The organism is Pseudomonas sp. 2, assembly GCF_056627435.1.
The window spans coordinates 1-112,474 of the sequence record NZ_JBWXNG010000008.1 but is presented as its reverse complement, the minus strand read 5'-3'; the positions used below and the strand labels follow the sequence as shown (position 1 = coordinate 112,474).

Annotated in this window: 107 protein-coding genes, 1 other RNA gene, 1 pseudogene and 1 riboswitch (1 of these 110 cut by a window edge); of the genes and pseudogenes, 54 read left to right on the top strand and 55 right to left on the bottom strand. The window is 61.3% G+C overall.

The window, feature by feature from the left end; translation table 11 throughout:
- Positions 1-784: the 5' portion of a transketolase gene (gene tkt, locus AC1MEK_RS15335; RefSeq protein ID WP_480397139.1), read on the bottom strand. 1,214 nt of this gene lie to the left of the window's left edge; the window shows 784 of its 1,998 coding nt (coding positions 1-784); it begins with the start codon at positions 782-784; its stop codon lies off the left edge, out of view.
- A 257-nt stretch (positions 785-1,041) separates the two neighbouring features.
- Between tkt and AC1MEK_RS15330 the strand changes: the two genes are divergently transcribed.
- From AC1MEK_RS15330 to AC1MEK_RS15320, 3 genes are all read left to right on the top strand, one after another.
- Positions 1,042-2,037 (top strand): ArsR/SmtB family transcription factor, encoded by a 996-nt coding sequence (locus AC1MEK_RS15330; protein WP_480397138.1) that lies wholly within the window; start codon positions 1,042-1,044, stop codon positions 2,035-2,037.
- An 18-nt stretch (positions 2,038-2,055) separates the two neighbouring features.
- Positions 2,056-3,246 (top strand): methionine adenosyltransferase, encoded by a 1,191-nt coding sequence (gene metK, locus AC1MEK_RS15325; RefSeq protein WP_480397137.1) that lies wholly within the window; start codon positions 2,056-2,058, stop codon positions 3,244-3,246.
- Positions 3,247-3,790: 544 nt separating this feature from the next.
- Positions 3,791-4,090 carry a DUF6124 family protein gene (locus AC1MEK_RS15320; protein ID WP_480397136.1) on the top strand — a complete coding sequence of 100 codons (300 nt, stop codon included), beginning with the start codon at positions 3,791-3,793 and terminating at the stop codon, positions 4,088-4,090.
- Positions 4,091-4,231: 141 nt separating this feature from the next.
- Here the strand turns inward: AC1MEK_RS15320 and AC1MEK_RS15315 are convergent, their stop codons facing one another.
- Positions 4,232-4,852, bottom strand: coding sequence for a LysE family translocator (locus AC1MEK_RS15315; protein WP_480397135.1), 621 nt, complete (start codon positions 4,850-4,852; stop codon positions 4,232-4,234).
- A gap of 198 nt (positions 4,853-5,050) precedes the next feature.
- On the opposite strand from AC1MEK_RS15315, the gene ligB reads away from it, so the two are divergent.
- Together ligB and AC1MEK_RS15305 are read left to right on the top strand one after the other, a co-directional pair.
- Positions 5,051-6,736 carry an NAD-dependent DNA ligase LigB gene (gene ligB / locus AC1MEK_RS15310; protein ID WP_480397134.1) on the top strand — a complete coding sequence of 562 codons (1,686 nt, stop codon included), beginning with the start codon at positions 5,051-5,053 and terminating at the stop codon, positions 6,734-6,736.
- A 57-nt stretch (positions 6,737-6,793) separates the two neighbouring features.
- Positions 6,794-7,213: a DUF1090 domain-containing protein gene (locus AC1MEK_RS15305; protein WP_480397133.1), complete on the top strand. Its 420-nt coding sequence runs from the start codon at positions 6,794-6,796 to the stop codon at positions 7,211-7,213.
- Between the two features lie 138 nt (positions 7,214-7,351).
- On the opposite strand, the gene AC1MEK_RS15300 is transcribed toward AC1MEK_RS15305, so the two are convergent.
- The 3 genes from AC1MEK_RS15300 to AC1MEK_RS15290 all read right to left on the bottom strand — a co-directional run bounded on the left by AC1MEK_RS15300 (position 7,352) and on the right by AC1MEK_RS15290 (position 9,132).
- The gene (locus AC1MEK_RS15300) at positions 7,352-7,816 is read right to left on the bottom strand and encodes a c-type cytochrome (protein WP_480397132.1); all 465 of its coding nucleotides are present in this window, start codon (positions 7,814-7,816) and stop codon (positions 7,352-7,354) included.
- A gap of 64 nt (positions 7,817-7,880) precedes the next feature.
- Positions 7,881-8,282, bottom strand: coding sequence for an MAPEG family protein (locus tag AC1MEK_RS15295; RefSeq protein ID WP_480397131.1), 402 nt, complete (start codon positions 8,280-8,282; stop codon positions 7,881-7,883).
- A 10-nt stretch (positions 8,283-8,292) separates the two neighbouring features.
- Entirely contained in the window at positions 8,293-9,132 is an 840-nt protein-coding gene (locus tag AC1MEK_RS15290) for a DMT family transporter (protein WP_480397130.1), read from the bottom strand.
- 140 nt (positions 9,133-9,272) lie between these two features.
- On the opposite strand from AC1MEK_RS15290, the gene AC1MEK_RS15285 reads away from it, so the two are divergent.
- The 6 genes from AC1MEK_RS15285 (at position 9,273) to otnI (ending at position 15,712) form a co-directional block, all read left to right on the top strand.
- Entirely contained in the window at positions 9,273-10,094 is an 822-nt protein-coding gene (locus AC1MEK_RS15285; RefSeq protein ID WP_480397129.1) for a DeoR/GlpR family DNA-binding transcription regulator, read from the top strand.
- Between the two features lie 368 nt (positions 10,095-10,462).
- Entirely contained in the window at positions 10,463-11,368 is a 906-nt protein-coding gene (gene ltnD, locus AC1MEK_RS15280; RefSeq protein ID WP_480397128.1) for an L-threonate dehydrogenase, read from the top strand.
- Between the two features lie 10 nt (positions 11,369-11,378).
- Complete coding sequence (gene otnK / locus AC1MEK_RS15275; RefSeq protein ID WP_480397127.1) at positions 11,379-12,671, top strand: 3-oxo-tetronate kinase; 1,293 nt, start codon at positions 11,379-11,381, stop codon at positions 12,669-12,671.
- On the top strand, positions 12,668-13,306 hold the full coding sequence (gene otnC, locus AC1MEK_RS15270) for a 3-oxo-tetronate 4-phosphate decarboxylase (protein ID WP_480397126.1): 639 nt from the start codon (positions 12,668-12,670) through the stop codon (positions 13,304-13,306). The genes otnK and otnC overlap by 4 nt, the downstream gene beginning before the upstream one ends.
- Before the next feature lie 93 nt (positions 13,307-13,399).
- Entirely contained in the window at positions 13,400-14,857 is a 1,458-nt protein-coding gene (locus AC1MEK_RS15265) for a GntT/GntP/DsdX family permease (RefSeq protein WP_480397125.1), read from the top strand.
- 63 nt (positions 14,858-14,920) lie between these two features.
- Complete coding sequence (otnI, locus tag AC1MEK_RS15260) at positions 14,921-15,712, top strand: 2-oxo-tetronate isomerase (RefSeq protein WP_480397124.1); 792 nt, start codon at positions 14,921-14,923, stop codon at positions 15,710-15,712.
- A 135-nt stretch (positions 15,713-15,847) separates the two neighbouring features.
- On the opposite strand, the gene AC1MEK_RS15255 is transcribed toward otnI, so the two are convergent.
- Positions 15,848-16,252 carry an acyl-CoA thioesterase gene (locus AC1MEK_RS15255; protein WP_480397123.1) on the bottom strand — a complete coding sequence of 135 codons (405 nt, stop codon included), beginning with the start codon at positions 16,250-16,252 and terminating at the stop codon, positions 15,848-15,850.
- Between the two features lie 190 nt (positions 16,253-16,442).
- Positions 16,443-16,550: riboswitch (S-adenosyl-L-homocysteine riboswitch) on the top strand.
- A gap of 20 nt (positions 16,551-16,570) precedes the next feature.
- Here AC1MEK_RS15255 and ahcY point away from each other — a divergent pair.
- The 5 genes from ahcY (at position 16,571) to rhlE2 (ending at position 23,251) form a co-directional block, all read left to right on the top strand.
- A complete protein-coding gene (ahcY, locus tag AC1MEK_RS15250; RefSeq protein WP_480397122.1) occupies positions 16,571-17,980 on the top strand; it encodes an adenosylhomocysteinase in 1,410 nt (469 codons plus the stop codon).
- Positions 17,981-18,172: 192 nt separating this feature from the next.
- A complete protein-coding gene (metF, locus tag AC1MEK_RS15245) occupies positions 18,173-19,018 on the top strand; it encodes a methylenetetrahydrofolate reductase [NAD(P)H] (protein WP_480397121.1) in 846 nt (281 codons plus the stop codon).
- A 108-nt stretch (positions 19,019-19,126) separates the two neighbouring features.
- Positions 19,127-20,215, top strand: a complete 1,089-nt coding sequence (locus tag AC1MEK_RS15240; protein WP_480397120.1) for a hypothetical protein — start codon at positions 19,127-19,129, stop codon at positions 20,213-20,215.
- 86 nt (positions 20,216-20,301) lie between these two features.
- Positions 20,302-21,108 carry a substrate-binding periplasmic protein gene (locus tag AC1MEK_RS15235; protein WP_480397119.1) on the top strand — a complete coding sequence of 269 codons (807 nt, stop codon included), beginning with the start codon at positions 20,302-20,304 and terminating at the stop codon, positions 21,106-21,108.
- A 217-nt stretch (positions 21,109-21,325) separates the two neighbouring features.
- Positions 21,326-23,251 (top strand): RNA helicase RhlE2, encoded by a 1,926-nt coding sequence (gene rhlE2 / locus AC1MEK_RS15230; RefSeq protein WP_480397118.1) that lies wholly within the window; start codon positions 21,326-21,328, stop codon positions 23,249-23,251.
- A gap of 58 nt (positions 23,252-23,309) precedes the next feature.
- Here rhlE2 and AC1MEK_RS15225 read toward each other — a convergent pair whose 3' ends face one another.
- From AC1MEK_RS15225 to AC1MEK_RS15215, 3 genes are all read right to left on the bottom strand, one after another.
- Positions 23,310-23,906: a YceI family protein gene (locus tag AC1MEK_RS15225; RefSeq protein ID WP_400608685.1), complete on the bottom strand. Its 597-nt coding sequence runs from the start codon at positions 23,904-23,906 to the stop codon at positions 23,310-23,312.
- Between the two features lie 34 nt (positions 23,907-23,940).
- Positions 23,941-24,492, bottom strand: coding sequence for a cytochrome b (locus AC1MEK_RS15220; protein ID WP_480397117.1), 552 nt, complete (start codon positions 24,490-24,492; stop codon positions 23,941-23,943).
- Between the two features lie 352 nt (positions 24,493-24,844).
- Entirely contained in the window at positions 24,845-26,638 is a 1,794-nt protein-coding gene (locus AC1MEK_RS15215; protein WP_480397116.1) for a flavin monoamine oxidase family protein, read from the bottom strand.
- Between the two features lie 234 nt (positions 26,639-26,872).
- On the opposite strand from AC1MEK_RS15215, the gene AC1MEK_RS15210 reads away from it, so the two are divergent.
- Positions 26,873-28,279: an adenosylmethionine--8-amino-7-oxononanoate transaminase gene (locus AC1MEK_RS15210; protein WP_480397115.1), complete on the top strand. Its 1,407-nt coding sequence runs from the start codon at positions 26,873-26,875 to the stop codon at positions 28,277-28,279.
- Between the two features lie 148 nt (positions 28,280-28,427).
- A complete protein-coding gene (locus AC1MEK_RS15205) occupies positions 28,428-29,147 on the top strand; it encodes a 16S rRNA (uracil(1498)-N(3))-methyltransferase (RefSeq protein WP_480397114.1) in 720 nt (239 codons plus the stop codon).
- Between the two features lie 136 nt (positions 29,148-29,283).
- Here AC1MEK_RS15205 and trhA read toward each other — a convergent pair whose 3' ends face one another.
- Complete coding sequence (gene trhA / locus AC1MEK_RS15200; protein WP_480397113.1) at positions 29,284-29,901, bottom strand: PAQR family membrane homeostasis protein TrhA; 618 nt, start codon at positions 29,899-29,901, stop codon at positions 29,284-29,286.
- A gap of 165 nt (positions 29,902-30,066) precedes the next feature.
- On the opposite strand from trhA, the gene AC1MEK_RS15195 reads away from it, so the two are divergent.
- Positions 30,067-30,987 carry a LysR family transcriptional regulator gene (locus AC1MEK_RS15195; RefSeq protein WP_480397112.1) on the top strand — a complete coding sequence of 307 codons (921 nt, stop codon included), beginning with the start codon at positions 30,067-30,069 and terminating at the stop codon, positions 30,985-30,987.
- Positions 30,988-31,196: 209 nt separating this feature from the next.
- On the opposite strand, the gene AC1MEK_RS15190 is transcribed toward AC1MEK_RS15195, so the two are convergent.
- From AC1MEK_RS15190 to AC1MEK_RS15175, 4 genes are all read right to left on the bottom strand, one after another.
- Entirely contained in the window at positions 31,197-32,531 is a 1,335-nt protein-coding gene (locus tag AC1MEK_RS15190; RefSeq protein ID WP_480397111.1) for an MFS transporter, read from the bottom strand.
- 213 nt (positions 32,532-32,744) lie between these two features.
- Positions 32,745-33,683: a hydroxymethylglutaryl-CoA lyase gene (locus AC1MEK_RS15185; protein WP_480397110.1), complete on the bottom strand. Its 939-nt coding sequence runs from the start codon at positions 33,681-33,683 to the stop codon at positions 32,745-32,747.
- The gene (locus AC1MEK_RS15180) at positions 33,680-34,873 is read right to left on the bottom strand and encodes a CaiB/BaiF CoA transferase family protein (protein ID WP_480397109.1); all 1,194 of its coding nucleotides are present in this window, start codon (positions 34,871-34,873) and stop codon (positions 33,680-33,682) included. Before AC1MEK_RS15180 ends, AC1MEK_RS15185 begins: the two co-directional genes overlap by 4 nt.
- A 104-nt stretch (positions 34,874-34,977) precedes the next feature.
- Complete coding sequence (locus AC1MEK_RS15175; RefSeq protein WP_480397108.1) at positions 34,978-35,889, bottom strand: LysR family transcriptional regulator; 912 nt, start codon at positions 35,887-35,889, stop codon at positions 34,978-34,980.
- Between the two features lie 219 nt (positions 35,890-36,108).
- Between AC1MEK_RS15175 and AC1MEK_RS15170 the strand changes: the two genes are divergently transcribed.
- Entirely contained in the window at positions 36,109-36,432 is a 324-nt protein-coding gene (locus tag AC1MEK_RS15170) for a hypothetical protein (RefSeq protein ID WP_480397107.1), read from the top strand.
- Positions 36,433-36,581: 149 nt separating this feature from the next.
- The gene (locus tag AC1MEK_RS15165; RefSeq protein WP_480397106.1) at positions 36,582-37,331 is read left to right on the top strand and encodes a substrate-binding periplasmic protein; all 750 of its coding nucleotides are present in this window, start codon (positions 36,582-36,584) and stop codon (positions 37,329-37,331) included.
- A gap of 116 nt (positions 37,332-37,447) precedes the next feature.
- Here AC1MEK_RS15165 and AC1MEK_RS15160 read toward each other — a convergent pair whose 3' ends face one another.
- From AC1MEK_RS15160 to AC1MEK_RS15130, 7 genes are all read right to left on the bottom strand, one after another.
- A complete protein-coding gene (locus AC1MEK_RS15160; RefSeq protein WP_480397105.1) occupies positions 37,448-38,407 on the bottom strand; it encodes a quinone oxidoreductase family protein in 960 nt (319 codons plus the stop codon).
- A 34-nt stretch (positions 38,408-38,441) separates the two neighbouring features.
- Positions 38,442-38,615, bottom strand: coding sequence for a DUF1427 family protein (locus tag AC1MEK_RS15155; RefSeq protein ID WP_480397104.1), 174 nt, complete (start codon positions 38,613-38,615; stop codon positions 38,442-38,444).
- Between the two features lie 247 nt (positions 38,616-38,862).
- Entirely contained in the window at positions 38,863-39,639 is a 777-nt protein-coding gene (locus AC1MEK_RS15150; RefSeq protein ID WP_480397103.1) for an AraC family transcriptional regulator, read from the bottom strand.
- Positions 39,640-39,762: 123 nt separating this feature from the next.
- Positions 39,763-41,040 carry an OprD family porin gene (locus tag AC1MEK_RS15145; RefSeq protein ID WP_480397102.1) on the bottom strand — a complete coding sequence of 426 codons (1,278 nt, stop codon included), beginning with the start codon at positions 41,038-41,040 and terminating at the stop codon, positions 39,763-39,765.
- 251 nt (positions 41,041-41,291) lie between these two features.
- The gene (locus tag AC1MEK_RS15140; protein WP_480397101.1) at positions 41,292-41,435 is read right to left on the bottom strand and encodes a hypothetical protein; all 144 of its coding nucleotides are present in this window, start codon (positions 41,433-41,435) and stop codon (positions 41,292-41,294) included.
- A gap of 243 nt (positions 41,436-41,678) precedes the next feature.
- Positions 41,679-42,785, bottom strand: a complete 1,107-nt coding sequence (gene aguA / locus AC1MEK_RS15135; protein ID WP_480397100.1) for an agmatine deiminase — start codon at positions 42,783-42,785, stop codon at positions 41,679-41,681.
- Positions 42,786-43,100: 315 nt separating this feature from the next.
- Positions 43,101-46,019 carry an aminotransferase gene (locus AC1MEK_RS15130; protein ID WP_480397099.1) on the bottom strand — a complete coding sequence of 973 codons (2,919 nt, stop codon included), beginning with the start codon at positions 46,017-46,019 and terminating at the stop codon, positions 43,101-43,103.
- Between the two features lie 278 nt (positions 46,020-46,297).
- Here AC1MEK_RS15130 and rfbB point away from each other — a divergent pair, with 278 nt between their 5' ends.
- From rfbB to AC1MEK_RS15095, 7 genes are read left to right on the top strand one after another with little or no spacing between them, the layout of a single operon-like run.
- Positions 46,298-47,377: a dTDP-glucose 4,6-dehydratase gene (gene rfbB / locus AC1MEK_RS15125; protein WP_480397098.1), complete on the top strand. Its 1,080-nt coding sequence runs from the start codon at positions 46,298-46,300 to the stop codon at positions 47,375-47,377.
- A complete protein-coding gene (gene rfbA, locus AC1MEK_RS15120; protein WP_480397097.1) occupies positions 47,374-48,249 on the top strand; it encodes a glucose-1-phosphate thymidylyltransferase RfbA in 876 nt (291 codons plus the stop codon). Before rfbB ends, rfbA begins: the two co-directional genes overlap by 4 nt.
- Positions 48,246-48,791 carry a dTDP-4-dehydrorhamnose 3,5-epimerase gene (gene rfbC, locus AC1MEK_RS15115; protein WP_480397096.1) on the top strand — a complete coding sequence of 182 codons (546 nt, stop codon included), beginning with the start codon at positions 48,246-48,248 and terminating at the stop codon, positions 48,789-48,791. Before rfbA ends, rfbC begins: the two co-directional genes overlap by 4 nt.
- Positions 48,788-49,669, top strand: a complete 882-nt coding sequence (gene rfbD, locus AC1MEK_RS15110) for a dTDP-4-dehydrorhamnose reductase (protein ID WP_480397095.1) — start codon at positions 48,788-48,790, stop codon at positions 49,667-49,669. The genes rfbC and rfbD overlap by 4 nt, the downstream gene beginning before the upstream one ends.
- A 38-nt stretch (positions 49,670-49,707) precedes the next feature.
- The gene (locus AC1MEK_RS15105; protein ID WP_480397094.1) at positions 49,708-51,519 is read left to right on the top strand and encodes a sensor histidine kinase; all 1,812 of its coding nucleotides are present in this window, start codon (positions 49,708-49,710) and stop codon (positions 51,517-51,519) included.
- Positions 51,516-52,895, top strand: a complete 1,380-nt coding sequence (locus AC1MEK_RS15100; RefSeq protein WP_480397093.1) for a sigma-54-dependent transcriptional regulator — start codon at positions 51,516-51,518, stop codon at positions 52,893-52,895. The genes AC1MEK_RS15105 and AC1MEK_RS15100 overlap by 4 nt, the downstream gene beginning before the upstream one ends.
- Positions 52,882-53,346 (top strand): thioesterase domain-containing protein, encoded by a 465-nt coding sequence (locus AC1MEK_RS15095; RefSeq protein WP_480397092.1) that lies wholly within the window; start codon positions 52,882-52,884, stop codon positions 53,344-53,346. Before AC1MEK_RS15100 ends, AC1MEK_RS15095 begins: the two co-directional genes overlap by 14 nt.
- A gap of 182 nt (positions 53,347-53,528) precedes the next feature.
- Here AC1MEK_RS15095 and cysQ read toward each other — a convergent pair whose 3' ends face one another.
- Both cysQ and nudE read right to left on the bottom strand, forming a co-directional pair.
- Complete coding sequence (gene cysQ / locus AC1MEK_RS15090; protein WP_480397091.1) at positions 53,529-54,377, bottom strand: 3'(2'),5'-bisphosphate nucleotidase CysQ; 849 nt, start codon at positions 54,375-54,377, stop codon at positions 53,529-53,531.
- Complete coding sequence (gene nudE / locus AC1MEK_RS15085; RefSeq protein WP_480397090.1) at positions 54,374-54,940, bottom strand: ADP compounds hydrolase NudE; 567 nt, start codon at positions 54,938-54,940, stop codon at positions 54,374-54,376. The genes cysQ and nudE overlap by 4 nt, the downstream gene beginning before the upstream one ends.
- A gap of 90 nt (positions 54,941-55,030) precedes the next feature.
- Here nudE and yrfG point away from each other — a divergent pair, with 90 nt between their 5' ends.
- Positions 55,031-55,693: a GMP/IMP nucleotidase gene (yrfG, locus tag AC1MEK_RS15080; protein ID WP_480397089.1), complete on the top strand. Its 663-nt coding sequence runs from the start codon at positions 55,031-55,033 to the stop codon at positions 55,691-55,693.
- A 134-nt stretch (positions 55,694-55,827) separates the two neighbouring features.
- On the opposite strand, the gene lysM is transcribed toward yrfG, so the two are convergent.
- Positions 55,828-56,268 (bottom strand): peptidoglycan-binding protein LysM, encoded by a 441-nt coding sequence (lysM, locus tag AC1MEK_RS15075; RefSeq protein ID WP_480397088.1) that lies wholly within the window; start codon positions 56,266-56,268, stop codon positions 55,828-55,830.
- Between the two features lie 154 nt (positions 56,269-56,422).
- Between lysM and AC1MEK_RS15070 the strand changes: the two genes are divergently transcribed.
- The 4 genes from AC1MEK_RS15070 to AC1MEK_RS15055 all read left to right on the top strand — a co-directional run bounded on the left by AC1MEK_RS15070 (position 56,423) and on the right by AC1MEK_RS15055 (position 61,415).
- On the top strand, positions 56,423-57,310 hold the full coding sequence (locus tag AC1MEK_RS15070; RefSeq protein WP_480397087.1) for a LysR family transcriptional regulator: 888 nt from the start codon (positions 56,423-56,425) through the stop codon (positions 57,308-57,310).
- A 97-nt stretch (positions 57,311-57,407) separates the two neighbouring features.
- Positions 57,408-58,247 (top strand): formate dehydrogenase accessory sulfurtransferase FdhD, encoded by an 840-nt coding sequence (fdhD, locus tag AC1MEK_RS15065; RefSeq protein WP_480397086.1) that lies wholly within the window; start codon positions 57,408-57,410, stop codon positions 58,245-58,247.
- Between the two features lie 2 nt (positions 58,248-58,249).
- Complete coding sequence (locus AC1MEK_RS15060; RefSeq protein ID WP_480397281.1) at positions 58,250-60,580, top strand: FdhF/YdeP family oxidoreductase; 2,331 nt, start codon at positions 58,250-58,252, stop codon at positions 60,578-60,580.
- A gap of 361 nt (positions 60,581-60,941) precedes the next feature.
- Positions 60,942-61,415: a glycine zipper domain-containing protein gene (locus tag AC1MEK_RS15055; RefSeq protein WP_480397085.1), complete on the top strand. Its 474-nt coding sequence runs from the start codon at positions 60,942-60,944 to the stop codon at positions 61,413-61,415.
- Positions 61,416-61,469: 54 nt separating this feature from the next.
- Here the strand turns inward: AC1MEK_RS15055 and AC1MEK_RS15050 are convergent, their stop codons facing one another.
- Together AC1MEK_RS15050 and AC1MEK_RS15045 are read right to left on the bottom strand one after the other, a co-directional pair.
- On the bottom strand, positions 61,470-61,901 hold the full coding sequence (locus AC1MEK_RS15050; RefSeq protein ID WP_480397084.1) for an acyl-CoA thioesterase: 432 nt from the start codon (positions 61,899-61,901) through the stop codon (positions 61,470-61,472).
- 135 nt (positions 61,902-62,036) lie between these two features.
- Positions 62,037-63,977, bottom strand: coding sequence for a RecQ family ATP-dependent DNA helicase (locus tag AC1MEK_RS15045; protein ID WP_480397083.1), 1,941 nt, complete (start codon positions 63,975-63,977; stop codon positions 62,037-62,039).
- A gap of 243 nt (positions 63,978-64,220) precedes the next feature.
- Here AC1MEK_RS15045 and AC1MEK_RS15040 point away from each other — a divergent pair, with 243 nt between their 5' ends.
- On the top strand, positions 64,221-65,036 hold the full coding sequence (locus AC1MEK_RS15040) for a hypothetical protein (RefSeq protein ID WP_480397082.1): 816 nt from the start codon (positions 64,221-64,223) through the stop codon (positions 65,034-65,036).
- 115 nt (positions 65,037-65,151) lie between these two features.
- The gene (locus AC1MEK_RS15035; RefSeq protein ID WP_480397081.1) at positions 65,152-65,868 is read left to right on the top strand and encodes a hypothetical protein; all 717 of its coding nucleotides are present in this window, start codon (positions 65,152-65,154) and stop codon (positions 65,866-65,868) included.
- Positions 65,869-65,872: 4 nt separating this feature from the next.
- On the opposite strand, the gene AC1MEK_RS15030 is transcribed toward AC1MEK_RS15035, so the two are convergent.
- Positions 65,873-66,106, bottom strand: coding sequence for a DUF6124 family protein (locus AC1MEK_RS15030; RefSeq protein ID WP_480397080.1), 234 nt, complete (start codon positions 66,104-66,106; stop codon positions 65,873-65,875).
- Between the two features lie 495 nt (positions 66,107-66,601).
- Between AC1MEK_RS15030 and AC1MEK_RS15025 the strand changes: the two genes are divergently transcribed.
- Together AC1MEK_RS15025 and AC1MEK_RS15020 are read left to right on the top strand one after the other, a co-directional pair.
- A complete protein-coding gene (locus tag AC1MEK_RS15025; protein ID WP_480397079.1) occupies positions 66,602-67,027 on the top strand; it encodes an STM2901 family protein in 426 nt (141 codons plus the stop codon).
- 47 nt (positions 67,028-67,074) lie between these two features.
- A complete protein-coding gene (locus tag AC1MEK_RS15020; protein ID WP_480397078.1) occupies positions 67,075-67,386 on the top strand; it encodes a DUF1493 family protein in 312 nt (103 codons plus the stop codon).
- Positions 67,387-67,499: 113 nt separating this feature from the next.
- On the opposite strand, the gene AC1MEK_RS15015 is transcribed toward AC1MEK_RS15020, so the two are convergent.
- Both AC1MEK_RS15015 and hslO read right to left on the bottom strand, forming a co-directional pair.
- Positions 67,500-69,041, bottom strand: a complete 1,542-nt coding sequence (locus AC1MEK_RS15015; protein ID WP_480397077.1) for a phosphoenolpyruvate carboxykinase — start codon at positions 69,039-69,041, stop codon at positions 67,500-67,502.
- 191 nt (positions 69,042-69,232) lie between these two features.
- Positions 69,233-70,135 (bottom strand): Hsp33 family molecular chaperone HslO, encoded by a 903-nt coding sequence (hslO, locus tag AC1MEK_RS15010; protein WP_480397076.1) that lies wholly within the window; start codon positions 70,133-70,135, stop codon positions 69,233-69,235.
- Between the two features lie 102 nt (positions 70,136-70,237).
- Between hslO and AC1MEK_RS15005 the strand changes: the two genes are divergently transcribed.
- Positions 70,238-71,047 carry a phosphatase PAP2 family protein gene (locus AC1MEK_RS15005; protein ID WP_480397075.1) on the top strand — a complete coding sequence of 270 codons (810 nt, stop codon included), beginning with the start codon at positions 70,238-70,240 and terminating at the stop codon, positions 71,045-71,047.
- A 96-nt stretch (positions 71,048-71,143) separates the two neighbouring features.
- Here AC1MEK_RS15005 and AC1MEK_RS15000 read toward each other — a convergent pair whose 3' ends face one another.
- A complete protein-coding gene (locus tag AC1MEK_RS15000) occupies positions 71,144-71,545 on the bottom strand; it encodes an RNA-binding S4 domain-containing protein (protein WP_480397074.1) in 402 nt (133 codons plus the stop codon).
- A 220-nt stretch (positions 71,546-71,765) separates the two neighbouring features.
- Between AC1MEK_RS15000 and rimB the strand changes: the two genes are divergently transcribed.
- Together rimB and rimK are read left to right on the top strand one after the other, a co-directional pair.
- Positions 71,766-72,248, top strand: coding sequence for a retropepsin-like aspartic endopeptidase RimB (gene rimB / locus AC1MEK_RS14995; RefSeq protein WP_480397073.1), 483 nt, complete (start codon positions 71,766-71,768; stop codon positions 72,246-72,248).
- On the top strand, positions 72,245-73,150 hold the full coding sequence (rimK, locus tag AC1MEK_RS14990) for a 30S ribosomal protein S6--L-glutamate ligase (protein WP_074757922.1): 906 nt from the start codon (positions 72,245-72,247) through the stop codon (positions 73,148-73,150). The genes rimB and rimK overlap by 4 nt, the downstream gene beginning before the upstream one ends.
- A gap of 112 nt (positions 73,151-73,262) precedes the next feature.
- On the opposite strand, the gene AC1MEK_RS14985 is transcribed toward rimK, so the two are convergent.
- Positions 73,263-74,576, bottom strand: a complete 1,314-nt coding sequence (locus AC1MEK_RS14985; RefSeq protein WP_480397072.1) for an ATP-binding protein — start codon at positions 74,574-74,576, stop codon at positions 73,263-73,265.
- A gap of 167 nt (positions 74,577-74,743) precedes the next feature.
- Positions 74,744-75,481: an osmolarity response regulator transcription factor OmpR gene (gene ompR / locus AC1MEK_RS14980; RefSeq protein WP_480397071.1), complete on the bottom strand. Its 738-nt coding sequence runs from the start codon at positions 75,479-75,481 to the stop codon at positions 74,744-74,746.
- Between the two features lie 282 nt (positions 75,482-75,763).
- On the opposite strand from ompR, the gene AC1MEK_RS14975 reads away from it, so the two are divergent.
- The 3 genes from AC1MEK_RS14975 (at position 75,764) to gshA (ending at position 80,281) form a co-directional block, all read left to right on the top strand.
- A complete protein-coding gene (locus tag AC1MEK_RS14975; protein ID WP_480397070.1) occupies positions 75,764-78,085 on the top strand; it encodes a Tex family protein in 2,322 nt (773 codons plus the stop codon).
- Positions 78,085-78,468 (top strand): PaaI family thioesterase, encoded by a 384-nt coding sequence (locus tag AC1MEK_RS14970; protein WP_480397069.1) that lies wholly within the window; start codon positions 78,085-78,087, stop codon positions 78,466-78,468. The genes AC1MEK_RS14975 and AC1MEK_RS14970 overlap by 1 nt, the downstream gene beginning before the upstream one ends.
- 226 nt (positions 78,469-78,694) lie before the next feature.
- Positions 78,695-80,281: a glutamate--cysteine ligase gene (gene gshA, locus AC1MEK_RS14965; protein WP_480397068.1), complete on the top strand. Its 1,587-nt coding sequence runs from the start codon at positions 78,695-78,697 to the stop codon at positions 80,279-80,281.
- A 167-nt stretch (positions 80,282-80,448) separates the two neighbouring features.
- Here the strand turns inward: gshA and argA are convergent, their stop codons facing one another.
- Positions 80,449-81,747, bottom strand: a complete 1,299-nt coding sequence (argA, locus tag AC1MEK_RS14960; protein WP_480397067.1) for an amino-acid N-acetyltransferase — start codon at positions 81,745-81,747, stop codon at positions 80,449-80,451.
- 122 nt (positions 81,748-81,869) lie between these two features.
- The gene (gene argE / locus AC1MEK_RS14955; RefSeq protein ID WP_480397066.1) at positions 81,870-83,021 is read right to left on the bottom strand and encodes an acetylornithine deacetylase; all 1,152 of its coding nucleotides are present in this window, start codon (positions 83,019-83,021) and stop codon (positions 81,870-81,872) included.
- 159 nt (positions 83,022-83,180) lie between these two features.
- Between argE and AC1MEK_RS14950 the strand changes: the two genes are divergently transcribed.
- The 5 genes from AC1MEK_RS14950 (at position 83,181) to AC1MEK_RS14930 (ending at position 88,572) form a co-directional block, all read left to right on the top strand.
- On the top strand, positions 83,181-84,548 hold the full coding sequence (locus AC1MEK_RS14950; protein WP_480397065.1) for a CYTH domain-containing protein: 1,368 nt from the start codon (positions 83,181-83,183) through the stop codon (positions 84,546-84,548).
- Between the two features lie 360 nt (positions 84,549-84,908).
- Positions 84,909-86,693 (top strand): type IV pilus assembly ATPase TfpB, encoded by a 1,785-nt coding sequence (gene tfpB / locus AC1MEK_RS14945; protein ID WP_480397064.1) that lies wholly within the window; start codon positions 84,909-84,911, stop codon positions 86,691-86,693.
- Positions 86,694-86,772: 79 nt separating this feature from the next.
- A complete protein-coding gene (locus tag AC1MEK_RS14940) occupies positions 86,773-87,726 on the top strand; it encodes an SPFH domain-containing protein (protein WP_480397063.1) in 954 nt (317 codons plus the stop codon).
- Between the two features lie 3 nt (positions 87,727-87,729).
- A complete protein-coding gene (locus tag AC1MEK_RS14935; protein WP_480397062.1) occupies positions 87,730-88,176 on the top strand; it encodes an NfeD family protein in 447 nt (148 codons plus the stop codon).
- 78 nt (positions 88,177-88,254) lie between these two features.
- Positions 88,255-88,572 (top strand): DUF2388 domain-containing protein, encoded by a 318-nt coding sequence (locus tag AC1MEK_RS14930; RefSeq protein WP_274136770.1) that lies wholly within the window; start codon positions 88,255-88,257, stop codon positions 88,570-88,572.
- 110 nt (positions 88,573-88,682) lie between these two features.
- Here AC1MEK_RS14930 and gcvP read toward each other — a convergent pair whose 3' ends face one another.
- The 9 genes from gcvP to AC1MEK_RS14885 all read right to left on the bottom strand — a co-directional run bounded on the left by gcvP (position 88,683) and on the right by AC1MEK_RS14885 (position 100,846).
- A complete protein-coding gene (gene gcvP, locus AC1MEK_RS14925) occupies positions 88,683-91,556 on the bottom strand; it encodes an aminomethyl-transferring glycine dehydrogenase (protein WP_480397061.1) in 2,874 nt (957 codons plus the stop codon).
- 192 nt (positions 91,557-91,748) lie between these two features.
- The gene (gene gcvH / locus AC1MEK_RS14920) at positions 91,749-92,135 is read right to left on the bottom strand and encodes a glycine cleavage system protein GcvH (RefSeq protein WP_480397060.1); all 387 of its coding nucleotides are present in this window, start codon (positions 92,133-92,135) and stop codon (positions 91,749-91,751) included.
- Between the two features lie 67 nt (positions 92,136-92,202).
- Positions 92,203-93,285 carry a glycine cleavage system aminomethyltransferase GcvT gene (gene gcvT, locus AC1MEK_RS14915; protein ID WP_480397059.1) on the bottom strand — a complete coding sequence of 361 codons (1,083 nt, stop codon included), beginning with the start codon at positions 93,283-93,285 and terminating at the stop codon, positions 92,203-92,205.
- A gap of 155 nt (positions 93,286-93,440) precedes the next feature.
- Positions 93,441-95,057: an ABC transporter permease gene (locus tag AC1MEK_RS14910; protein WP_480397058.1), complete on the bottom strand. Its 1,617-nt coding sequence runs from the start codon at positions 95,055-95,057 to the stop codon at positions 93,441-93,443.
- Between the two features lie 170 nt (positions 95,058-95,227).
- Positions 95,228-96,229 carry an extracellular solute-binding protein gene (locus tag AC1MEK_RS14905; protein WP_480397057.1) on the bottom strand — a complete coding sequence of 334 codons (1,002 nt, stop codon included), beginning with the start codon at positions 96,227-96,229 and terminating at the stop codon, positions 95,228-95,230.
- Between the two features lie 192 nt (positions 96,230-96,421).
- Positions 96,422-97,642, bottom strand: coding sequence for a 2-octaprenyl-3-methyl-6-methoxy-1,4-benzoquinol hydroxylase (locus tag AC1MEK_RS14900; RefSeq protein WP_480397056.1), 1,221 nt, complete (start codon positions 97,640-97,642; stop codon positions 96,422-96,424).
- Between the two features lie 49 nt (positions 97,643-97,691).
- The gene (ubiH, locus tag AC1MEK_RS14895; protein ID WP_480397055.1) at positions 97,692-98,879 is read right to left on the bottom strand and encodes a 2-octaprenyl-6-methoxyphenyl hydroxylase; all 1,188 of its coding nucleotides are present in this window, start codon (positions 98,877-98,879) and stop codon (positions 97,692-97,694) included.
- Positions 98,876-100,210 (bottom strand): Xaa-Pro aminopeptidase, encoded by a 1,335-nt coding sequence (pepP, locus tag AC1MEK_RS14890; RefSeq protein WP_480397280.1) that lies wholly within the window; start codon positions 100,208-100,210, stop codon positions 98,876-98,878. The genes ubiH and pepP overlap by 4 nt, the downstream gene beginning before the upstream one ends.
- An 81-nt stretch (positions 100,211-100,291) precedes the next feature.
- Positions 100,292-100,846, bottom strand: a complete 555-nt coding sequence (locus AC1MEK_RS14885) for a YecA/YgfB family protein (protein WP_480397054.1) — start codon at positions 100,844-100,846, stop codon at positions 100,292-100,294.
- 148 nt (positions 100,847-100,994) lie between these two features.
- Here AC1MEK_RS14885 and AC1MEK_RS14880 point away from each other — a divergent pair, with 148 nt between their 5' ends.
- From AC1MEK_RS14880 to AC1MEK_RS14865, 4 genes are all read left to right on the top strand, one after another.
- Positions 100,995-101,204: a TIGR02449 family protein gene (locus AC1MEK_RS14880; protein ID WP_108236114.1), complete on the top strand. Its 210-nt coding sequence runs from the start codon at positions 100,995-100,997 to the stop codon at positions 101,202-101,204.
- A complete protein-coding gene (locus AC1MEK_RS14875; RefSeq protein ID WP_480397053.1) occupies positions 101,201-101,518 on the top strand; it encodes a cell division protein ZapA in 318 nt (105 codons plus the stop codon). Before AC1MEK_RS14880 ends, AC1MEK_RS14875 begins: the two co-directional genes overlap by 4 nt.
- A 31-nt stretch (positions 101,519-101,549) precedes the next feature.
- Positions 101,550-101,728: non-coding RNA, 6S RNA (gene ssrS / locus AC1MEK_RS14870), on the top strand.
- Between the two features lie 88 nt (positions 101,729-101,816).
- Positions 101,817-102,443 carry a 5-formyltetrahydrofolate cyclo-ligase gene (locus tag AC1MEK_RS14865; RefSeq protein ID WP_480397052.1) on the top strand — a complete coding sequence of 209 codons (627 nt, stop codon included), beginning with the start codon at positions 101,817-101,819 and terminating at the stop codon, positions 102,441-102,443.
- A 45-nt stretch (positions 102,444-102,488) separates the two neighbouring features.
- Here AC1MEK_RS14865 and AC1MEK_RS14860 read toward each other — a convergent pair whose 3' ends face one another.
- Positions 102,489-102,635, bottom strand: a complete 147-nt coding sequence (locus AC1MEK_RS14860) for a hypothetical protein (protein ID WP_480397051.1) — start codon at positions 102,633-102,635, stop codon at positions 102,489-102,491.
- Positions 102,636-102,831: 196 nt separating this feature from the next.
- On the opposite strand from AC1MEK_RS14860, the gene AC1MEK_RS14855 reads away from it, so the two are divergent.
- The gene (locus AC1MEK_RS14855) at positions 102,832-103,281 is read left to right on the top strand and encodes an EVE domain-containing protein (protein ID WP_480397050.1); all 450 of its coding nucleotides are present in this window, start codon (positions 102,832-102,834) and stop codon (positions 103,279-103,281) included.
- Between the two features lie 89 nt (positions 103,282-103,370).
- Here the strand turns inward: AC1MEK_RS14855 and AC1MEK_RS14850 are convergent, their stop codons facing one another.
- Positions 103,371-103,778, bottom strand: a complete 408-nt coding sequence (locus tag AC1MEK_RS14850; RefSeq protein ID WP_480397049.1) for a flagellar basal body-associated protein FliL — start codon at positions 103,776-103,778, stop codon at positions 103,371-103,373.
- Between the two features lie 134 nt (positions 103,779-103,912).
- On the opposite strand from AC1MEK_RS14850, the gene AC1MEK_RS14845 reads away from it, so the two are divergent.
- On the top strand, positions 103,913-104,890 hold the full coding sequence (locus AC1MEK_RS14845; protein WP_480397048.1) for an NADPH:quinone oxidoreductase family protein: 978 nt from the start codon (positions 103,913-103,915) through the stop codon (positions 104,888-104,890).
- A gap of 48 nt (positions 104,891-104,938) precedes the next feature.
- On the opposite strand, the gene AC1MEK_RS14840 is transcribed toward AC1MEK_RS14845, so the two are convergent.
- The 10 genes and pseudogenes from AC1MEK_RS14840 to AC1MEK_RS14795 all read right to left on the bottom strand — a co-directional run.
- On the bottom strand, positions 104,939-105,574 hold the full coding sequence (locus AC1MEK_RS14840) for an energy transducer TonB (protein ID WP_480397047.1): 636 nt from the start codon (positions 105,572-105,574) through the stop codon (positions 104,939-104,941).
- Between the two features lie 36 nt (positions 105,575-105,610).
- Positions 105,611-106,147, bottom strand: a complete 537-nt coding sequence (locus tag AC1MEK_RS14835; protein WP_480397046.1) for a CbrC family protein — start codon at positions 106,145-106,147, stop codon at positions 105,611-105,613.
- Entirely contained in the window at positions 106,144-106,542 is a 399-nt protein-coding gene (locus tag AC1MEK_RS14830) for a TonB family protein (RefSeq protein ID WP_480397045.1), read from the bottom strand. Before AC1MEK_RS14830 ends, AC1MEK_RS14835 begins: the two co-directional genes overlap by 4 nt.
- Before the next feature lie 305 nt (positions 106,543-106,847).
- The gene (locus AC1MEK_RS14825) at positions 106,848-107,231 is read right to left on the bottom strand and encodes a hypothetical protein (RefSeq protein WP_480397044.1); all 384 of its coding nucleotides are present in this window, start codon (positions 107,229-107,231) and stop codon (positions 106,848-106,850) included.
- 650 nt (positions 107,232-107,881) lie between these two features.
- Positions 107,882-108,469, bottom strand: a complete 588-nt coding sequence (locus AC1MEK_RS14820) for a hypothetical protein (RefSeq protein WP_480397043.1) — start codon at positions 108,467-108,469, stop codon at positions 107,882-107,884.
- On the bottom strand, positions 108,429-108,767 hold the full coding sequence (locus AC1MEK_RS14815) for a hypothetical protein (RefSeq protein ID WP_480397042.1): 339 nt from the start codon (positions 108,765-108,767) through the stop codon (positions 108,429-108,431). The genes AC1MEK_RS14820 and AC1MEK_RS14815 overlap by 41 nt, the downstream gene beginning before the upstream one ends.
- A gap of 124 nt (positions 108,768-108,891) precedes the next feature.
- Positions 108,892-109,296: a hypothetical protein gene (locus AC1MEK_RS14810; protein ID WP_480397041.1), complete on the bottom strand. Its 405-nt coding sequence runs from the start codon at positions 109,294-109,296 to the stop codon at positions 108,892-108,894.
- Between the two features lie 995 nt (positions 109,297-110,291).
- Positions 110,292-111,415 (bottom strand): annotated as a pseudogene (locus AC1MEK_RS14805) (hemagglutinin repeat-containing protein); the annotation flags it as partial.
- Positions 111,416-111,488: 73 nt separating this feature from the next.
- The gene (locus AC1MEK_RS14800) at positions 111,489-111,950 is read right to left on the bottom strand and encodes a hypothetical protein (RefSeq protein ID WP_480397040.1); all 462 of its coding nucleotides are present in this window, start codon (positions 111,948-111,950) and stop codon (positions 111,489-111,491) included.
- A gap of 4 nt (positions 111,951-111,954) precedes the next feature.
- A partial coding sequence (locus tag AC1MEK_RS14795) for a hypothetical protein (protein ID WP_480397039.1) occupies positions 111,955-112,474 on the bottom strand: 520 nt, incomplete at its 5' end.

The window sequence follows — 112,474 nt, the reverse complement described above, 5'->3', positions numbered from 1 at the left end:
CGCCGTGGCACTCTTCCTTGCCCTGCTTGTTCGGCGAGCCGAAGCCGATGGTGGTCTTGCAGCAGATCAGGGTCGGCTTGTCGCTCTTGCGAGCGGTGTCGATGGCGGTCTTGATCTCCTCGGCGTCATGGCCGTCGACGTTACGGATCACCAGCCAGCCGTAGGATTCGAAACGCTTCGGCGTGTCATCGGTGAACCAGCCTTCGACTTCACCGTCGATGGAGATGCCGTTGTCGTCGTAGAAAGCGATCAGCTTGTTCAGGCGCAGGGTACCGGCCAACGAAGCGACTTCGTGGGAAATACCTTCCATCATGCAGCCATCACCCATGAACACGTAGGTGTGGTGGTCGACGATATTGTGGCCTGGACGGTTGAATTGTGCAGCCAGGGTCTTCTCGGCAGCGGCGAAGCCCACGGCGTTGGCGAAACCCTGACCCAGCGGGCCGGTGGTGGTTTCGACGCCCGGCGTGTAGCCGTATTCAGGGTGGCCCGGGGTGCGGCTGTGCAGTTGACGGAAGTTTTTCAAATCGTCGATCGACAGGTCGTAACCGGTCAGGTGCAGCAGCGAGTAGATCAGCATCGAGCCGTGGCCGTTGGACAGGATGAACCGGTCACGGTCGGCGAACAGCGGGTTGCTCGGGTTGTGTTTCAGATAGTCGCGCCACAGGACTTCAGCGATATCCGCCATGCCCATCGGGGCTCCTGGGTGGCCGCTGTTGGCCTTTTGCACGGCATCCATGCTGAGGGCACGAATGGCATTGGCACGCTCACGACGGCTGGGCATCGCTGATCTCCTGAGGCAAGAAGTGGGATCGGAAAAAGGCGGCCATTTTCCCTCAGGCACCGCCCCGGGGGCAATCACAGATACAGCCCGAAGCACGATTTTCCTGCCTTGCAGGCGATTTTTCTTTCAGAACAAGGGCCTTGCGCCCGCAAACGGCAGGATCACGGCGCCAGCCCGTCGCCACCCATCGAGCAATATCAAAACTTTTTGATATTGCCCTTGCAGCATCCCGAATCGGTATCTAGACTGCCAGCCCTATGAATATCCCTGCATCCGTCATCAGCCCCGAGCAAAGCGACGAACTGGCCGCCCTGTGCAAGGCCGGTGGCGATCCGTTGCGGCTGAACGTGTTGCGGGCGCTGTCCAACGATTCGTTCGGCGTGCTGGAACTGGCGCAGATCTTCGCCATTGGTCAGTCCGGCATGAGCCATCACCTCAAGGTGCTGGCCCAGGCCGACCTGGTGGCCACTCGCCGCGAAGGCAACGCGATCTTCTACCGCCGCGCCCTGCCTCACACCGGGCATCTGGGCGGCAAGCTGCATGCGGCGCTGCTCGAGGAAGTCGACGAACTGACGCTGCCGGCCGACGTGCAGGCGCGCATTGGCCTGGTTCATCGCCAGCGCGCCAACGCCAGCCAGGACTTCTTCGCCCGCACCGCCGAAAAATTCCGTGCCCAACAGGACCTGATCGCAGGCCTTGCGCAATACCGCGACAGCCTGCTGTCGCTGCTGGACAAACTGGGTTTCGACGCCAACGCCACGGCAGTGGAAGTCGGCCCCGGCGATGGCGGCTTTCTGCCGGATCTGGCGCAGCGCTTCGCCCATGTCACCGGGCTGGACAACAGCCCGGCCATGCTCGAGCTCGCGCAGGGTCTGTGCAGGCAGAAGGCGCTGGTCAATGTCGAGCTCAAACTGGCCGACGCCTTGACCGACGCTAATGTTTCGGCCGATTGCGTCGTCTTGAATATGGTGCTTCATCATTTTGCAGCGCCGGCCGAAGCACTCAAACAACTGGCCAACCTGTTGCGTCCGGGCGCAAGCCTTCTGGTGACAGAGTTGTGCAGCCATGACCAGAGCTGGGCAAAGGAAGCCTGTGGCGACCTCTGGTTGGGTTTCGAACAGGAAGACCTGGCCCGTTGGGCCATCGCTGCGGGGCTGATCCCCGGAGAAAGTCTGTACATAGGTTTACGCAATGGTTTCCAGATTCAGGTCCGCCACTTTCAGCGGCCGGCTGGCGACACACTCCATCGGTAACACAGGAAAATTGTCGAGATGAGCGAATACTCCCTTTTCACCTCCGAGTCCGTGTCCGAAGGGCATCCGGACAAAATCGCCGACCAGATCTCCGATGCGGTACTGGACGCCATTATTGCCCAGGACAAACACGCCCGCGTGGCCGTGGAAACCCTGGTCAAGACCGGCGTTGCCATCGTGGCAGGCGAAGTCACCACCAGCGCGTGGGTTGACCTGGAGCAGATCGTTCGCGACGTCATCAGCGACATCGGCTACACCAGCTCCGACGTCGGCTTCGACGGCGCCACCTGCGGCGTGATGAACATCATCGGCAAGCAGTCCCCTGACATCAACCAGGGCGTTGACCGCGCCAAGCCTGAAGATCAGGGCGCCGGCGACCAGGGCCTGATGTTCGGCTACGCCAGCAACGAAACCGCCGAACTGATGCCGGCGCCGATCGCGTTCTCGCACCAACTGGTTCAGCGCCAGGCCGAAGCCCGCAAATCCGGCCTGCTGCCTTGGCTGCGTCCAGACGCCAAATCCCAGGTCACCTGCCGCTATGAAAACGGCATCGTGGTCGGCATCGACGCGGTAGTCCTGTCCACTCAGCACAACCCTGAAGTGTCCTACGCCGACCTGCGCGAAGGCGTGATGGAACTGATCGTCAAGAACGTCCTGCCAGCCAACCTGCTGCACAAGGACACCCAGTTCCACATCAACCCGACTGGCCAGTTCATCATCGGCGGCCCGGTGGGCGACTGCGGCCTGACCGGTCGCAAGATCATCGTCGACAGCTACGGCGGCATGGCTCGCCACGGTGGCGGCGCGTTCTCCGGCAAGGACCCGTCCAAGGTTGACCGTTCGGCTGCCTACGCCGGCCGCTACGTGGCCAAGAACATCGTCGCAGCGGGCCTTGCCGAGCGCTGCGAGATTCAAGTGTCCTACGCCATCGGCGTCGCCCAGCCGACCTCGATCTCGCTGAACACTTTCGGCACCGGCAAGATCAGCGATGACAAGATCATCAAACTGGTCCGCGAGCACTTCGACCTGCGTCCATACGCAATCACCAAAATGCTCGACCTGCTGCACCCGATGTACCAGGAAACCGCAGCCTACGGCCACTTCGGCCGCACGCCGCAAACCAAGACCGTGGGCGAAGACACCTTCACCACGTTCACCTGGGAAAAAACCGACCGCGCCGACGCACTGCGCGCTGCTGCAGGCCTGTAATACGGCTTAGCGGCTCCGGTTGAAGAAAAGCCCCTGGCGATATGAGTCGTCGGGGGCTTTTTCGTTGAAGCTTGATGCACTCCGTAGCAGCACGGCTTGCCGGCGGGTCGGTCTGTCTGCGACGAAACATTCGCCTGACACACCGCTCCCGCCGGCAAGCCGTGCTGCTACGGGATTGGGGCGCGACGACCTCTTTGCGTCTGATCAATGACACATCCGCGCACATAACCAGCCCAGATCCTGTAGGACCTTTCTGAATTTACTCGCTATCCTCCCCGGCGCGTTGCGGCACTGGGGATGAGCGCCTACTCTGCGGCCCGTCGCTGATGTTCAGCGACCGGCTTTGACAGGCCGGAACCAATCTACGTAACGCAATGGTCTCCGACAGATCGATGATCTGGCGGTAGTGCTATGGCGGCCGTACGTGGGGCACATTCGTGTGCGCCAGTTTGGTTGGTTACTGGTCTGTCAACCCGCGTACAGCTGCCACCTTTCCCGATTGACAGCGGCTTGTGGCGGCCCAACCAATCAATGGAATGTAATCATGATCAGATCCACGCCGCATCCGCCTACCATACCTGTCACTAAATTCATCCCCTTCGGCGTCAACCTCGGCACCAGCAGCCTGTTCTGCGTCCAGCCCGGGGTGAGTGTCGAAGACGCCCTGGTTCTCGTTTCCGAATACCTCAACTGCGCGGCCGCCACCGCTTATGAATCAGCGGAAAACGCCTCGAACGAATTCCGCCCACTGGCCCGCTCCGTGGTGCATCAGATCGAAGCGGCCAAGGCGCTGGTCGAGGCTTCCATCGCGGGCCTAAGCGATACCCTACGCCACAGCCAATAAGCAAGGCACAGTCCCACTTCTGTAGGAGCGAATTCATTCGCGAAAAATGGATCAGGCGATAGAGGTGTATCGCCTGATCGGCCATTCGCGAATGAAGTGGAGCGCCACCCCGGTCGCTCCTACAGGGGGATTCGCGTTAGCTCAGCCGCGCCGCGCCACCAGCAAGAACGACGCGGCGCTGGCCAGCAGGCCGGCGCAGATCCGGTTGAACAGCCGCTTGCCGCTGGGTTTGGCGAACAGACGTCGCGCGTAGATGCCCATGTAGCAATACAGGGCGATGGCGATGCACTCCAGGGCCAGAAACATCGCGCCCAGTTGTGCGAATTGAGTGGTGATCACGCCAGAGTGGTCGACGAATTGAGGCAGGAATGCCGTAAACAGCAGAATCGCCTTGGGGTTGCCGATCGCTACCAGAAACTCCTGCCGCGCCAGGCGTCCCAGGCCGATCTGGCTCTGCGCTTGATCCATGTGTGCGTCGCCCTTTGCCCGCCACAGTTGCAGCGCCAGATAAAACAGATAGGCCGCACCGACCAGCTTGATCGCATGGAACAACAGCTCGGAGGTGTGCAGCACGGCGGTCAGCCCCACCGCGGCCAGGGCGATCATGATCGCGAACGCCAACAACCGCCCCACGCCGCCGCTGCAGGCACGGACAAAGCCGTAGCGTGAAGCGTTGCTGATCGACAGCAGGTTGTTCGGGCCGGGGGCCATGTTCAGGGCGAAGCAGGCGGGAATGAAAACCAGAAGGGTCGAGAGGTTCATGGTGTACGTCCTTATTGTTTTGGGCGCGGTGCAGAACGTGCATTGTGCGCCTGCGAGCCACGGGCTCAAGGGACAGTCAGGTGGCGATAACGCGCCGGACTGTACCGGTCCCTGAAAAGCCCGGTAACCAGACCATCCGCCCCACTCTCGTACGAGCACCTAGCCTGAACATTCATACCTTCAGGCAAGGACGCTTCGATGCTGTTTTTTCTACGCGCCATGATCGCTGTACTGATGAGTGTTCCATTCCAGTTCGCCCACGCTCAGGCCTGCCCATCGTGGCCAGCAAACCAGGCCAATACTGAAATCCAGGCGCTGCAAACAAGGATCGACCGCTGGAACGACGCCTATCACCGCGAAGGGGTGTCGCTGGTGGCTGACGAGCTGTTCGACCAGTCGCTGAGCCGGCTTTCTCATCTGCGCAGATGCTTCGATCAAGCAGCGCACGGGGACGATAACCCACTCAAAACTGCCGCGGGCCCGCTGGCTCACCCCATCCCGCACACCGGTGTGAACAAGCTGCCGGACGAGCGCGCGGTGCAGGCCTGGATGAGCGGGCGCAATGATTTGTGGATTCAGCCCAAGGTCGACGGGGTGGCGGTCACGCTGGTGTATGAGAACGGTAAACTCGCGAAATTGATCAGCCGTGGCGACGGCATCAAAGGCCACGACTGGACCGGGCACGCCCACCAGATTGCGGCGATTCCCGATTCCCTGGCCTGGGAGCAGACGTTGATCCTGCAGGGCGAGTTGTACTGGAATCTGCCAGGCCACAAACAGGCCAAAGCCGGCAGCCTCAACGCACGCAGCAAGGTGGCCGGATTGCTGGCGCGCAAGGCCATCAGCGCCGAGGAAGGCGCGCAGGTAGGCCTGTTCGTCTGGGACTGGCCCGACGGCCCTGCGCACATGCGCGAGCGCATGGCTGGGCTGGAGGCGCTGGGTTTTACCGACAGCCAGCGTTTCAGCGAACCGCTATCAAGCATCACTCAGGCCAGGAACTGGCGCGACTTCTGGTACACCAGCCCCCTGCCCTTCGCCTCTGACGGCGTGATCATCCGCGAGGGGCAACGCCCGCCCGCACAACGCTGGCAGGCCAGGGTGCCGTACTGGATTGCGGCGTGGAAATATCCGTTTGCCCAGGTGCTGGCCGAGGTGCGCAAGGTCAATTTCAACGTCGGGCGCAGTGGCAAGATCACGCCGGTGCTGGACATCGTCCCGGTCACGCTGGATGACCGGGTGGTGAGCCGAGTCAGCGTCGGCTCCCTGCAGCGCTGGGAAAAACTCGATATCCGCCCGGGTGATCAGATAGCCGTGAGCCTGGCCGGGCTGACCATCCCGCGCTTCGATGGCGTGGTGACACGCAGTGTGGAACGCGCGCCACTGTCCGTTCCCGATCCTGGCGACTATCACGCCCTCAGTTGCTGGCAACCGACGTCGGGCTGCGACAGCCAGTTTCGCGAGCGTCTGAAATGGCTCAGCGGCAAGAAGGGCCTGGGCATGGAAGGTGTAGGCCCCGGCACCTGGGACAAGCTTATAGAAGCCGGGCATCTGAACAGCCTGCTGGACTGGATGCACCTCGATGGTGCGCAGCTTGCTAACATTTCAGGTCTGGGTGAGCAGAGCAGCGCTAAACTGCTGAAGAGTTTTCAGACGGCGCGCGAACAATCGTTCGATATTTGGCTCAAAGCCATCGGTTTGCCGCCGGTCGCAGGCGCAGCGTTGGGCGATTCATGGTCCGGGCTGTCGGCGCGCAGTGCTGAGCAGTGGCAGATCGAGCCCGGTATTGGCCCAAGTCGTGCGAAGCAGTTGTATGCCTTTTTTCAAGATCCACAGGTACAAGCCCTGAGTGACACGCTGCGCGAACAGGGTATTAAAGGGTTTTAGTCATTTTTCCCGGACGATTGTCTTGAGCGTCCGGTTTTCCATCTTCAAGGAGCCTCCATGAAATTCCTCTCCCCGCTGATTGCGTTGACGCTCAGTGGATGGCTGGCAGCGCCGCTGTTTGCCGCCGAACAGGCCCCCGAGCTCAGTGGTTGCGCGGCCAAGCGTCAGGAGGTCAGCGAGCAGATCGAAGCGGCCAAGGCGGCCGGCAACAGCGATCAGCAGGCCGGGCTCGAAAAAGCCTTGAGCGAAATTACTGCCAACTGCACCGACGCCGGCCTGCTCAAGCAGCAGGAGCAAAAGGTGCTGGATGCCAAGCGTGAAGTCAGCCGCCGCCAAGCCGACCTGAACAAGGCCATGAGCAAGGGCGATCCGGAGAAGATCAACAAGCGCAAGGACAAGCTGGCCGAGTCGCGCAAGGAATTGCAGCAGGCGCAGGAAGAGTTGGAAAAGGTGCAGCCTGATGAAGACGATGAGTAGATAATTTTCTGCCCAAACATCAAACCTGTGGGAGCGAGCTTGCTCGCGAATTGATCGCACAGCCGATACCGATGCGTCGTCTGCACCGGCCATTCGCGAGCAAGCTCGCTCCCACAGGGATTTGTGCAGCGCGTGGATCTAGTGATCGCGAAATTCCTTGTGACACGCATCGCACGCGTCTTCGACGTTGTTCATCGGCGGGATCATGTTCGCCGGGGTCAGTGGCAAGGTCCGGGTCGCGACCACCAGTTCTCCGGTTCGCGCCTCCAATGCTCGGGCCAGCTCCTGAAAGCGCGCCTGACGCTCCCACACCGCATCTTTGGCGCTGGTGTGTTCCGACTCGCGCACCGCCGGGAAGTGCTGCCAGGGCTCATGGGCCAGCCCATCGAGCTTCACCGCACCTTCTGAAAACTTCGCGCCATCGAACGGCAGACGCCCGCGCAGCATGCCGCCGGTGTCTTCGCTGGTCTTGAGCATCTCTTTAAAGATCGCCTTGCGCTGGCCCAGTGGCGAATGGGGGTCGACGCCGCCGCAGGCGCTCAAGGCGCAGGCGGCGACCAGCAGCAGGCTGAGACTTTTCAACGCGACGCTCTTGGATTTCATGGCGACTACTGGCGGAAAAAGGGCCGCCAGTATCCTCGCCCGCCGTGTAAAACCCAAATGAAGATCAGGCCGCTGGCGTGCCGATCGAGACGCCAAACAGCGCCACCATCAGCCCGAAGCCGATGAACCACACCAACGAGCGAAACGCCGGCAGGTCCGTCAGGTAGAAAATGATGTAGAGCAGGCGCATGGTCACGAACAGTACCGCCAGCACATCGATGGTCACCAACTGCGCAACGCCTGCGATGTGCGCAATGATCACCCCGGCGGCAAAGCCGGGAATCGCTTCGAAACTGTTCTGCTGCGCGGCATGGGCGCGGCGCGGGAAGCCTTCGAGGCTTTCGAGGAAATCCCGCGGGTCGTGGTTGTCGCGCATGCGGAATCCCCCGCCGCCGAATTTGGCGATCCCGGCGCAGACCACCGGCAACACGATTACGATCAGCACGCACCAGAAGGCAACGGTCATGTTCACATCCTTAAAAAGTGAGCTTCATCAGAAGCATTCCAAGCAACACCAGCGCACAGGCTAAGAGCCTTGGCCGACCAAAAGGTTCTTTGAGGTAGCGCATGCCGAACAACACCACCAGCACCACGCTCACTTCGCGCAACGCAGCCGCTTCGGCCACCGAGCCCAAATGCATGGCCCACAGCACCAACGCGTAACTGGCCAGCACGCAGAAACCCACCGCCAGCCCCAGTTTCCACTGCTCGCGCCAGAACAGGGTAAACGCCGGGCGTTTCTTGAGCATCGCCAGCAGCGGAAACGGCCAGGCGCTGATCAGCGTGAGCCAGACCATGTAGTCCAGCGGCTCGATGCCGCGCTTGAGCGCTTGGCCATCAATAAAGGTGTAGCAGCCAATGCACAGGCCGATCAGCCCCACCACCGGCAGCATTGACCAGGGCAGCCGGTCGCCGCCACCGCCCTGCCACAACAGGCAGACCATGCCGCAGGGGATCAGCAGGATGCCGAGAATCTGCTGGGTGCTCAGATGCTCGCCGGCGAAGATCAGCGTCAGCGCCAGCACCACCAGGGGCGACAACCCGCGCATCAGCGGGTAGACCAGCCCCAGATCGCCGACCTGATAGGCCCTGATCAGCAAGACGCGGTAGACCAGTTCGAACAGCGCAGAGGCCACCAGCCACGGCCAGATGTGCACCGGTGGCGGAGTGACAAAACCCAGCGCAATCACCGCCAGCACAAAGGCGACCACGTCCATGCTGGCGATGACCAGCACGCGTTCGCCGCTGAATTTGATGAGGGTATTCCAGGTGGCATGCAGCAAGGCTGCGAGCAGGACCAGAGCGGTGGCCAGCACATGAACTCCTTGTTCGCGAAAATATCGGCCCGAGCATAAAGGATTCGCATTGCCGGAATACACCGGGCCATGCGATTGGCTAAGATGCCAGCCATCACGGCCGACATCGGCCGTACCGAACCGTTGTTTCAGGAGCCTGAATGTCCAGCGAAGAAGACACCACCGTCAGTGGTGCAGCGCCCATGATTCCAGACCAGCGCAGGGAGCTGATGTTGCGTCAGTTGCGCAAGCATCAGGTACTCAGCGTGCATCAACTGATGGAGATGTTCGACTGCTCGCACATGACCATCCGCCGCGACATCGCCTTGCTGGAGCAGAGTGGCCGCGCCTATTCGGTGACCGGCGGCGTGCGCATCGCCAGCCAGGTGCACAGCGAGCCGAGCCACCAGTCCAAGGCGGTCGTCGAGCTGCCGCACAAACAGGCGATGGCTCGCCTCGCGGCCAGCCTGTTGCACCCGGAAATGACCGTGTACCTGGACGCCGGGACCAGCACGCTGGAACTGGTGCCCTACATCGTCGCGCTGTCGGGGATGACCGTGGTGACCAACGATTTCGGCGTGGTCAACGCGCTGGCCGACGCCACCCATGTGGATGTGATTCACACCGGCGGCCTGCTCGATCACCCCAACCGCTCCTGCGTGGGTGGGCTGGCGGCGGCGACCTTGCGCCATCTGGCGACTGACCTGGCGTTCATGTCCACCAGCTCGTGGGACCTGCAGCGCGGCACCACCACGCCGTCGGCCTTGAAAGTCGAGGTCAAGCAGGCGGCGATGCAGGCAGCATCGCGCTGCGTGCTGCTGACCACCAGTTCGAAATACGGCACGTTCGGCATGTACAAGGTGGCCGGGCTTGAGCAGTTCGACACCATCGTCAGCGACGACGGCCTGGGCCAAGCCGCCGCCGACAGCATTCGGGCGCTGGGGGTGGATGTGTTGTTGGCGTCGGTTGAAAAAACCCGATAACCCCGCTTGCGCTTTTGATTCTGCCGAAGGCGTGGGAGCTTGGCTTGCCAGCGATCTGGCGCGCAGCGGCAGCAAGATCATTCAACGCGATTGTGTCAGGCAGACCGCATTTTCAGAATTTGCTGCCGCTACGCGGCAGATCGCCGGCAAGCCGGGCTCCCACGGCCTTCGGCCAGAAGCAAAACCGCCAAAAGCCCCGGCCCAGACACCGGGGCTTTTTTGTTGAGCAAAAAACGATCAATGTTAACTTTTGTTAACTCAAAATATCACTTCACATTATTCGCTCACAGGTTCACTATCTTTAACAGTTCGTAACAAACACCGTTCAAGTGCCGACCCACGAAGGCACGCGACTCGAGGAGAGCTTCATGAATAACAAGAACGTCGGCGTCATTGGCCTGGGTGCCATGGGCCTGGGCATCGCCCGTTCGCTGCTGCGCAGCGGTTTCAATGTTCATGCCTGTGACGTGCGTGCCGCCGTGACCGAGCAGTTCGCCAGCGAAGGCGGCGTTGCTTGTGATTCTCCCGCTGCGATGGCGGCCGCCTGTGATGTGATCATCACCGTGGTGGTCAACGCCGAGCAGACCGAAACCGTGTTGTTCGGTGAGAACGGTGCCGTCGCTGCGCTGGCTCAAGGCAGCCTGGTCATCGGTTGCGCCACTGTCGCGCCGACCTTCGCCATCGAGCTGGGCCAGCGCCTGACCGAAAAAGGCCTGCTGTACCTCGACGCGCCGATCTCCGGCGGTGCGGCCAAGGCCGCTGCCGGTCAGATGACCATGATGACTTCCGGCCCGGCCGACTCCTACGCCAAGGCTGACGCAGTGCTCAACGGCATGGCTGGCAAGGTCTATCGCCTGGGCGACGTCCATGGCTTGGGTTCGAAGGTCAAGATCATCAACCAGCTGCTGGCCGGTGTGCACATCGCCGCCAGCGCCGAAGCCATGGCCCTGGGCCTGCGCGAAGGTGTCGACGCCGACGCCCTGTACGAAGTGATCACCAACAGCGCCGGCAACTCGTGGATGTTCGAAAACCGCGTGCCGCACATCCTCAAAGCTGACTACACCCCGCTGTCGGCCGTGGACATTTTCGTCAAGGATCTGGGCCTGGTGCTGGATACCGCTCGTGCCAGCAAATTCCCGCTGCCGCTGTCGTCCACCGCCCACCAGATGTTCATGCAGGCGTCGACCGCAGGTTTCGGCCGTGAAGATGACTCGGCCGTGATCAAGATCTTCCCGGGCATCACGCTGCCGGGCGCCAAAGCCGCCAACGACTGAGGAATCGCAGATGAGCAATACGACTCCGCGCCCTCTGTTGGGCTGCATCGCCGACGACTTCACCGGCGCCACTGACCTGGCCAACATGCTGGTCCGTGGCGGCATGCGCACCGTGCAGAGCATCGGCATTCCGAGCGCCGAAAGCCTGGCCGAACTGGACGCCGACGCCATCGTCATCGCCCTGAAATCGCGCACCACCCCGGCTGCCGAAGCGGTCGAAGAATCCCTGCAAGCCCTGCAATGGCTGCGTGATCGCGGCTGCGAGCAGATCTTCTTCAAGTACTGCTCGACCTTCGACTCGACCGCCAAGGGCAACATTGGCCAGGTCAGCGAAGCGCTGCTGCAGGCGCTGAACAGCGACTTCACCCTGGCCTGCCCGGCATTCCCGGAAAACGGCCGGACGATCTTCCGCGGTCATCTGTTCGTGCAGGATCAACTGCTCAACGAATGCGGCATGCAGAACCATCCGCTGACGCCGATGTGCGACGCCAACCTGGTGCGCGTGCTGCAATCGCAAACCGGCAAAAAAGTCGGCCTGCTGCGTTACGACGCCGTGGCCAAGGGCGTTGAAGGCGTGCGTGCGCGCATCAACGAGCTGCGTGCCGATGGCGTGGTCATGGCCATCGCCGACGCGCTGTCCGATGCCGACCTGTACACCCTGGGCGAAGCCTGTGCCGACCTGCCCCTGCTGACCGGCGGTTCGGGCCTGGCGCTGGGCCTGCCAGGCAACTTCCGCAAGGCGGGCAAACTGCGCGACATCGACGCGGCCAAACTTGAGCCGGTCGACGGCGGCGAAGTGGTGCTGGCCGGTAGCGCATCGGTGGCCACCAACGGTCAGGTCGCGGCCTGGCTGGAAGCCGGTCGCCCTGCCCTGCGCATCGATCCACTGGCGCTGGCTGACGGCAAGCCTGTGGTCGAAGACGCACTGGCTTTCGCCCGCAATGCCGGGCAAACCGTTCTGATCTACGCCACCAGCAGCCCGGACGAAGTCAAGGCCGTGCAGCAGAAGCTGGGCGTGGAACGTGCTGGCGCGATGGTTGAAGACGCACTGGGCAAGATCGCCAAAGGCCTGCTCGAATCGGGCGTGAAACGCTTCGTCGTCGCCGGTGGCGAGACCTCGGGCGCGGTGGTTCAGGCGCTGGGCGTGAGCCTGCTGAAAATCGGCGCGCAGATCGACCCGGGCGTGCCGGCCACCATCAGCAGCGGCGAACAACCGCTGGCTCTGGCGCTGAAATCCGGCAACTTCGGTGGCCGTGACTTCTTCGACAAGGCCCTCAAGCAGCTTGCAGGAGGTGCTCAATGAGCACTGAAAACAAACTGCGCGAAGAAATCTGCGACATCGGCCGCCTGCTGTTCGGCCGTGGCTACACCGTTGGCAGCGCGGGCAACATCAGTGCGCGTCTGGATGATGGCTGGCTGATCACCCCGACCGACGCCTGCCTGGGTCGTCTGGATCCGGCAGCCATCGCCAAGGTCAATCTGGCCGGCGAGTGGGTGTCGGGCGACAAGCCCTCGAAGACCCTGATGCTGCACCGCGAAGTCTACGACCGTAACCCGGGCGTCGGCGGCGTGGTACACACCCACTCCACGCATCTGGTGGCGCTGACGCTGGCCGGTGTCTGGCAGCCGAATGACATCCTGCCGCCCATCACGCCTTATCAGGTGATGAAGGTCGGCCACATCCCGCTGATCAGCTATGAGCGCCCAGGTTCGCCGAAAGTCGCCGAACAGGTGGCAAAACTGGCCAACAGCGTGCGAGGCGTGATGCTCGAACGTCTGGGTCCGGTGGTCTGGGAAAGCTCGGTGGCCAAGGCAGCCTTTGCTCTGGAAGAGCTCGAAGAGACCGCGCGCCTGTGGCTGATGAGCAACCCCAAACCCGAACCGCTGGACGCAGCGGCGCTGGAAGACTTGCGCCAGGCCTTTGGCGTGAGCTGGTAATCCATCCTCAACGCGTTTGATCGGGGGCCGTTTCCGCGGCTCCCACAGCCCGGCATTGCCGGACAACAATAACAACAGGACACGACACTCAACATGACTCCTCTGATCCTAATGACCATCGCCGGAGCCGGCATCGCGCTGCTGCTGCTTCTGGTGCTCAAGTACAAATTCCAGCCGTTCGTGGCCCTGATGCTCGTCAGCATCATCGTCGCGCTGGTCGCCGGGGTGAAACCGGCCGACCTGGTGGCGACCATCGAAGGCGGCATGGGCAAGACCCTGGGCCACATCGCGATCATCATCGCGCTGGGCGCCATGATCGGTCGCATCATCGAACTCTCCGGTGGCGCCGAGGCGCTGGCCAAGACCCTGATCAACCGCTTCGGCAACAAACGCACGCCGCTGGCGTTGACCGTCGCAGGCTTCATGGTCGGCATCCCGGTGTTCTTCGAAGTGGGCGTGATCATCCTCATGCCGCTGGCCTACGGCGTCGCGCGCGCGGCCCGCAAACCGCTGCTGATCTTCGCCCTGCCAATGTGCGCCGCGCTGCTGTCGGTGCACGCGTTCCTGCCGCCGCATCCGGGCGCCGTCGCCGCTGCCGGCCAGCTGGGCGCTGATCTGGGTCGAGTGCTGATGTTCGGCATCCCGATGGTCGCCGTGCTGTGCCTGATCGGCTATGTGATTGCCGGCCGCATGACCCGCAAGACCTACCCGATGACCGACGACATCCGCAGCGAAGTCTACGGTCCACACATCACCAATGAAGACTTGGTGGCCTGGGCGAACAACGACTACTCCAACACCAAGGAAGCGACCCACACCAAAGAGCTGGGCCTGGAAGAAAGCGCCAGCAGCCTGGCTGCGCGTCTGCCCAAGGCTCCAGCGCCGGGCGCGGGCATCATCGTTGCGCTGATTCTGCTGCCGATCATCCTGATCCTGCTGGGCACGCTGGCCACCACCATGCTGCCTGCCGACTCGGGCCTGCGCAGCGTGCTGACCGTACTCGGTGCGCCGCTGGTGGCGCTGCTGATCGACACCCTGCTGTGCGCCTGGATTCTGGGTTCGCGTCGCGGCTGGAGCCGCAGCCAGGTATCCGACGTGATCGGCTCGGCACTGCCGGGCGTGGCGATGGTGATCCTGATCGCCGGTGCCGGTGGCGTATTCGGCAAGGTGCTGGTCGATACCGGTATCGGTGCGGTCGTCTCCGAAGCGCTGCGCAACACCGGCCTGCCGGTGCTGGCACTGGGCTTCATCCTGACCCTGCTGCTGCGCGCCGTTCAAGGCTCGACCACCGTGGCGCTGGTGACCACTGCCGGTATCTTGAGCCCGCTGATCGCGACCCTGAACCTGTCCGCCAACCACATGGCGCTGCTGTGCCTGGCCATGGGCGGTGGCGGCCTTGCGATGTCGCACATCAACGACGCCGGTTACTGGATGTTCACCAAGCTGGCGGGCCTGAACGTCGGTGACGGCCTGCGCACATGGACCTTCCTGGTGACCATTCTGGGTACACTGGGCTTCCTGATGACCTTGCTGCTCTGGCCTTTCGTTTGATTTACCGGGCCGTGTGGAATGCTGATTCCACACGGCCTTTCTCTTTGAAGACAGGAGAAAGACATGCCTCGTTTCGCTGCCAACCTCAGCATGCTGTATCCGCAACATGAGTTCCTCGATCGCTTCGCCGCTGCGGCGGCAGACGGCTTCGAGGCGGTGGAATACCTGTTTCCGTACGACTTCACTGCGGCCGAAATCAAACAGCGTCTGGTCGACAACAACCTGACCCAGGCGCTGTTCAACGCGCCGCCGGGCGACTGGGCCAAGGGCGAACGCGGCATCGCGTCGCTGCCGGGCCGTGAGGAAGAATTCCGCGCCGGCATTCAGAAAGCGCTGGAATACGCCGCCGTGCTGGGCAACGACCGCATTCACGTGATGGCCGGCCTGCTGCCGAGCGAAGACCTGCGCGAGAAGCACCACGCGGTCTACATCGAAAACCTGCGTTACGCCGCACAGCAAGCCGCCAAAGTGGGCATCACCGTGCTGATCGAGCCGATCAACACCCGTGACATGCCGGGCTTCTTCCTCAACCGTCAGGACCAGGGCCAGGCGGTGTGCAAGGAAGTCGGTGCCGACAACCTGAAGGTGCAGTTCGACTTCTATCACTGCCAGATCGTCGAAGGCGACGTGATCAGCAAGTTGCGCCGTGATTTCGCAGGGGTCGGCCACATCCAGATCGCCGGCGTGCCGGATCGTCACGAGCCGAACCTGGGCGAAGTGAACTACCCGTGGATTTTCGAAGAGATTGACCGCCTGGGCTACACCGGCTGGATCGGTTGCGAGTACCGTCCGAAGGGCGATACCAGCGAAGGTCTGCAGTGGTTGCGGGACTGGAAGGCAGCCAACCCTTCCTGATCGCACCGCCCAATCCGTAGCAGTCCGGCTTGCCGGCGAATGCGATAGATCATCCACCCTCGAGGTGTCTGAACGGATGCATTCGCCAGCAAGCCGGCTCCCACGGCCTTCAGCCAGAGACCAACGCTCAGATGCTCACTCCCCGATCACTTCCCCCTTGAACTGATCCTTGATGTAGGTGATCTCGGTCTTGCCATGCGGCGCAGGCAAACCATCTTCTCCCAGATTCACAAACACCATCTTGTCCACCGTCAGAATGCTCTTGCGGGTGATCTTGTTGCGCACTTCGCACATCAGGGTGATCGAGGTGCGGCCGAACTCCGTCGCGGTGATGCCCAGTTCGATGATGTCGCCCTGGCGCGAGGCGCTGACGAAGTTGATCTCGGAAATGTACTTGGTCACCACACGCTGATTGCCCAGTTGCACGATGGCGTAGATCGCCGCTTCTTCGTCGATCCAGCGCAGCAGGCTGCCGCCGAACAGGGTGCCGTTGGGGTTCAGATCTTCGGGTTTTACCCACTTGCGAGTGTGGAAGTTCATGTTCGCTCCTGATCGTCTGTCTGATGATGACGAGCATAGTGCCAGCCCCGGCCGTTTACCTCCATTGAGCATCGACTATGGTCTCGATTAGTCGCTCGTCATTTAGCCCTTGGGTAGATCAACCAGCGCCGTTATACTCTGCACCGCTTCAAAAAACGGTCATCACCGCTTGATACCGTTTTCCCGCCACCTGTCCGAGGGGCGCTGCAGCAGGTCAACCTGTCAGGCTCGGATGGGGCGTTGTTTGCCAGGGTTCAACCTTGCGCAAGCCTTAAACGCACAACGGCGCCCATTCGCACACTACGAATGGAGACTCTTATGAGCGCTGTACTGACGCCCAACGATTTCAACGACTACAAGGTTGCCGACATTTCCCTGGCTGCATGGGGCCGTCGCGAGACCATCATCGCTGAATCCGAAATGCCTGCCCTGATGGGCCTGCGTCGCAAGTATGCCGGTGAGCAACCGCTCAAGGGCGCGAAGATTCTCGGCTGCATCCACATGACCATTCAGACTGCCGTGCTGATCGAAACCCTGGTTGCCCTGGGTGCCGAAGTACGCTGGTCGAGCTGCAACATTTTCTCGACTCAGGATCAGGCCGCTGCTGCCATCGCTGCTGCCGGTATCCCTGTCTTCGCCTGGAAAGGCGAGACCGAGCAAGAGTACGAGTGGTGCATCGAGCAGACCATCCTCAAAGATGGCCAGCCTTGGGACGCCAACATGATTCTCGACGACGGCGGCGACCTGACCGAGATCCTGCACAAGAAATACCCGGCGATGCTGGAGAAGATCCACGGCGTCACCGAAGAAACCACCACCGGCGTGCACCGCCTGCTGGACATGCTGGCCAAGGGCGAACTGAAGATCCCTGCGATCAACGTCAACGACTCGGTCACCAAGAGCAAGAACGACAACAAGTACGGCTGCCGTCACAGCCTGAACGACGCCATCAAGCGTGGTACCGACCACCTGCTGTCCGGCAAGCAGGCGCTGGTCGTCGGCTACGGCGACGTGGGCAAGGGCTCGGCTCAGTCCCTGCGTCAGGAAGGCATGATCGTCAAGGTCACCGAAGTCGACCCGATCTGCGCCATGCAGGCCTGCATGGACGGCTTCGAAGTGGTTTCGCCGTTCATCAACGGTGAGAACGACGGCACCGAAGCGAGCATCGACAAGGCGCTGCTGGGCAAGATCGACCTGATCGTGACCACCACCGGTAACGTCAATGTTTGCGACGCGAACATGCTCAAGGCCCTGAAAAAGCGCGCCGTGGTCTGCAACATCGGCCACTTCGACAACGAAATCGACACCGCTTTCATGCGCAAGAACTGGGCATGGGAAGAAGTGAAGCCACAGGTGCACAAGATCCACCGCACCGGCGCAGGCGATTTCGACCCGCAGAACGACGACTACCTGATCCTGCTGGCCGAAGGCCGTCTGGTGAACCTGGGCAACGCCACCGGTCACCCAAGCCGCATCATGGACGGTTCGTTCGCCAACCAGGTACTGGCCCAGATCTTCCTGTTCGGCCAGAAGTACGCTGACCTGAGCCCGGCTCAGAAAGCCGAGCGCCTGACCGTTGAAGTCCTGCCCAAGAAGCTGGACGAAGAAGTGGCGCTGGAAATGGTCCGTGGCTTCGGCGGCGTAGTGACCAAACTGACCAAGACCCAGGCCGACTACATCGGCGTGACCGTCGAAGGTCCGTTCAAGCCGCACGCTTACCGCTACTGATCCATTGCCGGAGTGCTTGCCCGCCGTTACGGGCAAGCCACTCTCGCAAGAACGACCGCTCCCTTGTAGGAGCGCGCTTGCCCGCGACCGCGGAGTGTCAGTCACCTATTTTGTCACTGACACGTCGCAATCGCGGGCAAGCGCGCTCCTACAGGTCCTGTGGTCAGGCTTCCGAATTCCCAGGATATGACCATGTCCCAAGACCGTCGCTACAGCTTCGAGTTCTTCCCGACGAAGACCGATGCTGGTCACGAAAAACTGCTCGCCACGGCCCGTACGCTGGCGGGTTACAACCCCGATTTCTTCTCCTGCACCTACGGCGCGGGCGGGTCCACGCGTGACCGCACGATCAACACCGTGCTGCAGCTGGAAAAAGAAGTGAACATTCCTGCCGCGCCGCATCTTTCCTGCGTGGGCGACAGCAAGGACGAACTGCGTGGCCTGCTGGCCCAGTACAAGGACGTCGGCATCAAGCGCATCGTCGCCCTGCGCGGCGACCTGCCCTCGGGCATGGGCATGGCCAGCGGTGAGCTGCGTCACGCCAACGACCTGGTCGAATTCATTCGCCAGGAAACCGGTGATCACTTCCACATCGAAGTCGCCGCCTACCCCGAGATGCACCCGCAAGCGCGCAACTTCGAGGACGACCTGAAGAACTTCGTGCGCAAGGCCAATGCCGGTGCCGACAGTGCCATCACCCAGTACTTCTTCAACGCCGACAGCTACTTCTACTTCGTCGAGCGCGTGCAGAAAATGGGCGTCACCATCCCTGTAGTGCCGGGCATCATGCCGATCACCAACTACAGCAAGCTGGCGCGCTTCTCCGAAGCCTGCGGTGCGGAAATCCCGCGCTGGATCCGCAAGCAACTGGAAGCCTGCGGTGACGATTCGGCGAGCATCCAGGCCTTTGGCGAGGAAGTGATCACACAGATGTGTGACACTTTGTTGCAAGGCGGAGCCCCGGGATTGCACTTCTATACGCTCAACCAGGCTGAACCTAGCCTGTCGATCTGGAACAATCTCAAGCTGCCCCGCTGAACGGCTTGAATCTGTCTCGAACACCCTGGTCACTATAGGGTAACGTTCGCCCGGCAGGCTGATAGCACATAGCCTGCCTGTGCCTTACCGAGACGGATATCCAAGTAGTTGACTTCACTCCATACCATCACCTCCCGCCCGCAACTGGTCTATCTGGTATTCGGTGCCGACACCTACCATCAGGAAGCGGTGTTCAGCATTGCGAGCGCTCTGGCGAAAGCCGGCGATACCGCCGACCGCCCCTTCGACATTCAGGTCTTCAGCGACAACCCCGCGCCTTATCGGGACCTGCCGGTACGCGTGCGCCCCATCGACGCCGACATGCGTCGCCAGTGGAGCGGCCCTCACCATTACCATTTCCGCTGCAAGCACGTGGTGGCGCGCATGGTGCTGGAGGAGGCGGAAAAAGCGATCCTGATCGACACCGACACCTTCTTTCACGCAAGCCCCATGGCGCTGTTCGAGCGGGTTCAGCCGGGCACTCTGCTGTGCAACGCCTTCCAACTGCGTTATGCCGAATGCAGGAATACGATTCTCTACACCGCCATGGCCGAACCTCTGGCACAGCGCGGGCTTGCCGATGACGACATGACCCTGGTGAATTCCGGCGTGATCGGGCTGACGCACAACAACATTCCGGTGCTGGATATGTCTATTGCCCTGATGGACGAATTTCACCCACTCACCCCCGGAGCCATCACTCTTGAGGAGTTTTGCCTGGGCGTTGCCGCGTACCGTTCTCTGAAGATCGAACAGTGCCCTGACCTGATTCACCACTACTGGAGCCGCAAGCCACTGTTCCGGGCCAAGGTGCGCGCCTGGCTGAGCAAGCACCAGCACAACCCGCTCAGCGCCAGCGCCCTGCAGGACACCGGCAACGTTTCACCGCACGTCCCGCGCCCCGGCGCCTGGCAACGCTTGATGTACAAGAGCGCCACGCTGGCCGTGCCGCAACAACAGCGCCAGTTCGTGCGTGAAGTGCTGTACGGCTGCTGCCAGTACCCGAACGAGTTCGATCGTGCCTGCTCGGCGGTCTGGTGGGAGAAGGCTTTCAGCAACGCCGAGCAACGCATGAAAGGCCCGATTCCTCCGGCACAGCTGCAGCAGTGGCTGGAACACTGGGCGGTGCGTCGCCTGCTGGGCCGCAGGCGTACGGCTATTTATCAGCATCTGGTCCAGGCCCGGCGCGCGGGCTGATCGACTGGCCAGCGGTGCAGGCCAGAACCTGCACTGCATCAGCGCCCCCCCTTCTATTTGGCGGACGAGCGTCGTACTCTCGCGCCATGCCCCTGACCTTCCGACTGCTATGCGCCGCCGTTCTCGCCTGCCTGAGCTTCGCCGCTCTGGGCGAAAGGCTGCGTATCGTCACCGAGCCGTGGGCGCCCTATGTGATCGTCGACGGCCAGAAGGTCTCTGGGCTGGACTACGAGATGACCACCATCGTCTTCAAGCGCCTGGGCATCGATGTGCAATGGCAATTCCTGCCCTGGAAGCGCTGCCTGCTGATGCTTGAACAGGGCGAAGCCGATGGCGCCCTAGACATTTTCAAGGTCGCCGAGCGCGATGATCTGCTGCTGTATCCCAGCGAGCCGCTGTCGCAGATCAACTGGGTGCTGTTCCAGGCCAATGCCCGCCCGCACCGCTTCGACAGCCTGGCCGACCTCACCGGGCTGACAGTCGGCGTGTCGCCGGGCTACCTGTACAGCCCGGAATTCGACAGCTCGAAACTGTTCATTCGCGAGCCGGCGCCCAGCCACGAGGCCAACTTCGGCAAGCTGGTGCGTGGGCGCATCGACCTGCTGGTGACGGAGCGGCTGGTGGGGCAGCAGATGATCGACAAGCTCAAACTGCGTGACGAGGTCAGCGAAGTGCCCAACGTCGTCGCCCGCCGCGACCTGTATCTGGCGGTGCGACGCAATGTCGGCATGGACCTGCTGGTGCAGCGCTTTGCCGCCGAACTCAAACGCTTCAAGCGCGAGCCTGAGTATGCGCAGTTGGTCGCGCGCTATACCGGTCAGGAGCCGGCCAGCACCCAGACGGCGACCGGCAACGAAAAAACCGTTGAGCAGCACGAAAGCAGCGCGTTGTGATTGCTCTGTTATACTCGCGCAATCCCGCCAGGCTTACGCCCGGATGCTCGGTCTCACAGAAGACTTCTCGAACACGTCAGCAGCGCATTTTCGTTCACGCGCCCCCTGCCCCGAGTTGAACTTACAGACCCCGGGACCGCGCCCTCCGAACTCATTTCGCGCCGAGCACCTCACTTCTATTCGGGCCCCTTGGCCCCAACTTAAGACAGGATTACTCATGTCCTTTGCTTCCCTCGGTCTCTCCGAGGCTTTAGTCAGCGCCATCGAGGCTGCTGGCTATACCCAGCCTACTCCGGTGCAACAGCGGGCCATTCCCGCCGTGTTGCAAGGCCGCGATCTGATGGTCGCCGCTCAGACAGGTACGGGTAAAACCGGTGGTTTCGCCCTCCCGATCCTGGAGCGGTTGTTCCCCAACGGTCACCCGGACAAATCCCAACGTCACGGCCCGCGCCAGCCGCGCGTACTGGTCCTGACCCCGACCCGCGAGCTTGCCGCGCAGGTCCACGACAGCTTCAAGATCTACGCCAAGAACCTCAAGTTCGTCAGCGCCTGCATTTTCGGCGGCGTGGGCATGAACCCGCAGGTGCAGGCCATGGCCCGCGGCGTCGACGTACTGGTCGCCTGCCCCGGCCGCCTGCTGGACCTGGCAGGCCAGGGCAGCGTCGATCTGTCCCACGTTGAAATCCTGGTGCTGGACGAAGCCGACCGCATGCTCGACATGGGCTTCGTGCACGACGTGAAGAAAGTCCTCGCGCGCCTGCCCGCCAAGCGCCAGAACCTGCTGTTCTCGGCCACATTCTCGGCGGACATCACCGCCCTGGCCAGCAAGCTGCTGCACGACCCGGAGCGCATCGAAGTCACGCCACCGAACACCACGGTCGAGCGCATCGAACAACGCGTCTTCCGCCTGCCAGCCAACCACAAGCGCTCGCTGCTGGCGCACCTGATCACTCAGGGCGCGTGGGAGCAGGTGCTGGTCTTCACCCGCACCAAGCACGGCGCCAACCGCCTGGCCGAGTACCTGGACAAACACGGCCTGAGCGCCGTCGCCATCCACGGCAACAAGAGCCAGAACGCCCGCACCAAGGCCCTGGCCGACTTCAAGGCCGGTACCGTGCGCATCATGGTTGCCACTGACATCGCCGCCCGCGGCCTGGACATCGACCAGTTGCCCCACGTGGTCAACTTTGAACTGCCCAACGTCGATGAAGACTACGTGCACCGCATCGGCCGTACCGGCCGCGCGGGGCGTACCGGCGAGGCGATCTCGCTGGTGGCGCCGGACGAAGAGAAGCTGCTCAAGAGCATCGAGCGCATGACCAGGCAGAAGATCCCGGACGGGGATCTGATGGGCTTCGACATCAATTCGGTAGAAGCCGAGAAGCCGGAAGTGCGCGAGCGCCCGGACGTGCGCAACCCGCGCGGTGGCCGTGGCCAGCGTGGCGAGGCTGCCAATGCCGGTGGCCGCAAGGACAAAGGCAAGGACAAGGGCAAAGAGAAGGACAAGGAAAAACCGGCCGCCGCTGCAGCCGCCACTGGCGAGGGCGAACAGCGCCCGGCACGCAACCAGCAGCGTCGCAACAAGCCGCGCCAGGGTACTGCCTCCAGCGAAGCCCGTGCGACCCAGCCGCCGGCACCGCGCGCCGATCGTGATCCGGAAGAGTTTCTGGACGACGATGTCGACAACTTCGGCAACCGCGCCGACTACGTCAGCCCTTATCAGGGCAAGAACCAGCAAGGCCGTGGCCGTCGCCCGGGTGCCGCAGCCAACGGCGCAGCGCCTGCACAGCGCGGTGGCCAGAGCCAGGGCCAGGGTCGCAACAACCCGCGTGGCGGCGCCTCGTCCGGCGGTGCGCGCAGCGGTGGTGGCGCTAGCACGGGTTCAGGCGAGAAACGTGGTGGTTCGCGCAGCGGCCAGGGCCGTCGTGACGACCAGCAGCGCAACCGTCGTCCGGCCCGTGACGACCAGTCGGCGCGTCAGGAGCCTGCAGTTCGCGGTCCTCGTGACGGCCAGCCCGGACCGAAGATCATGCACAAGGAGTCCAAGATCGATCGTTTCCCGTCTGCCGAAATGCTCGATCAACTGCCAAGCCGCCCGCGCGGCGAGAAGCCAGCCCTGCTGACCCGCAACCGCGACAGCTAAGCCCGGCTCAAATGAAAACGCCGCCCATTGGGCGGCGTTTTTGTTTTACAGGCCAGGCTTACTTGGCTTTGACGCCTTCGAACGAGATTTCGAAGTTGACGACGTCGGACGCTGGGCCCAGGTCCATCATCTTGCCGAAGTCCGAACGCTTGATCGACGTGGTGCCGTTGAAGCCAGCGCGGTAGCCGCCCCATGGGTCCTTGCCTTCGCCGTTGAAGGTGGCCTTGATGACGACTGGCTTGGTCACGCCGTGCAGGGTCAGGTCGCCTTCGACGTCAGCCGTGGTCTTGCCGTCGGCGTTCTTGCCCACGTTGGTGACCTTGGTTGAAACGAACTTGGCGTCAGGATAGGTAGCGACGTCCAGGAAGTCCTTGCTGCTGATGTGCTTGTTACGCTCGGCGTGGTTGGTGTCGACGCTGGCGGTCTTGATGTCGATGCTGATCTTGCTGTCTTCAGGCTTGGCAGCGTCGAAGCTGAAGTTACCGCTCCAGTCCTTGAAAGTACCGTGGATGAAGCTGTAGCCCAGGTGGCTGATGGTGAAGTCGATGAAGGCGTGCTGGCCTTCCTTGTCGATGGTGTAGTCAGCAGCCATTGCCTGACCTGCCGACAGCAGTGCCGAACCGATAGCCAGTGCAGCCAGAGTCTTTTTCAACATACGTCGTCTTCCTTATGTAGTCAGTTGAGGAGCATCAGGCCTTGCGGCCAAGCATACGAATGAGCGTTGCATCACGATCGATGAAGTGATGCTTCAGGGCGGCCAGGCCATGGAGTACAGCAAAGATCACCAGGGTCCAGGCCAGGTACAGGTGCACTTCGCCAGCAACGTCCGCCTGGTCGGGCAGTCCGCTGATCAGCGCAGGCACTTCAAACAGTCCGAACACCGGAATCCCGACACCTTCTGCGGTGGAAATCAGGTAACCGGCAAACATCACCAGGAACAGGTCCAGGTAAAGAAACGCATGCCCCAGCTTGGCCGCAACCCGCACGAACGGGCTGTGATTGGCCGGTGGCGGTGGCGGCGGGCTGACGAAACGCCAGACCACGCGGATCAGCATGAACAGAAACAGCGTGATGCCGATGCTCTTGTGCAGATCGGGACCTGCCTTGCGCCAGGTGTCGTAGTAGCCCAGGCCAACCATCCACAGCCCCAGCGCGAACAAGCCGAACACCGTCAGCGCCACACCCCAGTGCAGAACAATGCTGACCCAGCCATAGCGTGAAGAAGAGTTGCGTAACTGCATGGTAGAGATCCCGTAAAAGCAGCCTGTGAAGCTGCGAGAAAGACTAGCGGTTTATCTATCGAAAGAAAGCGCAAAATTTTGCTGTGAAATATCAGGAAATACGATGGATATTCCCTGATACATTTTTCCTCATGGTCGATTAACGGAGTGTTACGTGAGAGCACTCATGCACATCTTTGTGGGAGTGAGCTTGCTCACGAAACGGGCGCCATTGGCATTCGTGAGCAAGCTCACTCCCACAGGTCGTTGATCTGGCTTATCCATCAACACTCTAGACCCTGCGGTTATTCGCCAGACGAAAAAAAAGGCGCGGTCTGCAGACCGCGCCTTTCTCATTCAACCAACCTTGCGATCAGTTCTTGCTGTCAGCCGCCGGAGCCGCTGCCTTGTCGCTGGCCTTGGCCGGGGCTTTCTTGGTTGCCTCGGTCTTGGCTGGCGCCTTGTGGGTGGCGGCAGTTTTGGCGGGGGCCTTTTTCACAGGCTCCTTCTTGGCCGGTTCTTTCTTGGCGGCTTCGTGCTTGGCCGGCGCCTTTTTCGCAGGCTCCACGACCGCAGGCTTGGCCGGTTCGACCGGAGCAGGCGCTGGCGTCACCGGTGCAGGCGCCGGGGCTGGAGCAGGTGCCGGAGCAGGCTCTGGCGCTTTCTCGGCCGGTTTGGCTTCTGGCTTGGAGCCACCGAACATGTTCGAGAAGAAGCCGCCGATACCGCCGCTGCTTTCCTTCGGCGCTTCAGCAGGCTTCGGTGGTGGCGCCTTCACTGGCTCGAACGACTTGCCCGCCGCCAGATCCTGCACCTGGCTGGCCGCGCGCTGGCCGGTGCGCAGTGCGCCTTCCAGCGTGCCCGGGTACAGCGCGTCGGTGTGCTCACCGGCAAAGGCGATGCGCTGCAGCGGTTTTTCCCACAGGCGCCAGTATTTGCTGATCTGCCCCGGGCCGAACGCCAGATAGGCGCCGCCGGTGGACGGATCGACGCTGGAACGACGAATTTCATAACCGGTGAACGCACCACGGGCCTGCGGATAGAACGCGTGCAGACGGATCAGCACCTGATCGACCATCTGCTTGTCGCCGAAGGCCTGCATGATCCGCGCGTTGTCGCCGGACAGGTTGATCACCGCGTTGGCGCCACCTTTAAGGGCAGGCTCGATCCACAGCATGCCCAGGCCGGTGTTGCTGTAGATTTCACCGGACATCCGCGCCTTGCTGTCCCACACCGGCGTCTTGAACTTGAGCATGATCTGGTCATGCCAGCCGTAGTTGGTGCTCTTGATCGCGCCTTGATGCTGGGCATCGAGGGCCGGGGTCAGCTGGATCTTGCTCAGGGCGCGCAGCGGCACTGCCAGCACGACGTACTCGGCCTCGTAACCCACCGCGCCGACCTTGACGGTCACGCCGTCCTTGTCCTGGTTGATCGCCGACACCGGCGAGTTGGTCTTGATCACTTTCAGTTGTTTGACGAACTCTTCGGCCAGCACCGCACTGCCACCGGGCAGGCGCGCAGCACGACGATCCCGCTCGTCGACATTGCGATTGACCCGCGACTGCTGTGCGAAATACAGCAGCGACAGGCGCGAAGGTTCGTCATAACGAGTACGAATCTGCTGGTTGATCAGTTGGCGCGCGGTGGCCGGCAGGTTCAGGCGATCCAGCCAGGTGGCGACGTTGATCTGGTCCAGGGCGAACAGCGTGCTGTTGGCCGCCGGGTTTTCAGGGTCGGCAATCGACTTGGCCAGATCGTCCAGCGTGGTTTCGTAGCGCTTGATGGCTTCGGCGGTGGCCGGCTGTTTGGTGGCCAGATCGGCGGCGGTAAAGTACTCGCCTTCGATCAGGTAGCCCGGGGTACGCACGAATTCCGGCGCAGGCACGGGCTTGAGCTTGAAGCGATCCAGGTACTGGTTGAGCACCGGCTGCGCCTTGGCATTGCCGATCCACTCGCTGCCCGCCAGGCCCGAGCGCCCGCCAACGCTTGGCTTGGCCTCCAACAGGGTGACTTGCCAGCCTTTGTTCTGCAGCTCATAAGCGGCTGTCAGGCCCGCCAGACCGCCACCGACGACAATCGCCGTGTGCGGTTTTTCCACGGCCGACGCCTGCGCGCTGACCAGCCCAACCATTACCAGCGCACAGGCGCGCAGCCAACCAGAAAGCATCGAGCGAACTCCGGAATACACAGTGGGAATCGTCGGATTGAGTTGTCCGATTCTTCGAAGAGCGCGAAGGATACGCCAGCCGTGAAACGCCCGCCAGCACTGCGCGCAAGGCTGATTTCTGGCGCCTGCGGTGCGTTAAAAAATGCGCTAAAGGTTGTCCCTGCCGGACGCATTGCATAGGCTTGCGCGATTGTTTGCCCTCGCGCCATGCGAGTCGTCACCGGGAGATTAAAGATGGGCCTCAACGATCAGTGGATGCAACGCGACTTGAAAGTCCTGTGGCACCCCTGCACCCAGATGAAAGATCACGAAAACCTGCCGCTGATCCCGATCAAGCGCGGCGAGGGCGTGTGGCTCGAAGACTTCGAAGGCAAGCGCTATCTGGACGCGGTCAGTTCCTGGTGGGTCAACGTGTTCGGCCACGCCAACCCGCGCATCAACCAGCGCATCAAGGATCAGGTCGACCAGCTGGAGCACGTGATTCTGGCCGGTTTCAGCCACCAGCCGGTGATCGAGCTGTCGGAGCGCCTGGTGGCGATGACGCCCGAAGGCCTGACCCGGTGCTTCTACGCCGATAATGGCTCGTCCTGCATCGAAGTCGCGCTGAAAATGAGCTTTCACTACTGGCTCAACCGTGGCAAGCCGGCCAAGAAGCGCTTTGTCACGCTGACCAACAGCTACCACGGCGAAACTGTCGCCGCGATGTCGGTGGGCGATGTGCCGCTGTTCACCGAAACCTACAAGGCGCTGTTGATGGACACCATCAAGGTGCCGAGCCCCGACTGCTACCACCGCCCCGAAGGCGCGAGCTGGGAAGAGCACACCCGCACGATGTTCGCGGTGATGGAGCAGACCCTGGCCGAGCATCACGACACCATTGCCGCGGTGATCATCGAGCCGCTGATCCAGGGCGCAGGCGGCATGCGCATGTACGATCCGATCTACCTCAAGCTGCTGCGCGAGGCCTGCGATCGCTATGGCGTGCACCTGATCCACGATGAAATCGCCGTCGGTTTCGGCCGCACCGGCACCATGTTTGCCTGTGAGCAGGCTGGCATCCGACCGGATTTCCTGTGCCTGTCCAAGGCCCTGACTGGCGGCTACCTGCCGCTGGCGGCGTGCATCACCACCGATGACGTCTACGACGCGTTCTACGACGAATACCCGACCCTGCGCGCCTTCCTTCACTCCCACAGCTACACCGGCAACCCGCTGGCCTGTGCGGCGGCGCTGGCGACGCTGGACATCTTCGAGCAGGACAACGTCATCGAGAACAACAAGGCCCTGGCGCAGCGCATGAAGACCGCAACCGCGCACCTGGCCGACCACGCCCACGTCGCGGAAATCCGCCAGACCGGCATGGCCATCGCCATCGAGATGGTGCAGGACAAGGCCAGCAAGACCGCCTACCCATGGCAGGAACGACGCGGCCTGAAAGTCTTCGAACACGCCCTGACCCGCGGCGCCCTGCTGCGCCCGCTGGGCAGCGTGGTGTATTTCCTGCCGCCGTATGTGATCACCCCGGAGCAGATCGATTTCCTGGCCGAAGTGGCCAGCGAAGGCATCGACATCGCCACGCGCAGCAGCATCAGCGTGCCGGTGCGCGAGAATTTCCATCCGGATTTTCGTGATCCGGGTTAACGAACACTGATCGCCCCCTGTGGAAGCCGGCTTGCTGGCGAATGCTTCAGATCAGACACTGCATCAGTGACTGACACACCGCATTCGCCAGCAAGCCGGCTCCCACAGAAAGCTGTATGGCACTTGATGAATCCACAGAGAAACAACCATGAGACTGTCCCGCTTTTTCATCGACACGCCCCTGAGCCTCGGTGAGCACGAACTGCCCGAAGCCCAGGCACACTACATCGGCCGGGTGCTGCGCATGGCGGTGGGCGATGCGGTGCAACTGTTCGACGGCTCAGGCCTGGAATTTCGCGCAACGCTGAGTGAAGTCGGCAAGAAACAGGTGCGCGTGCAGGTGTCCGAAAGCTTTGCCGGCCTTGCCGAATCGCCGTTGCAGATCCACCTGGGCCAGGGCCTGTCCCGCGGCGAGCGCATGGACTGGGCGATTCAGAAGGCGACCGAACTGGGCGTCACCCAGATCACCCCCATCGTCAGCGAGCGCTGCGAAGTGCGGCTCAAGGATGAGCGCGCAGAGAAGCGCCAGGCCCATTGGCAGCAGATCGCGATCAGCGCCTGCGAGCAATGCGGTCGTTCGGTGGTGCCGGTGGTCAATCCGCCTGTGACGCTGGCCGACTGGCTCAAGCACACCGAGGCCGACCTGAAACTGGTGCTGCACCCGGTGGCCGAGCCGCTGGTCAGCCATGCCAAACCGGCAACACTGGCGTTCCTGATCGGCCCGGAAGGCGGCTTGAACGATGCGGAAGTGGATCAGGCGCAAAACGCCGGATTTCACGCCGCGCGTCTGGGCCCTCGCGTACTGCGCACCGAAACCGCCCCGGTCGTGGCCCTGAGCGTGGCGCAGCAGTTGTGGGGGGATTTTTAGCTATCAGCTACCTCGCAAACCCCAACCTGTAGGAGCGAATTCATTCGCGAATGGCCTGTCACCCGCCACATATCTATCGCCTGGCAAATTCTTCGCGAATGAATTCGCTCCTACAGGGTTCAGCGTCATTCAAGTTTCAAAGGACATACCGCGTAATCGCGACGAAATGCAGCAAACTCCCGGCAATCACGAATAAATGCCAGATCCCGTGCCAATGCCGGAATCGCTTGTCGTAGGCAAAAAAGATGATGCCCACGGTGTACAACACCCCGCCCAGCGCCAGCCAGGTGAAACCTGCGGTGCCCAGCGCCTTGATCAGCGGCTTGACCGCCACCAGCACAATCCAGCCCATCACCGCGTAGATCACGATCGACATCACCCGCGCTTCCGAACGCGGCTTGATCTCCTGCAACATGCCGATCACCGCCAGCCCCCAGACGATGCCGAACAGCGTCCAGCCCCACGGGCCGCGCAAGGTCACCAGGCAGAACGGCGTGTAACTGCCGGCAATCAGCAGGTAAATCGACAGGTGGTCGACCTTCTGCATGATCACCTTCGCCCGCCCGCGCACGCTGTGATACACCGTCGAGGCGCTGTACAACAGAACCAGCGCCACGCCATACACCGCGACACTGACAATCTTCCACGCATCACCGGCGATGCTGGCGATCACCAGCAACCAGACCGCACCAATGGACGCCAGCACCGCACCGACCAGGTGGGTCCAGGCGTTGAATTTCTCTCCGTAATACATCCGTAACGGACCTCTCTGTGCTACTTCAGACGGTTCAAGGCTCCAGCTTATGACGCCAAAGTGCAACGCATGTGTCAGTTCAAATGAGAATTTAATGCAACCCCACGCCCGCGACTTAGGCACAATCGGGCCCATGAACAACAAGAATTCGCAGCGGAAGGCCCCATGCAGATCGACGAAGAGCTGACGTTAAAGAAGCTGGAAATCTTCCTGGCCTTCATGCGCACCGGCAATCTGGCCCGCGCGGCGTCGGAACTTGCGACCAGCACCGTCAGCGTGCACCGGGCGATTCATTCACTGGAAAGCGCCCTGCGCTGCCCGCTGTTCAAGCACGAAGGACGCAACCTCACGCCGCTCGAAAGTGCTTACGTGCTGGAGGAGCGGGCGCAGAAGATCATTCAGGAAGTGCTTGCCACCGTCGAGCAGACCCGCGAAGCGGCAGGGTTTTCCGCCGCGCGCTTCAAGCTTGGCGCGCTGTATTCGCTGACCGTCAAGACCGTGCCGCAACTGATCATGGGCCTGAAAATTCGCCGCAGCGAACTCAACATCGACCTGATCCTGGGCTCGAACATCGACCTGTTCTACAAGCTGAAGAACATGGAAGTCGATGCGATTCTGGTCTCGCTCAACGAGAGCGTGAACGACCCGGACTGCGAGCAGGTGCCGCTGTTTTCCGACGACATCTTCCTCGCCACCCCGGCCGACTCGCCGTTTGCGCAGCAGAGCGAAGTGGATCTGTCCGACCTGCGCGAGGCCACCTTCATCACCCTGACCCAGGGCTTTGCCACCCACCGCGACGGCATGCGGGTGTTCCAGCAGGCGGGCTTCGAGCCGAAAGTCGCCATGCAGGTCAACGACATCTTCACGCTGCTGAGCATGGTCAGCTCCGGCGTCGGCTACGCCCTGCTCCCCGGGCGCATCGCCGCCGTCTACGAAAACCGCGTCCGCCTGATCCCGCTGCAAACCCGCTACCACATGCAGCAACACATCGGCCTGGTCTTCCTCAAAGCCCGCGAACGCGACCCGAACCTGCTGGCATTGCTGGCGGAGTGCCGGATGTATTCGAATCGGTTGGCGGAGGGCTGAGCTCGGATTCGCCCTGATCCTGTGTAGGAGCGAATTCATTCGCGAAGATCGGTCAGGCGACACAACTCTGAAGGCTGCACCGGCGCATTCGCGAATAAATTCGCTCCTACAGGTTCGGTATGTATCCGCCGACTCTCTGGAAAACCCGCAACCCCCCACACCCCGACGAATGCTGTGGCTTCGCCTGAGTGTGGGTGGCCACGAACCCTTTAACGCACGTTCTTGTCCAGCGTGCGCAGCTTCTCTGGCAGCGCCCACAGCAACAGGCCAGCGGCGATGACGCTGGTCACGCCGATCACGTACAGCGCAGGCGTGGTGCTGCCGGTGATGTCCTTGATATGGCCGACCATGACCGGGCTGACGATGCCGCCGAACTGGCCCAGGGTGTTGATCAGGGCAATACCGCCCGCGGCACCGGCGCCAGCACCGGCCAGCAGTTTCGGTGGCAGGGTCCAGAAGGCCGGGATCGAGGCAACGATGCCTCCGCCGAGCATGGCCAAAGACAGAATCAGCATGCTGGTGTGCTGGGCGAAGATGCCCGCACAGAAGAAGCCGATGGCGCCGAGCACGACCAGGCCGCAGACGTATTTGCGACGTTCGCCGCTGGCGTCGGACAACCGGCCAATGACCACCATGCTGATGGCGCCGCAGATGTACGGGATGGCGGTCAGCAGGCCGATGATGACCGGGCTTTCGACGCCGGCGCTGCGAATCAGCTGTGGCGCCCAGAAATTCAGGCCGTAGGACGCCACCTGAATCAGGAAGTAGATCAGCCCGAGCATCAGGAACCCCGGCATTTTCAGGGCGGTCAGCAGCGAGCCGTGCTTGTTCGGCTCATGCTGGGCGATGCGGCTGGACAGGTAGGTTTTCTCGGACTCGGTCAGCCAGTGCGCGTCGCTGATGCGATCCTTGAGCAGGGTCAGCACGGCGAAACCCAGTGCGATGCAAGGCAGCCCACCGAGCAGAAACAGCCAGTGCCATCCGCGCATTTGCATCACGCCATCCATACCACCCAGGACAAGGCCTGAAATCGGCGCGCCCAGCAAGCCAGCAAAAGCAGAAGCCAGGAACAGCGTCGAGGTGATGCGGCCACGGTAGGTCTGCGGGAACCAGAGCGTCAGATAAAACAGCACGCCCGGTGCGAAACCGGCTTCCATCGCGCCGATGATGAAACGCAGCACGTAGAACTGCCATTCAGCGTTGACGAACACCATCAGGGCCGTCGCCACGCCCCAGGAGATCATGATGCGGGCGATCCAGCGGCGTGCGCCGACCTTGTAGAGCATGATGTTGCTCGGCACTTCGAACAGCACGTAGCCGATCACGAACAGGCTGGCGCCCAAGCCGTAGGCGGTGTCGCTCAGGCTCAGGTCGGCCTGCAGCTGAAATTTGGCGAAACTGATGTTGATGCGGTCGAAGAAGGCGAACAGGTAGCAGATCATGATCAACGGCATCAGGCGCCACGCGACCTTGCGGATCAAGGCCTTTTCGGCACTTACAACCTCGGCCAGGGTGCTGTTCGGGTTCAGAACAGAGATAGACATAGGGTTACTCCAGTTGGACTTCCCAGGGGGAGCCCGATTGTTTTTGTTGTCTGGACGAACAGGCTCGGGGCCCGCTCGTTCGGTGTAGAACTCGTTGATTACATCCATTTCCCGTAGCAGCACGGCTTGCCGGCGGGGCGGTGGGTCAGCAAAAGATGCATCGCCTGACACGACGCTCCCGCCGGCAAGCCGTGCTGCTACGAGGTATCTCTCTCACCCCGGCAGATCGGCTGGCGCCGGGTGCAAATCGCAATTGCGCCCCGCCTTGGCCACCTGCCCCGGCATTTCATGACCCAACAGCGCGGGCAGGCGCCGGGACATCTTCAAGAGATGCGGCAGGTCGATACCGGTCTCGATGCCCATTTCCTCGCACATGTTCACCAGGTCCTCGGTGCAGATATTTCCCGAGGCGCCGGGTGCGAACGGGCAGCCGCCCAGGCCGCCCAGCGACGCATCGAAACGCCGCGCGCCGGCTTCATAGGCCGCCAATACGTTGCTCAGGCCCAGGCCGCGGGTGTTGTGGAAGTGCAGGGTCAGCTTCGACGCCGGCAGGCGGGTGAGCACCCGCTGCACCAGGCGATAGACCTGACGCGGGTTGGCCATGCCGGTGGTGTCGGCCAGGGAAATGCCCTGCATGCCCAGTTCCAGATAGGCATCGACGATCTGCAACACGCGGTCTTCATCGATCTTGCCTTCGAACGGGCAACCGAAAGTCGTCGCGATGGAGCCGTTGAGGCTGACGGACGACCCGGCGGCAAACGACACCACATCGGCGAACGCCGCCAGCGACTGCTCGCAGCGCATGCGCATGTTCGCCAGGTTGTGGGTCTGGCTGGCAGACATCACCAGATTCAGCTCGTCGGCACCGGCGTCGATGGCCCGCTGCGCGCCGCGCAGGTTGGGGATCAGCGCCACGTAGATCACGTCCGGATGGCGTTCGATGCCACGAAACACTTCGTCGCCATCGCGCAGCGCCGGGATGGCCTTGGGCGAAACAAAAGAACCGGCCTCGATGCGGCTGAAACCGGCCTGAGAAAGCTCATTGATCAGCGCGATCTTGTCAGCGGTCTCGACCCATGTCGGCTCGATCTGCAAGCCGTCGCGGGGCGACACTTCCTGAACGATCAGGCGTTCGGAGAAATCGGTAATCATTGCACCACCCCCTGGGATTTGAGTTGCGCGATATCGGCGTCGGTCATGCCCAGGTCATTGAGCACGCTGTCGGTGTGCTGGCCCAGTGCCGGGCCCTGCCAGTTCACCGAGCCCGGGGTTTCCGACAGCTTGGGCACGATGCCTGGCATCTTGACGCTGGCGCCGCCCGGCAGCTGCGCGTCGAGGATCATCTCGCGGGCCTGATAATGCGGGTCGGCGACGATATCGGCGACGTTGTAGATGCGCCCGGATGGCACTTCGGCGGCCTCCAGCACCTGCAGCACTTCGTCGATCGGCAGGCTGGACGACCAGGCGCTGATCGCGGCATCGAGCATGTCGCTCTGCGCGGCGCGGCCATCGTTCTGGGCGAATTCGGGCGCTTCGGCCAGGTCCGGCCGGCCGATGGCGTGCATCAGGCGCTTGAAGATCGGGTCGCTGTTGCCGGCGATCACCACATACGCGCCTTCGGCGGTCGGATAGGTGTTGGACGGCGCGATCCCTGGCAGGGCGCCACCGGTGCGCTCACGCACATGGCCGAGCATGTCGTACTCGGGCACCAGGCTTTCCATGAGGTTGAACACGCTTTCGACCAGCGACACGTCGACGATCTGCCCGTCGCCCTGGCCGGTTTTCACCCGCAGCAGCGACATCAGCGCGCCCATGACTGCGTGCATGGAAGCCAGCGAGTCGCCCAGGCTCACGCCTACACGAGCCGGCGGCGAGCCGGGCGTGCCGGTGGTGTAACGGATGCCGCCCATGGCCTCGCCGATGGCGCCGAAACCGGGACGATCGCGGTAAGGGCCGGACTGGCCGTAGCCGGAAATACGCACCAGCGTCAGTTTCGGGTTCAGGGCGTGCAGGACATCCCAGCCCAGGCCGAGCTTTTCCAGCGCACCGGGGCGCAGGTTTTCGATCAATACGTCGGCGCTTTCAGCCAGGCGCTTGACGATGGCGATGCCTTCGGCGGATTTGAGATTCAGCGAGAGGGATTTCTTGTTACGCGACTGCAGGTACCACCACAGCGAAGTGCCTTCATGCAGCTTTCGCCATTTACGAAGAGGATCGCCCTGCCCCATCGATTCGATCTTGATCACCTCGGCGCCGAACTCGCCCATCAGGCGGGCAGCGAAGGGTGCGGCGATCAGTGTGCCGATTTCAATCACGCGCACACCGTTCAGGGGGCCTGTCATAGCGGATACCTCAAGTGTTTCTTGGAATTTGATCCAAGCCTAGAGGACCCGCAGGGGGCAAATCCAACCGTTTGTTGGCAAGGGCCGTTCGCGAAACGCGAACGCTATTGCAGCTGAAGCTGCAAGTGTTCGAACAGCAAGGTGCTCACCGGCGACAGCGCGTCCTTGTCCCGCACCACCAGGATCAGCGTGCGGCTGGCCCAGGAATCGCTCAGGGCCACGGCCGTCAGCCCCAACGGCACGCCGAGCAGTTCGAAGGCCTTGCGTGGCAACACGCCGATGCCCATGTTGGCCTGAACCATCCGGCACATGGCGTCGAAGCCAGGCACGTGGATGCGCACCCGCAGCGGCCTGCCGTGAGACCGGGCGGCGGTGTGGGTGCGCATGTTGATGGAGCTGGCCGCGTGCAGGCCGATGTAGTCGCTGCCCAGCGTGTCTTCGAACGCCACCTGTTTCACGCCGGCCAGCGGATGATCAGGACGCATCACCACGACCAGTTGGTCCCGCCGGTACGGCACGCTGTGCAAGCCTTGCACATCGGTGTCTTCGGAGCAGATACCGATGTCGGCCACGCCGTCGATCAGGCCCTGAACCACGCCAGTGCTGGGCCGCTCTTCGAGGTCGACCTTGACCCGCTCGTGGTGGGTGGTGAAGTCGTGCAAGTCTTCGGGCAGGAACTGGATGATCGCCGAGAGGTTGGCCAGCATGCGCACGTAGCCGCGCATGCCCTGCAGGTGCTCGTCGAGTTCGAGGCCCATTTTTTCCAGGTCCGAGAGCATGCGCCGGGCATGATGCAGCAGCGTCTCGCCGGCTGCCGTCAGCGTCATGCCCTTGGCGTTGCGCAGGAACAGGCCGATACCCAACACCTCTTCCAGCTCCATCAGGCGCTTGCTCGCCGCCGATACCGCGATGGCTTCGCGGGCTGCCGCGCGGGTGAGCGTGCCTTCCTCATACACCGCCACGAAGAGCTTGAGGGTGATCAGATCAAGGCGGCGGATGAGGTTTTTGTGCAGCATGCAGGCACTCTCGTTAACGAAGCGGGCTGACGGCGCGGGGCCAAGAATACACGCAAACCACCGAGTGAACCCCGGCAGGCAGGATTGTCTGAATATTCAGGCGTGACAGCCCCTCCCCGATCACGCTGCCTTCGAGTAACGTATAGGCATCTGCGACGGGGCCTCGCCGTTTTGATCAGGCGACATGCCCCGCAAACCGCAATACGAGAGAAGCCGACCGTGCATAAAGTCCGATTGATCAAAAACGTCTGGACCCACCAGACCCCCGAGATCTCTTCCGAGTGGTCCAAGCTGCTGTTCGAAGCCGAGCTGCCGTTCGTGCCGTTTCCGGGCCTGAACATTCGCCTGCCCGATCAGAGCGCCTGGCGCATTCGCGACGTGGAGTGGAACGTCGAGGAAGCCACCTTCCGCTGCTACATCGAGGACCAGTTCATGAACCTGCTGGTCGATGTCGACGATTCCTACGAGGACTGGCTCGAAACCCTGCAGGCCGACGGCTGGACCCTCAGCGGACGCTACACCAACGAGCACAACAAGACCTGATACCCCTGCTTGATCGATTCAGGATTCGAAGCCTCACCCAGGATGCTGTACCTTTCTCGGCAAAATCGTGAACGCCTGCCAGACTTGCTTCTGAGCCAGGCAAGAGGCCTGCCCCGACGGGCCCTGTATTTACCTTGAGCGTTGCTGCCATGAAACGGATTTCCCGCTGTACCCGTTACGCGATCAGCGCGCTCTTGGCGTGCGCGTCCATTGCGTGTGCCGCGCCATCGATCGACTTCTACGTTCCCGAAGCCCCTCCCCTGACCATGCTGACCGTGGGCGACCAGCATGGCATCGTCGGCGACGTCGCCCTGCAGGCCATCGCCCTGGCGGGCTACTCGGTCCATACGCTTTCCCCGCCCTGGCCACGGGCACAGCGCGAAGTGAGCATCGGCAAGAACCTGCTGATCGCCCCGCTGACTCGCACACAGAGCCGCGAAGACAACTACACCTGGATCGCGCCGGTCCTGACGATGGACCGGGCGTTTTTCAGCCTGGACCGGCGGGTGGAAAGCTTCGACGAAGCGAAAAAGACCTTCAAGCTGATCGCCGTGGGCCTGGGCAGCGCGCAGGAAACCCGACTGCGTGACGAGGGCTTTCCAGACTCGCAGATATATCCGCTGAAAATCGGCGAAAATCCGGCGCAAATGCTACTCAAGGGGCGTGTCGATGCCTGGTTCAATGGCGTACCGGAAAGCCGCTACATCTGGCGCCAACTGACCGATCGTCCGCTGGTGATGGGGCGCGTGCTGATGACCGCCAATCTCTATCTGGCGTGCTCGAAGGATTGCGATCCGCAGATCGTGGAAAAGCTCAGGGACGCGATCGACCAGCTTGAGAAAGACGGGACGATCGACAGGATCGAGGAGCAGTACAGCAAAGGCTTGCCGACGCGCTGAACGCTGACAAGCCTTGGTGGGAGTGAGCTTGCTCACGAAGCGATGTTCTGCTGCGCATACGCAGGTCACTTCGTGAGCAAGCTCACTCCCACAGGAAAACCGGAACTTAACTCAGGTCACGGCAGCAGAATAACCTTGTCAGTACTCCCCTGATTCACCGCCTCATAACTCACAAGCCCATGCTGCAGCGGCACCTCGACCAGCCCGGTCGGCAACGGCAACGAACCCTCGTCGAACAGCGCACCGAACTGCTCCAGCATCCGCGCACAGGCTTCGACGCTGTACAGCAGCGAGTTGATCCCCACCACCGAACCGCCCTTGCGATACAGCGCCAGCGCCGGCAATTGCACATGGCCATCCACGGGCGCGGCAATGATCGCGATGCGGCCAAACGGCGCGAGAGCTTGTACCGATGGCGGCAGCCAGAAGCCGGTGGTGTCGAAAATCACATCCGCTCCGCCAGCAAAGACCTCACCCACCTGCGCCGACAGTTCTTCAGGCTTACCCAGCAGAATGGTCTTGAAACCCTGCTCTTGCAGCGCCGCGACCTGATCGGCGCGACGCACAGCGGCCAGCACCTGCGCCCCACGCACCTTGGCCAGCGCGATGGCCGCACTGCCCACCGCGCCGTTCGCGCCGATGACCAGCAGACGCGTGTTGCTGTCCACGCCGCTGCGCTCCAGCGCATCCCATGCCGTGGTGTACGGCACGCCCAGGCTGGCCGCCTGGACGAAGCTCAGTGACGTGGGCTTGAGCGCCACGCCTTTGGCCGACAGGGTGATGTAACCGGCATGGGAGCCGTTGCGCGAGAAGCCGATCTGATTGCCGGTGCCCCAGACTTCCTGGCCAATCAACTCCTGCGGGCCCTCGACCACGACACCGGCGAAATCCCGCCCCGGAACCCGCGGCAAGGTGGTGTACGGAAAACGCCCGAGCACGTTCTTCACATCGCTGGGGTTCAGCCCCGCGGCCTTGATCTGCACCAGCACCTCGCCAAGCGCAGGAATCGGTTTGGGCAGATCGACCACTTCCAGGGCGGCCAGATCGCCGGTACGGGAAAATTGCAGTGCTTTCATGATGTTCACATCCGAAATTGAGAAGCGGTACAGATCAGGAAATCAGGTTGGCAAGCAGCTGGCGCCCCATGGGCCAAAGCTTTTCGCCAGCCTGCATGCCCAGCAAGCCGACCAGCGCGACCAGCGGCGGCGCGGGCGAGCGAAAATCCAGCGCGCCATACAGCAGGCCGACCGCGATGCCGATGGCGAGAGAAATGATGTAGCTCATGATGAACTCCGGGGCCTTGTGTGTTAGGCGATGACCAGAGTGTATGCAGCGGCGGGCAAAGCTACCGGCCAAGTGCTTCTGAATTTCGGACACGATGCTTTAGACATGCCATGCGCCGGACTCGGCTCTGTAGGAGCGAATTCATTCGCGAAAATGGCTCATACGACGAATCTGTATCGCCTGGCCCATTTTTCGCGAATAAATTCGCTCCTACAGGGTGATCGGTTGGGGCAACGTACCCATCCAATTACGGATTATCCGAAACGGTTGGATATTGCGAAGGTGCCACCCCCAGCTCGCGGCGAAACATGTCGCTGAAGCTGCTCGGCGAATAGCCCATCGAACGGGCGATGGTGCTCACCGGCACACCCTGAATGATCTCGGCCACCGCCGTCGCCAGTTGCACCTGCCTGCGCCACTCGGCAAAGCCCATCCCCAGCACACCCTGAAACAGTCGCGCCAGCGTGCGAACACTGGCGCCTGCATTCTCGGCGTGCTGTTCGAACGACACATCGATGGAAGGCTCGACCATGACCGCCTGACAGACATTCATCAGCCGCCGGTCGCTCTCATCAGGCAGGGGCACCTTGAGCAACGAGCGCCGGGCGCGCTTGAGCTCCAGCAGCGCTAGATTGACCAGCGCCTCGTAGTACGCCGAATCCTTGTCCTCTTCAGCCACCAGATTGACGATCAGCTCGCGCAGCAGGCGAGCCACTTCGAACACCTGAACCGTCGACTCCAGCGTCTGCGCCAGCGCCGGGCGCAGGTAGATGTTGCGCATCTCAAGATCAGACACCACCCGAATCCCGTGAGGCACCCCCGGCGGCAACCACACCGCCCGCTGCGGCGGCACCACCAGTGCCTCATGGGGCGTCTCCACCCACATCACACCCGACATCGCATACAACACCTGGCCCCAGTCATGCTCGTGAGGTTCGATGTACAGCCCACGCGGATACGTGCGCGAAACCCGTTGCACAGGGACGGCGGTGTCGGTGAGGTCGGGGGGAGCGGCGATGGCCATGATGTGGACTGTGCTGCATCGGAAAAGCGCAATCTTAACGCAGCCCAGGGCCACACAAACAAAAACGCCCCGGTCTCACGACCGGGGCGTCTTTCGCAGCTTGGGCTCAACAGCCGTTCAACATCAGAAAACGTTGATCGGGTAGTCGATGAAGATACGGGTTTCGTTACCGCCGACGTTGTACTGGTCAGCGTTGTCCGACACGCGCAGCCAGGAGTTGCGCAGGCGCAGGGACAGGTCCTTGGCCGGGCCGCTCTGGACGACGTAGGTCAGCTGGCTGAACAGTTCGTGTTCGTCGCCGTTGCCGCGGTTGGTGCCATCGTCGATGTTGTCGCCGCGCACGTAGGCCACTTTGTAGCTCAGGCCCGGGGTGACGACGGACGACAGGTTCACGCCGTAGCCCAGCTGCCAGGAGCGCTCGTCCTTGCCGTTGAAGTCCGACCAGTAGGAGTTGGCCAGGTAGATGGAGTTGCCACCATCGCTGTAGCCGCCAGCGCTGCGGTAGCCGCCGTAGTTGTAGCCGGTGTCGCCGGTGCTGCGCTGGTGCGCGATAGTGAACGAGTGGATGCCCACAGCCCAGGTCGCGGCCAGGCTCCAGATCTTGTTGTCGCGCTCGCCGTCAGCAGCGGCTGCGGAGAAATCCTTGTCCAGCTTGGTCTTGTAGCCGTTGAAATCGAAAGTCAGCGACTGATCCTGCGGCAGGGCGAAGACGTAGTTCAGGTTCAGGTACTGCTTCTTCAGCGTGTCTTCGTCATCGGAGGCGTAGAACGCGCCGCTGAAAGCGTCGGTGAACTTGTAGCTGGCGCCGTAGACGTTGATGCTCTTCAGGTCGCCACTGTCGCGGCCTTCGGCGCTCTTGCGGGTCTGGGCGGTGAAGCGGCCAGCGACCAGGGTCAGGTCCTTGATCTCTTTGGACGTGATCAGGGTGCCGGTGTAGCTTTCAGGCAGCAGGCGGACGTTGTCGTAACTCAGAACCGGCAGTTCCGGCATCATGTCGCCGTACTTGAGTTCGGTGTTGGACACACGGAACTTGATCGCGCCGCCGAAGCGCTGCAGATCGTCGGCTGCATTGCCGTTGCTGTCTTGCTTGAAGAAGTCGATGCCACCGGCGCCGCTCTTGCCTTTGCCGCCGTCCAGACGCACCGCGTACAGGCCGAATGCGTCGACGCCGACACCCACGGTGCCCTGAGTGAAACCGGACGAATAGTTGGCCATGAACGCCTGGCCCCATTCGGCGCGGTCTTCAGGCCCGCCCTTGTAGTCGCGGCTGATGTAGGCGTTACGCAGGTTGACCTTCAGGCTGCTGTCTTCGACAAAGCCCTTGGAATCCGCTTGCCCGTCCGCCATCGCGTGGCTCGCAGCCAGAATGCCCAGAGTGAGCAGGCCGATACGCTGTTTCATCTTGTTGTCCTTGTGTGCAGATTGATCGCGCGCTGTGGCAATACCGGACAGGTAATTGCGTCCTCCGAAGCTCTATTGAAGCGTCGAAAGCCCGCACGAAATCATCGCAGTGGACTACTGATGCACGTACATGGCGCTTGGCCACAGGCGGTGGAGCCGCGAATGCTATCCGCGGCATACAAGGGTGTCAATTTGATGAAACCCAAACGGACAAACGGGTCGGCCTCTTTCTGTTGAAAGAGGCCGACTCATCAGCTGTCGAGAATGCCGACCAACGCATCCATTTCAGCGTCGTTGATCAGTCCGTAGGGGTAGCGCTGGGTCAGCATCGTCCGGTAGTCGGTCGCTTCGACCTGGGTTTTCTGAGCCTGGGTTATCCGTAACCAGTCCGCCATCATCTGCCGTGCTTCACTGCTCGCAGACAAACCTCGAGCCACTTGCGGCTCATGACCTGCGTTCATAGGGGATAACCTCTTGCGTCTTGAGCTGCGAAATCTACGGGACTTTTGTTACAGACGAGCGAAACAAGTAACCGTTTAGGTAACTCTCGGACACTTTTTGCAGGCAAACGAGAAAACCCTACCCACAAAAAAGCCCGTCGTTCGACAGGCTTTTCAGTCAGCAAGAAGCGAACCAACTCAAGCGCGATGCGGCGCCGGTTGCTGCTGGGTCAGGCAGTGGATGTTGCCGCCGCCCAGCAGCAGCTCGCGGCCCGGGACCATGACCACCTCGTGCTCGGGGAACAGGCGCTGCAGGATCTGGCGCGCCGGTTCGTCCTGTGGATCGTCGAAGCTCGGCGCGATGATGCCGCCGTTGACGATCAAAAAGTTCACGTAGGAACCGGCCAGACGCACCGAAGGATCGCGTTCCTGGCTGCCGTGCACCTGATCGACGCCGGCGCATTCTTCTTCAGTGGCGAACAGCGGGCCCGGAATCGGCATCTTGTGCACGACGAACGGCCGGCCCTTGGCGTCCCGTGCATTTTCCAGCACTGCCATGGCGGCCTGGCAGCGTGGGTAGTTGGGGTCTTTCGGATCGTCGGTCCAGGCCAGCAGGACTTCGCCGGGGCGCACGTAGCAGCAGAAGTTATCCACATGGCCGTCGGTTTCGTCGTTGAACAGGCCATCCGGCAGCCAGATGATCGTGTCTACCGACAGATGGTCGCGCAGCACCGCTTCGATCTCTTCGCGGGACAGGTGCGGGTTGCGATTGCGGTTGAGCAGGCATTCTTCGGTGGTGATCAGCGTGCCTTCGCCGTCGACATGGATCGATCCGCCTTCGAGCACGAAGCCTTCGGTGACGTAACGCGGGCAGCGTTCGATTTCCAGCACCTTGCTGGCCAGCGCCGAGTCCAGGTTCCACGGCGAATACAGGCCGCCGTCGAAACCGCCCCAGGCGTTGAAATCCCAGTCCACGCCGCGCACTTCGCCCTGATCGTTGATGACGAACGTCGGGCCGGTGTCACGCACCCAGGCGTCGTCGTTGCTGATTTCGACCACACGAATGTTCGGCACGTCCAGGCGCGCGCGGGCGTTGCCGTATTGCGCGGCGGACACCGCGACCGTTACCGGCTCGAAGCGGGCAATGGCCTTGGCCAGCGCGACGTGCGCGCTCTGCACCGGCTTGCCACCCAGGCGCCAGTTGTCCGGGCGCTCCGGCCAGACCATCCAGGTCTGAGTCTGCGGCGCCCATTCGGCAGGCATGTAGAAGCCATCGGCGCGCGGGGTGCTGTTGAGTGTGGTCATGTATTCAGGACTCCGGTTCGTCGGGGCCTGTGCTGAACACCAGCACGCCCGCGCAGGTTTGATCGCCAATCACCATAGCAGACGCGCCATGACAATTCGGGAGCCTTTATAGCCGATAAAAATCGGCCAATAAAGATTTAAACGATACAAGATCGCCAAAATATTTTATTTATATCGATATTAGTCGGTTATCAACCGCCCTGTAGGAGCGAATTCATTCGCGAAAATGTGTCAGGCGATAGAGATGTATCGCCTGACCGATCTTCGCGAATGAATTCGCTCCTACAGAGGTTTGGGACGGTGCCTGGACCGTGTTCAGCCTTCCAGCTCGCTCAGGACTTTGGAAACGCTGTCGACAAAGAAATCCACGCTGCGCCGGGTCGTGACCATCGGCGGCTTGATCTTGAGGATGTTCAGGTAATCCCCCGTGGGCTGCATGAAAATGCCCAGCTCACGCAGCCGGTCGCACAGGTAGGTGGTTTCTTCGGTCGCTGGCTCCAGCGTCTGGCGATTGCGCACCAGTTCCAGTCCCAGGTAGAAGCCCGAGCCGTGGGCCGCGCCCACCAGCGGGTGTTTGTCGATCAGCGCCAGCAGCCGCTCCTTGAAATGTCCGCCCACTTGCCGGGCGTTTTCCCACAGCTGTTCTTCTTCCATGACGTCCAGCACCGCCATGCCGATTCTGCAGCTCACCGGGCTGCCACCTGACGAAGAGAAGAAATAACCCTCGGCCTCCAGCGCCTCGGCGATTTCCCGGCGGGTGATCACAGCACCAAGCGGATGGCCGTTGCCCATGCCTTTGGCCATGGTGATGATGTCCGGCACTACGCCTTGCTCTTCGAAGCCCCAGAAATAGTGGCCGAGCCGGCCATAACCGACCTGAACCTCGTCAGCGATACACACGCCGCCCTGGGCGCGAACCTTCTGGTAGACCTGCTGCAGATAGCCCGGCGGCAGCGAAATCCCGCCCGCATTGCCGTAAACCGGCTCACAGATGAACCCGGCCAGTTGCCGGCCCTGTTCGGCCAGCCGCGCCAGATGGGCATCGACGCTTTGCAGATAGAACGGCGTGCTGTCCGCGCCGCGGGCCTCGCCTCGATAGGTGTTGGGCGCCACCACCGGATGCACCCAGTCCGGACGCGTTTCCAGGGCCTGCGGGTTGTCGGCGATGGACGTCGAGATGGCATCGGTGGCCACCGACCAGCCGTGGTACGCCTCCAGCACGCTCAGGACATCGCGCCCGCCGCTGTAGGCCCACGCCAGGCGAATCGCCAGATCATTCGCCTCAGTGCCGCTGTTGACCAGAAACACGCGATCCATGCCTTCAGGCGCAAGCTTGAGCAGGCGTTCGGAAAATTCGGCGATGGCCGCGTAGTGAAAACGCGAGTTGGTGTTGAGCAGCGACCACTGTTTTGCCGCCACCTCGACCATGCGCGGGTGACCGTGACCGAGTACGGCCACGTTGTTGAGCATGTCCAGATAGGAGCGGCCCTGCATGTCGATCAGGTGATTGCGCCAGCCGCGCTCGATCTGCGGCGGGGCCTGATAATAGTGTTTCTGCGAGCGGGCGAAACTGGCATCGCGGCGTGCCAGCAGTGCGCCCGCATCGTCGACGCTCGGCGCATCGCAATCGAAACCCAGGATCGTCCTGGGCGATGGGCACAACGCGCGCCAGGCCGCAGCCCGCGAAGGCGTGGTGAACAACGGCGGGCTCACGTCCGCCTCGGAGCACAGCTGCACGATCAGCGAACCGCCGCCCTGCCCGATCACGTCGCCGGCCGAGAACTGCACACCGGAATCGAAGTCCGAGCGCACGCCCCACAGGCGCAGGTTCATGTCGCTGCCGACCAGCATCAGCGCGCCGTCGGCGGTATGCCGCAGAGCCCCGTGAAACGGCGCATGCACCGCCGTGCCGTGGGGAATCACCAACTCGACGTGCAGTGCCAAGGTGTCCGGCTCGCGAGCGCTGTCAGGCCGGGTGCGGGACAGGCGGTACTCGCCGTAACGGCTGGCGGCCAGCCCATGATCCTGCGCTGCCTCCTGAAGCAGTCGCTCGTCGATGCCGCTCTGTTCCCAGTTGCCCGCCTCGAAATGCTCGCTGAGCACGCCCAGATCGACAGGCGTGAACGTCTGGCCGGTTAGGCTTGGCAGAAGTGGTGCGAACGAATGTTCACCCGTAGAAGGCTGCGCCTGACCGACCGCGCTGAAAATCGCCGCCTCCATCAATGCCATCGGCACGGATGTCGCCACATCGAAGATGTTCCACTCGCTGGCAAGATTCGCCTGGATGTAGGTGTTGTCCGGCTCGATGCTGGCCTGCTGCTCGCTGCTGAGCACCAGCACCGCCGAGCGCGCGACGATCAGCGGCCACAGCGCCTGTAGCTCCTGCGGCTGCAACGGATTGATCGCGTGGTAGGCCTGAATCGCCTGCAGAATGTACAACGGGTCGCCTTCGGCGTGATGCAGCAGCGCCGCACAGGTCACGGAAAGATCGGCGATGCGCCAGGTGCTGACCAGGTCGCCGAAATCGATCAGGCCCTGCAATTGCCACAGATGGTGGGCGTTGCGACCCCACACCACGTTGTATTCGGTGATGTCCATGTGGATCGCCTGGGTCGGCAGCGCGGCCATCAGCGGCAACAGGCGCGCGTGTGCCTGCTCCGCCGCCTGAGCGACACAAGCGCGCTTGTCGCCGTCGCCGATCACCGGCAACAAATGCTTGACCAGCGCGCTGGCATGGCGCGGGTCCCACTGCAGAATGCGCTCAAGCCCCGGATGCCGGAAACCGGCCAGCGCGACGTCGACCCGCGCGCACAACTCCGCCAGCCCGGCCACCACGTCCCGGCTCAGGTGCGCGACATGGGCCAGCGACTGGCCATCGATGTATTCCAGCAGGCGCACATGCACGGCGTGGCCATCCACCTCCAGCGACAGCAGATCCTCACCGGTGTTGGCGGTGATCACGGCCGGTACGCGAACATCCGCGACCCCGGCCAGGTGACGCAGCGCGGCGTGCTGCGCCGCCAGCTCCAGCGTCGAGTAGTCGCCGTGGCAGATCTTCAGCACAAAGCGCCGTCCATCGCCGCAATCCACGCGAAAGTTGCGGTCCTGGTGGCTGCCCAGCTCCTTGAGCGTCCCGGCCAGCCCGTAATGCGTCGAGAGCAATCGGGCGGCCTGATCGGGGCTGATGTCCGGACAAGGCAGGCTGGATCGACGGATCAGAGTTTCGAGCGGCATGTGGGAAGCCCCAAGGCAGGATTGGACGAACACTATCGCCAGATGAAGTGCAGGTAGGCAACCCCGCCCGCCGCGGGATCAAGAAAATCCCGAAACGTTCGATAGATAGTTGACCCGTTAAGCGCATGAAACAGTCGCGGCGGTTTTATGACGCATACCCTGGTCAGCAATCAATTAATTTCATGGCCTGTGGGCGGTTTGCGCCTTGCGCGGACCGGTACATCCTCCCAAGCTATGCTTCGTTATCTTGACGTCCACCCAGGGAAGAAGGTTTGGCCATGCGAATACTTGTCACCGGTGGCGCCGGTTTTATCGGTTCGGCGCTGATCCGCCATTTGATCAACAACACCGATCATGACGTACTGAACCTCGACAAACTGACCTATGCTGGCAACCTCGAGTCGCTGCAAAGCATCGTCACCAATACCCGCTACGAGTTCGTGCAGCAGGACATCGTCGACCAGGCGGCTGTCAGCAAGGTGCTGGAGCGCTTCAAGCCCGATGCCGTCATGCACCTGGCGGCCGAGTCCCACGTCGACCGCTCGATCGATGGGCCGTCTGAATTCATCCAGACCAACATCGTCGGCACCTACAGCCTGCTGGAAGCGACCCGTGGCTATTGGCAGGGCCTGGCGGACGCCGAGCGCGCGGCGTTCCGCTTCCACCATATTTCCACCGACGAAGTGTATGGCGACCTGCACGGTGTCGATGACCTGTTCACCGAAACCACGCCTTATGCGCCCAGCTCGCCCTATTCGGCCAGCAAGGCGGCGTCCGACCACTTGGTGCGCGCCTGGCAGCGCACCTATGGCCTGCCCGTGGTGGTGACCAACTGCTCGAACAACTATGGCCCCTTCCACTTCCCGGAAAAGCTCATTCCGCTGGTGATTCTCAATGCTCTGGCGGGCAAGCCGCTGCCGGTATATGGCAACGGCTTGCAGGTGCGCGACTGGCTGTTCGTCGAAGACCACGCCCGCGCGCTGCTCAAGGTGGTCACCGAAGGCAAGGTCGGCGAGACCTACAACATCGGTGGCCACAACGAACAGAAGAACATCGACGTGGTGCGTGGCATCTGCGCACTGCTCGAAGAACTGGCCCCGGAACAGCGCAAGGGCGTGGCCCATTACGCGGACCTGATCACCTACGTGACCGACCGTCCCGGCCACGACATGCGCTATGCCATCGACGCCAGCAAGATCGAGCGCGAACTGGGCTGGACACCGGAAGAAACCTTCGAGTCGGGCTTGCGTAAAACCGTGCAATGGTATCTGGATAACCTGGAATGGTGCCGCAACGTCCAGGACGGCAGCTACCAGGGCGAACGCTTGGGCACCCACGTAAAGGATCTGATCGCATGACCAAGGGAATCGTACTGGCCGGTGGCTCCGGCACGCGTCTGCACCCGATCACGCTCGGCGTCTCCAAGCAGTTGCTGCCGATCTATGACAAACCGATGATCTACTACCCGATTTCCGTGTTGATGCTGGCCGGCATCAAGGAAATCCTGATCATCTCCACCCCGCTGGACCTGCCGCAATACCGCGCCCTGCTTGGCGACGGCAGCCAGTTCGGCGTGCACTTCCATTACGCCGAACAGCCAAAGCCCGATGGCCTGGCCCAGGCGTTTCTGATCGGCGAGCAGTTCATCGGTGACGATTCGGTCTGCCTGATCCTGGGCGACAACATCTTCCACGGCCAGCATTTCAGCGAGCAGCTTAGGCGTGCGGCCGAGCAGAAGTCCGGCGCAACGGTGTTCGGTTACTGGGTCAAGGATCCGGAGCGCTTCGGCGTGATCGACTTCGACGAAAACGGCCAGGCGCTGTCCATCGAAGAAAAACCCAAGGCGCCCAAATCCAGCTACGCGGTGACGGGCCTGTATTTCTACGACAACGAAGTGATCCAGATCGCCAAGAACGTCAAACCGTCGCCACGGGGCGAGCTGGAAATCACCGACGTCAACAACGCCTACCTCAAGCGCGGCGATCTGCGCGTCGAGCGCTTCGGCCGCGGTTTCGCCTGGCTCGACACTGGCACCCACGACAGCCTGCTCGATGCGTCGCAGTACGTGCAGGTCGTCGAGCACCGTCAGGGCCTGAAGGTCGCCTGCCTCGAAGAGATCGCCTATCAGAATGGCTGGATCGACCGGGCGCACCTGCTCAAACGCGCAGACTATTTCGGCAAAACCGGCTACGGTCAGTACCTGTTCAAGATCGCAGGGGAAAGTCAGTGAAAGTCATCGCGAGTGAGTTGCCAGATGTCCTCATCATTGAACCGAAGGTGTTCGGTGACGAGCGTGGATTCTTCTACGAAAGCTTCAATGCCGCGGCATTCGCCGAGGCGACGGGCGTCACTGCCCAGTTCGTGCAAGACAACCATTCGCGCTCGCAGAAAAACGTCCTGCGCGGGCTGCACTACCAGATTGAAAACGCGCAGGGCAAGCTGGTCCGGGTAACGGCGGGCAGCGTGCTGGATATCGCGGTGGATATCCGCAAGAGCTCGCCGCATTTCGGCAAATGGTTCGGCCTTGAGCTCTCTGCGCAGAACGCGCGTCAGCTATGGATTCCGCCAGGATTCGCCCACGGTTTCGTGGTGCTTAGCGACTACGCGGAATTCCTCTACAAGACCACCGATTACTACACCCCGAAGGCCGAGCGCTGCATTCGCTGGGACGATCCGGACTTGGCCATCGACTGGAACCTGACCGAGACACCGCAGTTGTCGGCCAAGGACCAGGTGGGCAAAAGCCTGAAAGACGCGGATCTGTTTGAATGAGCCGCGCCTTGCGAATCCTGATCACGGGCCAGCACGGCCAAGTGTCACAGGCGCTGCAGCACAGCCTCGAAGACCTGGGCGAATTGATCGTGCTGGGGCGCGATCGTCTGGACTTGGGTCAGCCTGAATCGATTCGTGAAGTCGTGCGCGAGATCAAGCCGGACCTGATCATCAACGCCGCGGCGCACACGGCAGTGGATCAGGCCGAGAGTGAGCCTGAGCTGACCTTCGCCATCAACGCCACGTCTCCCGGCGTGCTCGCTGAAGAAGCCGCTGCGCTGGGCATTCCGCTGATTCACTATTCCACCGACTACGTGTTCGACGGCAGCAAGGATGGCGCCTGGAACGAGTCGGACCTGCCCAATCCACTGGGCGTGTATGGCCGCAGCAAGCTGGCCGGTGAACAGGCCATCGCCAAAGCGGGCGGCGAATACCTGATCCTGCGCACCAGCTGGGTGTACTCGCTGACCGGCAAGAACTTCCTGCTGACCATGCAGCGGCTGTTGCAGGAGCGCGAAAAGCTGAACGTCGTCGCCGACCAGATCGGCGCGCCGACCTGGGCTGGCACCATCGCGCAAAGCACCCGCTCGCTGATCAAACGTTGGCGCGAGGGCAAACCCGGGGCCTGGGGCGTCTATCACCTGACCAACAGCGGCGAAACCTCGTGGTTCGGTTTCGCCCAGGCCATCGGCGAGCAGCTCAGACGGGCGGGCAAGCCCTGCGCGACACTGGAGCCCATCCCGTCCAGCGCCTACCCGACGCCTGCCGCTCGGCCACTCAATTCGCGCCTGGACTGCAGCCGCCTGCAACGCGAGTGGGGTGTCAGCCAGCCAGACTGGCACGATGCAATGCTGGAGTGCCTGAAACAACAGTCGTAGGCATAATGTGGCGTACATCCGCTCGCACACGGCCTACGATGACTCGCACCTCACTTCCGCCCCGCCCCCGCTGGCGCAGCCTGGCGCTGCTGGCCCTGTTGCTGGCGCCGTTGCTGTGGCCGCTGGAACGGCTGGCCGAGCATTACTACCGCAACGAGCTGCTGAGCCAGAATCGCCAGACCCTGGATCTGTACGTTGCCAACCTGCTGGGCACCCTGCACCGCTATGAAGTGCTGCCGCAGATCCTCGGTGATCTGCCGGGCCTGCGCGCCATGCTCGCCAACCCGCAGGACGCCGCGACTCAGGCGAACGCCAACCAATTGCTGGCCAACACGGCCAGCCAGACCGGCGCTGAAGTCATCTACCTGATGGCCCCCAACGGCGACACCCTGGCTGCCTCGAACTGGGACAAGCGCGACAGCTTCGTCGGCCGCAACTTCGCCTTCCGCCCCTACTTCAGCAATGCCATGGCCGGCAAACTCGGGCGTTTCTTCGGCCTGGGCACCACCTCAGCGAAGCGCGGCTACTTTTTCGCCGCCGCCGTGCGCGACGGCGACGCAGTGATCGGTGTGCTGGTGGTCAAGGTCGATCTGGACCTGACTGAAACTCTGTGGGGCAAGACGCCCGAACAACTGCTGGTCACCGACCACAACGGCGTGGTGATCCTGACCTCCAACCCCAACTGGCGTTTCCGCGCGACCCGCCCGCTGAGCGAAGAAGAAAAGCAGGCCATCGTCGCCATCCAGCCCTACCCGACCCGCGACCCGCGCCCGCTGCAGCTGGATGAAAACGGCTGGCTGACCCAGACCCAGCAGATCGACGAAACCGGCTGGAGCGTCAATATCCTCGCGCCCAAGGTGCTGGTGTCGCGCCCGGTGCGCACCGTGGTGACCATCGGCGGCGGCGCGCTGCTGGTGTTGATGTTGCTGCTGGGGATCATGATGCAGCGCCGTCGGCACTACCTGGACCGCATCAGTATCGAGGGCAAGGCGCGGCGGGAGCTTGAGGTGCGGGTGACCGAACGCACCGCCGACCTGGAAGGCCTCAACCGGCGTCTGCGCCAGGAAGTGCTGGAGCGCGAACACGCCCAGCAGGAACTGTTCCGCGCCCAGGACGAGCTGGTTCAGGCCGGCAAGCTGTCGGCACTGGGCACCATGTCGGCGAGCATCAGCCACGAACTCAACCAGCCGCTGGCGGCCATCCGCAGCTACGCGGACAACGCCCAGGTGCTGCTCGATCATGAACGCACCGACGACGCCCGCGGCAACCTCAAATTGATCAGCGAGTTGACCGGGCGCATGGCCTCGATCATCGCCCACCTGCGCGCCTTCGCCCGCCGCGACCGCCATGCGCCGGAAAGCGTGGCCCTGCAACCAGCCCTCGACGACGCGCTGTCGCTGCTGGCCAAGCGGCGCCGGGCCATGGACGTGGAATTGATCCGCGACCTGCCCGACGCCACGCTGTGGGTGCAGGCCGGCGAAACCCGCCTGCGCCAGGTGCTCGGCAACGTGCTGGCCAACGCCCTGGACGCGCTGACCGAGAAAGGCCCGCCGCGCAAGCTGTGGATCAGCGCCGAACACAACGCCGAAGGCGTCAATCTGTACATTCGCGACAACGGCCCGGGGTTTTCCGGCATGGCGCTGGAGCACGCCCGCGAGCCGTTTTTCACCACCAAGACCAGCACGCAGGGCCTGGGCCTGGGCCTTGCGATCTGCGATACGCTGATGCGCGCCCTGGGCGGCGAGCTGCTGTTCGCCAACCACCCCGAGGGCGGCGCGCTGTTGACGCTGCGCATGCGCACCGCCGCATCGGGCGTCAGTCTTCAACCGCCGGAGGATCTCTCTGCATGACCACGGACACCGCCATCGACAGCCGGATTCAGGTGGTGCTGATCGACGACGACCCGCACCTGCGTCAGGCCCTGAGCCAGACACTGGACCTGGCCGGCCTGAAAATCCTCTCATTGGGCGACGCCAAAGGCGTGCCGGGGCGCATCGAGCGTGACTGGCCGGGGGTGATCGTCAGCGATATCCGCATGCCGGGGATCGACGGGCTCGAACTGCTGAATCAGTTGCACGCGCAAGATCCGGAGCTGCCGGTACTGCTGATCACCGGCCACGGCGACGTGCCGCTGGCGGTTCAGGCGATGCGCGCCGGTGCCTATGATTTTCTGGAAAAACCCTTCGCCAGCGATGCCCTGCTCGACAGCGTGCGCCGCGCGCTGGACTGGCGCCGCCTGGTGTTGGACAACCGCAGCCTGCGCCTGGAGCTGAGCGACCGCCAGCAACTGAGCACGCGGCTGGTCGGCCTCTCGGCGCCGATGCAGCGCCTGCGCGATCAGATCGGCGCACTGGCAGCGACCAAGGCTGACGTATTGATTCTGGGTGAAACCGGCGCGGGCAAGGAAGTGGTCGCCCGCGCGCTGCACGATTTGTCCAGCCGCCGCGCCGGGCCGTTCGTGGCGATCAACGCCGGCGCCCTGGCCGAGTCGGTGGTCGAGAGCGAACTGTTCGGCCATGAACCGGGCGCTTTCACCGGCGCGCAGAAGCGGCGCATCGGCAAGTTCGAATTCGCCAACGGCGGCACGCTGTTTCTCGACGAGATCGAGAGCATGAGCATGGACGTGCAGGTCAAACTGCTGCGCCTGTTGCAGGAGCGGATGGTCGAGCGATTGGGCGGCAATCAGCAGATCCCGCTGGATATCCGGGTGATCGCGGCCACCAAGGAAGACCTGCGCCATGCCGCCGATCAGGGGCGTTTCCGCGCCGACCTGTATTACCGCCTGAACGTGGCGCCGCTGCGTATTCCACCGTTGCGTGAACGGGGCGAGGATCCGCTGGTGCTGTTCCAGCACTTCGCCGACGCCGCCAGCCTGCGCCACGGCCTGCCACGCCACGAACTGCAGCCGGGCCATCGCTCGATGCTGCTGCGCCACAACTGGCCGGGCAACGTGCGCGAACTGCAGAACGCCGCTGAACGCTTCGCCCTGGGCCTTGAACTGGAACTTGAAGGTGCCTCACCCCAGGCCGCGTCAGCATCCACGGGCGGGCTGAGCGAGCAGGTCGAAGGCTTCGAACGCGCGCTGATTGCCGCCGAACTGGCGCGCCCGCACAGCTCGGTGCGCAGCCTGGCTGAAGCGCTGGGCGTGCCACGCAAAACCCTGCACGACAAGCTGCGCAAGCACGGGCTGAATTTCAGCGGTGGAGGGTCCGATGACAACGACTGAATCACAGGCCGCGCACCTGCAACGGGTGCTGCACCACGACATCCCGCTGACCCGCGACATGGGCATGCGCGTGATCGCCTGGGAAAACCAGCAACTGCGCCTGCACCTGCCACTGGCGCAGAATATCAATCACAAGAGCACGCTATTTGGCGGCAGCCTGTATTGCGGCGCGGTGCTGGCGGGTTGGGGTTGGTTGTATTTGCGGCTGAAAGAGGCCGGGATCGACGACGGCCACATCGTGATCCAGGACGGGCAGATCCAGTACCCATTGCCAGTCAAACGCGATGGTGTGGCGATCTGCGATGCGCCTGATGAAGCGACCTGGGACAGGTTCGTGAAGATGTACCAGCGCCGAGGCAGGGCGCGCCTGGCCTTGGCAACCCGAATAGTGGCCGAGGATTCGGATGAGACGGCGGTGGCGTTTGTGGGGCAGTACGTTCTGCACAAATAAACGCGGACCCGCTTCTGCCGAAGGCGTGGGAGCCTGGCTTGCCGGCGATCTGGCGCGAAGCGGCAGTGAAACCATTCAATCGGGCTGTGTCAGGCAGACCGCATTCTCAGGGTTTACTGCCGGTTCCCGGCAGATCGCTGGCAAGCCAAGCTCCTACGCCCTACGGGCAGAATCAACAGCGTCTAGATTTCTGATTTTGCGAGCGTGATCAACGCATCCCGCCACGGCGCCTGCGCCGGCAGCGCCAGGAAGAACCCGTTGAGCAACGACTCACGCGGCGAATAGTCGAATGTCTCGCCCGCCAGATCCAGCACCACGCCGCCCGCCCCTTCCAGCACGCCTTGCGCCGCAGCGGTATCCCACTGCGAAGTCGGCGCTAGGCGTGGATAGCAATCGGCCGAACCCTCGGCCAGCAGGCAGAACTTCAGCGAGCTGCCGATATTGGCCAGCTCCAGCTCTCCCACTGCCGCCGACAACCCGGCCAGCAGTTTTTCCTGCGCCGGGCTCGAATGGCGACGGCTGGCCACCACCGTGAACGCCTCACCCGCCGCCGGCTGATTGCGCACGCGAATCGGCTCGGCCTGGGTGACGCTGTCGCTGCGCCAGGCGCCCAGCCCAGCACCGCCGAAGTAGCAACGATTGTTGGTGGGCATCGACACCACGCCGAACACCACGCGCCCGTTCTCGATCAGCGCGACATTGACCGTGAACTCTTCGCTGCCGGAAATGAACTCCTTGGTGCCGTCCAGCGGATCGACCAGCCACCAGCGCTGCCACTGGCTGCGTTCGCTCAGCGGGATATTGGCGTCTTCCTCGGACAGGATGTGAATGCTCGGGTCCAGCGCCTTGAGCCCCGCCACCAGCAATTCGTGGGCGGCCAGGTCGGCAGCGGTCACCGGCGAATCGTCGGCCTTGGCCGTGACCTGCACCCCGGAGCGCCAGAACGGCAGGATGACTTCACCGGCGCGGCGACACAGGTCGACCACTGGCGCCAGCAGCGGATGGGGAAGTTGGGCGAATACATCGGTCATGGCTGAAAGGCTCCACGCTGGGTCAGCAGGTCACGCGCCAGGTACAGCGCCGCCAGGGCGCGACCTTCGGAAAACTGAGGATGTTGGGCGAGGCTGGACAGCTCGCGCAGGTTGATCTTGTCCACGCGCATCGGCTCGGGCTCGTCGCCCGGCAGGCGCTCTTCGTACAGGTCGCTGGCCAGCACCACCTGGATTTTCTGGCTCATGTAGCCCGGCGAGAGCGACAGCTCGGTGAGATGCTCCAGCTGCCGCGCGCCAAACCCCGCCTCTTCCTTGAGTTCGCGGTTGGCGGCGGCCAGTACGTCTTCACCCGGCTCGACCAGGCCCTTGGGCAGCGACAGCTCATACTCATCGGTGCCGCCGCAGTACTCCTCGACCAGCACCGCATGCTCGGCATCGAGCATCGCCACGATCATCACCGCGCCGTAACCGTTGCCGCGCCCGACCAGGCGCTCGTAAACGCGCTCGACGCCGTTGGAGAAGCGCAGCTGCACTTCCTCGACGCGGAACAGGCGGCTGCTGGCGACGATTTCGCGAGCGAGTACGGTGGGTTTCTGGCGCATGACGAGCTCCTTGGCGTAGACGGGGTACTATACAGCGGCTTGCGCGAATGTCTTGGTCGCAAGCGACTCACTCACCACCGAGGGACCCGAATGCCTTCCTTGCCCTGGCCGGATATCGACACCGTTTTGCTCGACATGGACGGCACGCTGCTGGACCTGCACTTCGACAACCACTTCTGGCTGGAATATCTGCCCCAGCGCTATGCCGACCTGCACGGCATCAGCCTGAGCATGGCGCTGCTGGAACTGGTGCCGCTGTTCGAGAAGAACGCCGGGACGCTGAACTGGTACTGCACCGACTTCTGGAGCGCGGAGCTGAAACTGTCGGTCAAGGACCTGAAAGTCGAGATCGCCCACTTGATCGCCCTGCGCCCGGACGCCGAAACCTTTCTGGCAGCGATCCAGAAGGCAGGCAAGCGCGTGATCATGATCACCAATGCCCACCGCGATTCGCTGTCGCTGAAAATGGAGCGGCTGCAACTGGCGCCCTACTTCGAACGCCTGATCAGCTCCCACGATTACGGCTTCCCCAAGGAAAACCCGCAGTTCTGGGACGCGTTGCACGCCGACATCGGCTTCGACCCGGCCCGCAGCCTGTTCATCGACGACACCCTGCCGATCCTGCGCAGTGCCGGGCGTTATGGCGTGAAACACTTGCTCGCCGTGCGCGAGCCGGACAGCCGCAAGGGGCCGAAGGACACCGAGGAGTTTGCGGCGCTGGAGGATTATCGAGAGTTGATACAAGGACTGTAGGCACTGCAAAACCTGTGGGAGCCGGCTTGCTGGCGAATGCGGAGTGTCATTCACAATTGAGGTGTCTGACACAACGTATTCGCCAGCAAGCCGGCTCCCACAATCAAGAAATCGCCGGCCCCGACAAAATGGGGTCAATCCGGAATACGCAACACCTGCCCCGGATAGATCTTGTCCGGGCTCTTGAGCATCGGTTTGTTGGCTTCAAAAATCTTCTGATACTTGTTCGCGTCGCCATACACACGTTTTGAAATGGCGCTGAGAGTATCGCCCTTCTCCACCGTGACAAACCGGGCGGGCGCTGCGGGCGGGCCGGAGACCGTGATCTGGTCCTCAACGCTGCCGACGCCTGCGATGTTGCCCGCCGCCAGAATGATTTTCTCCTTCTCTTCCTGACTGGCCACTTCGCCGGTCAACGTCACCTTGTCGCCGTCCACCGTTGCGCTGATGTTCGGGTTACCCAGACCAACCTTTGAAATGTGATCTTTCAAGACTTCGTCAGCATTGGCGTTCCCTGGGGTCAGCGCATCGAGGACCTTTTCGCCGACATCCTTCAGAAAACTGAAAATGCTCATGATTGTTTCTCCCTGCGTTTTTGTGATGTCCGAATCTCAACCATAGCCGCATCCGACCGCGCCCTCGGCGCATCCGACCAATGACCCCATTCCCCACGCGACGCCCACGCGCGTTAGAATCCCTGCGCCAGCCCTCAAGCCCTGCGGAGTGACAATGGATATCAAGCAGCTGAAGTTCCTGATCGCCCTGGACGAAACCCGTCACTTCGGGCAGGCGGCTGCGCGTTGCCACATCACCCAACCCACGCTTTCCATGCGCCTGCGTAGCCTGGAAGAAGAGCTGGACCTGCCGCTGGTCAACCGCGGCCAGCGCTTCGAGGGCTTCACCGCGCCGGGCGAGCGCGTGCTGGCCTGGGCGCGCACGGTGCTGGCGGCCTACGACGGCTTGCAGGCCGAAGCGGCGGCCTGCCGGGGAAATCTGGTCGGTACACTGCGCCTGGGCGTGGTCCCGCTGTCGAACTTCGACCCGCTGCCCCTGCTGCAACGCATGCACAGCGCGCACCCCAACATGCGCTTCGAGCTGTCGTCGCTCAGTTCCGAGCAGATGCTCGATCAGTTGGCGAGCAACCGTCTGGATCTGGGCGTTTCGTACCTGGATCGCCTCGACACCGAGCGCTTCGAGGCCCTGGAACTGGCCGAAACCCGCATGGGCCTGATGTACGACCCGCGTCATTTCAGTTTCGGCGAGGCGCCGCTGAGCTGGGAAAGCCTGATCGAACTGCCGCTGGGCATGCTCACCAGCGGCATGCACTTTCGCCAGTCCATCGACCACAACTTCCACAGCCGCGGCCTGCAACCTCAGCCGCTGATCCAGACCGACGCCGTGCATCAATTGTTGCAAGCGGTGAACGACGGCTTCTGTTGCGCAATCATGCCCCTCGATGGCGGCCTGGAGAAACTGGCCGAGCATCTGCGCCTGCAACCCATTGAGCAGGCCACGACCCTGGCCCGCCTGGGGCTGATCATGCGGCGCTCGGCACCGCGTTCGGCGCTGGCCGAAGCCTGCTTTGGTTTGTATCAAAAGATGACCGAGCCATCTTGATCGACGCCATCTATCAAAACATCAGTACTAGCAATTAGACGTCATACCACCGGTGGCATAGGCTTAAGGCCTTCATACACACTGCCGGTCATTCCTCATGCCTTCCAAAAGCACGGACGGTACGGCGCCCGCAAAACCACTGCCCGCGCCCGCCGCAAGCCAGTCTTACAGCTTCTCGAATCTGGACGGTGACGCCAGCGAGCCCAACGTGCTTGCCGAAGAGGTGGCGCTGGCGATTGCCTACAACGGCATCAGCCAGGCGGTGATGCTGGTCACGCCTACCGATCTTGAAGACTTCATCGTGGGCTTCAGCATTGGCAGCGGGATCATCGAGTCTGCCGACGAGATCTACGACATCAAGCTCGGCGGCTGCGGTTCGGCACAAACGGCGGAAGTGGAAATCGCCAGCCGCGCCTTCTGGAACCTGAAAACCCAGCGCCGGCAGCTGGCAGGCACCAGCGGCTGCGGACTGTGTGGCGTGGAAGCGGTAGAGCAGGCGTTGCCCGAGCTCAACGTGCTGCCCGGCGCTCCATTGCCGCCCGTCGAATGGCTCACGGGCCTGCGTGAACGTATGAGCGAGTTTCAGCCGCTGGGCGCGTATTGCGGTGCCGTCCATGCGGCTATTTTCATGAACGACCAGGGCGAGTTGCTGCTGGGCCGGGAAGACATCGGCCGGCACAACGCCCTGGACAAGCTGATCGGCGCGTTGATTCGCCAGAACATCCCCACCCAAGGGGGCCTGGCCATCGTCACCAGCCGTTGCAGCCTGGAACTGATCCAGAAAGTCCTGCGTGCCGGCATTCAAACCCTCGTCAGCCTGTCCTCGCCCACGGGCCTGGCGCTGCAATGGGCACGCCGCCACAACCTCAACCTGATCCATTTGCCCAAACACAGCGCCCCTAGGGTCTACAGCCCTGCCTTGGAGAGTAAAGCGTGAGCATGCATAAACAAGCCGACAAGACCCCGGTTCCGCGTTACAAGCCCTACAAGGGGCCAGCGGGCGGATGGGGCGCGCTGATCAGCGTGACTCAGGCCTGGCTGACCAGCGACAACGCGCTGAAAAACCTGCGCATGATGCTCAAGACCAACCAGAACGGCGGCTTCGACTGCCCGGGCTGCGCATGGGGCGACTCGCCGGAAAGCGGCATGGTCAAGTTCTGTGAAAACGGCGCCAAGGCGGTCAACTGGGAGGCCACCAAGCGCCGCGTCGACCCGTCCTTCTTCGCCCGCTACAGCGTCAGCTCCTTGCTGGAGCAGAGCGACTACTGGCTGGAATATCAGGGCCGCCTGACCGAGCCGATGGTCTACGACGCCGAAACTGATCGCTACAAGCCGATCGCCTGGGACGACGCATTCGCCCTGATCGCCAAGCACCTGAACAACCTGCCAAGCCCGAACATGGCCGAGTTCTACACCTCGGGCCGGGCCAGCAACGAAGCGGCGTACCTCTATCAGCTGTTCGTGCGCGCCTATGGCACCAACAACTTCCCCGACTGCTCGAACATGTGCCACGAAGCGAGCGGCGTCGCCCTGTCGCAAAGCGTGGGCGTGGGCAAAGGCACCGTGACGTTCGACGACTTCGAGCACTCGGACGCAATTTTCGTGTTCGGCCAGAACCCGGGCACCAACCACCCGCGCATGCTCGAACCGCTGCGCGAAGCCGTTCAGCGCGGCGCTCAGGTGGTCAGCATCAACCCGCTCAAGGAGCGTGGCCTGGAGCGCTTCCAGCACCCGCAACATGCGCTGGAAATGCTCACCAACGGTTCGGAACCGACCAACACTGCGTTCTTCCGCCCATCCCTGGGCGGCGACATGGCGATGCTGCGCGGCATGGCCAAATTCCTGCTGCAATGGGAGCGCGAGGCGCAGGCCAGCAACGGCCCGGCGGTGTTCGATCACGCCTTCCTGAATGAGCACACCCACGGCGTGCTGGATTACCTGGCCGTGGTCGATGCCACTTCCTGGGAATTCATCGTCGAGCAGTCGGGCCTTGCGCTGGCCGACATCGAACTGGCGGCGCGCATGTACGCCAAGAGCAACAACGTGATCATGTGCTGGGCCATGGGCCTGACGCAGCATCGCCACTCGGTGCCGACCATCCAGGAAGTCGCCAACCTGATGCTGCTGCGCGGCAACATCGGCAAGCCGGGCGCCGGCCTGTGTCCGGTGCGCGGCCACAGCAACGTGCAGGGCGACCGCACCATGGGCATCAACGAGCGCCCACCGGCGTTCTTCCTCGACGCCCTGGAAAAACGCTTCCAGTTCAAGGTCCCGCGCGACAACGGCCACAATGTGGTCGAAGCCATCCACGCGATGCTCGAAGGCCGCTCGAAAGTCTTTATCGGTCTGGGCGGCAACTTCGCCCAGGCCACGCCGGACAGCCCGCGCACCTTCGAGGCGCTGCGCAACTGCGACCTGACCGTGCAGATCAGCACCAAGCTCAACCGCAGCCACCTGACCCACGGCAAGGAAGCGCTGATCCTGCCGTGCTACGGCCGTACCGACATCGACCAGCAGGCTGAAGGCCCGCAGGCGGTAACCGTGGAAGACTCGTTCAGCATGGTTCACGCCTCGTTCGGCCAGCTCAAGCCGCTGTCGCGCCACATGCGCTCCGAGCCTGCTATCCTGGCCGGTATCGCCAACGCCACCGTCGGCAAGCAGCCAGTGGACTGGCTGTGGCTGGTCGAGGACTACAGCCGCATCCGTGACCTGATCGCCGACACCATTCCGGCGTTCAAGGACTTCAACGAGAAGATCAAGAATCCAGGCGGCTTCTATCTGGGCAGCACCGCCGGTTCGCGCAAGTGGAACACGCCGAGCGCCCGCGCCAACTTCAAATCCAACGAGCTGCCGCAGGACCTGCTGCACGAAGGCATCCGCGCCAAAGGCGTGGTGCCGGACCTGATCATGCAGTCGATGCGTTCCCACGATCAATACAACACCACCATCTACGGCCTGGACGACCGCTATCGCGGCGTGAAGGGCCAGCGCGACGTGATGTTCCTCAACGAAGCCGACATCATCCGCCTGGGCTTCGTGCCGGGGCAGAAGGCCGATATCGTATCGCTGTGGGGCGATGACATCGTACGCCGGGTCAAGGGTTTCACCCTGTTGCCGTTCGACATTCCGGCAGGCCAGGCCGCGGCCTACTACCCGGAAGTGAACCCGCTGGTTCCGCTGGAAAGTATTGGCGAAGGCAGCCATACGCCGACGTCGAAGTTCGTCGCGATTAAGCTGGAGCGGCATGTGGAGACGGCGCGGATTATCTGATTCGCCCGTCAATCGCTCGCCCCGTAGCAGCACGGCTTGCCGGCGGGGCGGTCGATCAGCAAAGGATGCATTGCCTGACACGACGCTCCCGCCGGCAAGCCGTGCTGCTACGAGCGCCAGTGCGCTCATTCAACCGTTTGAATCCTTCATCTTCGCCCCGACAAACACCCACAAAAAAGGCCCGAATCGCGTGATTCGGGCCTGTGTGAAGTAGTCTAGGACCGAGCAAATCGGCTTTAGTTCCCGAGTAAAAACAATAAGTTAGTGTTTTGTGTACAACTCGTGTTACTCGTCGGATTTCGATTGTGACATTTTCTTCATGCTTGCAGGATCGCGTCGTCATCCCTACGAGCATCCTTACATGAAGTATTCCTCGATTCTGTTGTTGTCCCTCTCGCTGGCCACCGGTTTCGCCTCTGCAGGCGATAACCTGAACGCCGGTGTGGGCGGCGCATTGGGTGGGGTACTGGGTTCGGTTGTCGGCCAGCAGATCGGCGGCAGCACAGGTTCTGCCATCGGCGCAGGCCTTGGCGGCGCAGCCGGTGGCGCAGTGGGCGCCAACCGCCACAACCGTACCGAAGCCGCGATTGGCGGTGGTCTTGGCGCAGCAGGCGGCAACGTGATCGGCCGAAGCGTCGGTGGCACCACTGGCAGCCTGATCGGCGCAGCGGCAGGCGGCGGCGCCGGTGGCGCGCTGGGTAACTACATGGGCGAGCAGAGCCGTCATGACGACGACAACCGCCGTGGTTATCGTGGCGACCGTCGCGGCCATTACCATGGCCACGGCCCGCGTCATCATGACCATGGCCGTCACCGCGGCTGGCGTCATCGCTGATCGCAGTGCTGCACGCTCCAACACCGGCCGCCGACAACGCGGCCGGTTGTCGTTTCAGACCACCAACTGTTCCAGGGCCTGACGCAGATTCGCCGGAATCGCCACCGGCTGATTCGACTCTCGCTCCACGAACACATGCACGAACCGCCCCGCCGCGCAGGCTTCATCCTCGCCAGCCCTGAACACCGCCAGCTCGTACTGCACCGAACTGTTGCCCAGCTTGCCCACGCGTAGCCCGACCTCGATCAGGTCCGGATAGGCAATCGAAGCAAAGTAATCGCAGGACGAACTGACCACGAACCCCACCACCGCCCCATCGTGAATATCCAGCCCGCCGCGCTCGATCAGGTAACTGTTCACCGCGCTGTCGAAGAAGCTGTAGTAGGTCACGTTGTTCACGTGGCCGTAGATGTCGTTGTCGTGCCAGCGCGTGGTGATGGGCTGGAAATGGCGGTAGTCGGCGCGTTGGGGCATTACTTCAGTCATTCAATTCTTCCCTTCTAGGTCGCGGGTATCGATTATCGCGAGACAGAACCTGTAGGAGCGAATTCATTCGCGAAGCGGCGGACCAGCCAACACATCTCCATCGCCTGAAACGGCCATTCGCGAATGAATTTGCTCCTACAGAGACGATGACGTCTGGCTAACCACCCAATCGCGCACTGCGGCGTACGGGTGCTCCTCCAGCAGCGCGAAACCGCTGATGTTTCTCGCCTTGAGCTTCGTGAACAACGGCACGCTGATACCGCACAGGAAACGCGTCACGCATTCAGCTCCCGGAGGATAACCTCGCATCTGCGCGTGCTGTGAGATGAACTCGCCACACAGGCCTTCGAAATCTTTCTGCGCAAGTGGCGTGAGCGCAGCGGGCTCTGGCAGACGCGCAACATGCCCGGCGCACACCGAACAATGCCCACAGTGCTCCGGGGCGTTGTCATCACCGAAATACCGCGCCAGCCGGTAGCTCAGACACTCCTCGCTGGCGAACAGATCCAGCATGGCGTGGATGCGCGCGACTTCACTGGTTTCGTGGTGTACAAAGTAATCATGCAATTCTTCGCTCAAGGCCCGGGCATCGAAATCGGTGACCAGCAGGCTGTAGACCTCAGTCATCTGCTTGCTTTCCAGTTCGATCCAGCCCTTTTCCTGAAAGTAGTCCAGCGCCGTCACCACGCGCGAGCGCTCGGCCTGATATTGCTGATACATCGCATCGAAATCGACCGTCGCCCAAGTGCGGGCGCGCTTCGATGTCTCGACCAGCGCCTGCACGAACTGCAGGCGCTCGCCCTTGAACAGCTGTACGAGGGCGTCCGGCTCGATCAGATACTTGAACCGGTATTCAGCGAAATACGAATAACGCGGCGCGATGATCCCGCGCAGCTCCAGCTGCACCAACAGCGTCTTGAGGGGCAACTGGCGAATGTTGCTCAGGTCCGAGAGCGGCAACAACAGAAACTCCCACTGCCCGTCATTGCGCGCATTGAGCAGGTCCTCCAGCACCAGGGCGATGCCTTCGCGCTCGGGGGTATCGCCGTAGACGAAGTTCTCCAGCACGTTGACGCTGTCGCGGTTGGCCAGTACCAGGCACTGCGAAACCGCACCGTCGCGCCCTGCCCGACCGATCTCCTGGCTGTAGTTCTCGATGGATTTGGGCAGATCGAAGTGCACCACATTGCGAATGTTGCTTTTGTCGATGCCCATACCGAACGCGATGGTGGCCACGATGCAATTGAGCTGCCCGGCCATGAACTGGCGCTGGATGGACTCGCGTTTATCGTGGACCAGCCCTGCGTGATACGCCTGGGCGGGAATCCCGTTCTGCGCCAGGTGCGCGGCCACGAACTCGGCGGTCTTTTGCAGCGTGACGTAGACGATGGTCGGCTGGCCTGCCCGCTCCTTCAGCCACTGCACCAGGCGACGACGCTTGTCCTGCCCGCGCGTAGGCTCGACCAGCAGTGTCAGGTTGGGCCGGTAGAAACCCGTGGTCACCACATCACCCGGGGCGATGGCGAACTTGCGCTGCATGTCTTCGATGACGTGCGGCGTGGCTGTCGCTGTCAGCAGCAACACCTGCGGAATGTTGAACTCACGCTGGTAGTCCGGAAGCTTCAGGTAATCGGGGCGAAAGTTGTGGCCCCACTCGGAAATGCAATGCGCCTCATCGATCACCAGCAACGAAATCGGCACCTGGGCGATGAAATGCCGAAAACGCTCATTCTTCAGGCGCTCGACTGAAATCATCAGGATCTTCAACTCGCCAGAGCGCGCCCGGGCCATGACATCGGCCACTTCATCGCGGCCCTGAGCAGAATCGATACTGGCTGCAGCGATGCCGTGGCGTTGCAGAAAGGCCAGCTGGTCCTGAATGAGCGCCAGCAGGGGCGACACCACCAGTGTCAGATGCGGCAGCAACAGCGCCGGCAGCTGATAGCACAGCGATTTGCCGGAACCGGTCGGGAAGATAGCCGCCGCCGAACGCCCGGCCAGCACGGCACTGATCGTAGCCTCCTGCCCCGGCCGAAACTGCCGATAGCCAAATACCTGCTCAAGGGTTTGATGCATGTGCAACCACTCCATCGACCGTTGCCAGAGGTGCAACCCTAGCGCGGTTGGCCCGCGTGCAACACGCCCGAACCGTTACAGAAATGCCGATCAGGATACATTCCTGACACAAGTTCGATACCAGGTACTAGCAAAACAACATTGCGCCGCTTAACCTCGCCGCAACATTTGAAAACCACTCGCCGCACCCCTTTGCTCACGCCGCAAACCGAGCAAATACGCGATGAACGCCAAGGAGAGGCCATGCAATCCACTCAACCGCCCAAGGATGACGGGCAGATCGTCATGCAGCGTCTGACACCCGACCAGTTCGACGTCGTACTCGGCTCGCATCCAGGCAAGCGAAAAGTCCCACAGGCCAGGCGCAGCCTTTCTCTGGGAACGATTCTGATCGGCCTGACCTTACTGATCGCCATCGTCTACCTGATCACCCAGATGTTTCACACAAAGAAAGTGGTTCACGCCCCAGTTTCGACGCCTGCAGTCATTGAAGAAATCAGTGAACCCGAGGCCATCGCGCCCCAGGCACCGATTCGCACTACCGAGCACGTCGTCTACACCGCGCCCAAACCCGACACCGCACAGTCAGCCGCCACCAAGCAGCTGGATGACTGCCTCAAGGACGGTAACGTCATCGACCGCGACGTGCTCACCTGCCGCTTCGGCGAGGCCCAACCCACCGACTACAACGCCCCGCGCCCCCAGGGCATGGTCTCCGACAGCTACATGGCGCAATACAAATCGGCCGCCGCCAAGCCAAAGCCACAGGCCACCCGGCACTACGACGTCGCGGGCGTGCTGATCCGCGAAATCGACGGCCGCAACCGCTACGAAGCCCGCTATCGCATCTACGACAACCACGTCGACAACAGCAGCGTGTGCATGAACTTCAAGACCGACAGCGCCGAATACCGCGAATGCCGCCGCGCCGCCGAGCCGTACTTCAAGGACATGTGCAGCGACTGGAGCAAGCGTGTCGCCAGGGACAAGGACAAAGACGAGAAGAACAAGCTGGCGCAGGAGCAGTTCTGCGAGGCGGCTCGGACGTACCGGCCGTGAGGAATAAACACCAAAAGTGACACTGTTGCGCGGCTCAGCCTGACAAATCCTGATTTCCGCGGTCATACCTTCCGCCAGGCAGAGGCTTTCACGCCGATCACTTCAGGAAGACGTCATGACCCGCACCCCATACCTGCCGTTGTTACTCACTGCGCTGCTCGCCACGCTCGCGGGCTGTGGCGACAAGAATGCCGAGAAACCCGGCAGCGCCTCCGCCGACGCGCGCGACCTGTCCAAGTCGATGACTGTGGATGTCAGCGGCGCCATCAACCTGCATTACCAGGCGCAGGGCGATGCTGTCGGCGTGGGTTTCCTGCCCGGCAAGCAGCCGGGCGCCAACTGGCTGACCTTGAGCGCCGATCAGGAGGCCAATGGCGACCGCAACGAAGTCAGCATCGGGCCGGTGGTGGGTTTCTCCTTCGAAAACCCCGATCAGGAAAAGCACGCGATCATGTTTCAGGGCGGTCGCGTGGAAGTTGCCCATGATGAAAACAGCGCGTCCTACGACACCGGTTCCTATTACCAGTATTTCGACGCCGACAAGAGCGGCGCCAATAGCAACGTCAAACTGGACTTCAGCAAGATCGAAAAGCTCGAATCCGGCAACAAGCTGCTCGATCGCTATCGGCTGATCGGCACCTTCCAGTTCAACGCCGCGCTCTCCCCCGAACAACCCTCCGATGATTGCACCCGGGAAGCCGCGGCCTACGCCGCCGAACACGGCGAACGCCACCCCGGCTTCGACGCCCATCTGTGCGATGCCAAGAGCGTCGTTGCCAAGGGCAGCTTCGACATCACCCAGGACTTCCCGGCCGCCAGCAAGGCGGGATGAGCCGCTAGCGACGGGTCTCGACGCAGACCAGCGAACGGTCCACCATCGCTCGCGCCATTTCGATCAGGTGCATGACCGAAAACGCCAGATCGCGGTGGGAGCCGGTGAGGTTGTCGCCGTTCTCATAGGCCGTTGCAGATGCGCAACGCAACAGCTCGGCAGCGCGTACGAGGGAGGCTTCCAGATCGGCGGGGTCGGTGTTGGAAAGGGGTGGGTCGGGGGTGAGTTTTTTGACCATGGTGAAGCTCCTACAATTGTGGTGCCGCCTCTAATCGTTTCCACACGATGAAGAGGTGGCAGCTGTGAACGGGGTGGAAAACCGGGATGTAGGCACCCAGCCAGACAGAAGTCTGCCCGAACACAGCCGCCATAAAACCTTGGCCAGACACTCACCAAAGGTTGGGGCTGATGCGCTACAAAGAACAGGTTTCCACACCCGATCGCTGATTTTTACAGCGACGGGACGCAGGCTAGTTCCTTGATTTCACAGGCGCAACGGGCTGAGAGTCTTTAGGAAGTTTCATACAAAAGATAGAGAGATGACTGTAGGAATCGTCACATTTTGATTTTTACGATCGTCGCAATCGCTGCCAATCTTCCTGATAACTGCACCCGGAAATCCCATACAACCGATTCAGAGCAGTCCTACACAACGCTCAGGCTGCACCTACAAACTCACCGGCGCCCTCTCCCTTAGCATTTCCAGCCTTTCCTCTTTTCCTGGCTGAAATGCATGATCAAAACGTATTGCTATGACTACGAATGCGGCCTCAGCGCAGAAGAGCTCTGGTGGCTGATCGCAACAGAAACCCTCATGGAAGAGTTTGGCCTTGACGACATCGCAGCCGCCGTCGCGATTGCCAGCGGCGCGAACATCGTCCCGACACGTGCAAAACCAACCGGCGCAATTCCCCGTACGTCCCTAGCTTCGATCCTGGCACGTCGACTCGCCTTCAAGCGTCGTCTTCCTCTGCGAGTTCCAACGTTGACAGGATTGTTCCCACCCCACATCAGGATGACCAGCAAGGTAGGCGCGGTGGTGGGCAGGGCGATTCCTGTAGTCGGATGGGCTTACACTTTCTTCGAGCTGACATCGGTACTCATCAAAACCATCGAAAGGTATAACGCAATAGTCGACCCCGAGGATCAGGCGTTTTGATAACGAATACGACAGCGGCGCTTCCAGATGACGAAGACATGCGACAGATGCTTGAGCTGCTCCAGCAACACCTTGGTCCTCTGGAGGCCAGCAAGCTGAGTCTGACCACCTCGATCAATCATGATTTGGGATGCGACGGCGACGACGCCGCAGAATTGATGGCCGATCTGGCAGAGCGATTTCCCATCGAGTTCGTCGACTACGATGCCTATCGATACTTCAGCCCGGAGGGCTACGACTTGATGCGATGGCGGCGGAGCAAGGACCGACGAGGACAGGTCCCACTGACAGTCGCCATGGTGCACCACGCTATAAAAGTCGAACGATGGGAAACAGCCGAGCTTGAGACTCTGACGTGACGCAAGCCGTGCTGCTACGATTTTGCGATGCGGCGCAAATCCCGACTATTTCCACACCTGGCGCATAAAAAAACCGCCCCAAAGGGCGGTTTCTTTTTCAGCAGAACCCGATCTTACAGCTTCGGACCTGCTGCCTTGATCGCGTCGCTCACGTCGAACTTCTTGAAGTTCTCGATGAACAGACCCGCCAGCGCCTTGGCCGCTTCGTCGTAGGCCGCTTTGTCAGCCCAGGTGTTGCGTGGGTTGAGCAGAACGGTTTCAACGCCCGGTACCGATTTCGGCACGTCCAGGTTGACGGTGTCCAGATGCTCGGTTTCAGCACCGATCAGCGCGCCGCTCTGAATGGCAGCAATCACGCCACGGGTGGTCGGGATGTTGAAGCGCTTGCCGACGCCGTAGCCGCCGCCGGTCCAGCCGGTGTTGACCAGGTAGACCTTGGAGCCGAAGCCGCGGATGCGCTTGATCAGCAGCTCTGCGTATTCGCCAGCCGGACGCGGGAAGAACGGTGCGCCGAAGCAGGTGGAGAAGGTCGACTTGATGCCGGCGCCCGAGCCCATTTCGGTGGAACCGACCAGCGCGGTGTAGCCCGACAGGAAGTGGTAGGCGGCTTGTTCTTCGCTGAGGATCGACACGGGTGGCAGCACGCCGGTCAGGTCGCAGGTCAGGAAGATCACGGCGTTTGGCTCACCGCCCAGGTTCGCTTCGGAGCGCTTTTCAACGTGCTCCAGCGGGTAGGCGGCGCGGCTGTTCTGGGTCAGGCTGCTGTCGGCGTAGTCGGCGTGCTTGTTGGCATCCAGCACGACGTTTTCCAGCACGGCGCCGTGTTTGATGGCTTTCCAGATGACCGGCTCGTTCTTCTCGGACAGGTCGATGCACTTGGCGTAGCAGCCGCCTTCCATGTTGAAGACAACGCCTTCGCCCCAGCCGTGCTCGTCGTCACCGATCAGGTAACGGCTCTCGTCTGCAGACAGGGTGGTCTTGCCGGTGCCCGACAGACCGAAGAACAGGGTCACGTCGCCTTCTTCGCCGATGTTGGCGGCGCAGTGCATTGGCAGCACGTCGGAGGCTGGCAGCAGGAAGTTCTGCACGGAGAACATGGCTTTTTTCATCTCGCCGGCGTAACGCATGCCTGCGATCAGCACTTTCTTCTGTGCGAAGTTGATGATCACGGTGCCGTCGGAATTGGTGCCGTCACGCTCAGGCACGCACTCGAAGTTGGCAACGTTGAGGATCTGCCATTCCTGGCGGCCGGCCGGGTTGTACTGGGCCGGATTGATGAACAGGCAACGACCGAACAGGTTCTGCCAGGCAGTCTGGGTGGTCATTTTCACCGGCAGGTAGTGCTCGGCGGCAGCACCTACGTGCACGTAGGAAACGAAGTGTTCCTGAGCGTTGTTGAACGCCTCGACACGCGCCCACAGGGCATCGAATTTGTCGGCAGGGAATTTGCGGTTGATCGGACCCCAGGCGATAGCGGCCGTGGTGCTCGGTTCATCGACGATGAAACGGTCGACTGGCGAACGCCCCGTACGATGGCCGGTTTCAACCACCAGAGCGCCGGTATCGGACAGTACGCCTTCACCACGACTGAGGGCTTCTTTAACCAGATCGTCGACACTGAGATCGGTGTGAACGGCGTTATTGGCTTGCGTCATGAGATTCCCCGTCGGCCCGTTGGCCGAGTCCTCCAAACGTTTTGTAGTAGAAAAACCCAGACTACTACAGCTAAAAAGTGGCCGGATTATGCCAGAAAAGCCCAAAAAAGGTAGGGCCCTCCTGTCAGAACTACATAAAGGAGAGCCAAGCCAGCCGGGGAGAAACCATTCAGCCGCGCCCCGGCACTACATTAATGGCGAGTGTTGGACGGGGTATCGACGCCGCCACCTGCGAACAGCTGCACTACATCGGTGGCATCGAACAGATAGCGCTGATTGCAGAACTGGCAATCGATCTCGACGGTCCCGTTGTGCTCGGCCACCAATTGCTGTGCATCTTCCAGACCAAGGCTGACCAGCGCGTTGGCCGAACGCTCGCGCGAGCAGCTGCAGCGGAACACCAGCGGCTGGATGTCGAACATGCGCACGGCATCTTCGTGGAACAGGCGGTGCAGAACGGTCTCGTTGTTCAGGCTCAGCAGCTCTTCAGCGGTGAGCGTGTCGACCAGCGTGTTGACGTGCTGCCAGCTGGCCTCACGCTCTTGCGGCTCCTTGAGTTTTTCCGGTGGCAGCTGCTGGAGCAGCAGGCCACGGGCGCGATGGCCGTCGGCTTTGATCCAGAAGCGTGTAGGCAACTGCTCGGACATCACGAAGTATTCGGACAGACAGGCTGACAGATCGACGCCGTCCAGACCGACGATGCCCTGGTAGCGCTTGCCCTGGCGCGGGTCGATGGTCATGGTCAGGTCGCCTTCGGGCATCAGTTCCTGCAACGTTGCGCCCGGAGTGACCAGGCTTGCATCGTAACGGGCGATGCCGCGCAGCTCGCGCTCGCTCGAGCATTCGACCATCAGCAGGGAAACCGGGCCCAACGAGCGGGCCTGGAGCACCAGCAATCCATCGAACTTCAATGTGCCGACCAGCAGCGCCGCTGCCGCGAGCATTTCGCCCAGCAATTGCGCGACCGGTTCAGGGTACGGATGCTTGGCCAGCACCTCCGCGTAGCTGCGCTCCAACGCCACTAGCTCGCCGCGAACGTCGCTCTCATCGAAGATGAAGCGTTGGGTGTAATCGATATCCGGGAATTCATGCATGGGAAAAAGGTATCTGAATTAATGACAAAGTGATGACAAGCGCCTATAAAACGCGGTTTCGCACTAACCTGTGCCGCATTGCCATATCGATGGGGTTATTTTATGGACTATCCAGCGCTGTTCCAACCCAAGTGGAACGCCAAAAAATTTTTGCTGTGTCATCTGGTAGCGCTCGTCTTGCTGCTGGTGTGGATTTGGCCTACGGGCCATGCGGCTTTTACTCAGTTCGACGAGTGGCTTTTCCACCTGCTGAACCGACCACTGGAGCAGAACAAAGCCTGGTTATGGATCTGGACAGTGGCCAGCATGCGTCCGTTCGACATCGTCGTCGGCCTGATCCTGCTGATGCTGCTGATCAAGGGCGACTGGGTATTCAAGGCGGTACAGACGCGCGCAGCGCTGATCGGCTTCGTGCTGACGCTGATCCTGCTGCTGATAATCCGCACCGTGTTCTCCAAGATCATCGACCACACCTCGCTGCAGCATGACAGCGCCTCGATGGTGATTCCGGACGCGATCAAGCTCAGCGACATCTTCCCGCATCTGGAAGACAAGTGGCAGCTCAAGGACCGCTCCAGCCAGAGCTTCCCGGGCGACCACGCCTCCGTGCTGCTGATCTGGGCGATGTTCATGACCGTGTTCAGCCGCACCATTGGCCAACGCGTGGTGATCTGGGCGCTGGCGTTCCTGTTCATGATGCCGCGCCTGGTGGCAGGCGCGCACTGGGGCCAGGACGACTACATCGGCGGCGTGATGATCGCTCTGCTGGCGCTGGCCTGGAGCTGCTACACACCGTTCGCGGCGGCCGCCACCGGTTTCGTGCTGCGCGCGACGGCGCCCATTTTCAATCTGTTCGGCAAACTGCCGCTGTTCAAGTGCCTGAGCATCATGAGGCCGGGCGCGCAGTTGTGAGCGAATAAAGATCCGTAGCAGCACGGCTTGCCGGCGGGGCGTCCTTCAAATCGCTACCGCCGGCAAGCCGTGCTGCTACGTGGCATCGACAGCCGTTCAATCATCCCCCGACCGAAACTGAAACAACTGCCGACGCTGCTTCTTGGTCGGCTTGCCATCAGTGGTCACCCCCAGACTCCCCGCCTTGCGCATTTCGGCTGCCTGCTCCCGCTTGGCCAGGCTTTCGGGTGTCTCGCGATACAACAACTGCGCTTCAGGCGCGCCGCGACGGACGATCGACAACGCCTGGACGACGACCGTGCGCTCGTCGAAGCCGGCACGAATCTGAAACTCATCGCCGATGCGCGGCTCTTTGCCCGGTTTGCAGCGCTCGCCACGACAATGCACCTTGCCGCTCTCAATGGCCGCCTTGGCCAGCGCGCGAGTCTTGAAGAAGCGCGCCGCCCATAGCCACTTGTCCAGACGAACCTTGTCGTCCTCGTCTGACTTTTGTGTCATCTGAATTCCTCAATCGGGTGATAGTCAGAACTGTACTACTCATATCGGAGCACGCAACGTGAGGCACGCAGTAATCCCGCGGCTTGGTTAGAATCCCCCTGCATGCTTCAGGGGAATGCGTGGTTGTGTGGCTCAGGCTATCGTTCTCGCAATTGTCACACGCAAGACCGAGTGAGGCAGTAGAGTCACCGACGCTTTCGCACATACATACGGGATCGCTTTGAAAACATTCGACCATCTCACCGTCATCGGCCTTCGCGAATGGGTGGCACTGCCCAATCTGGGGGTGGCTGGGCTGCGCGCGAAGATCGACACCGGGGCGAGCACTTCCAGCCTGCACGCTACGGAAATCGAACCCTTCGAGCGCGACGGCGAAAAGTGGGTGCGCTTCAACGCGCATCTGGGCACCGTCGTGCAGCTGCGTCATCGCCGATGCGAAGCGCAGCTGGTGGCGATGAAGACCATCAAGAGCTCCAATGGCCAGGCGCAGGTGCGCTATGTGATCCGCACCACGCTGGCGCTGGGTGACCGGGTCTGGCCCGTGGAGTTCACGCTGGCGTGCCGCAAGGCCATGCGGTATCGGTTGTTATTGGGTTCCAAGGCTCTGATCGACGGCCAGTTGGTGGTCAATCCGGGCGTTACTTATGTTCAGGACAAACCGGTATTTCCGGCCTCAAATTCCTCTGTCACAGGTGTTGCATGAAGATCGCTGTGCTTTCGCGAAATCCGCGTCTGTATTCAACTCGTCGCCTGGTCGAAGCCGGTATCCAGCGAGGCCACGAGGTCGTTGTGATCGATACCCTGCGCGCCTATATGAACATCGCCAGTCATAAGCCGCAGATTCACTACCGAGGCAAACCCCTGGAGGGCTTCGATGCGGTCATCCCGCGCATCGGCGCATCGGTCACGTTCTACGGCTGCGCGGTGCTGCGCCAGTTCGAGATGATGGGCGTGTTCCCGCTCAACGAATCCGTGGCCATCGCCCGCTCGCGGGACAAGCTGCGCTCGCTGCAGCTGCTGTCGCGCCGCGGAATCGGCCTGCCGGTGACCGGCTTCGCCCACTCCCCCGACGACATCCCCGACCTGATCCAGATGGTCAACGGCGCGCCGCTGGTGATCAAGGTGCTCGAAGGCACCCAGGGCATCGGCGTGGTGCTGTGCGAAACCGCGACGGCGGCGGAATCGGTGATCGAGGCCTTCATGGGCCTCAAGCAGGACATCATGGTGCAGGAGTACATCAAGGAAGCGGGCGGCGCGGACATCCGCTGCTTCGTGGTGGGTGACAAGGTCATCGCCTCGATGATGCGCCAGGCCAAACCCGGCGAATTCCGCTCCAACCTGCACCGCGGCGGCACCGCCAGCCTGATCAAGATCACCCCCGAGGAGCGTATGACCGCGATCCGCGCCGCCAAGGTCATGGGCCTGAGCGTCGCCGGTGTCGACATCCTGCGCTCCAACCACGGGCCGCTGGTGATGGAAGTGAACTCCTCACCGGGCCTTGAAGGCATCGAAACCACCACCGGCAAGGACGTGGCCGGGATGATCATTCAGTACATCGAGAAGAATGGCGGGCCGCATATGACGCGGACCAAGGGGAAAGGCTGATCCCGAGCATCATGCGCTGACCATCCGTAGCAGTCCGGCTTGCCGGCGATTGCGTCTGTGAGATCGCTGTCGCCGGCAAGCCGGACTGCTACGGGATCACGACTTCAGCGTTTCAAACCGCATCCCTTGGCAACATCAACCCCAACGGCAGTCTCACCCGTGCCTCCAGCCCGCCGCCCGAGCGGTTGCGCAGTTCGACGTTGCCGCCGTGCATGGCAGCAATGCGCTTGACGATGGCCAGCCCAAGGCCCGTGCCTTTGCCGCTGCGGGCGCGGTCGCCGCGGGTGAAGGGGTTGAAGATGCCTTCCAGCTCCGATGGGTCGATCCCCAGGCCGCGGTCCATGACGCTCAGCACCACATAAGGCGCGCCGCTGTCGCCGGACACATAGGCGGCGACTTCGACGCCATCGCCTGCGTGGTGCATGGCATTGCCGATGAGGTTGGCCAGCAGGCGCTTCATGGAAACCCGGCGCAGGGCGAATGGCGGGATCGACTCCAGACTCACGCGCACCTGCTCGACCGGGTTGTTGTAGGGCGCGACCACTTCCTTGACCAATTCGACCAGATCGACTTCTTCGACCTCTTCGTCACGCCCGTCGCGAATGAACGCCAGGAACTGATCCAGAATCGCATCCATGTCCTCGATGTCGCGCACCATGCCGTCCATGAATTCGTTGTCCTTGGGCATCAGCTCCAGTGACAGCCGCAATCGCGTGAGCGGCGTGCGCAGGTCGTGGGAAACCCCGGCCAGCATCAGTTCGCGCTCCTGCCCGGCCTGCTCGACGTCTTCGGCCATCTGGTTGAAGGCGCGGTACACCTCGGTCATCTCGCTGGGCGTATCACTGACCGGCAGGCGCACACTGCGCCCCTGCCCCAACTGGCGCGCGGCGAACACCAGACGCTTGAGCGGCTGATTGAGCTGGCTGACGAAGATCCACGCCGAGGCCGTGGAGAGCAGGCCGATGGCCAGGAACCAGCCCAGCACGCTCCAGATTTTCTGCCCACGCAACGGATGCGGATACAACGGGACCTTCAGCCAGCCGTCGCCCAGGCTCGGTGCGCGCACCCACAGCGCCGGGGGCGCGTGCACACGCAGCCGCACCTCGGTGTCGGCCCCCAGCTCGGCCTGCATCTGGCGCTGGTAGATCTCGGAGTACGGCCAGTGCTGCTCGCCTTCCGGCACGCCGCCACCCACCACGCGAATCAGCCCCGCCGCATCGGCGATGGTCTGCCGGTCGCTTTCGTCCGCCGCCCAATAGGCCCGCAAGGTCAAGGCAACGCCGTGGCTGTACTGGCGGTCCACCAACACATCCTCGTTCATCAGCAGGTAAACCAGCGTCAGCGCCTTGGAAAACAGCACGACGATGAGTACCAACCACAGGGTGCGGGAGAAAAAACTTTGCGGGAACCAGAGCGGTGTTTTCATGGCAGCAACTACACACTTTGCAGGAGCGAGCCAGGCTCGCGAATGTTCGCGGATGAAAAAGGACGACAAAACCAGCCACTCCGGCGCTTCTTGCGAGAAACGTCAGGGTGACTGGTTGGCGTTGTCGGGCGCTGGATGCACCCGATGAAGCATCTGTCAGCTCGAACCTACTTGCTGGCGCCGTCCGGCACGAACACATAACCCACACCCCAGACGGTCTGGATATAGCGCGGCTTGGCAGCGTCCACTTCGATCAGGCGGCGCAGACGGGAAATCTGCACGTCGATGGAACGCTCCAGCGCATCCCATTCACGGCCACGGGCCAGGTTCATCAGCTTGTCCCGGGTCAGCGGCTCGCGGGCGTGCATGACCAGCGCCTTGAGCACCGCGAATTCGCCGGTGGTCAGCATGTGCACTTCGTCACCGCGCTTGAGTTCGCGGGTGGCCAGGGACAGCTCGTAATCCCCGAAGGTGACGGTTTCGTCTTCGCTGGCCGGCGCGCCGGGAACAGGCGCCGACTGGCGACGCAGCACCGCCTTGACGCGGGCCATCAGCTCATCGGGGTTGAACGGCTTGGCCAGGTAATCGTCGGCGCCCAGCTCCAGGCCCTTGATGCGGCTCAGCTCGTCGCCCTTGGCGGTGAGCATGATGATGGGGATCTGGTTGTTGGAGGCGCGCAGGCGGCGGCAGGCCGAGAGGCCGTCCTCGCCGGGCAGCATCAGGTCCAGAACCACGAGGTGGAAGACTTCGCGAGCCAGCAGTCGGTCCATTTGCTCCACGTTGGCCACAGCACGGGCGCGATAGCCCTTGCTGGTGAAAAAGCGTTCTAACAGGCTGCTCAGGCCCGGGTCATCATCGACGATGAGGATTTTCTCGCCTTCAGCCGTTTGTGCAGTGCTGCTCATTGGATGCTCCTTTGATCTCGGCGCGCATTATGGCGTAGCTGCTGTTATGCGCACCGTGTGCATTGTTAGCAGATTTTTCCTGAGCCGACACCGATGCTCTGTATCGCTGCTTTGCGCACAACTGTGCTGGCGTCATATTGCCTACTTTAGGCCAACTGACGGGCCGGTCCCCATATCCGGGCTCACTGGGTATAATGCGCCGCCCTCAAGGTCAGGCAACACCCGCTCAAGGCGGTTCGCCAGCAGCTGGATTTTTTGCACATACATTTGCCAGGTGGTTTTATGGACAGTATCAACAGCCGCATCGCCGAGGAACTCGGTGTCCGCCCGCAACAGGTCGAAGCGGCCGTCGCCCTACTGGATGAAGGCTCTACCGTGCCCTTCATCGCGCGCTACCGTAAAGAAGTGACTGGCAGCCTCGATGACACGCAACTGCGTCATCTGGAAGAGCGCCTGCGCTATCTGCGTGAACTCGAAGACCGCCGCGTGGCGATCCTTGCCAGCATCGAAGAGCAAGGCAAGCTGACTCCTGCACTGGCCCGCGACATCAAGCTGGCCGACACCAAGACCCGCCTCGAAGACCTGTACCTGCCGTACAAGCAGAAGCGCCGCACCAAGGGCCAGATCGCCCTGGAAGCCGGCCTGGGCGAGCTGGCCGATGGCCTGTTCAACGACCCGAGCCTGGCGCCGGAAGCCGAAGCCGCGCGCTTCGTCGATGCCGAAAAAGGCTTCGCCGACACCAAGGCCGTGCTCGAGGGCGCCAAATACATCCTGATGGAGCGCTTCGCCGAAGACGCGACCCTGCTGGAAAAACTGCGCACCTTCCTCAAGCAGGAAGCGGTGATCAGTGCCCGCGTGGTGGCGGGCAAGGAAGAGGAAGGCGCCAAGTTCCGCGACTACTTCGAACACGACGAACCGCTCAAGAGCATGCCGTCGCACCGCGCCCTGGCGATTTTCCGTGGCCGTAACGAAGGCGTGCTGAGCTCGGCGCTGAAGGTCGGCGAGGAGCTGCCCGGCACCCTGCACCCTTGCGAAATGATGATCAGCGAGCGTTTCGGCCTGCAACACCAGAACCGTCCTGCCGACAAATGGCTGGCCGAAGTGGTGCGCTGGACCTGGAAGGTCAAACTGTATTCGCACCTTGAAACCGATCTGTTGGGCGAGCTGCGCGACGGCGCCGAGACCGAAGCGATCAACGTCTTCGCTCACAACCTGCACGACCTGCTGCTGGCCGCCCCCGCCGGCCCGCGCGCCACCCTCGGCCTGGACCCGGGCCTGCGCACAGGCTGCAAGGTGGCCGTGGTGGATGCCACCGGCAAACTGCTGGATCACGCCACCGTTTACCCGCACGTGCCGAAAAACCAGTGGGACCAGACCATCGCCGTGCTCGCTGCGCTGTGCGCCAAGCACTCGGTTGACCTGATCGCCATCGGCAACGGCACCGCCAGCCGCGAGACCGACAAGCTGGCTGCCGAACTGATCAAAAAATACCCAGGCCTGAAGATGACCAAGATCATGGTCTCCGAAGCCGGTGCATCGGTTTACTCGGCGTCGGAACTGGCGGCCAAGGAGTTCCCGGACCTGGACGTATCGATCCGTGGTGCCGTATCCATCGCCCGCCGCCTGCAGGATCCGTTGGCGGAGCTGGTGAAGATCGACCCGAAATCCATTGGCGTCGGCCAGTACCAGCACGACGTGTCCCAGCTCAAGCTGGCCCGCGGCCTGGACGCCGTGGTCGAGGACTGTGTGAACGCCGTGGGCGTGGACGTGAACACCGCCTCGGTGGCCCTGCTGGCGCGCATCTCCGGCCTGAACACCACACTGGCGCAGAACATCGTCACCCACCGCGACGAGAACGGCGCCTTCAAGACCCGCGCCGCGCTGAAGAAAGTCCCGCGTCTGGGCGAGAAAACCTTCGAACAGGCTGCAGGCTTCCTGCGGGTCATGAACGGCGACAATCCGCTGGATTCTTCTGCGGTGCACCCGGAAGCGTATCCGCTGGTGCAGCGCATCGCCGCCGAAACCGACCGCGACATTCGCTCGCTGATCGGCGACGCCAGCTTCCTCAAGCGCCTGGACCCGAAGAAATTCACCGACGAAACCTTCGGCCTGCCGACCGTCACCGACATTCTGCAAGAGCTGGAAAAACCGGGCCGCGACCCGCGTCCTGAATTCAAGACCGCCGAGTTCCAGGAAGGCGTCGAGGACCTCAAGGACCTGCAACTGGGCATGATCCTCGAAGGCGTGGTGACCAACGTCACCAACTTCGGCGCCTTCGTCGACATCGGCGTGCATCAGGACGGTCTGGTGCATATCTCTGCGCTTTCGGAGAAGTTCATCAAGGATCCGCGCGAAGCGGTGAAAGCCGGTGACGTGGTCAAGGTCAAGGTCATGGAAGTCGACATCCCGCGCAAACGCGTCGGCCTGTCGATGCGCATGAGCGACACCCCGGGCGAGAAGATCGATGGCGCCCGTGGCCCGCGTCCGGGTTCTGCGCCGCGTCAGCAGAGCAGCGCCCCGCGCAAGGAAACCACCAGCGCAGCCCCGGCCAACAACGCCATGGCTTCGCTGTTCGCCAACGCCAAACAATTGAAGAAGCGCTGATGGACATTCCTGAAGGCCTGACCGAAAGCGCCTACTTCAAGACGCTGGGCTGCAAGCTGGTGCGCCTGGGCGACGGTGTCGCCGAGGTGACGCTGGCGCTGGAACCGCACCTGCGCAATCGCGGCAACGTGATGCACGGTGGCGCGCTGTTCAGCCTGGTCGATATCGCCATGGGGCTGGCCTGTTCCAGCACCCATGGCTTCGACAAGCAGAGCGTGACCGTCGAGTGCAAGATCAACTACATGCGCGGCGTGCCGGACGGTGAAGTCACCTGCATCGGCACCGTCATTCACGCAGGCCGGCGCACGCTGGTCGTCGAAGCCGAAGTGCGCCAGGCCGACAAGCTGGTCGCTAAAGCACAAGGCACGTTCGCGATCGTCTAGCTGTCGGATAGGGATATGAGTTAATTTCGGCACTGAGTCTGTGCACTGGACAGCCAGTGCCGAAATTTTCTGACCGTTCCTGCAAGGCAGCCCCGCAGGAAGATTCAGCGACGGGCATCGGCGTTCGGGCCAAAAACGAGGCGAAAACGCCAGTTCCTTTCTTCACCCTTGTAGACCGCCATATCGCCCCCATATAGGGCCGACTGACGCGTGAAGGAATTCCAACTTGAGCGAACTTCTCAACCGCCGCCTGGCCCTGCTTGGCGAGCAGTCCAACCTCTCCCTCCTGGAGAAGTGCTTGCATGGTATCGAGCGTGAATGCCTGCGCGTGACGAGCGAAGGTCGCCTGGCCCAGACGCCGCACCCTGAAGCGCTGGGCTCTGCCCTGACCAACGAGCAGATCACCACCGATTACTCCGAATCGCTGCTGGAGTTCATCACCCCGGCCCTGGCCAATCCTGCCGATACGCTCGCAAGCCTCGAGAAAATCCATCGCTTCGCCTACAGCAAGCTGGGCAGCGAGTACATCTGGAGCCCGTCGATGCCGTGCCCGCTGCCGGCCGAGGAAGACATCCCGATCGCGTATTACGGCACCTCCAATATCGGCAAGCTCAAGTACGTGTACCGCCAGGGCCTGGCGCTGCGCTACGGCAAGACGATGCAATGCATTGCCGGCATTCACTACAACTTCTCGTTGCCCGAGGCCATCTGGCCGTTGCTGCGCCAGAACGAAGGTGGCGCGGGCAGCGATCGCGACTTCCAGTCCGAGAGCTACATCGGCCTGATCCGCAACTTCCGCCGTTACAGCTGGCTCTTGATGTACTTGTTCGGCGCCTCGCCGGCGCTGGACGCCAGCTTCCTGCGCGGCCGCTCGCACCAGTTGGAGCAGTTCGACGCCGATACGCTGTATCTGCCGTACGCCACCAGCCTGCGCATGAGCGACCTGGGTTATCAGAGCAACGCTCAGGCCGATCTCACGCCGTGCTACAACGACCTGCTGACCTACACCGACAGCCTGCGCAAGGCGGTGGCAACGCCCTACGCGCCGTACGTCGAGATCGGCACGCACAAGGACGGTGAGTGGATTCAGCTCAACACCAACGTGCTGCAGATCGAGAACGAGTACTACTCGACCATCCGCCCGAAACGCGTCACCTACTCGGGCGAACGTCCGATTCAGGCGCTGATGGCACGCGGCGTGCAGTACGTCGAAGTGCGCTGCCTGGACATCAACCCGTTCCTGCCGGTGGGTATCGACCTTCAGCAGTCGCGTTTCATCGACGCCTTCATCCTGTTCTGCGCCCTGCAGGAAAGCCCGCAACTGGCCGACTGCGAATGCGGCAACGCCAGCAGCAACTTCCTGACCGTGGTCAAGGAAGGCCGTCGCCCGGGCCTGCAGTTGAGCCGCAACACCTCGACCATCGACCTGAAGGAATGGGCCGGTGAGCTGCTGGACAAGATCGAGCCGATCATCGCGCTGCTGGACCAGAGCCAGGGCATCGACGAGCACGCCAAATCCCTGGCCGCCCAGCGCGCCAAGGTCGCGGACTCGTCGCTGACCCCGTCGGCGCAGGTGCTGGCCGCCATGACCGAGCACAAGGAGAGCTTCACGGCCTTCTCCCTGCGCCAGGCCCAGGCCCACGCCGAGCATTTCCGCAGCCAGCCGCTCGGCGTCGAAGATCAGACCGACTTCGAAACCCGCGCCCGCGAGTCGCTGGCGCAGCAGTCGGAGATGGAACAGAGCGAAGAGCCGGTAGACTTCGACACCTTTGTCGGAGCCTATCAGGCGAGCATTCTGGCGATCAGTAACTGATCGGTGCCACCAGAAACTGTGGGAGTGAGCTTGCTCACGAAGGCCAGCATCCAAACGCTACATCAGTAGGGGATGCATCAGCCATTTCGTGAGCAAGCTCACTCCCACGGGAGCCTTACCAACCTTATATGCTCGCCAGCCCCTGCTCGGCACCTGACGAGCTTCGCTTAAATCGCTTTCTCGAAAATCTTCGAATTGCGCTGGTAGTTGTACAGCGACGCCCTGGCGCTGGGCAGGCGATCGACGCTGCTCGGCTCGAAGCCGCGCTCGCGGAACCAGTGCGCGGTGCGGGTGGTGAGGACGAACAGGGTCTTGAGGCCCTGCGCCCGGGCGCGGTCTTCGATGCGCTCAAGCAACTCGTCGCCACGCCCGCCATGGCGGTATTCCGGGTTCACCGCCAGGCACGCCAGCTCCCCGGCCTCCGAATCGGCAATCGGGTACAGCGCCGCGCAGGCGATGATCAAGCCTTCGCGCTCGACCACGCTGAACTGCTCGATTTCGCGCTCCAGCACTTCGCGGGAGCGGCGCACCAGAATGCCCTGCTCTTCCAGCGGCGTGATCAGGTCGATCAGCCCGCCCACATCGGCAATCGTCGCCTCGCGCACCAGCTCGAACTGCTCCTGGGCCACCAGCGTGCCGCCGCCAGCCCGGGTGAACAGCTCGGACAGCAGCGCGCCGTCCTCGACGTAACTGACGATATGACTGCGCGCCACGCCGCCACGGCAGGCCTGAGCCGCGGCATCCAGCAATTCGGCCTGATAGTTGTTGCCCAAGCGCTGCAGATGCGCCGGCACCTGTTGCGGACGCAGTTCGCGCACCAGCCGGCCCTGTTCGTCCATCAGCCCCGATTCGGCGCCGAACAGCAGCAGTTTTTCCGCCCCCAGATCGACCGCCGCGCGGGTGGCGACGTCTTCGCAGGCGAGGTTGAAAATCTCGCCGGTGGGCGAATAGCCCAAAGGCGACAGCAGCACGATGGAACGCTCGTCGAGCAGGCGATTGATACCCTTGCGGTCGATCCGCCGCACTTCGCCGGTGTGCTGATAGTCGACGCCTTCCAGCACGCCGATCGGCCGCGCGGTGACGAAGTTGCCGCTGGTTACGCGCAGGCGCGAGCCCTGCATCGGCGAGGCGGCCATGTCCATCGACAGCCGCGCTTCGATGGCAATGCGCAGCGCGCCGACCGCGTCGATCACGCACTCCAGGGTCTGGGCATCGGTCACCCGCAGGTCGCGGTGAAAATGCGGGGTGATGCCGCGTGCTTCCAGGCGGCTTTCGATTTGCGGGCGGGAGCCGTGAACCAGCACCAGACGCACGCCCAGGCTGTGCAGCAGCACCAGGTCGTGGACGATATTGCCGAAGTTGGGGTGTTCTACACCGTCGCCCGGCAGCAGGACGATAAAGGTGCAATCGCGGTGGGCATTGATGTAGGGAGACGCGTGGCGCAGCCAATTGACGTAATCGGGCATATCCGAAAGGGCCTGTAGAAAAATGGACGAAGGGTGAAAACACTCACAACGGCATGAGCTTTATCGTCGGAACAGGCGTCGCAACACGCGTACTCTCCTTCTGGTTCGGGGTTGACGCTGACTCACTGAGAAGGAGCCAGGCAGTAATGTTCGATCAACTGACGCAATAGACGCACTGTAGGCTGCAAACGTGACATTTCGAGATATTCGCCCGGCTGGTGCGCGCAGGCGATGTCGCCGGGGCCCAGCACAATGGTTTCGCAGCCAAGGCGCTGAAGATAAGGCGCTTCGGTACCAAATGCCACCGCTTCTGCGCTATGCCCTGTCAGACGCTCGGCCACGCGCACCAGTTCCGCATCGGCGCTCTGCTCGAATGGCGAGACTTCCGCGAACAACGGCGCGTAATCGATCCTGACCTGATGCTGCTCGGCCAGCGGCTGCAGCTTCTGGCGGATGGCGGCGCGCAGCATTTCCGGGTCCATACCCGGCAAAGGCCGTAGATCGAACTCCAGCGAACATTGCCCGCAGATGCGGTTGGGGTTGTCGCCGCCATGGATGCAGCCGAAGTTCAGGGTCGGCTGCGGCACGCTGAACTGCGGATTGTTGAACTGGGTCTGCCATTGCTGGCGCAAGCCTTTGAGCGCGCCGATGGCGTCGTACATCGCCTCAAGGGCGCTGTGGCCCAGACTCGGATCCGACGAATGGCCACTTCGGCCGAGGATTTCGATGCGCTCCATCATCACGCCCTTGTGCAGGCGAATTGGCTTGAGCCCCGTAGGCTCGCCGATCACCGCCGCGCGGCCCAGCACACCGCCGGCTGCGGCCAGGGCCTTGGCGCCGGACATGGAGCTTTCTTCGTCGCAGGTCGCAAGAATGATCAACGGCTGCTTGAAGGGCTTGTCGAGCAAGGGCTGCAGGGCTTCGATCGCCAGCGCGAAGAAACCCTTCATGTCACAGCTGCCAAGTCCTACCCAGTTGCCGTCGACTTCCGTCAGTTTCAGCGGATCGGTCTTCCACAACGCGTCGTCATAGGGAACGGTGTCGCTGTGCCCGGACAACACCAACCCGCCAGGGCCCGTGCCGTAGATCGCCAGCAGGTTGAACTTGCCGGGGCTCACTTGCTGGATATCACAGGCAAAGCCCAGATCGCCCAGCCAGGTGGCGAGCAGATCGATGACCGCCCGGTTGGACTGATCCAGCGCAGGCTGCGTGCAGCTCACCGACGGCGCGGCGATCAGGGCCGCGAACTGCTCTTTCATGGACGGCAATGGCATGGACGGCTCCTCGGTGCGGATTCCAGACCATCATAGGGTGATTGGACGGCAAGAATAAACTGTCACGGGTGATGTCCTGTACACTGCACGACCCACGCAGCTGTGTCGATTCCGGCTGCGTCATCTGATATCAGCGATAGAGCTCCTGGATTCCCGGCCATGCAAAAAGAAACCGAAATCAAACTCCGCGTCAGCCGCGAAACCCTTGCCGCCTTGCGCGAGCATCCGCTGCTGAAAAAGCGCAACAAAAGCGGCTGGGAGCGTCTGGAGCTGTTCAACCAGTACTTCGACACCCCCGAGCGCGAACTGGCCCAGGCCAAGGTCGCCCTGCGTCTGCGCAAGGATGGCGATGCGATCATCCAGACCCTCAAGACCCGCGGCCAGAGCGTTGCCGGCCTGTCCGAGCGCAACGAATACAACTGGGACCTGGCCAAGGCCAAGCTGGACCTGAAAAAGCTCGACGGCGAATGCTGGCCCGAACAACTGGCCGAGCTGGACAAGAAAACCATCAAGCCGCTGTTCACCACCGATTTCGTCCGCGAAAAAGCCGAGATCGCTTGGGGCCGTGGCAAATCCAAGGTAGTGATCGAGGCGGCGCTGGACCTGGGCAACGTGATCGTCGGCAAACAAAAGGAAGAAATCTGCGAGCTGGAGCTGGAATTGCGCGAAGGCGAACCCGCCGCACTGCTGGAGCTGGCCGCCGAGCTGGCCGAGAAGCTGCCGTTGATGCCTTGCGACATCAGCAAGGCCGAGCGCGGCTACCGCCTGTTCGACGCCAGCAGCTACTCGATCAAGCTGCCGGCGCCTGAGCTGCACGCGGAAACTTCCGTGGACGATGCCTACAGCGCACTGGCCTGGTTCCTGCTCGGCAGCAGCCAGCGTCTGGCCGAGCAGTACCGCTTCAACGGCCACTGGAACCTGCTGCAGGAATGGGTTCAGGTGCTCGCCGAACTGCGCGCCCTGACCGCCAGCCTGGGTCAGGCGGCTCCGCGTCCGTCGACACACGACCTGCGTGCGGCGCTGGACGCGCTGCTGGAAGACTGGCGCACGCTGGTCCAGGCCGGCCAGGAAGACCCGGACGTGCGCGCCGCTGCCCATGAGCAGTTCATCGAAGAGCTGGAAGACACCCGTTGGGGCCTGTTCTCGCTGACCACTTCGCGCTGGCTGATGGAGCGCAGCTGGACCGCCGAGCGTACCGGCCGTGGCAACCGCCAGGGCAACGCGATGCTCAGCAGCTGGCTGCCGCGCTTCCTGGGCGACGAAGCCACCTCGCTGAACCTGGCGCGCTACCAGCAGCAGCCTGAGGACCTGGCCGAGCAGGTGCCACGCATCGAGCGCATTCAGGTCTGGCTGCACCGCGCCCGCCAGACCCTGGAACTGCCGGAGCTGGATCGTCTGTATGGCGAGCTGAACAAGCTCGATCAATTGGCGCAGCTGGACATCACCGATGAAATCCTCAATGCCCGCGTGCAACAGACCATGACCGTGCTGCAGAGCAAGGCGTGGAAGACGCTGCTCAAGATCTGACGCCCAAGGTTCGATGCTGAACGAACTGTAGGAGCGAATTCATTCGCGAAGCGGTGTATCAGGCGATTCATCTCTGTCGCCTGATACATCTTTCGCGAATGAATTCGCTCCTACAGAGCGATAGCGTTTCCAAAATCGCCTCGCCGGCAAGCCGGACTGCTACGGGTCGGTGGATGGGCGCAGATGTTTTTGAACCGATGGCGAATTTCCCCGTCCTATCGGGGCCCGTCTCACTGGCGGTCGGTTGAGTACGCTGAAAATATTGGCAACGCTTCACTACCTGCAGGACGCAACAACTGGCACGCTTGGGACTACTCTTGCTTACCAACGAAGTAAGCCGTCTCGTCCAAAGGAGCCCGCATGTCCGTCCTTGCCCCCTCTTCCCAGGACCGCTGGCTGGATCTGAATGACCTCCTGCGCGACCTCGTCGCCCAGGGCTACCTCGACCAGGACAATGCCGAATACGCATTGACCCTGCGCCGCACTGCGCAAAACCTGCAAACCCATCCGCTGGAATTCATCGCCGCGCAGCAGTTCGACAACCTGCGCCGTCCCGGCAAGAAGCTCGATCTGGAAACCCTCACCGCCTGGCTGGCCGAACAGGCCGGGCAGCCGTACATGCGCATCGACCCGCTGAAGATCAACGTCGCGGCCGTCACGCCGCTGATGTCCTACGCCTTTGCCCAGCGCCACAAGATCCTCGCCGTGGCGGTGGATCGCGAGGCCGTGACCATCGCCAGCGCCCAGCCCTATGTGCAGGCCTGGGAGGCGGACCTGATGCATGTGCTGAAGATGCCGATCAAGCGCGTCGTGGCCAATCCGGTCGATGTGCAGAGGCTGGCGGTCGAGTTCTACCGGCTGGCCAAATCGGTCAGCGGCGCCACCGCCACCGACCAGAAGATCAGCGGCGTCGGCAACTTCGAGCAGCTGCTCAAGCTCGGCGCCAGCGATCAGGAGCCCGACGCCAACGACGCGCACATCGTCAATATCGTCGACTGGCTGTTCCAGTACGCCTACCAGCAGCGCGCCAGCGACATCCACATCGAGCCTCGTCGTGAGGCAGGTACGGTGCGTTTCCGCATCGACGGTGTGCTGCACAACGTTTATCAGTTCCCGCCCCAGGTGACGATGGCCGTCACCAGCCGTTTGAAAAGCCTGGGCCGGATGAACGTCGCCGAAAAGCGCAAACCCCAGGATGGCCGGGTCAAGACCAAGACGCCCGATGGCGGCGAGGTGGAATTGCGCCTGTCGACCCTGCCGACGGCGTTCGGCGAAAAGATGGTGATGCGGATCTTCGACCCCGAGGTGCTGCTCAAGGACTTCGACCAGTTGGGTTTCTCCAGCGACGACCTGCGCCGCTGGGAAGGCATGACCTGCCAGCCCAACGGCATCATCCTGGTGACCGGACCGACCGGCTCGGGCAAGACCACCACGCTCTACACCACACTCAAGAAGCTGGCGACGTCGGAGGTCAACCTGTGCACCATCGAAGACCCGATCGAGATGGTCGAGCCGGCGTTCAACCAGATGCAGGTCCAGCACAACATCGACCTGACCTTCGCCAGCGGCGTACGCGCGCTGATGCGCCAGGACCCGGACATCATCATGATCGGCGAGATTCGCGACCTGGAGACCGCCGAAATGGCGATTCAGGCCGCACTCACCGGCCACCTGGTGCTGTCGACCCTGCACACCAACGACGCCCCCAGCGCCATCAGCCGCCTGCTGGAACTGGGCGTGCCGCATTACCTGCTCAAGGCGACCATCCTTGGCGTCATGGCCCAGCGCCTGGTGCGGACGCTGTGCCCGCACTGCAAGGCGCCGATGGAGCTCGACGAGACAGACTGGCAAACCCTGACCCGGCCCTGGCAGGCGCCCGTCCCCAGCGGCGCCCATCGCGCGGTGGGCTGTGCGGAGTGCCGCGACACCGGCTACCGCGGGCGCGCGGGGGTGTACGAGATCATGCTGATGTCCGATTCGGTCAAATCGCTGATCACCGCCGATCTGGACCTCACCGCCCTGCGCCGCCAGGCCTTCAAGGACGGCATGCGCAGCCTGCGTCTGTCCGGCGCGCAAAAGGTTTCCGCCGGGATGACCACCCTGGAGGAAGTGCTGCGCGTGACGCCGCAGAGCGAGCAGCGCTGAAAATCGCGCCGGTGTTTATCGCATGCACAACGGCTAGAATCTGTATGGCTCCTCAACCATTGTTCAACAGGGATACGTTATGCAAATCGGTAGTGTGGTTTTACTGTTCGTCGCCTTGGCCATCGCCATTGTGTTCATGGGTTTCAAGGTCGTACCCCAGGGCTACCAATGGACCGTCGAGCGCTTCGGTCGCTACACCAACACCCTCAAACCGGGCCTGAACATCATCGTGCCGGTGATGGACCGCATCGGGCACAAGGTCAACATGATGGAGACCGTGCTCGACATCCCGCCGCAGGAAGTCATCACCTCCGACAACGCCACGGTGCAGATCGACGCCGTCTGCTTCTATCAGGTGGTCAACTGCGCCCAGGCCGCGTACGAGGTGAACAACCTACAGCACGCGATTCGCAACCTGCTGCAAACCAACATCCGTACCGTGCTTGGCTCCATGGAGCTGGACGCCATGCTCAGCCAGCGTGACGCAATCAACGAACGTCTGCTGCGCATCGTCGACGAAGCCACAGCGCCGTGGGGCATCAAGATCACCCGGATCGAGATCAAGGACATCAGCCCGCCCGCCGACCTGATGGCAGCGATGAGCGGCCAGATGAAAGCCGAGCGGATCAAGCGCGCGCAAATCCTTGAAGCAGAGGGGCTGCGCGCCTCGGCGATCCTGACCGCCGAGGGCAAGAAACAGGCGCAGATTCTGGAAGCAGAAGGCGAACGCCAGGCTGCATTCCTGGAATCCGAAGCCCGCGAGCGTCAGGCAGAGGCCGAGGCCCGCGCCACCCAAGTGGTGTCCGAAGCCATCGCCGCCGGTGACGTGCAGGCGATCAACTACTTCGTCGCGCAGAAATACATCGATGCCTTGGGCAGGCTGTCGGCCGCCAACAACAGCAAGGTCATCCTGATGCCGCTGGAGGCCAGCCAGATGATCGGCGCGGTGGGCGGCATCAGTGAAATCGTCAAGGCCACCTTCGACAAGGGCAATCTCGACAAGAGCAGGCCCGACACCGGCAAGCGAGTCTGAGCCATGTGGGACTACCTGCAAAACCTGTCGTTCTGGGACTGGCTGGGGCTGGGCACGGTCCTGTTGATCCTCGAAGTGTTCGGCGCAGGCGGTTACCTGCTGTGGATCGGTGTGGCCGCCGCGGGCGTCGGCATTCTCACTTACATCATTCCGGCCATGAGCTGGGAAGTGCAGTTCCTGCTGTTCGCGGTGTTTTCCGTGGCAACCGCGCTGTACTGGTGGCGACGCCAGCGCAGTGCGGTGCGCAAATCCGACCAGCCGGGGTTGAACATGCGCGGTTCGGAGCTGATCGGGCGCACATTCGTCGTGCACGACGCGATTATCGGCGGTCGCGGCAAGATCAAGGTGGGCGACGGTGTGTGGATGGTGGCGGGTCCTGACACGCCGGTGGGCAATCAGGTCAGAGTGGTCGCGCAGGAGGGCGCGATTCTTCAGGTAGAGGCGGCATAACGACTGGCAGTGACGGAACTACCTCCGGCTTGGACGTATCAAATCATTTCAGAACAACCAAAGTCGGAGTAACCCGTCATGCGTCTCAAACTTGCTGTAGCCACGTTAGCTCTGCTCTCCCTGCCAGTCGGTTCCGCAATGGCTGACGGCTTCCTGCGCGACATCATCTCGTCCGGTGCCACCACAGGCTCGACGTACCTCACCTTCCGCCATCACAAGCTGATCGTCGCGGCCCAGGATGACGCCGGCAGCTTCGTCGCCAGCGACGGCGCGATTCGCGGCCCTTACCTGGAAGCAGCGCTGGATCAGGTACGCAAGGACAATCCAGGCCTGAACGCCTCGGACATGGACCTGGCCAACGCGATTCTGGCGAAGAATCTGGTGGCTGAAGAGTAACTTCCTGTAAACGGCGATCTTCGTAGCAGCACGGCTTGCCGGCGGGAGCGATCTCAAGAACGCTCCCGCCGGCAAGCCGTGCTGCTACGTGATGGTGATAGATCCGAGACTCACCTGTAATCATCCACCGGCACGCAGGCGCAGAACAGGTTGCGGTCGCCATAAACATTGTCGACCCGGTTCACCGCCGGCCAGTACTTGTGCTGGCGGGTGTGGGCCGTTGGCGTGACCGCTTCGGCGATTGAGTAGGGCCTATCCCACGCATTCACTACGTCCTCCAGCGTATGCGGCGCACGCTTGAGCGGGTTGTCTTCGGCAGGCCAGACGCCCTTCTGCACCTGGGTGATTTCGGCGCGAATGCTCAGCATCGCCTCGATGAAGCGATCCAGTTCGGCCTTGGATTCGCTCTCGGTGGGCTCGATCATCAGCGTGCCGGGCACCGGAAACGACATGGTCGGCGCGTGAAAGCCGTAATCCATCAGGCGCTTGGCGACGTCTTCCTCGCTGATGCCGGTATCGGCCTTGATCGGCCGCAGGTCGATGATGCACTCGTGGGCCACGCGATCATTGCGGCCGGTGTAGAGCACCGGAAAGGCGCCGGTAAGCTGCTGCGCCAGGTAGTTCGCTGAAAGAATCGCCACCTCGCTGGCATCGGCCAATTGCGGGCCCATCATGGCGATGTACATCCAGCTGATCGGCAAGATGCTCGCACTTCCCCAAGGTGCGGCGCTGACCGCCGTGTTCTGCGCATTCGGCCCCTCCAGCGAGATCACCGGATGGTTGGCCACGAACGGCGCCAGATGCGCCTTCACGCCGATCGGCCCCATGCCCGGCCCGCCTCCGCCGTGGGGAATGCAGAATGTCTTGTGCAGGTTCATGTGCGAGACATCAGCGCCGATGTCCGCAGGCCGCGCCAGCCCGACCTGCGCGTTGAGGTTGGCGCCATCCATGTACACCTGCCCGCCGTACTGGTGGATAACTTCACAGATGTCCCGAATGCCTTCCTCGTAAACGCCATGGGTCGAGGGATAGGTCGCCATCAGGCAGGACAGATGCTCGCCAGCCGCCTGGGCCTTGGCTTTCAGATCCTCCAGGTCGACGTTGCCGTTGTCGTCGCACTCGACAATCACCACCTGCATGCCCGCCATCTGCGCCGACGCCGGGTTGGTGCCGTGGGCCGACGAGGGAATCAGGCAGATGTCGCGCTGCCCCTGTTTGCGGCTCTCGTGGTACTTGTGGATCGCCAGCAGCCCCGCGTACTCGCCCTGAGCGCCGGAGTTGGGCTGCATGCAGATCGCATCGAAACCGGTGATCGCGCACAGCCAGGACTCCAGCTCATCGATCATCGCCTTGTAGCCGGTCGCCTGTTCCACCGGCGCGAACGGATGCAGATTGGCGAATTCGGGCCAGGTGATGGGGATCATTTCGCTGGTCGCGTTGAGTTTCATGGTGCAGGAGCCCAGCGGAATCATCGATTGGTTGAGCGCCAGGTCCTTGTTTTCCAGCTGTTTGAGGTAGCGCAGCATCTCGGTTTCGCTGTGATGGGCGTTGAACACCGGATGCGCGAGGTATGGCGACGTGCGTGCGAGGCTGGCCGGGATGCCTTCGGCCACAGACTCCGCGTCCAGATCGGCGACGTTCAGCCCATGATCGGCGCCACAGAAGATATCCAGCAGCTTGTCGACCGTATGCTCGTCGCAGCTTTCATCCAGGCTCACGCCCAGCCGGCCATCGCCCAGAATCCGCAGGTTGAAATGCGCCGCGCTGGCGCTCTCCAGAATCGCCGTCTGCGCGCCGCCGACATCCAGCGTCAGGGTGTCGAAGAAGTGCTGGTTCAGCCGCTTCACTCCTTTGCGGTCAAGCCCTGCGGCGAGAATAGCCGTCAGCCGGTGCACCCGCTGGGCGATGCGCTTGAGGCCTTCAGGCCCGTGGTACACCGCGTAACAACTGGCGATATTGGCCAGCAGCACCTGCGCGGTGCAGATGTTGGAATTGGCCTTCTCGCGGCGGATGTGCTGCTCGCGGGTCTGCAGGGCCATGCGCAGCGCGACATTGCCGCGCGCATCCTTGGAGACGCCGATGATCCGCCCCGGAATCGCCCGCTTGAACTCTTCACGGCAGGCAAAGTACGCCGCGTGCGGGCCGCCGTAGCCCATCGGCACGCCAAAGCGCTGGGACGAGCCGAACACCACATCGGCGCCCATTTCTCCGGGCGGCGTCAGCAAGAGCAGGCTCAACAGATCCGCCGCCACGCAGGCCAGCGCCTGCTGCGCGTGCAACTGTTCAATCAGCGGGCGCAGGTCGCGAATCTCGCCGTGGGTGTCAGGATACTGCAGCAACGCGCCGAACACCTGATGGTTGGCGAGGTTATTCACAGCGTCGACGACCAGCTCAAAGCCAAAGCCTTCGGCGCGGGTTTGCACAACCGACAGCGTCTGCGGGTGGCAACTCTCGTCGACGAAAAAGCTGTTGCTCTTCGATTTGGCGATACGTTTGGCCAGCGCCATGGCCTCGGCGGCGGCAGTCGCTTCATCGAGCAAAGAGGCGTTGGCCATCGCAAGGCCGGTGAGGTCGATGGTCATCTGCTGGAAATTGAGCAGCGCTTCGAGCCGGCCCTGGGCGATTTCAGGCTGGTAAGGCGTGTAGGCGGTGTACCAGCCGGGATTTTCCAGCACGTTGCGCAAAATGACATTCGGCGTGACGGTGCCGTGGTAGCCCATGCCGATCAGGCTGGTCCAGATCTGGTTGTGTTCGGCGTGAGCACGGAGCTTGGCCAGGGCGGCCTGTTCGCTCAGTGCAGGCGGTAAATCCAGAGCGCGATTGAAGCGGATGGCAGGCGGAACGGTCTGTTCGATCAGTTCGGTGCGGCTGGCAACGCCCAGGGCGTCGAGCATCGCTTGCTGCTCGGTGGCATCGGGGCCGAGGTGGCGGCGCAGAAAGCTGTTGGGGTCGTGTAACTGGCCAAGGGATGGCGACGTAGACATGACGGCCTCTCTCTTTTGGACGACTGAAGCTGCGACGGGCAGAGCTTTAGAGTCTAGAAAGGGATTGGCGGTTGTGTGGAGAAAACCTTGGTGAGGTCTGTGGGAGCCGGCTTGCTGGCGAATACGGTGTGTCATTCACCCATGGGGTGTCTGACCTGACGCATTCGCCAGCAAGCCGGCTCCCACAAATCATTACTCGCCGATGGAGGCCTTGTAGGCAGCGGCGTCCAGCAGCTTGGCCAGATCAGCCTGAGCGTTGCTTGGCTTGAGTTTGAAGATCCAAGACTCGTACGGTTGTTCGTTGAGCGACTCTGGCGAATCCGACAGGTCTTCGTTGACCGCAATGACTTCACCGGCGATCGGCGAGTAGATGTCGGAAGCGGCCTTCACAGACTCGACCACGCCAGCGGCGTCAGTTGCAGCGAAGACCTTGCCGACTTCCGGCAGCTCGACGAACACCACATCGCCCAGCGCTTCCTGAGCGTGGTCGCTGATACCCACAGTCACGGTGCCATCAGCTTCCAGGCGCGCCCATTCGTGGCTTTCGGCAAAACGCAGGTCGGCGGGAACATTGCTCATATTTTTTATCCTCTCTACATCATCAGGTCAGCGGAAAAACCCGCCAGGGATGGCTTTAAAAATGGGGTCAGATCAAGGCTTTGCCATGGCGCACGAACGTCGGCTGGACCACCCGCACCGGGTACCACTTGCCGCGAATTTCCACTTCGGCCCGGTCGCCCGTGGTCATCGGAACGCGCGCCAGCGCAATCGACTTGCTTAGCGTAGGAGAGAAACTACCACTGGTGATCTCTCCTTCGCCAACTTCCGCTATTCGGACGACCTGATGGGCACGCAGAACGCCACGCTCTTCTAGGACAAGTCCTACAAGCCTGAACTCCACGCCCTTCGCCTTCTCGGCTTCCAACGCCTGGCGGCCAATGAAGTCGCGATCTTCCGGCGTCCACGCCACGGTCCAGGCCATGTTGGAGATGAGCGGTGAAACCTGCTCGTCGATTTCCTGACCATAAAGGTTCATACCGGCCTCCAGACGCAGCGTATCGCGCGCGCCCAGGCCGATGGGCGAGATGCCAGCGCCGACCATGTCGTTGAAGAAACTGCAGGCCTGCTCGGCGGGCAGGATGATTTCCAGGCCGTCCTCGCCGGTATAACCGGTACGCGCAATGAACCAGTCGCCTTGCTGTTGGCCTTCGAACGGCTTGAGGGTGTGAATCAGTTCGGCGCGGGCCTGGGTGACCAGCTCGGCGATTTTCTGCCGGGCATGCGGGCCCTGGATGGCGAGCATTGCGAGTTCGGAGCGGTGGGTCAGGTGCGCGTCGAAGCCGGCCAGATGAGCGTTCATCCAGGCCATGTCCTTGGCACCGGTGGCGGCGTTGACCACCAGCCGATAACCGTCATCGGTCTGGTAGACGATCATGTCGTCGACGATGCCGCCGTTAGTGTCGAGCATCGCGCTGTAGAGTGCACGGCCGACGCCCTGCAATCTGCCGACATCATTGGCTAGCAGGTGCTGCAACCAACGCTTGGCGTCACTGCCTGACACGTCGATGACATGCATGTGCGACACGTCGAAAATCCCGCAGTCGCGGCGCACCTGATGGTGCTCTTCGACCTGCGAGCCGTAGTGCAACGGCATATCCCAACCACCAAAATCGACCAGCTTCGCGCCGAGGGCGAGGTGCAGGTCGAAGAGGGGCGTACGCTGTCCCATGGGTTTCTCCTTCCGGGCTTGGCGAAGGCGCGGTCCGACGAACTCCAGGCAAATCCCCCGTGACTTGGGGTATGAAACCTTTGCTAATTTGCGGAATTGTCTGACAGACCACGCCGATTGCGGCGCATTGTAGCCGCAAGGTTGTGACCCCGCACCTAGGCGATGGGTCTGGCCGAACGTCTGATCAGGCCAATGACCGGTAGTAAACCGACAAGCACCAGCGTCAGTGCCGGCAACGCGGCACGTGCCCACTCGCCCTCACTGGTCATTTCAAAAATCCGCACCGCCAGCGTGTCCCAGCCAAACGGGCGCATCAGCAGGGTGGCGGGCATTTCCTTGAGCACGTCGACGAACACCAGCAATGCCGCGCTCAGCGTTCCCGGTAGCAGCAGTGGCAGATAAATCTTGAAAAACAAACGCGGCCCACTGACACCCAGGCTGCGTGCTGCCTCGGGCAATGACGGGCGAATTCGCGCTAGGCTGCTCTCCAGCGGCCCGTAGGCGACCGCGATGAATCGCACCAGATACGCCAGCACTAGCGCCGCCAGGCTGCCGAGCAACAGCGGCTTGCCCGCCCCGCCCAGCCAGGCGGAAAGCGGCACCACCAGTTCACGGTCCAGATAACTGAACGCGAGCATGATCGACACTGCCAGCACCGAACCCGGTAACGCATAGCCGATGTTGGCCAGGCTCACACCCGAACGGATGGCACGGGTCGGCGCCAGGCGCCGGGCAAACACCAGCACCATGGCCACGCTGACCGTGAACAGCGCCGCGATCCCGCCCAGATACAGGGTGTGGATGATCAGGCCGGTGTAGCGCTCGTCCAGATCGAAACGCCCGCGCTGCCACACCCAAACGACCAGTTGCAGCAGCGGCACGACGAAAGCGCAGGCGAACACCAGCCCGCACCAACCGCTGGCAGCAGCGGCCTTGATGCCCTTCAGGTGATACAGCGCCTTGACCCGCGGCCGTTCATTGCTCGGCCGGCTCGCCCCTCGCGCCCGCTGCTCGCCATAGAGCACCAGCATCACCGCCAACAGCAGCAGGCTCGCCAACTGGGCCGCGCTCGACAGGCTGAAGAAACCGTACCAGGTCTTGTAGATCGCCGTGGTGAAGGTGTCGAAGTTGAACACCGACACCGCGCCGAAGTCGGCCAGGGTTTCCATCAGCGCCAGCGCCACGCCAGCGCCGATCGCCGGCCGCGCCATGGGCAGCGCCACGCGCCAGAAGGCCTGCCAGGGCGACTGCCCGAGAATCCGCGCCGCCTCCATCAGGCCCTTGCCCTGGGCGAGAAAGGCGGTACGCGCCAGCAGATAGACGTAGGGGTAGAACACCAGCACCAGCACGATGATCACCCCGCCGGTGGAGCGTACGCGGGGCAGGCGCAGGCCGCTGCCGAACCATTCGCGCATCAGGCTTTGCACAGGCCCTGCGAAATCCAGCAGGCCGACGAAGACGAACGCCAGCACATAAGCGGGAATCGCGAACGGCAGCATCAAGGCCCAGTCGAGCCAGCGCCTGCCGGGGAATTCGCACAGGGCGGTGAGCCAGGCGAGGCTGACGCCCAACAGCATCACGCCGACCCCGACGCCGAGCACTAGGGTCAGCGTGTTGCCGAGCAGGCGCGGCATCTGGGTTTCCCACAGGTGACCCCAGATTTCATGATCGATGCTCTGCCAGGAAAACAGCAGAACGCTCAGCGGCAGCAGCACCAGCGCGGCGATGGTGAAGACCAGGGGATACCAGCGGCGCTGGGCGGGATGGGCCAAGGGATAGATCTCAGGAGATATCAGAGATGAGCGGCGATCTCTGTAGGAGCGAATTCATTCGCGATGCGGTGGTACATCCGATAAATAGATGTCGGATGTACCGGCCATTCGCGAATGAATTCGCTCCTACAGGGTTGGCGTACAACATAAAAACGGCGTTTGGAGAGCGGTTAATTCCAACCAGCGCGATCCATCATCTTGATCGCTTCAGCCTGACGGCGACCGGCGATTTCCACCGGGATGGTATCGGCCTTGAACGCACCCCAACTGGCGACTTCTTCAGATGGCGCGACTTTCGGGTTGGCCGGGAATTCCTGGTTGATGCCGGAGAAGATCGCCTGCGCATCCGGGCCGGTCATCCATTCGACCAACGCCTTGGCGGCCTCAGGATGCGGCGCATATTTGGTCAGGCCGATCCCCGAAAGGTTCACGTGCACGCCGCGATCGGACTGATTCGGCCAGAACAGGCGCACGGCCAGATCCGGGTTCTGCTTGTGCAGACGGCCATAGTAGTAAGTGTTGACCACACCGACGTCGCACTGCCCGGCGTTGATCGCCTCAAGCACCGCGATGTCATCGGAGAACACGTCGGTGGACAGATTGTTGACCCAGCCCTTGAGGATCTTCTCCGAGGCTTCGGCGCCGTGGGTTTCGATCAGCGTGGCGGTCAGCGACTGGTTGTAGACCTTCTTCGCCGTGCGCAGGCACAGACGCCCTTCCCACTGCTTGTCAGCCAGCGCTTCGTAGGTGGAAAGCTCTTCGGGTTTGACCCGGTCGGTGGAGTAGGCGATGGTCCGCGCGCGCAGGCTCAGGCCGGTCCAGCTGTGGGTGGAGGAGCGATATTGCGGCGGGATGTTGCTGTCGATCACAGGCGAGGTGAACGGCTGCAGGATGCCCATCTGTTCGGCCTGCCAGAGGTTGCCGGCGTCGACGGTCAGCAGCAGGTCGGCGGTCGCGTTCTGCCCTTCTGCCTTGATGCGCTGCATCAGCGGCGCTTCCTTGTCGGTGATGAACTTCACCTTCACGCCGGTCTTGGCGGTGTAGGCGTCGAATACCGGTTTGATCAGTTCATCGATACGGGAGGAATACACCACCACTTCGTCGGCAGCCTGTGCGGTATTGCCGAGCACGGCCAATGCCAGGGCAGCCAGAAGTCGCTTGCTCGCCTGCATGCTGAGGTCTCGTCTTTGCGGAATGAGGCGAAATGGTAGTAAATCTCATCAACGAAATCCGTGCGGAGCCGTTACCAGATGTTGCAACGGCGAATGCACGGCGGATTTCTGTAGGCGCGAATTTATTCGCGAAAATGCGTCAGACGATGGAGATGTGTCGGATGCACCACCGTATCGCGAATAAATTCGCTCCTACAGCTTCGCCAGCTCCGGCAAATCCCCGGTCAGCCCCAACGCCTGGCGCACGAACATGGCCTTGGCCTCGGCCGACTGATCCACCAGCTTCAAGCCAGTGTTGCGCAGCCAGCGAACCGGCAGCGGGTCGGCCTGGAACAGGCGCTCGAAGCCTTCCATCGCCGCCATCAGCGCCAGGTTGTGCGGCATGCGGCGGCGCTCGTAGCGGCTCAGCACCTTCTCATCGGCCAGCCGCTCGCCCCGCTCCACCGCGCTGTGCAGCACTTCGGCCAACACCGCAGCGTCGAGAAAACCGAGGTTCACGCCCTGCCCGGCCAGCGGGTGGATGGTGTGCGCCGCGTCGCCGATCAACGCCAGCCCTTCGGCCACATAACGCTTGGCATGCCGCTGACGCAACGGCACACACAATCGCGGGTCCGCCGCAACGACTTGTCCCAAAGTGCCTTCGAAAGCGCGCTCCAGTTCGCGGCAGAACGCCTCGTCATCGAGCTTCATCAGGCGTTCGGATTCGGCCGGCGTCACCGACCAGACGATCGAGCACCAGTGCTCGCCCTCGCGTTCGAGCGGCAGAAACGCCAGCGGGCCGTCATCGGTGAAGCGCTGCCAGGCCGTGCTGCGGTGGGACTGCGCCGTGCGCACACTGGTGACAATGGCGTGATGCATGTAGTCCCATTCGCGGGTGGCGGTTCCGGTCATGCGCCGTACTGTCGAGTTGGCGCCATCGGCGGCGACTACCAACGGCGCGCGCAAAATGCGGCCATCGGCCAGGGTCAGCAGCCAGTCATCGCCGGAGCGGCGCATCTGTTCCAGCCGCGCGTTGGCCAGAAGGCCGATGTCGCAATCGTGCAGGCGCTCGATCAAGGCATCCTGCACCACGCGGTTTTCCACGATATGCCCCAGCACCTGCGCATGCACGCTGGACGCCGAGAAGTGCACCTTGCCGGTGCCGCTGCCGTCCCACACGTGCATCTCGCCATAAGGGCTGGCGCGCCGCGAGACGATACCGTCCCACACATTCAGGCGTTCGAGAATGCGCTGGCTGGCCGCCGACAAGGCGCTGACCCGCGGCTCGAAAGCCGCAGTGGCGTCGAACGGCTTGACGCTCAGCGGGCTGCCGTCAACCACCAGGATGTTCAATCCGCTGTTTTGCAGCGCCAGCGCAAGGGCGCTACCGACCATTCCAGCCCCGACAATCAGCAGATCTGCGCGCGTTTCCATGCTTTAAATCGTTCTCGCGTGTGGCCAAAGCCGGCAATGATAAAGAGGGTCAGACATCGGCCCGCGTCCCCAGCCCCATCGCCTGGCGGGCGAACCAGCTCTTGGCCGATGGCAGCAGGTCCAGGCCCAGCAGGCCGATATTGCGGCCAGCGGTGATCACAGGCTGGCGGCTGCCGAACAGGCGGGTGACCTGATCGGAAAAACCGACGGTGAGTTTCTGGTCCATGAACTGGCGATTGCGATAGGCCTGCAGCGTCGCCAGATCACCCGGCGGCGCATCACTGGCGAGCAGGGCTTCTGCCAGAGAGGCAGCGTCACGCAGCGACAGGTTGAAACCCTGCCCCGCAATCGGGTGCAGGCTGTGCGCCGCGTTGCCCAGCACCACCAGATGGGAGCGCACCTGCTCCTGCGCCTCGATGAGCGACAGCGGGTAGGTGTGGCGCACGCCGACCTGTTTCAACGCGCCGAGCCGATAGCCGAACACGCCCTGCAATTCGTTGAGAAAGCTGCGATCGTCCAGCGCCATCAAGCGTTGCACGTCATTCCCGGTGCGGGTCCAGACCAGCGCGCAGCGGTTCTCCGGCAGCGGCAGCAGCGCCATCGGGCCCTCGTCGGTAAAGCGCTCGAACGCCTGCCCGCAATGGGCCTCGCCCGGGGTGATGTTGGCGATCAGCGCGCTCTGGTCGTAAGGCGTGCTGTTGACCGCGATGCCAAGCTGTTCGCGCAGACTGGACCGACCACCGTCGGCGAGCACCGCCAGATCGCAGTCGATCTGGGTCTCGTCGCTCAAGGTCAGGCGATAACCGTCGGGCAGCGCCTGCATCTGTTTCACCTCAGCCGGCACGCGCCAGCTGACCACGTCCTGATCCAGCCCTTGCCACAGGCACTGGCCCAGCCAGGCGTTTTCGACCACGTAGCCCAGCGCCGGGACGCCCTCTTCCATCGAAGACAGGCGCGTGGCGCCGAAGCGACCTTTATCGGACACCTGGATCTGCAGGATCGGCTCGGCACGGCGGCTGATCTGCTGCCACAGGCCCAGGCGGTCGTAGATCTGACGCGCGCCGAAGGACAGCGCCGAGGAGCGTGCGTCATAGCTGGGCTGGTAGCTGTCGCCCGGCGCGAATGGCTCGATCAGCACGATCTTCCAGCCGCGTGCCTTGGCACCGGCTTGCAGCGCCAACGCCAGGCTGGCGCCGACCAGACCGCCACCGACGATGGCCAGATTGAAGCGGCTCATGCGACCTGCACCTGGGCAGCGGCCATCAGCGCCTCGATTTCAGCGACTGTCTTGGGCACGCCGCCGGTGAGGATTTCACAGCCTTTTTTGGTTACCACGACATCGTCCTCGATTCGTACACCAATCCCGCGCCATTTCTTCGCGACATTGAGGTTGTCCGGCGACACGTAGATGCCCGGCTCGACGGTCAGCGCCATGCCGACTTCCAGCACGCGCCACTCGCCGCCGACCCGGTACTCGCCAACATCGTGCACATCCATGCCCAGCCAGTGACCGGCGCGGTGCATATAAAAGGCTTTGTACGCCTCGGAGGCGATCAGTTCATCGACCTCGCCCTGCAACAGGCCCAGCTCCACCAGCCCTTGGGTGATGACCTGAACCGTTGCCTCATGCGCCTGGTTCCAGTGATTGCCCGGCTTGATCGCGGCGAAGGCCGCTTCCTGAGACTTGAGCACCAGCTCGTAGATCGCCTTCTGCTCGGGCGAAAACCTGCCGTTGACCGGGAAGGTGCGGGTGATGTCGCTGGCATAGCAGTCGATCTCACAACCGGCGTCGATCAGCACCAGGTCACCGTCCTTGAGCGGCGCGTCGTTCTCCTGATAGTGCAGGATGCAGGCGTTGCGGCCCGACGCCACGATCGAGCCGTAGGCCGGCATCTTCGCCCCGCCCTTGCGAAACTCGTAATCGAGCTCGGCTTCCAGGCTGAACTCGTAGAGCCCGGCGCGGCTGGCCTGCATCGCCCGCACATGGGCGCGCGCCGAGATCTGCGCGGCTTCGCGCATCACCTTCACTTCCGCGGCCGATTTATACAGGCGCATGTCGTGAAGCAGGTGATCCAGCGCAACGAATTCCTTCGGCGGCTGCGCGCCCAGGTTGGCCTTGGAGCGAATGACGTTGATCCACTCCATCACATGACGGTCGAACTCGGGGTTGCTGCCCATGGACGAATACACCCGGTCGCGGCCTTCGATCAGGCCCGGCAGGATGTCGTCGATGTCGGTGATGGGGAAGGCGTCATCGGCGCCGAAGTCGCGGATCGCGCCGTCCTGCCCTGCGCGCAGGCCGTCCCACAGCTCGCGCTCGGGATTGCGCTCGCGGCAGAACAGCACGTATTCGCCATACTCGCGGCCGGGAATCAGCACGATCACCGCCTCGGGCTCGGGGAAGCCGCTCAGGTACTGGAAATCGCTGTCCTGACGGTACACATGCTCGACATCACGATTGCGAATGGCCACCGCAGCCGCCGGCAGAATGGCGATGCTGTTGGGCTCCATCTGCTCCATCAACGCTTTGCGGCGACGGGCGTATTCGGCTTTCGGGATATGGATCATGGGCAAGTACGGACCTCCGGATGAGCGCGACGGCCACTCACGCGTTCAGGCGTCAGCAGCCGGATTCGCGGCGATGGGCTATCAGTGCAGGGAAGGTTTTTCTGCAGCAGGTTCCGCTTTCTTGTTGAACTCAGTGAACAGCAGCAGCGGTGCGACGCGCAGGTATTCCATGACTTCCATGTAGTCGCTTTCGCCGTCTTCGGATTCTTCCAGGGAGTCCTGGATTTGCGCGATGGCGGCCAGATCGTGCATGACTTCACGGGCATCTTCGCTCATCGGCTGACCACCAACGCGGGCGAAACCATGCAGGAAGCCCTGGCACCACTGGCCCAGCGCGGTCGAACGCGCGGCCAGCGATTCGTCGTCGCTTGGCAACAGCAGTACGACAGCCATCTCGTCGCCAGTCAGTTCGTTCTTGACCATCTCCTGCAGGCCGATCAGGGCCTGACGCACGCCAGCCTCGGCTTCGGTTTGCAGCAGGTCCTGGGCGTCGTCGAGCCAGCCTTCTGGCTCGAAGCCTGCGCCGGCGCAGCTGCGGCCCAGCAACAGACCGTGCAGTTCGGCAGGGGAAACGGGGTGGCCTGCGCTGCTGAGCAGGGTCGCAAAACCGGTGTACGGGGAATTCTGTTTAGGCATGGCAACTAGGCGCCAAGCGGCGCAATGTCTAGAATGAAGGCCTTGTATCGTAGCACCGGCAGACGCGCCCAAGCTATCCAGGCGAATTTCGAGGCGCTCCAGACGCCAGCACCTGCACCACTCATCTGAAAACAATCAGTGGAAAACAATGGAAGACAATGACTTGCAAGCGCTGATGGCCCGACTGGAGTTATTGATCGATCGTGTCGAGCAACTAAAAAGTCAAAACGGACTCTTATTGGCTCAGGAAAAATCCTGGCGCGAGGAACGCGCTCACCTCATTGAAAAGAACGAAATCGCCCGGCAAAAGGTCGAGTCCATGATTTCGCGCCTCAAGGCCCTGGAGCAAGACTCATGAGTAATGGCAACAGCATCACCGTTCAGATCCTCGACAAAGAGTATTCGATCATCTGCCCCCAGGAAGAGCGCACCAACCTGGTCAGCGCCGCCCGTTACCTGGACGGCAAGATGCGCGAGATCCGCAGCAGCGGCAAAGTGATCGGCGCCGACCGGATTGCCGTGATGGCAGCGCTCAACATTACCCATGACCTGCTGCACAAACAGGAACTGCCCGAGACCCAGGCCAGCGGTTCGACCCGCGAGCAGGTTCGCGACCTGCTGGAACGTGTGGACCTGGTCCTTGCCACGGATTCGGAGAAAGCACAAGGCTGATTGTTCGGACATGTTTCGGTATACTTGCGACCGCTCCCTGGAGTGCTTGCCAGTCGGTCATGTCCCTGAGCCGATACGCACAACCACGGGGGTTGCACGTTGGGGTTGGTGTGCATGTCCGCTCGACGGAAAGCCTTAAAGCCTCCTGCAATCTCCACCTTGAACTTTCGGGTTCAAGGGCTACACCGACAGCGGTTCGTCGGGGAGTCTCGAATCTTCCATCCATTGCCAGGCGTCCTGTCTGGCGGTGGAGATCGTGAAACACGATCCCTCTTTCAAATCGCACGGACCCGCCTGCATGACCGCTCCTGGCGCAGCTTCCCTGAACGATTCGTCTGCCCTCTCCCGCCCTCAGTTACGTCGCGTTTTGCGCAAGGCCCGTCGCGCACTCAATCGTGCAGAGCAACGACGAGCGGCACAGGGTTTGTACAGGCAACTGGCGCAAAATCCGCTATTTCGGCGCTCACGGCATGTTTCCCTGTACCTTCCGATGGACGGCGAAATCGACCCGCGCCTGCTATTGCGTGAGGCACAACGTCGCGGCAAGGCGACTTACCTGCCGGTGCTGAGCGCCTGGCCGCGGACCAAGATGGTGTTCCAGCGCGTGCGCCCCGGCGACAGATTCAGGCCCAACCGCTTTCGCATTCCCGAGCCGTTCATCAACCCGCGCCAGCAGCGCAAGATCTGGGCACTCGACCTGATCCTGATGCCGCTGGTGGGGTTCGACGATCAGGGCGGGCGGCTGGGCATGGGCGGCGGCTTCTACGACCGCAGCCTGGCATACCGGGCCCGCCGCAAGGCCTGGAAAAAGCCGGTACTGCTGGGCATGGCCCATGAGTGTCAGAAGGTTGCAAAGCTGGCGGTGGCCAGTTGGGACGTGCCGCTTGCCGGAACGGTGTCGGACAAGCGTTGGTATATGGCGTAAGACGCCGAACCCCGAACCGATGCGGTCGGGGCTCGGCGCGACAGATCAACGGCGATACGGCTGCTGTTGCTGGGTGATTTCAACCGGCGCATCGGGCTTGGCCGACCAGAGGCTCTGCGCGTAACCGGTGGTGACAATGCCCAAGCCGAACAAAATGACCAAAATCCATAGTAAATCCGGCTTGCGTTGCATTGATTGCCCCCCTTTGGCGAATCAAAACCCGGCGTCCACTGCCTCTGAAAATCGGGCCGCGTAGCGGTGTAGCGCTTGAAGTGGCGGCATTCTCCAATAACGTGAACCAACACGCAAATACTGGCGTCAACCGACTGTCGGTTTGTCACCAAAGCGTCGGACAACCTGTCCAGACCCCATTCAGGAGCCTCAAGAAATGGCCTATTGGCTGATGAAATCCGAGCCTGACGAACTGTCGATCGCCGACCTCAAGAAACTGGGCGAAGCCCGCTGGGATGGGGTGCGCAACTACCAGGCACGCAATTTTCTGCGCGCCATGGCGGTGGGCGACGAGTTCTTCTTCTATCACTCCAGCTGCCCGGAGCCGGGCATCGCCGGGATCGGCAAAATCGTCGAGGCCGCCTACCCCGACCCCACCGCGCTGGACAACAAGAGCCACTACTTCGACGCCAAGGCCAGCGAAGCGAAAAACCCCTGGAGCGCGATCAACGTCGCCTTCGTCGACATCTTCCCGAAAGTGCTGGGCCTGGGCTACCTGAAACAGCAAACCGCACTCGAACAGATGCCGCTGGTACAAAAAGGCAGCCGCCTCTCGGTCATGCCCGTGACGGCCGAAGAATGGGCAGCGGTGCTGGCCCTGAAATAAGGAAGGATACCGCCCCGTAGCAGCACGGCTTGCCGGCGGGGCGATCTCAAGAACGCCAACACCCGCAAGCCAAGGGTTACAAAAAACCGTTACTGCGCAATAAAGTTGTTAAACAACAAATCATCCACGACAGGCTTGCCCGTCTCCTGGCTCAACACTTCCTGCGTCTGCTTCAACGCTTCCTGACGCAGCTTTTCCTTGGCATCGACGTTACTCATGCTGTCGACCGTCTGCTGGGTGAACAGCGCCACCAACTGGTTGCGGATCAGCGGCTCATTGGCCTTGACCAGCTTCTGCGCCTCGGCGCCCTTGACCCGCAGGGCCACGTCGGCCTTGTAGACGTGCAGCTTCGGACCGCCATCGAGCGCGTAGTTGCCCACGAACGGCGGCGTCAGCGCCACATAAGAGACCTTGTTCGGATCATCCTTCTCACCGCCCTCTTCGTTCGCCAGAACAGGCATCGACAACGCCAACAGCATCAGAATCCACGCTTTCACAGTCCACTCCTCAATCCAGTTAGCGCCATAGCTTACTAAAGCTTATGCACATCTATCAGGCCGGGCCATGCTCATTGACCCCAAAACCTCTCTACCTACACTTATCGGCCATCACAGCAAAAGGAATAGCCCCGATGAAAGCCGTGCTCTGCAAAGCCTTCGGCCCTGCCGAAAATCTGGTGCTGGAAGACATCGCCACGCCTGAACCCAAGAAGAACGAAATCCTGCTGGAGGTGCACGCCGCCGGGGTCAACTTCCCCGACACCCTGATCATCGAGGGCAAATACCAGTTCAAACCGCCCTTCCCGTTCTCCCCGGGCGGCGAAGCTTCGGGCGTGGTCAGCGCGGTGGGCGAAAAGGTCAGCCACCTCAAGGTCGGCGACCGCGTCATGGCCCTCACCGGCTGGGGCAGTTTCGCCGAACAGATTGCCGTCGCAGGGTACAACGTCCTGCCGATACCCAAAGCGATGGACTACACCACCGCCGCCGCTTTCAGCATGACCTACGGCACCTCCATGCACGCCCTCAAACAGCGCGCCCACCTGCAACCCGGCGAAACCCTGCTGGTACTCGGCGCCTCCGGCGGCGTCGGCCTGGCCGCCGTGGAAATCGGCAAAGCCATGGGCGCCCGCGTCATCGCCGCCGCCAGCAGCGCCGACAAACTCGCAGTCGCGAAAAACGCCGGCGCCGACGAACTCATCAACTACAGCGAAAGCAACCTGAAGGACGAAATCAAACGCCTGACCAACGGCAACGGCGTCGACGTCATCTACGACCCCGTCGGCGGCGACCTCTTCGACCAGGCCATCCGCTCCATCGCCTGGAACGGCCGCCTGCTGGTCATCGGCTTCGCCAGCGGCCGCATCCCCGAACTGCCGGTCAACCTGGCGCTGTTGAAAGGTGCATCCGTGGTCGGCGTGTTCTGGGGTTCGTTTGCACAACGCCAGCCACAGGACAATGCCGCGAACTTTCAGCAGTTGTTTGCGTGGTTTGAAGAAGGGAAATTGAAGCCGTTGGTTTCGAAGGTTTATCCGCTGGAGAAGGCTGGGGAAGCGATTGATTCGTTGGGGCAGAGGAAGGCGGTTGGGAAGGTGGTGGTGGGGATCCGCTGATTTGGCTTGAAAGCGCCCCCGTCATCCCACGGGGGCGTATTAGAAGTTTTATACACGCGGCCTTACAGCTTCCGGCAACAAGTCCAGATATTTGAGTTCCGGACTCTCCCGGCACCTATTCAATATTTCAGGCATAGCGCGCAAAAATTGATCAGCGATTTCCTTGTCCGCAGCAAACGACAGCTTTTCCCTGTGCGCCTTCTGCGACAGTAATTGCCTCGTGTGGCGAAACGTCGGAATTTCGATGGCATGCTCGTCCGGTATCTTCTGCTTGAGGTAGTCGACCTCGTCATTGAGTTTGGCGCAGGACAACGAGCGAATGCGGCTGCGCATTCGCGCCATCAACTCACGGCCTCCCCCTTTGGCCGCAAAGTAAAGATCGGTCTGAACCCGTATAGATGCCGGGCTATTGGCATAGACCTTCCAGGGCTTGAGCCGGTATCGGGAAACGGCACGAACGGCCGATTCAGCAAACTCCCGGTAGGAGCTTTGCACCACCTCGATGTCGGTAACCGAGCCATCGCTGTTGGCGGTGAACTCAATGCGCACGACGCCTGAAATGCCTGCATGTTGAAGGTTTCTTGGGTAAACGGCGCGAGGTTGCTTTTCGTATTCCAGCTTCATGCCTTCGGCGTGAGCCATGGCGCACAGGCTCAAGGCAAAACATAAGAAAGTTTTGTACACAGTCAGGCTCCTTGCCCGATGGATGAGGGAAGAGGCTCAGCTGTATTCGTACATCAGCCGAACTACTCGGCAGTGCCTGCAAACGTACTTGTAGAAGACAAGATCCTCATTAGGTACGTATTTACGGAACTCCGAAATCCAATGCTCTCTATAATCCTCCTGCCCCTCGATAAAAGCCTCAAAAGTATCAGCAGTCGCGCCTTGAACATCTTGGCCAGAAGCATCGCCATGAAACTCGCAAGCATCGCCACAGTGATGGAGCCATACTTTTTCTTGCCAAGAGCTGTAGCTCGGAGTTCGCTCATTCACCTCCTTGACAACCGATTCAGGGATACCCTTTTCCATCAACGTATCAACGTCATTGAACGAACCTTCAAAGATGCTTGCTGCCGATCCGTCCGCTATGCACCACGGGCAGAACAGGAGTTCGTTATCACATTTGGAGTAAATACCTCCTCGGTATATGTACCCCCGCGCACATTTGCAGCAATCGCAAACCCCATCTCCTGCCTCTATAGCCCCGGTTGCAATCGGATCCGGGTGATAGCGAAATGTTGGAAATACCTCTGTCATGCCTCGCCCCTCCTCTCCCAGGTAATCACCATCCGCAGGCGCTTCTCCAGCCGCTCCTGATCGAACACGTAGCGCACCGACTCGCCGATCACCGCCGGCATTTCTTCGGTCACCTCCCACGCTTGAAAGCGCCAGCGTTTGACGGCCGAAAGCACGGCATTTGCTGTTTTCTGATCGGTCTGTTCAACGACTCGTACATCACTGACAGAACCATCGTGGTGGATGTCGTAATGCACCTGGACACTGCCGAACAGCTTCCCGCCGCGTAACGCGGAGGGGTACGCGGGAGAAACGTATCGATCGAATTGCGGATGGGTTTCGTCCCTTGCACACGCGCCGCCGAGCAGCAACGCGCTTAGCCCGACAATCCCTGAGAGCTTGCATAGCAGTTTCACCTTAACCTCGACTCCAGACGCCCTGCGGCAGATGGCGGCGATGGTATGGCGGGGTGATGGCGCAGGTAAGGTTATCGATTCCTGTTCTCAAGTAGGACACTTCTGAAAGTCGAAATCCTAGGGTGCGAGTCCGTAGCCACCGCATAGCTTTCAGCGGGCTATCATTGTCCCCCTCTTGGCTCAGGCGTACGTCTGGGGCTTGACTCAGGACCACTGATGCTCACCAGCCCCTGTTGCTCATTGTTAATAAGCCATGTGCCGGTAGCACTCTTGTAAAGCTGCTCTTCTGCCGTCTGGTCAAGGGATCAGCTCGACTGCGCGAACACTCCATCCGGCTCGGCACGTGCAGCGTCACCGTAGGCGTTCCTGGCCTCAGTCGTACCGGCGTAGGAGAAGCGCTGCGTGGCAGGCGTCTCGCTTAGCACCAGTTGATCAATGATCGCTTTCGCTTTCGCTTGCGCCTGCCCCACCTTGCCCGTTAGCTCAAAGGCATATACCTGCAGATAGGCTTTTAGCTCGGTGATATCGGCCTGAGTGAGAGAGCCGGGATCACTTTTGTAAGCATCAAGCAAGTTGTTGCTGCGTTGATCGGCCTTCTCAAGTGCAACCAACTTCCTGGCCGCATCAATACTCTGATCTTTTTCGTATGCCTCTCGGGGCGCTGTCGCGTTCTGCTCGGACGTGATCACTAAGGATGTTGTACTGGGTACCGTTCTTCGCGACCCATACCCCGGTTTTTAAGTCATCAACTGTCTTGATCGGTGTGCCAGCCAGCTCTGAGTATACCTTTTGCCCATCCTCACTAAAGGATCGATCAGAATTGATTTTATTTTGAGCAGAACTTGCTTCTGTTAACGTCTCTCTCTGCATTAGCAAGGGTACCTGCGCCTTTTACACCATTAAATCACTTCAATTTCAAGGACTTTTCTTTTATATAGTCCTTCAAATAGCTATCTATGGGCTTTGCTGTGCCAAGAACATGAAGCTCGCCAGACTGCCTATCAATTAAAAACGGGGCATCTGCAAAGCTGAAGAAAATTATAGATATACTTCGAAAGCACGTGATCGTTATTTATGCTCAGCCTAGTTTAGCATTCCTGCTTCATTTAACTGCCTGACAGGATCCCAACCAGTAGGAATTAGCTGTTTTTTACCCCACCAGCACATCCCATCAGAAATCCATTTTTTACGTAAAGCGGAATGCCCCAAGGTCGAGTCATCATATCCGAATTCTGTTCCACAGCACGGGCAGATACCGTATGAAGCGCAACCAAAGTCATCATATGGAGGCTCATTAAGCTCGGGATAACCACAGACGGGGCATATATATGAACGATTATTATTGAGCATTGAAACATTCCAAATTTGAAGTTTTTCCGTGAACAGCAGGATCAGGCTTATAATAAGTTCGAATAACCCCACCGCTTGATATAACACCAAATTCATCTGTCACGGGATTATAACGAATAACATCTCCATTTGGCCTTACCTTTTCGAGCACTTCAGCCTGCTTCGAGGTAGTCAAGAATTTATCAGCTTGAGCCTGATATTCCAACTTTGTTTTAGCACCAAAATCACCTCCATGACGCGCATAGTGATCATCAAGCTTAGCTTGGTCAGCGAACTTTGATCCGCCTCCACCCGCTTTCGCACCAACGACGCTAAAAACGCGCCCCGCCGCCTTCCCTACAAACGATTGCAGCCCACCGCTTGCAAGGTCAATCAGAAATTCAGCAGCTAAAACCTGTTTATCGCCATTCAGTTGAAGGACACTGTGATCTGCCTGTGCGTAGGCCGCCTTCGCGGCATCATGCGCGTCTTGTATTTCTTGACGTTCTGATTCTGTCAACTTCGCAGTTAGAGTGATCGCCCAGTCTTCTTTTATCTCATTGTATTTTTCTTTCAAAAATGCGCTGACTATCGTCATTGACCGTCAGGCTGAACGTTGCCTTAGCGGGCCCCATTGCTGCCTGCATAGCAAGCATTGCGACCTCTGCCTCTTGCACTGATAACTTCTTAATTCCCTCGATCAGTTCGCTCGTACTATTGAGGAACAGCGACATGAACGGCGCTTGAGCGGTCGTTTCAGTAGGATCGAACTTAATAACCTTGGACGGTAGCTGGCCTGGATCCGTCGCAGATGAGCTGTCCACAACGCAATTTCCTACAGCACAATTAGCCCAGGCGTTGATCTGATTTGCATCCTTCTCCGATAGTTTTTCCAAGAGGGCAGGATCAAGCCCTGCTCGCACCAAGCTCTTTGAAATATCCAGCGCGCGTTGATCACCGAACGCTTTTCGAGAGGTTTGCGGGACTTGATCAATCGAGACCCGCTGTGCACAGACGAAATTATCTAACTACCACATACACAGACTTGATCTCCGCAAACTCATCACCAATATCAGGAGCATAAAATCTGACATCTCGTCCTCTAACATCAAACCCAGAGTCATTAACCGTCACCGATTCGCCAATCGCAGACAATTTCTTCATTACGATTGATGCATCTTCTCCAAGAGGAGACAAATCTTTGAAAAAAAAATTACTACCCTTAAAAAACTCAACACCCTTAACCTTTCCGGCTCGATCATAAAATACATGGATTCTTAAATTAACATAATCTTCCACAACCCCCTCGTCATAAATGCTCTTCTTAAACTCATAACCCCCCCCTCCTAAAAACTCTTTTCCGCCCTTGTCATCAATCCGACTAAAAAGTCCAAGAAATTCACTGTCATCAATATTAAATATCATAACCCCCTCCTTATAAAGCTCTTTGGATCTAAACCTGCGGCGTATTGCAGCATCTTCGCAATACCTACGTCATACTTCGATCCAAATTTACTTCGAATGTCATCGATGTCCATCTGAATCGCATCTAGTAACCGACCCTCTTCCAATAACGCTTTTTGTTTTTCTCGATAGGCCACCGCTGAATCAGAATTACCATAGCTGGCTGTTTTCTCATGATCTTTTGGATCCATTTTAATTGCTGGGCCATCCAACGAGCTGATGGGTGCACCTTTGTAGCACGATTTTGCCGGGCAGTGGTGGGAATCAAATCCATCATTTTTTGGCTCCTTGGTGTCCCTATGAGCACCGCCCTCAGGCTCATTTAAAGGCTTACCGTCCATACGTATCACGCGAGCCGTGCTGGCAGCGGTACTAATCCCAGCCCCCAGAATCACGGTGGCCATCAATGATCCGCCGCCAACTCGCCATTTGCCAAGCTCTGTACTTTGATCTAACTCGTGGCCCTCTATGCCAGAGGCGATTCGTGCACCGAGATCTGTCTGTAGTTGAGCCATTGCCTCAAAAAGTGGCGTTCCACCTAAGGCTTTATTTATCGCAAGTAGCATTACGCCTTTTGGCCCTTGCGCTGCTGCCACTACCAACTCAATTGCATCAGCATATTCTCGATGCGACTCTATATATTCATTGATAGTCGAAACTTTATCCAAAACCAGCTTATCCGAAGTAATTGCCGGCAGCTTTACTGTAATATTTTTTTCGAGGTATTTACTCGCCGCCGCAATTTCATCAGCTTGTTCTGCCGACAATTTGGTAATGGCTTGGAGCTGAGCCAAAACTTGATTTTGAAAATCTTGATCTTCTAATAAACGCCGCACCTCGCTTCTAGGCAAGCCAGACTCGAGCAATGCATCAAATGCCTGCCGAACTATTTCTTCGCCGCCTGCCTTGACTGCTTCAGCGCTTATACCAGGATGATTTATTGCGTCTAGCTGATTACCGACAACCAGAGCCATTTCCGAAAAATTGCGCTTAGTTATTTCATCATAATTAACTAATGAACTGGCCCATCTATTAAGAGTACCATTTAAATGATAAACGCTATCTATCGAAGAACCAGAAGTATACAAAGATGTTCTATTGTTCTCATCGCGAGTGATCTCATAGGCCTTACTCAGGTCACGATTGAGCCCGACGGTGGAGTCTGTCCCGGTCTTGTCGTCATCGCGGACTACGATTTCGCCCGCGCCCACAGTTGCACGTACGATCTGCTCGCGGTCTTTTTCGTAGTTGTACCCAGAAATGTTCCAACCGTTTTTGTTTTCTTTACCTTTGCCGACCTGGCTGGAGTCCTGATTAGCGGTTTCATCAGAGCCCATTCGGTAGGTTCCACCCACGTTCAAGTAATAGCCGTGCTCCTTGTCTTTCCCGGCAATATCACTGAAGCCAAGGGTATCGGTGTCCAGTTTCAGATTACCGCTGTCTGAGGCCAGCACCGCTCCATCTAGTTGGGTGTGCTTTTCGGTACGAATGTCCAAACGATCCTTGGCGGTAATCGATGTCTGATTGCCTACCCAGTTCGTGCTGCCTGTTGTCTGACCATAGCCAACCGAACCACTGACACTGGCTCCATAGCCAACGGTAACTGTGGCACTTACGTCAAACTCCTTGCCTGTCACCTTCCCGGTATCAGGCACAGATGAGACTTTCAGGTCGCGACCGACCTTTCCAATCACATCGTCACCGCGTAAAGTCGCGCCCGCTACGGTCGTATCCCTTCCGCTTTCTAAACCCAGCGTATTTCCTGCGCAGAGATAAGCCTCCTGCTGTTTTTCCGCATCCCTGTCCAGGTTGCCACGTCCTAAATTGACGCTGGCATAAACACCAACCTTGCCTCCTGGCCCAAAAATCAATCCAGCCTCACCCCCACCGCTATGTCGGCTGTCCTGGCGGCTGAATTGTTCTGCGCAGCACGAATGGTCAGGTCGTTACCAGCGTCGAGATTGATATCACGCTCGCCTTCAACACGGGTGCCGACCAAGCTCAGGTCGTTGGTTACATTGAGGCTCACATGCCGCCCGGCATACAGCCCGGCTGCGCTAGATGTCCCTGGATTGCCGTCTTGAATACCCCAGCTTTAACTTCAACAAACTGGAATGCATGTCAGCAAAAACCAATATCTCAGGTATTAAATCTCACGAAAAAAAATCAAACACCTCTTCATCCTGGAAGACCATTACTGCATCTTCGTATAATTCTAAATCATCCACAAAAAACATTTCACCATTTCTGACCTTATGAAACTTTATCAAAACACCAAACTCATCTTTCACCACGAGAAATCTCACCCTTCCCAGAGTCCCGCATTCCCTCCAAATCAAATACAACTCCCGCGCAAAAGCACAAGCATTTTCGAGATAATCGCAAGTCACATAATCATCTATGTGTATCGAGTTTATGAAACACTCATAGCCCGTTCGATCGAGAAAATCATGCAACTCAGCATTGGTGTCTCTTGACGAGAGTGATTGCAAAAAAACACAATCATCGACGACACACAACCCCATCTTAAGAATTTCGGATAGTTCCTGGGGTAATGCTGCTACCTGCGGAAGCGTCTTTTCCAGCTCGCTCCTCATTTTTTGATTTATTTCCACCACATCACTCCCCTAAGTATTTAGTCATACCTTTAGATATAGCCTGCATAAATCTCGGATTATCCAGCAACTTGTTCACAGCCTTGGGGGCACCAAGAAATGTATTCGTTAATGGATCATATAAATATTTATTTCCCGCATTGTCCTGATAGTGAATCTGTCCTGCCCGCTGCCCTGGATTCGGATTTTCCACATCCAAACGTTCTTTTCCAGTTCCTTTCCATATTGTCTTACTAGCGGTTTTTACGCCATTTTCACCTAATATTCCACCATTGGTGCTAGTAATACCAATCGCACGAGCTGTCGCTTTCCCAGCGATCCCTACAACCGATTGTTCCACGCTCTCGATGAGGTACTTCACACCGACAACGTCGACACTCCCGTCAAACGGCGCATCCTCTTGGCCATCTGCGTGACGCTGTTTATCCTCTTCGTTGAGCTGGGCGATTTTGGTCGAATCGAGGCGTTTCCACCGGGCGACCAGCGCGATGGCTGCCTCTTCGTTCTTTTGGTCAATCTCATCA

What these genes read in the sequence shown, in the direction of transcription:
- AC1MEK_RS15330 (WP_480397138.1), top strand. Translation starts at nt 1,042, where the DNA reads ATGAATATCCCTGCATCCGTCATCAGCCCCGAGCAAAGCGACGAACTG.
- metK (WP_480397137.1), top strand. Translation starts at nt 2,056, where the DNA reads ATGAGCGAATACTCCCTTTTCACCTCCGAGTCCGTGTCCGAAGGGCAT.
- AC1MEK_RS15320 (WP_480397136.1), top strand. Translation starts at nt 3,791, where the DNA reads ATGATCAGATCCACGCCGCATCCGCCTACCATACCTGTCACTAAATTC.
- AC1MEK_RS15315 (WP_480397135.1), bottom strand. Translation starts at nt 4,852, where the DNA reads ATGAACCTCTCGACCCTTCTGGTTTTCATTCCCGCCTGCTTCGCCCTG.
- ligB (WP_480397134.1), top strand. Translation starts at nt 5,051, where the DNA reads ATGCTGTTTTTTCTACGCGCCATGATCGCTGTACTGATGAGTGTTCCA.
- AC1MEK_RS15305 (WP_480397133.1), top strand. Translation starts at nt 6,794, where the DNA reads ATGAAATTCCTCTCCCCGCTGATTGCGTTGACGCTCAGTGGATGGCTG.
- AC1MEK_RS15300 (WP_480397132.1), bottom strand. Translation starts at nt 7,816, where the DNA reads ATGAAATCCAAGAGCGTCGCGTTGAAAAGTCTCAGCCTGCTGCTGGTC.
- AC1MEK_RS15295 (WP_480397131.1), bottom strand. Translation starts at nt 8,282, where the DNA reads ATGACCGTTGCCTTCTGGTGCGTGCTGATCGTAATCGTGTTGCCGGTG.
- AC1MEK_RS15285 (WP_480397129.1), top strand. Translation starts at nt 9,273, where the DNA reads ATGTCCAGCGAAGAAGACACCACCGTCAGTGGTGCAGCGCCCATGATT.
- ltnD (WP_480397128.1), top strand. Translation starts at nt 10,463, where the DNA reads ATGAATAACAAGAACGTCGGCGTCATTGGCCTGGGTGCCATGGGCCTG.
- otnK (WP_480397127.1), top strand. Translation starts at nt 11,379, where the DNA reads ATGAGCAATACGACTCCGCGCCCTCTGTTGGGCTGCATCGCCGACGAC.
- otnC (WP_480397126.1), top strand. Translation starts at nt 12,668, where the DNA reads ATGAGCACTGAAAACAAACTGCGCGAAGAAATCTGCGACATCGGCCGC.
- AC1MEK_RS15265 (WP_480397125.1), top strand. Translation starts at nt 13,400, where the DNA reads ATGACTCCTCTGATCCTAATGACCATCGCCGGAGCCGGCATCGCGCTG.
- otnI (WP_480397124.1), top strand. Translation starts at nt 14,921, where the DNA reads ATGCCTCGTTTCGCTGCCAACCTCAGCATGCTGTATCCGCAACATGAG.
- AC1MEK_RS15255 (WP_480397123.1), bottom strand. Translation starts at nt 16,252, where the DNA reads ATGAACTTCCACACTCGCAAGTGGGTAAAACCCGAAGATCTGAACCCC.
- ahcY (WP_480397122.1), top strand. Translation starts at nt 16,571, where the DNA reads ATGAGCGCTGTACTGACGCCCAACGATTTCAACGACTACAAGGTTGCC.
- metF (WP_480397121.1), top strand. Translation starts at nt 18,173, where the DNA reads ATGTCCCAAGACCGTCGCTACAGCTTCGAGTTCTTCCCGACGAAGACC.
- AC1MEK_RS15235 (WP_480397119.1), top strand. Translation starts at nt 20,302, where the DNA reads ATGCCCCTGACCTTCCGACTGCTATGCGCCGCCGTTCTCGCCTGCCTG.
- rhlE2 (WP_480397118.1), top strand. Translation starts at nt 21,326, where the DNA reads ATGTCCTTTGCTTCCCTCGGTCTCTCCGAGGCTTTAGTCAGCGCCATC.
- AC1MEK_RS15225 (WP_400608685.1), bottom strand. Translation starts at nt 23,906, where the DNA reads ATGTTGAAAAAGACTCTGGCTGCACTGGCTATCGGTTCGGCACTGCTG.
- AC1MEK_RS15220 (WP_480397117.1), bottom strand. Translation starts at nt 24,492, where the DNA reads ATGCAGTTACGCAACTCTTCTTCACGCTATGGCTGGGTCAGCATTGTT.
- AC1MEK_RS15215 (WP_480397116.1), bottom strand. Translation starts at nt 26,638, where the DNA reads ATGCTTTCTGGTTGGCTGCGCGCCTGTGCGCTGGTAATGGTTGGGCTG.
- AC1MEK_RS15210 (WP_480397115.1), top strand. Translation starts at nt 26,873, where the DNA reads ATGGGCCTCAACGATCAGTGGATGCAACGCGACTTGAAAGTCCTGTGG.
- AC1MEK_RS15205 (WP_480397114.1), top strand. Translation starts at nt 28,428, where the DNA reads ATGAGACTGTCCCGCTTTTTCATCGACACGCCCCTGAGCCTCGGTGAG.
- trhA (WP_480397113.1), bottom strand. Translation starts at nt 29,901, where the DNA reads ATGTATTACGGAGAGAAATTCAACGCCTGGACCCACCTGGTCGGTGCG.
- AC1MEK_RS15195 (WP_480397112.1), top strand. Translation starts at nt 30,067, where the DNA reads ATGCAGATCGACGAAGAGCTGACGTTAAAGAAGCTGGAAATCTTCCTG.
- AC1MEK_RS15190 (WP_480397111.1), bottom strand. Translation starts at nt 32,531, where the DNA reads ATGTCTATCTCTGTTCTGAACCCGAACAGCACCCTGGCCGAGGTTGTA.
- AC1MEK_RS15185 (WP_480397110.1), bottom strand. Translation starts at nt 33,683, where the DNA reads ATGATTACCGATTTCTCCGAACGCCTGATCGTTCAGGAAGTGTCGCCC.
- AC1MEK_RS15180 (WP_480397109.1), bottom strand. Translation starts at nt 34,873, where the DNA reads ATGACAGGCCCCCTGAACGGTGTGCGCGTGATTGAAATCGGCACACTG.
- AC1MEK_RS15175 (WP_480397108.1), bottom strand. Translation starts at nt 35,889, where the DNA reads ATGCTGCACAAAAACCTCATCCGCCGCCTTGATCTGATCACCCTCAAG.
- AC1MEK_RS15165 (WP_480397106.1), top strand. Translation starts at nt 36,582, where the DNA reads ATGAAACGGATTTCCCGCTGTACCCGTTACGCGATCAGCGCGCTCTTG.
- AC1MEK_RS15160 (WP_480397105.1), bottom strand. Translation starts at nt 38,407, where the DNA reads ATGAAAGCACTGCAATTTTCCCGTACCGGCGATCTGGCCGCCCTGGAA.
- AC1MEK_RS15155 (WP_480397104.1), bottom strand. Translation starts at nt 38,615, where the DNA reads ATGAGCTACATCATTTCTCTCGCCATCGGCATCGCGGTCGGCCTGCTG.
- AC1MEK_RS15150 (WP_480397103.1), bottom strand. Translation starts at nt 39,639, where the DNA reads ATGGCCATCGCCGCTCCCCCCGACCTCACCGACACCGCCGTCCCTGTG.
- AC1MEK_RS15145 (WP_480397102.1), bottom strand. Translation starts at nt 41,040, where the DNA reads ATGAAACAGCGTATCGGCCTGCTCACTCTGGGCATTCTGGCTGCGAGC.
- AC1MEK_RS15140 (WP_480397101.1), bottom strand. Translation starts at nt 41,435, where the DNA reads ATGGCGGACTGGTTACGGATAACCCAGGCTCAGAAAACCCAGGTCGAA.
- aguA (WP_480397100.1), bottom strand. Translation starts at nt 42,785, where the DNA reads ATGACCACACTCAACAGCACCCCGCGCGCCGATGGCTTCTACATGCCT.
- AC1MEK_RS15130 (WP_480397099.1), bottom strand. Translation starts at nt 46,019, where the DNA reads ATGCCGCTCGAAACTCTGATCCGTCGATCCAGCCTGCCTTGTCCGGAC.
- rfbB (WP_480397098.1), top strand. Translation starts at nt 46,298, where the DNA reads ATGCGAATACTTGTCACCGGTGGCGCCGGTTTTATCGGTTCGGCGCTG.
- rfbA (WP_480397097.1), top strand. Translation starts at nt 47,374, where the DNA reads ATGACCAAGGGAATCGTACTGGCCGGTGGCTCCGGCACGCGTCTGCAC.
- rfbD (WP_480397095.1), top strand. Translation starts at nt 48,788, where the DNA reads ATGAGCCGCGCCTTGCGAATCCTGATCACGGGCCAGCACGGCCAAGTG.
- AC1MEK_RS15105 (WP_480397094.1), top strand. Translation starts at nt 49,708, where the DNA reads ATGACTCGCACCTCACTTCCGCCCCGCCCCCGCTGGCGCAGCCTGGCG.
- AC1MEK_RS15100 (WP_480397093.1), top strand. Translation starts at nt 51,516, where the DNA reads ATGACCACGGACACCGCCATCGACAGCCGGATTCAGGTGGTGCTGATC.
- AC1MEK_RS15095 (WP_480397092.1), top strand. Translation starts at nt 52,882, where the DNA reads ATGACAACGACTGAATCACAGGCCGCGCACCTGCAACGGGTGCTGCAC.
- cysQ (WP_480397091.1), bottom strand. Translation starts at nt 54,377, where the DNA reads ATGACCGATGTATTCGCCCAACTTCCCCATCCGCTGCTGGCGCCAGTG.
- nudE (WP_480397090.1), bottom strand. Translation starts at nt 54,940, where the DNA reads ATGCGCCAGAAACCCACCGTACTCGCTCGCGAAATCGTCGCCAGCAGC.
- yrfG (WP_480397089.1), top strand. Translation starts at nt 55,031, where the DNA reads ATGCCTTCCTTGCCCTGGCCGGATATCGACACCGTTTTGCTCGACATG.
- lysM (WP_480397088.1), bottom strand. Translation starts at nt 56,268, where the DNA reads ATGAGCATTTTCAGTTTTCTGAAGGATGTCGGCGAAAAGGTCCTCGAT.
- AC1MEK_RS15070 (WP_480397087.1), top strand. Translation starts at nt 56,423, where the DNA reads ATGGATATCAAGCAGCTGAAGTTCCTGATCGCCCTGGACGAAACCCGT.
- fdhD (WP_480397086.1), top strand. Translation starts at nt 57,408, where the DNA reads ATGCCTTCCAAAAGCACGGACGGTACGGCGCCCGCAAAACCACTGCCC.
- AC1MEK_RS15060 (WP_480397281.1), top strand. Translation starts at nt 58,250, where the DNA reads ATGCATAAACAAGCCGACAAGACCCCGGTTCCGCGTTACAAGCCCTAC.
- AC1MEK_RS15055 (WP_480397085.1), top strand. Translation starts at nt 60,942, where the DNA reads ATGAAGTATTCCTCGATTCTGTTGTTGTCCCTCTCGCTGGCCACCGGT.
- AC1MEK_RS15050 (WP_480397084.1), bottom strand. Translation starts at nt 61,901, where the DNA reads ATGACTGAAGTAATGCCCCAACGCGCCGACTACCGCCATTTCCAGCCC.
- AC1MEK_RS15045 (WP_480397083.1), bottom strand. Translation starts at nt 63,977, where the DNA reads ATGCATCAAACCCTTGAGCAGGTATTTGGCTATCGGCAGTTTCGGCCG.
- AC1MEK_RS15040 (WP_480397082.1), top strand. Translation starts at nt 64,221, where the DNA reads ATGCAATCCACTCAACCGCCCAAGGATGACGGGCAGATCGTCATGCAG.
- AC1MEK_RS15035 (WP_480397081.1), top strand. Translation starts at nt 65,152, where the DNA reads ATGACCCGCACCCCATACCTGCCGTTGTTACTCACTGCGCTGCTCGCC.
- AC1MEK_RS15030 (WP_480397080.1), bottom strand. Translation starts at nt 66,106, where the DNA reads ATGGTCAAAAAACTCACCCCCGACCCACCCCTTTCCAACACCGACCCC.
- AC1MEK_RS15025 (WP_480397079.1), top strand. Translation starts at nt 66,602, where the DNA reads ATGATCAAAACGTATTGCTATGACTACGAATGCGGCCTCAGCGCAGAA.
- AC1MEK_RS15020 (WP_480397078.1), top strand. Translation starts at nt 67,075, where the DNA reads ATGCTTGAGCTGCTCCAGCAACACCTTGGTCCTCTGGAGGCCAGCAAG.
- AC1MEK_RS15015 (WP_480397077.1), bottom strand. Translation starts at nt 69,041, where the DNA reads ATGACGCAAGCCAATAACGCCGTTCACACCGATCTCAGTGTCGACGAT.
- hslO (WP_480397076.1), bottom strand. Translation starts at nt 70,135, where the DNA reads ATGCATGAATTCCCGGATATCGATTACACCCAACGCTTCATCTTCGAT.
- AC1MEK_RS15005 (WP_480397075.1), top strand. Translation starts at nt 70,238, where the DNA reads ATGGACTATCCAGCGCTGTTCCAACCCAAGTGGAACGCCAAAAAATTT.
- AC1MEK_RS15000 (WP_480397074.1), bottom strand. Translation starts at nt 71,545, where the DNA reads ATGACACAAAAGTCAGACGAGGACGACAAGGTTCGTCTGGACAAGTGG.
- rimK (WP_074757922.1), top strand. Translation starts at nt 72,245, where the DNA reads ATGAAGATCGCTGTGCTTTCGCGAAATCCGCGTCTGTATTCAACTCGT.
- AC1MEK_RS14985 (WP_480397072.1), bottom strand. Translation starts at nt 74,576, where the DNA reads ATGAAAACACCGCTCTGGTTCCCGCAAAGTTTTTTCTCCCGCACCCTG.
- ompR (WP_480397071.1), bottom strand. Translation starts at nt 75,481, where the DNA reads ATGAGCAGCACTGCACAAACGGCTGAAGGCGAGAAAATCCTCATCGTC.
- AC1MEK_RS14975 (WP_480397070.1), top strand. Translation starts at nt 75,764, where the DNA reads ATGGACAGTATCAACAGCCGCATCGCCGAGGAACTCGGTGTCCGCCCG.
- AC1MEK_RS14970 (WP_480397069.1), top strand. Translation starts at nt 78,085, where the DNA reads ATGGACATTCCTGAAGGCCTGACCGAAAGCGCCTACTTCAAGACGCTG.
- argA (WP_480397067.1), bottom strand. Translation starts at nt 81,747, where the DNA reads ATGCCCGATTACGTCAATTGGCTGCGCCACGCGTCTCCCTACATCAAT.
- argE (WP_480397066.1), bottom strand. Translation starts at nt 83,021, where the DNA reads ATGCCATTGCCGTCCATGAAAGAGCAGTTCGCGGCCCTGATCGCCGCG.
- AC1MEK_RS14950 (WP_480397065.1), top strand. Translation starts at nt 83,181, where the DNA reads ATGCAAAAAGAAACCGAAATCAAACTCCGCGTCAGCCGCGAAACCCTT.
- tfpB (WP_480397064.1), top strand. Translation starts at nt 84,909, where the DNA reads ATGTCCGTCCTTGCCCCCTCTTCCCAGGACCGCTGGCTGGATCTGAAT.
- AC1MEK_RS14940 (WP_480397063.1), top strand. Translation starts at nt 86,773, where the DNA reads ATGCAAATCGGTAGTGTGGTTTTACTGTTCGTCGCCTTGGCCATCGCC.
- AC1MEK_RS14935 (WP_480397062.1), top strand. Translation starts at nt 87,730, where the DNA reads ATGTGGGACTACCTGCAAAACCTGTCGTTCTGGGACTGGCTGGGGCTG.
- AC1MEK_RS14930 (WP_274136770.1), top strand. Translation starts at nt 88,255, where the DNA reads ATGCGTCTCAAACTTGCTGTAGCCACGTTAGCTCTGCTCTCCCTGCCA.
- gcvP (WP_480397061.1), bottom strand. Translation starts at nt 91,556, where the DNA reads ATGTCTACGTCGCCATCCCTTGGCCAGTTACACGACCCCAACAGCTTT.
- gcvH (WP_480397060.1), bottom strand. Translation starts at nt 92,135, where the DNA reads ATGAGCAATGTTCCCGCCGACCTGCGTTTTGCCGAAAGCCACGAATGG.
- gcvT (WP_480397059.1), bottom strand. Translation starts at nt 93,285, where the DNA reads ATGGGACAGCGTACGCCCCTCTTCGACCTGCACCTCGCCCTCGGCGCG.
- AC1MEK_RS14905 (WP_480397057.1), bottom strand. Translation starts at nt 96,229, where the DNA reads ATGCAGGCGAGCAAGCGACTTCTGGCTGCCCTGGCATTGGCCGTGCTC.
- AC1MEK_RS14900 (WP_480397056.1), bottom strand. Translation starts at nt 97,642, where the DNA reads ATGGAAACGCGCGCAGATCTGCTGATTGTCGGGGCTGGAATGGTCGGT.
- ubiH (WP_480397055.1), bottom strand. Translation starts at nt 98,879, where the DNA reads ATGAGCCGCTTCAATCTGGCCATCGTCGGTGGCGGTCTGGTCGGCGCC.
- pepP (WP_480397280.1), bottom strand. Translation starts at nt 100,210, where the DNA reads ATGATCCATATCCCGAAAGCCGAATACGCCCGTCGCCGCAAAGCGTTG.
- AC1MEK_RS14885 (WP_480397054.1), bottom strand. Translation starts at nt 100,846, where the DNA reads ATGCCTAAACAGAATTCCCCGTACACCGGTTTTGCGACCCTGCTCAGC.
- AC1MEK_RS14880 (WP_108236114.1), top strand. Translation starts at nt 100,995, where the DNA reads ATGGAAGACAATGACTTGCAAGCGCTGATGGCCCGACTGGAGTTATTG.
- AC1MEK_RS14875 (WP_480397053.1), top strand. Translation starts at nt 101,201, where the DNA reads ATGAGTAATGGCAACAGCATCACCGTTCAGATCCTCGACAAAGAGTAT.
- AC1MEK_RS14865 (WP_480397052.1), top strand. Translation starts at nt 101,817, where the DNA reads ATGACCGCTCCTGGCGCAGCTTCCCTGAACGATTCGTCTGCCCTCTCC.
- AC1MEK_RS14860 (WP_480397051.1), bottom strand. Translation starts at nt 102,635, where the DNA reads ATGCAACGCAAGCCGGATTTACTATGGATTTTGGTCATTTTGTTCGGC.
- AC1MEK_RS14855 (WP_480397050.1), top strand. Translation starts at nt 102,832, where the DNA reads ATGGCCTATTGGCTGATGAAATCCGAGCCTGACGAACTGTCGATCGCC.
- AC1MEK_RS14845 (WP_480397048.1), top strand. Translation starts at nt 103,913, where the DNA reads ATGAAAGCCGTGCTCTGCAAAGCCTTCGGCCCTGCCGAAAATCTGGTG.
- AC1MEK_RS14835 (WP_480397046.1), bottom strand. Translation starts at nt 106,147, where the DNA reads ATGACAGAGGTATTTCCAACATTTCGCTATCACCCGGATCCGATTGCA.
- AC1MEK_RS14820 (WP_480397043.1), bottom strand. Translation starts at nt 108,469, where the DNA reads ATGACGATAGTCAGCGCATTTTTGAAAGAAAAATACAATGAGATAAAA.
- AC1MEK_RS14810 (WP_480397041.1), bottom strand. Translation starts at nt 109,296, where the DNA reads ATGATATTTAATATTGATGACAGTGAATTTCTTGGACTTTTTAGTCGG.